Here is a 111,971-nt window from a genome sequence, read left to right as displayed (position 1 = left end):
GGGGCGTGGCGCTGATGGAGGCGCCGTTCGCCGACGAGGTGGAGGCGCTGCTGGCGCCGTGGCGGGCGGCGCTGGCCGCCACGCGCCGGCGCCATGGCGAGACCGCCTATCCCGGCTCGCCGATGATCGTGGGCGAGCTGCTGCGCCCGGGCGACCGGGCGCTGGCGGTGGAGCTGCACCCGGCGGATTTCGGGGCGCTGAAGCGGGCGCTGGTTCCCGTGCCCGGGGTGCGCGCCCTGCACCTCGACGGCTGGACCGCCCTGCACGCCAACATTCCGCCGAAGGAGCGGCGCGGCCTGGTGCTGGTCGATCCGCCCTATGAGAAGACCGGCGAGCTGACCCGGGCCGTGGACGAAATGACCAGGGCGCTGCGCAAATGGTCCACCGGCGTGTTCGCCCTGTGGTACCCGGTGAAGGACCGCCGCCCGGTCGACGCCGCGGCGCGACGGCTGAAGGACAGCGGCCTGAAGAAGCTGCTGCGCCTGGAGCTGTATCTCGACCCTGACGGGCCGCCGGACAGGCTCAACGGCTGCGGCCTGTTCATCGCCAATCCGCCATGGAAGCTGGACGAGGAGGCGGCGCTGCTGCTGCCGGCGCTTGCCGCGCGGCTGGCGCCAGACGGGCGGGGCGGCGTCGTCAGCGCCTGGATCGCAGGCGAATAGTCCGCAGGCGCGCCGCCGGCTCGCGCGGCGCGGCGCCCTGCTCCTCCGCTTGCGCGCAAAACATTAGCCGGGCAAGATTTGCCGCCGCTTTGGGGAGCGGCGACAGACGGACGCCTGCGTCCGGCGCGCCGGCCGGAACAACCGGCCGGAGTGTGAGGGAGGGGGTACTGATGCAGTTGCGATCATCGCCGATGTCGCCATACGCGCGCATGGTCATCATCGCGGCCGACGTTCTCGGACTTGCGGAGAGGCTCACCATCACGCCCGCCAGCGTCATGCCGCCGGACGGCGAGCTGGCGACACAGAACCCGCTGGGCAAGATCCCGGTGCTGGTGCCGGACAACGGCCGCCCGCTCTACGATTCGCGCGTCATCATCGACTATCTCGACTCGCTGGCCGGCGGCGACCAGATCATTCCGGCCGGCGTCGGCCGCCATGACGCGCTGTGCCTGCAGGCGCTGGCCATCGGCATGATCGAGGCGGCGGTGCTGCAGGTGTACGAGCGCCGCTACCGCCCGCCGGAGCGCCAGCACCAGCCGTGGGTGGACGCCCAGGCGGCCAAGGTGAACGCCGCCCTCGCCGTCCTGGAGCAGGATCCGCCGGCGCGGCCCGGCGCCTCGCATTTCGGCCTGCCGGACGTGGGGCAGATCGCGCTGGCCTGCGCGCTCGGCTATCTGGATTTCCGCTTTGAAGGCGCCTGGCGCGCCGGCTGTCCGAAGCTGGCGGCGTGGCTGGACGTCTTCGCCGCCAAGGTGCCGGCGTTCGGGCGCACGCGTCCCCCAGCGGCCTGACGGGCGCGGCCGCCGCGGCGGGCTTCTCCCGCAGCCCCTTTCCCCCGCTGCGACGCGGCGCCGGCGAGTGTCCCAGGAGACGGTGATGAAACCGCCCCCGCCGGGGCGGTTTTTTCATGCGCCGCGACGGCGACGGCGCACGGGACATATGCGCGGGGACAGGCGCGCAAAACAGAAAACCCGGCGGTGAAACCGCCGGGTTCCTGAACACGTCGGGAAGATCCCGGATGATCAGAACTTGTAGTTCAGACCAACGCGGACGACGCCGAACTCGTTGCGCTTGTTGACGCCGGCCAGCCAGGCGTCGTCAGCAATGTACCAGGCGTTCTTGTTCTTCTCGAGCGAGACGTACAGACCCTCGACCTTGGCGGTCAGGTTGTCGGTGAAGGCGTACTCCAGACCGCCGCCCAGCACCCAGCCGGCCTTCGTGTCGGAGTTGTTCGAACGATAGTAGAAGTCGTTGTAGCCGTAGTAGCCGCGGTCGCTGCCGCCGCCGCCGTAGGCGAAACCGCCGGTCACGTACAGCAGGGCGCGGTCGATGGCCACGCCGGCGCGGGCGCGGACGGTGCCGAACCACTCGATGCCGGTGCCAGCATAGCCCCACTGCTTCTGCTTCAGGTCAGCGTACTGGATGTCAGCCTCGGCGCCGACGACGAACTGGCCGATCTGGTAGTTGTAGCCGATCTGGCCGCCGCCGACGAAGCCGCCGTCGTTGTTGCCCGAGCCGTAGCCGAGGTAGGCGTAGCCCGGCACGTACAGGTAGCCGTAGTCGTTCTTGTGGGTGTTCCAGCCGTAACCAGCGTTCACGCCGACATAGAAGCCGGTCCAGGTGAACACGGGAGCAGCAACCACCGGAGCAACCGGAGCGTACTTACGGGACGGCAGGTCAGCAGCGAAAGCGGAGCCGGCAGCCATCATGGTGGCGGCGGCGACGCCAGCGAGAAGAATCTTTTTCATCACTCACTCCGTTCTTTGCTTGCGATGGAGGGCCTGAGCCGCTCACCGCGAGTTATAGCCTCCTACACCGAACCGCGCCGCCGTGTCTGTAGCACTCCCGCAACAGCGCCATCCGGCATTAAGGCAAGATTGTGATAGCGACGGCCAGCCCGCCGCAAACCACAACCAGCCCCGGAAGTTTCCGCAGCAACCGTCGCGCTGACGGCGCCTTCCCGTCGCCATGGCCGCATCTGCCGGCGATGGCGACGGGAAGGCGCCGCTGTAGTGACAGCATGGCGGCTCTGGCGTCTTCCGTGACCGTTGCTCCATTCATAGCGCAATTGTGGCCGGAGTGGAGAGAAACGCCGGCCCTTGGCTAAGGAGATGTTAATCGCAACGGAAGTGGTTGCAAAGCATTGCGTTTGCGCGCCATTCGACGCGACGTAAGGGGGCGCCGCAGTTGCGGCGGCGGGCGGGCGGTTTCGCGTCATGCGGCGCGGCCAGCCGGCGCAGGCGCGCCGCGCCCGCCCGTGCAGCGCCGCAACAGCGGCCGGCGAAACGCCGCCGCGCCGCGGCGATTCCCGCTCCGGCCCGCCGTCCGCGCTTGCCCGCTCCGCCGGCTCCATGGCACTAGCGGTGGCGGAACGGGGCCCAGGCGCATGACCTCCAGCGACATTCAAATTTCCGTGTTCGTGATCGCCAGGGACGAGGCCGATCGCATCGGACCGGTGCTGGACGCCGCCCGGCGCGTCTCTGATGACGTGATCGTGATCGACTCCGGCTCCACCGACGGCACGCAGGAGGTGGCCCGCGCCCGCGGCGCGCGGGTGATTCACCATGACTGGCCCGGCTACGGCATGCAGAAGCGCTTCGGCGAGGACCAGTGCCGCCACGACTGGGTGCTGAACCTGGACGCCGACGAGGTGATGCCGGACGACCTTCTCCGCGAGATCCGGGCGCTGTTCGCCGCCGGCCCGCCGCCGTGCGACGCCTACCGCATCCGCATCGCCGAGATGTTTCCGGGCGAAAAGGCGCCGCATCCGCTCGGTTTCTCGCTGGCGCCGGTGCGGCTCTACCGGCGCAGCGCCGGCCGCTACTCCGCCTCGCCAGTGCATGACCGCGTCGAGCTGAAGCCGGGGACGCGGGTCGGGCGGCTGAAAGGCGTGATCCATCACTTCTCGGTGCGCTCGATCGGCGACCAGATCGCCAAGCTCAACCGCTACACCGACATGCAGGCGGACGATCTCGAGGCCCGCGGCGTGAAGGTCTCCGCCATCCGCCTGCTGCTTGAGTTTCCGGCCAATTTCCTCAAGGCCTATGTGGTGCGCCGGCATGCGCTGCGCGGCGTCTACGGCTTCATGACCGCGATGAACTTCGCGTTTTACCGCTATCTGCGGGTGGCCAAGCACATGGAGCGGCGCCTTGCGGAGAAGGCGCGCAGGGAGGGGCGACTGTGAACAGCAGGCAGACCAGGGCGGCGCTCGTCACCGGCGGGGCGAAACGCATCGGCGCCGCGATCGCGCTGGCGCTGGCCCGCGACGGCCACGCCGTGGCCATTCACTGCAACCGTTCGGTGGCGGAGGCCGAGGCGCTGGCCGCGCGCATCGCCGCCGGGGGCGGACGCGCGGCGGTGGTGCGCGCCGACCTTGAGAACGCCGCCGAAACCTGCCGCCTCGTGGACGACGCCGTCGCCGCGCTCGGCGGTCTTTCCCTGCTGGTGAACAGCGCCTCGCTGTTCGAGGCGGACGAGATCACCGCCCTGGACCTCGCCCTGTGGGAGCGCCAGTTCGCCGTGAACCTGCGGGCGCCGGCGATTCTCTCCAGCGCCTTCGCCCGCGCCCTGCCGCCAGGATCGGAAGGCGCCATCATCAACATTCTCGACCAGCGGGTGTGGAAGCCGACGCCGCGCAACTTTTCCTACACGCTCACCAAGTCGGCGCTTTACACCGCCACCCGCACCATGGCCCAGGCGCTGGCTCCGGCCATCCGCGTCAACGCCGTCGGTCCCGGCCCGGTTCTGGCCAGCGGGCGCCAGACCCCGGACGATTTCGCCGCCCAGGTCGCCAGCCTGCCGCTGGCGCGGGAGATCGCGCCGGAGGAAATCGCCGACGCGGTGCTGTGGCTGGCGAAAGCGCGCAACGTCACCGGGCAGATGATCGCCGTGGACGGCGGACAGCACCTGGCCTGGCGCACGCCGGACGCGCTGGTGCGCGAGTGACGCCGCCGGGCCGCGCCGGCGGCGGACGGCTGCGCGCGGCTCAGGCGAGCGCGATGGCCGAGATCATCCGGCCGTAATCCGGTTCGCCGCGATGGGTGGCGCGCCGGTAGCTGTAGAAGCGCGCCTCATCGGCGTAGGTGCACAGGCCCAGGTCGTGAAAGGCGCCGACGCCGGCCGCCTCCAGCCGGGCCCGGATGTAGCCGGGCAGGTCGAACATGGCGTGGTCCGGGCGCGGCGACGGGGCGAAGTGGCGGGCGCTGGCGGGATCGGCCGCGAGGAAACGCGCCACGAACTCCGGCCCCACCTCATAGGCGTCGCGGCTGATGGCTGGCCCCAGTACGGCCACCACGCCGGCGCGGCGGGCGCCGAGCGCCTCCATGGCCTCGAGAGTCGCCTCAAGCACGCCGGAGAACGCGCCCTTCCAGCCGGCGTGGGCGGCGCCGATCACCCGGCTGGTCTGGTCGGCGAACAGCACCGGGCCGCAGTCGGCGGTGGCGATTCCCAGCGCCAGGCCCGGCGTGGCCGTGACCATGGCGTCGGCGCGCGGGCGCTCGCGCCATGGCCCCGCGACCGTCACCACCGCGGCGGAGTGGATCTGCCAGAGGCTGAGCAGCCGGTCGGGGGCGACGCCGAGCGCCGCCGCCATGCGGGCGCGGTTCTCGCGCACCGCATCCGGCGCGTCGGACGAGCCGGCGCCGCCGTTGAGGGAGGCGTAAATCCCCTGCGAGACGCCGCCCCCGCGGGTGAAAAAGGCGTGCCGGACATGGGGAATGGCGGCGAGCGGGGCAGCGGAGATCTTCACGACGGGCGCCTCAGGGCTCTGACGATGGAGGGTTGCGGCATGTGCGGGGCCTCGCGGCGCGGCGCAAGGCCCGGCAGCGGACCGAGCTGCGAGGCGGCCACGGCCATCACCTTGAACAGCGCGCCCATGCCGCCGGCCTCGCTGGAGGTGAGACGGCGCAGGCCCTCGTCAATGACGCGGCGCTGGGCCTCGCGGGCGTTGCGCTTGAGCTGTTCGGCGCGGGCGTTGGCGCCAAGCGCCCGCAGGAAGGCCCCCTGCTCCACCGGCCCGTCCACCACCACGCCGCGCGCCAGGGCGGCGCGGGCCAGCGCGCCGAAATCCACATGGGCGGTGATGTCCGCCTCGCCGGGCGTGGAGAGCGGATGCACGTACTGGTGCCGGCGCACCGCCTGCAGCGTGTCGCCGACCGCGCTGACCGCATGGCCGTAATCGATGATGAGCGCCGCGCCGCCGAACCGGCGCAGCCTGTCGGCCAGCCCCGCCACCATGTTGATGGCCGCCACCGGGATCTCCATGATCGCCCCCTCGTCGCCGGGCAGCTCGTCGAGGGCCGGCTCCGCCTCCGGCGCGAGTCCGAAGATGAGGCCGCCGTCCGGAGCGAGCCCGACCAGGCGCTCGCGCCAGCCGTCCGGGGCGCGCTGGTACTGGCGCACCGGCAGGGCGTCGAAAAACTCGTTGGCGATGAGGATCATCGGCCCTTCCGGCACCTCGCCGAGGTGATTGCGCCAGGCCACGGGAATCGACGACAGCTCCCCTTCCGCCGACAGCGCCTGGCGCTGCAGCTGGCGCAGCACCGGGCTGGTCTCGACGAGGCTGAGGCGCACCGCGCTGCGGAACTGCGGCGCCACGCGGGCGGCGCGCAGGGCGTCGGCGATCAGCGCGCCGCGGCCCGGCCCCAGCTCCACCAGGTGGAGGTCGCGCGGACCGCCCATCATCCGCCACACCTCGGCGCACCACAGGCCGATCAGCTCGCCGAAGATCTGCGATATGTCCGGCGCGGTGATGAAGTCGCCGTCCGCGCCAAAGGGGTTGCGGGTGATGTAATAGCCCATCGTCGGGTGGCCGAGGCACAGCTCCATGTAGCGCTCGACCGGCATGGGCCCCTCGAGCGCGATCAGGCGCGCGATCTCGCGCCCCAGCGGCGTGGCGGGCGGTCCGGAAAGTCGCGTGGCGCTCACGCCGTTTTCTCCCCCTGCGGCAGGCTGCGGCCGGACAGCGCCAGCCACAGCAGCGCGGCGCCGGCGACGAACAGCGGAATGCTGAGCAACATGCCCATGGTGAGCCCTCCGGCGAGAAAGCCAAGCTGCGGATCCGGCTCGCGGAAGAATTCACAGCCGATGCGGGCCACGGCGTAGCCCATGGCGAACACGCCGCTCACCGCGCCGGGCCGGCGGAAACCGGCCACGCGCACCGCGATGGAGACGGCGATGAACAGCAGCACGCCCTCCGCCAGCGCCTCATACAGCTGGCTGGGGTGGCGCGGAACCGGCGCGGCGTGGGGAAAGGTCACCGCCCACGGCAGGTCCGGCGCCGGGCGCCCCCACAGCTCGCCGTTGATGAAATTGGCGATGCGGCCGAGAAACAGGCCGATGGGCGCCACCGCGCCGGCGAGATCGAACAGCGACAGCGGGGCGAGGCCGCGCCGCCGCGCCAGCAGCCACATGCCCGCCAGCGCGCCGGCGAAGCCGCCGTGGAACGACATGCCGCCGCGCCACACGGCGAAGACGGACAGCGGATCGGCGAGATATTCCTGAAGATTGTAGAACAGCACGTAGCCGAGCCGCCCGCCCAGCACCACGCCGAGGGCCACATAGACCAGCATGTCGTCGAGGTCCGTGCGGGTGGGCGCGCGCACCGGGCCCCACAGGCCGGGGGAGCCGATGAGGCGGCGCGCGTACAGCCAGCCGCCCACCAGGCCGGCGATATAGGCCAGGGCGTACCAGCGCACCGAGAAGGGCCCCACGGAGAAAATCACCGGATCAACGGCCGGAAAGGGTATGGCGAGCAGCGGCATGTCGGGTCCACGGTTGGCGTGCGCCGGCGTCCGGCGGCGGACGCTGCGCGCGTCCCGCCGCGGCCGGCATTGTCTCCTGATTCTGCACGCGGCGGGAGAGCGCGCCGCCCCCGCGCGCGGGTCCGGGGTGGAGAACCGCAGGCAGGCGTGACAGTCCCGTTTTGCGCGGGTGATGACGGCGGATCAATGGCGCCCCGCCAGCCGGGACTGGTTGATGCGGCGCGACGGCGTCATTATGTACCGGACGATCCCGCCCTGCAGGCGCGCCTGCGCGGGCGTGCCCATGCAGGACGGGCGGACGCCCGGAGCCCCTGCGCGGCGGGGCCGCCCCCCGGCTTCCGCCGCAACACGCGCCGCAGGCGGCGCCGGACGCACTGGAGAACGCCCATGTCCATCGGCCCCAACCGTCTGCTCGACGAACTCTCCCGCCTCGCCACCGACGCCATCGGCGCCGCCCAGGGCGTGCGTCGCGAGGCTGCGGCCGTGGCCCGCGGCCAGCTCGACCGGCTGACCCAGACGCTGGACATGGTCTCGCGCGAGGAGTTCGAGGCGGTGCGCGACATGGCCATCGCCGCCCGCGAGGAAAATGACCGGCTGAACGCCCGCGTGGCGAAGCTTGAGGCGGCGCTGGCCGCCCTGACCGGCGACCTGGCCGCCGGCGACGGCGCTCCCGAAAGCCGCGCCTCCGGCGACGCCGCCTGAGACGCCGGCGGGCGAACGGGCGCCCGCGTCTGCGACGCGGCGTTTTTTTGCCCGTCTTTCAGGCGCGTAGCGCCCCATCGGCGACATATTGTCCGGTTCCCTTGTGGACAGCGTTCCGGATGGCGCTTCCGGCCGTTGTGACCCGGCGGCGAATCCCTGACTGTCTCGGGGTGTCCGCGGGATTTCCCGGCGGATGCGTCGCCCGGCGGACGGCTGGCCACGGCAGGTCCGGCAGGATGGCGTCCTGGCCGGCGACGGAGGGAGACCGCCGCGTCTCACGGCGCCGGCGCCGTTTCCCTGAGCCGCGCCGGCCTTCCGGCCGCAGGCCATGGCCGGCGCACGCGCCTCTGGCGCAGCGGGCGTCGCCGCGTCCAGGCGCGGCGCGCGCCCCGGGCGATGCGCCGGCAGCCAGAAGCGCGCATGAAACGCACATATGGCGCGCGGCCCGGCCGCCGCCGCTCCAGCCAGTCCGGAACGGGCGCCGGAGGCGGGCCGCAAGCAAAGGGGTTTCGGCATGAACGTCACCGACCTTGCCGTCGCCAGCCGCAGCGAGCATCCCCTGGATGTGCTGGAGCGCCTTGTCGCCAGTCAGAACTGGGCCTTCGACCGTGAAGACGAGGATGAGCTCTGCGTCACCGTCGGCGGCAGCTGGGCCGAATATCACATCGCCTTCACCTGGGTTGAGGAAGTCGAATCGCTGCATGTGGCCTGCGGCTTCGACCTGCGCGCGCCGCCGCGCCGGCGCGCCGAGGTGATGAACCTCATCTCGCTGGTCAACGAGCAGCTCTGGCTCGGGCACTTCGATTTCTGGTCGTCCGAGAACGTGGTGATGTACCGCCACGGCCTGCTGCTCGCCGGCGGGGCGGAGCCCACCGCCAGCCAGTGCGAGGCGCTGCTGCGGGCGGCGCTGGAGGCGTGCGAGCGGTATTACCAGGCGTTCCAGTTCGTGCTGTGGGCCGGCAAGCCGGCGCGCGAGGCGCTGGACGCGGTGCTGTTCGAAACCCGCGGCGAGGCCTGAGCCCGCCCGCCGGACAGGCGGCCCGCAAGGCGCGGCGCGCCCGCAGGCAGGCCCGCCTTTTCCCCGCCCCATGCGGCGGGGCGCCGCCGCGCAGGACCGCAGGGCGCGCCAGGCTGCGGCGCCCGGGCGGGCGCGCGACGGACGCCCCGCCGGCGCGGTTTTCTCTCCCCTGGACGGACGAAACGCGCTAGGTGAACGGCGCGCCGCCGGCGCGGCCGCCGTGGTCCGCGCCGCGCGGCGACGGTGGTGATACGGGCGCTTCCGCCGGAGGCCGCCCGGCAGCTTTCAGGATGAGGGCCCGACATGGCGCAGTTTCCCGCTTCCATCGTTCTCGCCGGCGCAGGCCGCATGGGCGGCGCCATGCTTGAGGGCTGGCTCGAAGGCGGCCTTGATCCCGCCACGGTGCAGGTGCTGGAGCCGCACCCCTCGGAGCGGCTGAACGCCCTCGCCGCCCGCTTCGGCTTCGCCCTCAATCCGGCGCCGCAGACGCTGCGCCCGCCGCGCGCCCTGGTGCTGGGCGTCAAGCCGCAGACCATGGCGCAGGCGGCCCCGACCCTCGCGCCGCTGGCCGGTCCCGACGGCTTCGTGCTGTCGGTTCTCGCCGGCAAGACGCTGGACAATCTCGCCGCCGCCTTTCCCGGGGCGGGCGCCGTGGTGCGGGTGATGCCGAACCTGCCCGCCTCGATCCGCCGCGGCGTCAGCGTCGCGGTGGCCGACGCCCGCGCCGGCGCCCAGGCGCGCGCTGAGGCCAGCGCCCTGCTGGAGGCGGTGGGCGCGGTGGAATGGGTTGACGACGAGTCGCTCATTGACGCGGTCACCGCCGTCTCCGGCTCCGGCCCGGCCTATGTGTTCCATCTGGTGGAGGCGATGGCCGAGGCGGGCGTCGCCGCCGGCCTGCCGCGGGCGCTCTCCGAGCGCCTCGCCCGCCAGACGGTGATCGGCTCCGGCGACCTGCTGCGCGAGTCGCCGGAAAGCGCCGCCGCCCTGCGCGAGGCGGTGACCTCGCCTGGCGGCACCACCTTCGCCGCCCTGCAGGTGCTGATGCGCGAGAAGGACGGCATGCCGGCGCTGTTCGCCGAGGCCATCGCCGCGGCGGCCCGCCGCTCGCGCGAGCTCTCCGGCTGAGGCTCCCCGCCTGGCCGGCGCGCGGGCCGTGACGGCGGCGGCGGATGCGTCATAATGTGGACGTCGCGGCGTCATGTAATGGCAGTCCACGCCGCAGGGAGATCGCCATGTCCGCCACCCACGCCGCCGAACGCGACGCCGCCGACCCCCGGCCGCCGCGCGAACGGATCATTGACGCGCTGATGGCGCTGGCCGCCGAACGGCCGTGGCATGAGATCGGCATCGCCGACATCGCCGTCCGCGCCGGCGTGACGTTGCCGGAGTTTCTCGCCGCATTTCCGTCCAGGGGGGCGGTTCTTGGCGGCTTCGCCCGCATGATCGACATGAAGGTGCTGGCCAGCCACGCCGCCAGCGAGGACGACCTTGGGGGCGAGCCGCCGCGCGACCGGCTGTTCGACCTGATCATGAACCGGCTCGACCACATGGCGCCCTATCGCGAGGGGCTGAAGTCGGTTTACGCGGGGGTGATGCGCGAGCCGCTGACCCTGGCGGCGCTCAACCGGGCGGCCCAGAACTCCTGGCGCTTCATGCTGGTGGCGGCGGGCATTCCGGTGGAAGGGCCCATGGGGCTGCTGCGGGTGCAGGGCGCGGCGCTGCTGTTCGCGCGCGTCGTCGCCGTGTGGCTGGAGGATGACGACCCCGGCCACGCCAGAACCCTGGCCGCGCTGGACCGGGAGCTGGAGCGCGCCGGCCGTCTGCTGGCCGTCGCCGGCGGGGCGTGGCGCGCGACCCGCCCGCTGCGGCGCCTCGCCTGCGCGGCGCTGGACTGCGGCCGCCGCGAACGGCGCCCGTCCGCCCGCCCCCGCGGCCCGGAGGCCCCGGAGGCGCAGGACGGCGCCGCCGTCTCGCCCGGGCCGGCGTAAGCGCCCGGGCGCCGCGCCGGAACGCGACCGGGCGCCGTCGCGGCTCGTTCCGCGTCGCCCTGCCGCCCCTGTTCTTCCCCTTGCTGTCCCGGCGCCGCCACGCCCTGGCGTCATGCCCGGGCCTGCCGCGGGCGTCCATCTGACGGGCAAGCGGCGATGACGGCGGGGCGGCTGGCCGTCTCCCGCCCCCCGGGCCGTCCGTCGCGCGGCGGCGGCGCGCGCAGTGCAGGGCCCGCATGCCGCAGCGGGAGGAATGACGGCCGGCGCGCGGGAACGGCGGCGGCCGCTCCGGACCATGCGCCCCTAGACCGGGATCCGCACCAAGGCGCGCAGGCCGCCCATGGGGCTGTCCTGCAGCACCACGTCGCCGCCGTGCAAACGGGCGATGTCGCGGGCGATGGCGAGGCCAAGGCCAGAGCCGCCCTCGTCCTGGTTGCGCGCCGCGTCCAGCCGCACGAACGGCTTGAACACCTCCTCGCGCTTGTCCTCGGGCACGCCGGGGCCGTCGTCGTCCACGGTCACCACCAGCCAGCGCGCGTCGCGGCTGGCGCCGAGCGCGATGGCGTCGCCATGGCGGGCGGCGTTGGAGGCCAGATTGACGATCATGCGGCGGAAGGCGTCGCCGCGCACCTTCACCCGCAGGTCGCCCTCGCGCGTCAGCCGCACGTTGTGGCCCACGCGCTCAAGGTCAAGCTGCACGTCCTCCAGCAGCTCGCCCACGTCGGTGACGTCGGCCTGCTCGCCGACGTCGCCGCGGGCGAAGGCGAGATAAGCCTCCAGCATGCGGCTCATCTCGTCCACGTCCTTGCGCAGGTCGGCGACGTCGGGATCATCATCGGGCATCAGCGCCAGCGACAGCTTGAAGCGGGTGAGAATGGTGCGCAGGTCATGGCTGACGCCGTTGAGCATGGCGGTGCGCTGCTCCATGGCGCGCTCGATGCGCCGCTTCATCTCCAGGAAGGCGACGCCGGCGCGGCGCACCTCGGCGGCGCCGCGCGGACGGAAGTTGGGCTCGCGGCCCTTGCCGAACTCCTCGGCGGCGTCGGCCAGACGCAGCACCGGCCGGATCTGGTTGCGCAGGAACAGGATGGCCACCGTCATCAGCACCAGGGCGGTGCCGAACATCCACATCAGGAAGATGTGCGAGTTGGAGGCGTAGGCGAGGCTGCGCCGCGCCAGCACGCGCATGACCGCGTCGCCGAGCTGGACGCGGATCTCGATCAGGTTCGACTTGCCGACAGTGTCGATCCAGAACGGCCGGGCCACCTGGCGGCGGATCTCGTCGGAGAGCACGCCGTCAAGGATGGAGAAAAACGGCTTGGGCAGCGGCGGCGGCAGCTTCTCGCCGGGCAGGAAGTCGACGTCGAGCCCGAGCCGGTCGGCGGCGATGCGCGAGAGGGTGCGCCCGTCCGCCTCCTGCGGATAGCTCTCGTAAACGTCGATCAGGGCGGCGATGTCGGCCGAGACCGCCGCCGACATGCGGCGGGTGACCGTCTGGTAGTGGCGCTCGAGGAAGACGTAGCCGATCACCGACTGCAGCAGCAGCATCGGCGTGATGATGATGATGAGCGAACGGGCGTAGAGGCCCTTGGGCATGGCCGCCCGCAGGCGGCGCATGGCCAGGCGCCACCAGCGACGGGCCACGCCGGCCGGCCAGGCGACGGCCGGCCCGCCGCCGCCTGGCGCAAGGCGCGCGCCCGCCGCCGCCACGGCGCGAAGCACGGCCCCCGCCAGGGCGGCCAGCGCCAGCCCGGCGACGGCGAGACCGCGCAGCGCCGCGGCGCCCGCCCGCCCCAGCCGCGCCAGGACGCCGTCTTCGCCAGGCGGCGCGACCTCCCGGCGCTCCTCCATCTCAGCCATCCACGAGCAGGCGGTAGCCGACGCCGCGCACGGTCTGCAGCCAGGCGGGATTGGCGGGATCCTGCTCGATCTTGCGCCGCAGGCGGTTGATCTGCACGTCCACGGTGCGTTCGTTGGCCGCGCCCGGACCGGCGGCGCCGGAAATCACCTCCCGCGGCACGTTCTCGCCGCTGTGGGTGGCGAGAATGGTCAGGATCTCGCGCTCGCGGTCGGTGAGGCGCACCAGCTCCTCGCCGCGGCGCAGCTCGCCGCGGTCGATGCGGTAGGTGAAGGGGCCGAAGGTGACCTTGTCCGGCGTCTGCGGCTGCTCGCCGGCGGCGGTGCGGCGCAGGATGGCGCCGATGCGCAGCAGCAGCTCGCGCGGCTCGAAGGGCTTGCCCAGATAGTCGTCCACGCCGATCTCGAGGCCGCGGATGCGGTCCTCCGGGTCGGCCCGGGCGGTGAGCATCAGGATGGGGGTGTCGCTGGCGCGGCGCAGCCGGGCGGCGAAGTCCATGCCGTTTTCGCCGGGCATCATCACGTCCAGCACCAGCACGTCGAACTGCACGTGGGCTAGCCGCGAGGCGGCGTCGGCGGCGTCGGCGGCGGTGGTGACGCGGTAGCCGTGGTCGCCGAGAAACCGGGCCAGCAGGTCACGCAGGCGCCGGTCGTCGTCCACAACCAGCACGTGCGGGGCGTCGTCCAGCACCGGAGCGCGCACTTTCGCCGCAGCCATCAGCCTTTCCCCCGCAGCTGGCCTCCGCGCCGGTCCGGCAGGCGCTGGTCGGTGAGCGCCCCGAGGAAATCGGCGACATGGGCGCGCGCGCCCGGGGCGCACTGCGCCAGCGCCCGGTTGATGCGCCGGCTCTGCAGCACCGCCAGCTCGTGCACAAGCGCGGCGCCGGTGTCCGTAACATAGAGCAGGCGCTGGCGGCGGTCAGCCTCGCCTTCTTTCTGGGTGATGTGGCCGCGGTCGATGAGCTCCTTCAGCACGCGGTTGAGCGACTGCTTGGTGATGCGCAGCAGCTCCAGCAGGCCGTTGACGGTCATGCCCGGATTGCGGCTGACGAAATAGAGCACGCGGTGATGGGCGCGGCCGAAGCCGTCAGCGGCGAGGCGGCGGTCGGCGTCGCCGACGAAATCCCGGTAGGAGAAAAACAGCAGCTCGATGAGGTCGAAGGCAGGCTCCGGCCCGGCCAGGGGCGCGGCCTGCGGCTCCGGCGCCCCGCCCTGCTGCGGCGGCGGGCCGGCGCGCCCGACGGCGGACGCCCCGCAGCCGGGCCGGTCCAGAAGCTCTGGCGTTGCGGGCCGGTCGCGCTCGGTCCGGCAGTCGGACACGGTCACCTCCATTATGTCAGTCATATTGACGTATCCCAGCTCCACGCCGGCCCGTCAAGCGGGGCGCGCCGGCGGACGATTCGCCCCGCGCCCTGACGCCATGCCACTTGTGCGGCGCGGAGCGGCGGCGCAATACCCTGGGCCGGGGGCGCCCGCAGCCCGCCGCCGCGCCGCAGGCCGGCGCGTCGCGGGGCGCGGATGGGGCCGCGGATGCGGCCTGCCCCTGCGAGAGGGCATGGGCCGGCCCGCCACGACTTGCCATGTCCGCGTGTTGTGAACGACATTGTGGCGAATTATGGCGCCCGGCGCCAAAACCGGTAACTGGAGGAAATTGAGATGTCCGCGATTCCCATGGACAAGCGGGACGGCGTCATCTGGTTCGACGGGCAGCTTGTGCCGTGGGCCGACGCCAGGATCCACGTCCTGACCCACGGCCTGCACTATGCGTCCTGCGTCTTCGAGGGCGAGCGGGCCTATGGCGGACAGATCTTCAAGTCGCGGCAGCATTCCGAGCGTCTCAAGCAGTCCGCGGAGCTGCTCGACTTCACCATCCCCTACACGGTGGAGGAGCTGGACGCGGCCAAGCAGCTGGTGATCGAGAAGAACAACCTGCCGGACTCCTACGTGCGCGCCTTCGCTTGGCGCGGCTCGGAGGCGCTGGGCGTTTCGGGCATGGCCAACACCATCCACGTGGCCATCGCCGCCTGGGAGTGGCCGAGCTATTTCGACCCGGAGGAGCGGCTGAAGGGCATCCGCATCACCATGGCGGACTTCCGCCGGCCTGATCCGCAGACCATTCCCTCGCGGGCCAAGGCCGCGGGCCTGTACATGATCTGCACCATCTCCAAGCACAAGGCCGAGCGGACGGGCTACGCCGACGCCCTGATGCTGGACTGGCGCGGCCGCGTGGCCGAGTGCACCGGCGCCAACATCTTCTTCACCAGGAACGGCGTGCTGCACACGCCGGTGGCGGACGCCTTCCTCAACGGCATCACCCGCCAGACGGTGATCGAGCTGGCGAAGCGCCGCGGCATCGAGGTGCAGGAGCGGGTGATCATGCCCGGGGAGCTGGGCGACTTCGAGGAGTGCTTCATTACCGGCACCGCCGCCGAGGTGACTCCGGTGAGCGAGATCGCCGAGTGGCGCTTCACGCCCGGCCCCATCACCCGGCAGCTGATGGACGACTACACCGCCGAGGTGCAGCCGAAATCGGCGGCGGCCTGACCGGGCCGCTCCCGCCGTCCTGCGGGCCGGGCCATGGCCCGGGCGTCCCCGTCGCCGGCGGGCGCGCGGATGCGCCGTCAGCGCCCCTGTCCGTCCGCCTCCAGCAGGCGTCGCACGCCGGCGCGCATGTAGTCCCAGCCGGTGTAGAGGGTCAGCAGCGCCGCCGCCCACAGCAGGATCACGCCGATGCTGCTGCTGGCCGGCAGCACGGCGTCGCCGGCCGGCCCGACGATCAGAAACCCGACGGCGACGAGCTGCAGCGTTGTCTTCCATTTGGCCACGGTGGACACCGGCACGCTGACGTGCAGCCCGGCGAGAAATTCGCGCAGGCCGGACACCAGGATCTCGCGCGCAAGAATGATGATCGCCGCCCACAGGGACCAGCCGGCGATGTCGCCGCTGGCGCACAGCATCAGCAGCGAAGCCGCCACCAGCACCTTGTCGGCGATGGGATCGAGCATGCGGCCGATGGCCGACTGCTGCGACCATGCGCGGGCGAAATAGCCGTCGAGATAGTCGGTGACCGCCGCCAGCACGTAGATGGCCAGCGCCGCCCAGCGCATGGCGTGCTCCTGCGGCCAGAACAGGCAGCCGGCCACCGCCGGCACGGCGACCAGGCGGGCGTAAGTGAGCAGGTTGGGCAGGCTGAAGGCGGTCGGGCGTGTGGTCACGGTGCAGCTCACGGTCGGCGCAGGGCCAGGGCGGCGGAACGGCGGACAGCGGCGGGCGGGCCGCGGGTCCGCGCGCCGCCCGCGCGGCGGACCCTGTGACGGAACCAGGCCGGCGCCCTGCGGCAATCAGCCGGCGCCATCATGAAAGAAAGCGTAAACGGCCCGCGCGGTGGCGGCGTTGACGCCTGGCGTCCGCGCCAGATCCTCCAGCGAGGCGGCGGCGACCGCCTTCGCCGTGCCGAAATGCAGCAGCAGCGCGCGCTTGCGCGCCGGCCCGACCCCCGGGATGCCGTCCAGCGGGCTGCGGGTCAGATCCTTGCGACGGCGGGCCCGGTGCGCGCCGATGGCGAAACGGTGCGCCTCGTCGCGCAGACGCTGCACGAAATACAACGCCGGATCGCGCGGCGGCAACCGGAACGGCCGCCGGCCCTCCATGAAAAAGGTCTCGCGGCCGGCGTCGCGGTCGGCGCCCTTGGCGATGGCCGCCAGCGCCACCCCGGTCACCCCCAGTTCGGCGAACACGGCGCGCGCCGCCTCCAGCTGGCCGCGGCCGCCGTCCACCAGCACCAGGTCCGGCCAGGCCGGCAGCGCGCCGGGGTCGGCGGCCTCGTCCGCCAGGCAGGCCTCCGCCTCCGGCGCCGGCGACGGCCCCGCCCCGGCGCCGGGCGGCGCGGCGACGTCCGCCCCCGCGGCCGCCGCCTCCGTCGCTGCCGGACGCGGCGCCTCCTTCAGCAGCCGGGCGAAGCGGCGGCGCAGCATCTCCTTCATCATGGCGTAATCGTCGCCGGGCGTGAGATCGGCGGCGCGCATGTTGAAGGTGCGGTAATGGGTTTTGGCGAAACCGCCCGGCCCGGCCACGATCATGCCGCCGACGGCGTTGGTCCCCATGATGTGGGAGTTGTCATAAACCTCGATGCGGCGCGGCGGCCGCGGCAGGCCAAGGGCGCCGGCCAGCGCCTGCATCAGCTTCTGCTGCGAGGCGGTTTCGGCGAGGCGGCGCGACAGCGCCTCATGGGCGTTGCGGGCGGCGTGGCCGGCCAGGTCCCGCTTCTCGCCGCGCCTCGGCGTGACCAGCTCCACCGCGTGGCCGCTCTTCGCCGCCAGCGCCGCCGCCAGCAGCTCGCTGTCGTCGGGCTCCGTCGAGGTGAGGATCAGGCGCGGACACGGCCGGTCGTCGTAAAACTGGGCGATGAACGCCCCCAGCACCTCGCCGGCGCCCGTCGAACGGTCGGCGCGGGGGAAATAGGAGACGTTGCCCCAGTTCTGGCGGTTGCGGAAAAAGAACGCTTGCACGCAGAACTGCCCGGCCTGCTCGGCGATGCCGAACACGTCCGCCTCCTCCACCGTGCGCGGGTTGATGTCCTGCGACGACTGGATGGCCGAGAGCGCGGCGAGACGGTCGCGGTAGCGGGCGGCCTTTTCGAACTCCAGCCGGTCGGACGCGGCCTGCATCTCGCGGGCGAGGCGCTCGCGCACGGCGGTGCTGCGCCCGGAGAGGAACGCCTTCGCCTCGGCGACGAGGGCGTCGTAGTCCTCCTGCGAGATTTCGTTGGTGCACGGGCCGGAGCAGCGCCTGATCTGGAACTGCAGGCAGGGCCGCGTGCGGTTCTCGAAATAGGTGTCGGAGCAGGTGCGCAGCATGAAGGCCCGCTCCATGGCGTCCAGGGTGCGGGCCACGGCGCTGGCGCTGGCGAAGGGTCCGTAATAGTCGCCCGGCCGGTTGCGCGGGCCGCGATGCTTCACCAGCTGCGGCGCGCGATGGCCGGACGTGACCAGGATGTAGGGAAACGACTTGTCGTCGCGCAGCAGCACGTTGTAGCGCGGTCGCAGCTGCTTGATGAGGTTGGCCTCCAGCAGCAGCGCCTCGGTCTCGGTGCGGGTGGTGACGAACTCCATGCGCGCCGTGGCGGCGATCATGCGCGCGGTGCGCGCCCCGCCGTGGCCGACGCCGCGGGTATAGCTGGCGACGCGGTTCTTCAGGTTGCGGGCCTTGCCGACGTAGAGCACCTCGCCGCTGGCGTCGATCATGCGGTAGACGCCGGGCGAGCCGGGCAGCGTGCGCCAGAAACGGCGGATGACCTCGACGCCGGCGGCCAGCGCCCCCTCCGCCATGGCGGAGTCGCCGGCGAGATCAAGCTCGACGCCGGAGTCGCTCTCGGCGAAGCCGGCCTGCGCGTCGCTCTCCGCCGGCGCGGGATACGCTGGCGCCGGCCCGCCGGCGGGCGGCGGCTCAGGGTCGGCGGGCCGCGCGGCGGCGGCCGCCGGCGCGGGCGCGCCGGTGCCTGCAGCGTCCGCGGCGTCAGGCGCCGCCGGACCGGCCTGTCCGGAAGGGGTCGCGTGAGGGAGGCGGCTCATGTCCATGATCTAGTCGCGTCAGCGCGCTTTCGCAAAGTCAGGACGCGGCGGCGCCATGGCGGCGCGTCTCCGGCCGGAGACATTTTTACGCGTCTGGCGCCAGGGCCGCCGCAAAGTCTGCTGTTGTTCCCGCCGGCGCGCGCTGGTAATAGCCGGACGTCCAGTCCCCAGCGTCAGTTCCCGGCAGCCACGCGTGACCGCGCGGGCTGACGCCGCACACCGTTCCGGCCCGCGCAGGGCCTTTTCCGGAAAGGTCGCAACTGCCCGCGCCGCGCCGGACACATCAGAGAATGGCCGTCAGCATGAAACCCTCCATCAAGCTCGTCGCCGGCAACTCCAACCGGCAGCTCGCTGAAGCGATTGCTGAATATCTGGAAACGCCGCTGGCGACCTGCCAGGTCAAGCGTTTCGCTGACATGGAAGTGTTCGTGGAGATCCAGGAGAACGTGCGCGGCGAGGACGTGTTCGTGATCCAGTCCACGTCCTACCCCGCGAACGACCACCTGATGGAGCTGCTGATCATCATTGACGCGCTCCGCCGCTCCTCGGCCCGCCGCGTCACCGCGGTGATTCCCTATTTCGGCTACGCCCGCCAGGACCGCAAGCCCGGCCCGCGCACCCCGATCTCCGCCAAGCTGGTGGCCAACCTCATCACCCGCGCCGGCGCCGACCGCGTGCTGACGCTGGACCTGCACGCCGGCCAGATCCAGGGCTTCTTCGACATCCCCACCGACAATCTCTACGCCGCCCCGGTGATGGTGCGCGACATCAAGGAGCGCTACGCCGGCGAGGACGTGATGGTGGTCTCGCCCGACGTGGGCGGCGTGGTGCGCGCCCGCGCCCTCGCCAAGCGCATCGACGCGCCGCTGGCCATCGTCGACAAGCGCCGCGAGCGCCCCGGCGAGAGCGAGGTGATGAACATCATCGGCGACGTGCAGGGCCGTTCCTGCATCCTCATCGATGACATCGTCGACTCGGGCGGCACGCTGTGCAACGCCGCCGAGGCGCTGCTGCAGAAGGGCGCCAGGCAGGTTTCCGCCTACTGCACCCATGGCGTGCTCTCCGGCGGCGCGGTGGCGCGCATCGCCTCCTCCAGCCTGAAGGAAATGGTCATCACCGATTCGATCCAGCCGACCGAAGCGGTGCGCGTGGCCAGGAACTTCCGCGTGCTCTCCATCGCCCCGCTCATTGGCGAGGCCATCGGCCGCACCGCCTCCGAGACCAGCGTCTCCAGCCTGTTCGACTGAGCCGGCTGGCGGCCGCCTGACCCTGCGGCCCGGAGGCGCGACGGCGCTTCCGGGCCGTTTGCGTTATGATCGGCCCGCCCGCTCCGGCCGCGGAGCCGGCGGGTCCGCGTTTCAGGCCTGACCAGGAACCCGCATGCAGCTGAACGATGACCGCGCCCTGGTGCTGCTTTCCGGCGGCCAGGACTCCTCCACCTGCCTCGCCTGGGCGCTGGCGCGCTTCGCCGAGGTGGAGACCATCGGCTTTGACTATGGCCAGCGTCACGCGGTGGAGCTCACGTGCCGCAAGACCATCCGCGCCGCGCTCGCCGATCCGGCCGCGCCCTTCGCCGCGCGCCTGCCCGGCCGGCTGGGCGAGGACCACATGCTGGAGCTGTCGGCGCTGGGGGCGATTTCGGACACGGCGATGACGCGCGAGATCGCCATCGTCGCCAGCGAATCCGGCCTGCCCAACACCTTCGTGCCCGGGCGCAACCTGCTGTTCGCCACCTTCGCCGCGGCCGTCGCCTACCGGCGCGGCTGCCGGCACATCGTCCTCGGCGTGTGCGAGACCGACTTCTCCGGCTATCCGGACTGCCGCGACGACACGATCAAGGCGCTGCAGGTGACGCTGAACCTCGGCATGGAGACCCGTTTCGTGCTGCACACGCCGCTGATGTGGCGCGACAAGGCCGCCACATTCGCCTTGGCCGAGGAGCTGGGCGGGGCGGCGCTGCGCGACGTGATTCTGGAGCACAGCCATACCTGCTATGTGGGCGACCGCTCGCGCCGCCACGACTGGGGCTATGGCTGCGGCGCCTGTCCGGCCTGCGAGCTGCGCGCCGCCGGCTGGCGGCGCTACATGGCGGCGGGAACGGCCGCCGGCCGGGCGCCGCGCGGGGATGGTCGACGCCCCGCGCCCCGGCGCCGATAATGGCCAGGGCACAGGAACAGTGGAGGAAACCCCATGTCCAGCGACAGCGCCGCCGCCGGCGGCGAGGTGCTTCTCGTCGACGATCCAGCGCCTGGGGTGCGCCGGCTGACGCTGAACCGGCCGCACAGGCGCAACGCCCTCAACAACGCCCTGCGCGGCGCGTTGATGCGCGCCCTGGAGGAGGCGGACCGGGATCCGCAGGTGCATGTCACCGTCATCCGCGGGGCCGGCCCGTGCTTCAGCTCCGGCTACGACCTCTCCGAAAACAACGCCGAAGGCCAGCCGTTCTACACCCCCGGCGGCCCCGGCCAGTGGGCCCGCCACGTGACCGACGGCTGGACGCGCATCTGGGACCTGGCCAAGCCGGTGATCGCCCAGGTGCACGGCTACTGCCTCGCCGGCGGCAGCGAGCTCGCCGCCTGCTGCGACCTGGTCTATGTGGCGATGGACGCGCAGATCGGCTATCCGCCCACCCGGCTGATGAGCCCGCCGGACAACCAGTTCCATCCCTGGCTGGTGGGCATGCGCCGGGCCATGGAGCTGTATCTCACCGGCGACGCCATGACCGGCGTGGAGGCGGCGCAGTGGGGCTTCGCCAACCGGGCCTTTCCGTCGGAGGAGCTGGAGGAAAAGGTGCTGGCCGTCGCGCGGCGCGTGGCGCTGACGCCGCCGGAGCTGCAGCAGATCAACAAGCGCGCCGTGCACCGGGCCATGGAGATCATGGGCCTGCGCGCCGGCATCCGCGCCGGAACCGAGCTGCAGGCGCTGGCGCTGACCACCCGGGCGAGCCACGACTATTTCAGCCGATTCCGCCGCGACGGCGCCAGCGTGTCGCAGCTGCTGGGCGAACGCGACGCCGCCTTCGGCGACTACCGCGCCAGCCCGAAGGCGCGGCCGCAGGAGCCCGGCGCCGGCGGCTGAGACGGCCACGCACGCCGGCGCCCCGTTATTGCCAGCGGCGCCGGCGGCGGCTATAAGGCCCCTGCCCGTCAGACACCCTTGGAGGCGCGGGCACGGACCGGCCGCCGCGAGGCGGCTGTTTGCATTCGTTTCAAGGATTTCAATCATGACCGCCGTCAAGCAGATCATCGCCGAGGCGCGCGACCGGGTCGGCAAGGGGGCCGCCCGCGCGCTGCGTCGCCAGGGCCGCACGCCCGCCGTCATCTACGGCGCCGGCAAGGAGCCCCTGCCGATCTCCATCGAATACGCGCCGCTGCGCCAGGCCATCTACGCCGGCGGCTTCATGACCACCATCTTCGAGATCAGGGTGGGCGACCGCGTCGAGCGCGTGATTCCGCGCGACTACCAGCTTGACCCGGTGCGCGACACGCCGCTGCACGTGGACTTCCTGCGCGTGACCAGCGACGCCACCATCGACGTCGAGGTGCCGGTGCACTTCATCAACCATGAGGCTTCGCCCGGCCTGAAGGCCGGCGGCACGCTGAACGTGGTGCGCCACCACGTGAGCCTCTCGGTCAGCCCCAACGCCATTCCGGAGGCGATCGAGATCGACCTGACCGGCCTCCAGATGGGCGACACCATCCACATTTCCGCCGTGAAGCTGCCGGAAGGCGCCCAGCCGAGCATCTCCGACCGCGACTTCACCATCGCCAGCGTGGTGCCGCCCACCGTGAGCGAGGAGGCCGCTGCGGCCGAAGGCGCTCCGGAGGCCTGATCCATCGCGGCCGCGCAGTCGCGCAGCGCGTGACGGCGACGCGGAAACCGGCGGGAGCGGCGACGCCCCCGCCTTTTTCATGACCGCCGCTTCATGACCGCCGCGGCGCCGCGTCCGCGGACGGAAGGCAGGAACAGGAAGGGCGACTGGCATGCTGCTGTTCGTCGGCCTGGGCAACCCGGGCGCCAAATACGCCGGCAACCGTCACAACATCGGCTTCATGGCCGTGGACGCCATCGCCAGACGCCATGGCGCCGAGCCCTGGCGCAGCCGCTTCCAGTCCCAGGCGGCCAACGTCATGCTCGGCGACGCGCGCGTGCTGCTGCTGAAGCCGCAGACCTACATGAACGAATCCGGCCGCGCCGTGGCCGAGGCGGTGCGTTTCTTCCGCATACCGCTGCAGGACGTTGTGGTGTTCCACGACGAGCTCGACCTCGCTCCCGGCCGCCTGCGGGTGAAGACCGGCGGCGGCAACGCCGGCCACAACGGCCTGCGCTCCATCACCAGCCTTGTCGGCAACGACTACCGGCGCGTGCGCATGGGCATCGGCCACCCCGGCCACAAGGACGCCGTGCACGCCTGGGTGCTCGGCGATTTCGCGAAGGCGGAGCGCCCATGGGTGGAGCGCCTGTGCGACGCGGCGGCCGACGCCGCGCCGCTGCTGGCGCAGGGCGACGACGCCGGCTTCGCCAACCGGGTGCATCTGGCCTGCCAGGACCCGGCCTGAGACGCCGGCGTGGCGGCGCGCTCCGTGCTCCGCCCGGAGCGCCTTTCCGCCGCGCCCGCCAGGCGCCGCGCCGGCGAGCCTCCAGCCGGCGGGCGTTTTTCCCGGCGGGCGCAGGGCCCGCGGCGCGCCGGCCGCGAGCCGCCGTCAGTCCATGGCGCCGCTGATCACCGGGCCGAAGTTGACCCAGCGGTCGCCCTCGAAGCGCATCATGCGCTCCTGCTCGATCGGATAATAGTCAGTCGGGCTGGTGTTGATGGTGATGCCCGGCTGCAGCATGCCCGGATCGAAGTTCTTGAGGTTGGCGGCCTGCCTCATGACGTTCTCGCGGGAGAGGTCGTCGCCGGCCTGGCGCAGCACCTGCTCCAGCGTGCGGGCCACGTTGTAGCCGTAGACATAGTTGGACTGGCTCTTGTCGACGCCCGGCAGGTACTTGTCCATGAAGGCGTTCCACTCCTTCACGCCGGGATCGTCCTTCAGCCCCGGATCGGTGGGGTCCTTCATGTAGTTCACGCTCATGACGCCCTGGGCGTTCTCAAAACCGGCGGGCTTCATCACCGAGCCCACCGAGGCGGAGACGTTGACCAGCAGGTGCACGGGCTTCCAGCCGATCTCCGCCACCTTGCGGATGGCCTGGGCGGCGAACTTGGGCGTGGTGATGTTGACGAATATGTCGGCGCCGCTTGAGCGCAGCTTGAGGATCTGCGCGTCCACCGTCGGCGCCGAGATCTCGTAGGACTCCTCGGCGACGATCATGTCCTTCGCCCTGGCGCCGAGGCCGTCTTTCAGGCCTTTCAGATAGTCGCGGCCGAAGTCGTCGTGCTGGTAGAGCACGGCGATCTTGCCCTTCGGGTGGTTGTCGAGAATGTAACGCGCGTAGATGCGCCCCTCGCCCTGGTAGGTGGGCTGCCAGCCCATGGTCCACGGGAAGGCCTTGTAATCGCCCCATTTGGTGGCCCCTGTGGCCACGAACAGCTGGGGCACGCCCTTGTCGTTGAGGTACCGCTGGATGGCGGTGTTGGACGGCGTGCCCAGCGGGTTGAACACCAGCAGCACGTTGTCCTGCTCCACCAGCTTGCGCACCTGCTCCACCGCCTTGGGCGGGCTGTAGCTGTCGTCATAGGAGATGAAGGATATCTTGCGCCCGTTTATTCCGCCTTCGTCATTTACCTTGCGAAAATAGGCCGCCTCGGTCGTTCCGATGGTGCCGTAGGCCGAGGCGGGACCGCTGTAGGGCATGATGTTGCCGATGCGGATCTCGGTGTCGGTGACGCCCGGCCCGTAACGTTTCTCCGCCGCCGCGGCCTGCGGCGGCCCCGCGAGCGCGGCGAGCGCCAGGCCCGCAAGGGTCGCGCCCACCCTGGTCAGTGTCGCTGCGTACATGGCATTACCCTCTCTGAATGAACGGCCGCGCGCTTGTCGTTCATCCCCGCGCGCTTGCCGTCCATTCTGTTTCAACTGTAACCAGTTGCAACGGATAACGACGCGCATCCTCCTTAAACCATTGACGCATATACTTTCTTCCAGGTCGCCCCACCCGCCGGACCAGGCGCCGCGGACTACAGGCGCGCCTCCGTCGCGACCACGCCGCCAAGCGGACGCCAGCGCTCGCCGTCGAACTGCAGCGGCTGCAGCTGTTTGAAGGGGAAGTAGTCCTGCGGCCCGGTGCTGATGGTCACCCCCGGCAGCAGCAGCCCGAGGCGCAGCTCCCTGATGGAGGTGGCCTGGCGCATCAGGTTGTCGCGCGTCAGCTCGTCGCCGCAGCGTTCGAGGACGTGGGTCAGCAGCTGCCCCAGCACGTAACCGTAAACGACAAGAATATCGTTGCGGTCCGCCCCCGGCAGGTAACGGTCCAGAAAGGCGTTGAGCTCGGCCATGGCGGGATCGTCGCGCCAGGCCGGATCGGCCGGATCCTTGAGGTAATAACTGCTGATGACGCCCGCGCCATTGGCCAGCCCGGCCGGCCGCATGACGCCGGCCACGGTCTGCGACACGCTGACCAGGTAGCGCTCCGGCCGCCAGCCGGTCTCGGCCATGCGGCGGATGGCCTGGGCGGCGAACTTGGGCGTGGCGACGATGAACGCCACGTCCGCCCCGGCCGCCTTCAGCGCCAGCAGCCGGCCGTCCACCGTGGCGTCGCCGGTTTCATACGGCTCGCGCGCCACGATCATCCGCTCCGCCCGGTCGCCGAGCCCCCCGGCCAGGCCCTTGAGATAGTCGCGGCCGAAGTCGTCGTTCTGGTAAAGCACGCCGATGCGTCCCGCCGGCGTGCGCTCCAGCATCAGCCGCGCGTAGACCTGTGCTTCCGCCTGGTAGGAGGGCTGGCCGCTGATGGTCCAGGGATAGTTGCGCCAGTCGCCCCATTTGGTCGCCCCGGAGGCCACGAACAGCTGCGGCGTGCGCCGGTCGTTCAGGTACTGGCGGATGGCGGTGTTGGAGGGAGCGCCGAGCGGATTGAACACGGCCAGCACCCCGTCCGATTCGACGAGGCGACGGGTCTGCTCCAGCGCCCGGGCCGGATTGTACGCGTCGTCACGGCTGATGAAGCGCACCGGCCGGCCATTGACCCCGCCCCCGTCATTGACCTTGCGGAACCATGCCGCCTGCACCTGTCCGATGACGCCATAGGCCGAGGCCGGGCCGCTGTAGGGACAGATGGAGCCGATGCGGATCTCCTCCACCCCCGCCCGCGCGGCTGGCGCGCCCAGCAGCGCCGCGCCCGCCGCGGCGCCCGCCACGAAGCCCCTGCGCGAAAGAGCCTTCCGTCGCATCATGTTTGCCCCCAGTTATCTATAATTCAGGCCACGGGTCTCTTCCGGCGTAGCCAGAGGGGGCGGAGGCGCCAAGCCCCTGCAGGGCGCCGGCGTGGCGCCGGCCGGCGCCCGCGCCGCCAGCCGGCGGAGGCGGAACGAAAAATACATTTTATGTCATGATGTTGCCATGACGCGCCGCGCGCGTCCCAGGCCGGAGCGGCCACACGCCCCGCAAGGCCGCGCCGTCGCGGACGCCGGCCCCGCCGGCGCGAAAAATGCGCCGGGCGGCGGCCGCCCGGCGCCCGTGCGCCTCATATTATAGATTGTTATGCCGCCACGGCGTCAGCGCACGTCGGAGGCGTCGATCAGCTCGCCGAACGGCGCCCAGCGTTCGCCGTCAAACCGGGCCATGCGCATCTGCTCGATCACCAGATAGTCGTCCGGGCTGGTGTTGATGGTCATGCCCGGCAGCAGCAGGTCAAGCTTCACGTCCTTCAGGCTGGCCGCGGTCTTCATGATGTTCTCGCGGGTGAGATCGTCGCCGGCCTGGCGCAGTACGTGCTCCATCAGCTGGGCGGCGGTGTAGGCGTAGAGATAGCTGGCGTTGGCCTTGTCGGCGCCCGGCAGGTAGCGGTCCATGAACGCCTCCCAGCGCTTCATGCCGGGATCGTCCTTCCACTCCGGGTCGGTCCAGTCCTTGAGATAGCCGATGCTCATGATCCCCCTGGCGTTCTCCACGCCGGCGGGCACGAGCACCTGGGTGATGGACACCGAATTGACGGTGAGCAGCTGGATGGGCTTCCAGCCGATCTCCGCCGCCTTGCGGATCGACTGGGCGGCGAACTTGGGCGTGGTGAGGTTGACGAAGATGTTCGCGCCCGAGTTCTTGAGCTTCACCATCTGCGAGTCGACCGTGGGATCGGTGACCTCATAGGACACCTCGGCGATGATCATCCTGTCCGCGGCGTCGCCGAGCCCCTGGCGCAGGCCCTGGATGACCTCGCGGCCGAAGTCGTCGTTCTGGTAGAGAATGGCGATCTTGCCGTCAGGATGGTTCTTGCGGATGTAGCGGCCATAGATGCGCCCCTCGGTCAGATAGGTGGGGTTGAACCCCATCGTCCAGGGGAATTCCTTCGGGTCCGAGAAACGCGAGGCGCCGGTCGAGACGAACAGCTGCGGCACCTTCTTCTGGTTCATGTATTTCTGGATGGCCGCGTTGGACGGCGTGCCGAGCGTCTGGAAGGTGAAGAGCACGTTGTCCTGCTCCACCAGGCGCCGGATCTGCTCCACGGTCTTGGGCGGGCTGTAGCCGTCGTCATAGCTGAGCATGCGCAGCTTGCGGCCGTTGATTCCGCCCCGGTCGTTGACCATGCGGAAATAGGCTTCCTCCGCCTTGCCGATCACGCCATAGGCCGAAGCCGGGCCGCTGTAGGGCATGGTCTGGCCGAACACGATCTCCGTGTCGGAGACGCCGGGCCCGTATTTTTTGCCGGCCGCGGAGACGCCGGCCACGCCGGCGAGCAGGACGGCGGCCGCTCCCGCCGCCGCAAGGACGGAACGCTTCAGAAAACTTCCTGCAGGCTTTTTCATTTCGCTTCCTCCCCACAACGCGCCGGCGGATGCAAGGGGCGGCCTGCGGAAGCAGCCGGCCGCCCTCTCACAGACGCCGGCGCAAAAAAACGCGGCGGCCCACAGGGACCGCCGCGCCGCAGCGCGAAACCGCGCGTTCCACGCTCCGCCCGCCGACCTCAGGCCTGACAGGGGGAGCCGCCATCGCCTCACCTCCTGGCCAGCTTCTGCCGGATGAGGGCGAGGAACCCCGCCACGCCCGAGGGCATGACGAAAACCAGGAACATCAGGATCAGGCCGTAGAAGGCGCCCGAGAGCCCCTTGGAGAACTGCTCGGCGATGTTCGGAACGAACAGCACGAACAGGCCGCCGAAGAAGGCTCCCGGCACCCAGCCCACGCCGCCGACCACGAGGCCCACCAGCAGGGCGATCGACAGGACCACGGTGAAGCTGTCCGGCGCCACGAACTGCACCACGATGGCGCCGAGCGCGCCGGCGACGCCGGTGAACAGGGCACTGACGCCGAAGGTGGTGGCCTTGTACAGCGAGTTGTTGACGCCCATGGAGCGCGACGCGATCGGGTTGTCGCGAATGGCCATCATGGCGCGGCCGGTGCGGGAGCGCAGCAGGTTGCGCGCCATCCAGAACATCAGGGCGGTCACGGCGAGCGTGAAGAAGTACAGCCACTGGTCCTGGTTGAGCGGCAGCCCCCACGGCGCGTCCGGCTTCATGATGACGATGCCCTGCACGCCGCCGGTCCAGTGCTCAAGCGGCGACAGCTTGAGGATCTGGGGGGTGGCGACGGACAGCGCGAAGGTCGCGAGGGCGAGATAGATGCCCTCGAGGCGCAGCGCCGGCAGGCCGAACAGGAAGCCGAACACGAAGCAGATGACGCCCGCGACCGGCAGCGTCCAGTAATAGGGGACGTCGGCCTGGTCCATGAGGATCGCCGCCGTGTAGGCGCCGATCGCATAGAAGGCGGCGTGACCGAGCGAAAACTGGCCGTTGAAGCCAGTCAGCAGGTTCAGGCCGAGGATCGCGATGGCGTAGATCATCACCATCGTGATCTGGAACACGAAGAAGCTCTTCGTGACGAACGGCAGCGCCAGCAGCACGACCAGCAGGGCGAGGTTGAAGATCGTGCGCAGGAGCCTGTCGCGGCCGAAGGGCGAGGTCTCGATCTCGGCGGCGACCGGCGGATGTTCCGCCGCTTCCTCAATATTCACAGACATGATCACACCCGCTGGACGGTTGCGCGGCCAAACAGACCGCCCGGCTTCAGGACGAGCACCAGAACGATGATGCACAGGGCGATGGTGAGCTTCAGTTCACCGCCGATGACCGGGATGAACGTGCCCGCGAGGTTCTCGATGATGCCCACGAGGAAGCCGCCGAGCACGGCGCCGCCCGGGCTGGTGAGGCCGCCGAGCACCGCGCCGGCGAAGCCGTAGACCAGGATGCCGAGCATCATGTTGGGCTCAAGGAACACCACCGGCGCCACCATCATGCCCGCCACCGCGCCGATGGCGGCGGCCAGGCCCCAGCCAAGGGCGATCATCCACGACACGCGGATGCCGACCAGGCGGGCGGACACCGGATTGTCGGCCGAGGCGCGCAGCGCCAGGCCCACGCGGGTGTACCGGAAGAAGAAGAACAGCGCGAGCAGCAGGATCAGCGTCACCGCCATCATGCCGGCCTGGTGGGCGCTGATCAGGCTGGAGCCGAACAGCGGGGCCGAACCGAACGGCGACGGGAACGTCTTGATCGAGAAGTCCCAGATAAAGCCGGCGGCGCTGGTGAGAATGGTGAGCAGGGCGATGAACATCACCACGTGGCTCAGCACCGGCGCGTTGTCCAGCGGCTTGAAGATGACGCGCTCGATCACCACGCCGCCCACGAAGGAGATGGCCACGGTGAGGAAGAACGCCACCCAGTAGGGCACGCCCCAGGTGATGAGCTGCCAGGCGATGAACGTGGAGAACATCGCCATTTCGCCCTGGGCGAAGTTGAGGTGGCCGATGGCCACATAGATCATGACGACGGCGAGCGCGACGCAGGCGTAAATGGAGCCGGTCGAGATGCCCGCGATGATTTGCTGAAACAGGAGTTCCATCAGTCGGCTCCTCAGTAGCCCAGATAGGCCTTGCGGAGGTTCTCGTCGCCGCGGATGTCGTCCGCGCGCCCCGAGAACACGATGCGGCCCGTCTCGAGCAGGTACGCCTGGTCCGCCAGTTCCAGCGCGATCTGGGCGTTCTGCTCCACCACGAGCATGGAGACCTTCTCCTTGCGGTTGAGCTCACCGAAGATCTGGAAGATCTCCTTGGTGATCATGGGCGCAAGGCCGAAGGAGGGCTCATCCAGCAGCATCAGCTTCGGACGCAGCATCAGCGCCCGGCCCACGGCCAGCATCTGCTGCTCGCCGCCCGAGAGCAGGCCCGCCTGCTGGTGGCGGCGCTGCTTGAGGATCGGGAAGTAGCTGTAGACCATCTCCATGTCCTGGGCGATGCCGGCCTTGTCGGACCGGGTCATGGCGCCAAGCTGGAGATTCTCCTCCACCGTCTGGCGGGTGAAGGTGCCGCGGCCGTCCGGAACGTGGGCGACGCCCGCGCGGACGATCTCCTCGGTCTGCTTGCGGTTGATCTGCTCGCCCAGCAGCAGGATGTCGCCGCTGCGCCGGATCATGCCGCACAGCGCGCGCAGGGTCGTGGTCTTGCCGGCGCCGTTGGCGCCCAGAAGCGCCGTGACGCTGCCCTGCTCGATGGTGAAGTCCAGACCGTGCAGAACCTTGGTCTGTCCGTAACCGGCGTGCAGCCCCCTGACTTCAAGAAGCTTCGTCATTGGTCGGTCCCGAGGTAAGCAGCGATAACGTCCGGATTGGCCTGAACCTCCGCCGGCGTGCCCTCGGCGATCTTGCGGCCGAAGTTCAGCGCCACGACGCGGTCGGAAATCGACATCACCAGGCTCATGTGATGCTCGACCAGCAGCACGGTGAGCTTGCGGTCGTCGCGCACGTGCTTGATCAGCTCGCCGAGCTCCTCCACCTCGCCGTGGTTGAGGCCCGCGGCCGGCTCGTCCAGCAGCAGCAGCTTCGGCTTCGAAGCCAGGGCGCGCGCCATCTCCACGCGCTTCTGCGTGCCGAAGGGCAGGTCGCCCACCCGGCGGTACATCACCGACTGCAGGTCGAGATAACGGATGATCTCCCGCGAGGTGTGGTCGACCTCCTTCTCGGTCCGCCGGCTCCACGGCAGCGCGAGCGCGTCGCTTACATAGTCGCCGCGGGTCTGGCAGTGGCAGCCGATGCGGACGTTGTCGAGCACCGTCAGGTTCTGGAACAGCGCCAGGTTCTGGAAGGTGCGGCCGATGCCGATCTCGGCGATCCGGTGGGCCGGACGCGTCAGCAGCGACTTGCCCTCGAACAGGATGTCGCCGCTGGTGGGCGTGTACAGCCTGCTGAGGCAGTTGAAGAGCGTGGTCTTGCCGGCGCCGTTCGGCCCGATCAGCGCGTTAATCTGCTGGGCCGGAAGATCGAACGAAACGCCGCCGAGCGCGACGATGCCGCCAAAACGGACGGCGACATCCCGCACGGACAGTATAGGTCCTGACATGCTGGGCTACCCGGCGCTAGATGTTGTTGTGGATATGACGGACGGATTTTTCCGGTCCGGTTATGCGGCGCAAGGCGGCCGCCGCTGGCGTCATGTCACGCATGAAAATCCCTCCCTGAACCCCGCGTCGTCATTCTTTTTTGTCGGGTCCGACATTGTCGCCGCAACCGGACGCATTTGCAACCGTCCGGCCGTCAGGCCGCCTGCCTGAGCCAGCCATTGTCTACAACGGCGGGGCGAAGGCAAGCCTTGATCAAGCGTTAGATCGTCATTTCGCTGGAAAAGCCGCTGCGGCCCGCCGCAGCCGTCCGCGCCTGTGCGGGGGCCGGCCGGCGCGCGGCGCGCCAGCGCCTGCCGCCGGCCTTCCGGCGGCCCGGATCCCCTGCCCCGAAAACGCCCGCGCGATGAAGCGCCTGGGCGGTTTCCGGTGCCCCCCGGCGGCGGGGTTGGCGGCCGCTCCGGGGCGCCGCGCGCCGGATCCGGCGCCGGGCCGGAGGGACGTTCCCGTCCCGCGCGGAAGGACCGGAGGCGCCCCCTCCCAGACGGCAAAAAACCCGGCGCATGCGCCGGGTTTTCCGCGAGGCGGGCGGGCGGCCCGCCCCTGGCGTGACTTTGTGGAATCAGAGCTGGCGCAGCTTCCTGCCCTCGGCGGCCACCTTCTCCAGCAGCGCGGCGGGGCGGAAGTCCTCGCCGTGCTTCTGCTCGAATTCCTTCAGCTTCGCCAGCACCTTGTCCGCGCCGATGAGATCCGCGTAGAACATCGGGCCGCCGCGGTAGACCGGCCAGCCATAGCCGTAGATCCACACCACGTCGATGTCGGAGCCGCGGATGGCCTTGCCCTCCTCGAGGATCTTCGCGCCCTCGTTGATCATCGGGTAGATGCAGCGCTCGAGGATCTCCTCGTCGGAAATCCCGCGGCGCTCGATGCCCTTCTTCTTCGAGAACTCGATGATGAGCTTCTCGACCTCGGCCGAAGGCGTGGCGTTGCGGTTCTCGTCGTAGTCGTAGAAGCCCCTGCCGTTCTTCTGGCCGCGACGGTCCATCTCGCACAGCACGTCGCGCAGGGTCTCGGACTTCGAGGTCTCCTTCTGCCAGCCGATGTCGAGGCCGGCGAGGTCAGACATGGCGAACGGGCCCATGGGGAAGCCGAAGTCGTAGAGCACGCGGTCCACGTCCCACGGCATGGCGCCTTCAAGAATCAGCTTGTTGGCCTCGCGCTGGCGCTGGGCCAGCATGCGGTTGCCGACGAAGCCGTAGCAGACGCCCACCAGCACCGGCACCTTGCCGATCTTCTTGGCCAGCTTCATCACCGTGGCGATGACCTCCTTCGAGGTCCTGTCGCCGCGGACGATCTCCAGCAGCTTCATCACGTTGGCCGGCGAGAAGAAGTGCGTGCCGATGACGTGCTCCGGCCGCCTGGTGGCCGAGGCGATCTCGTTGACGTCAAGGAACGAGGTGTTGGTGGCGAGGATCGCCCCCTGCTTCACGATGCCGTCCAGCTTCGCGAACACCTGCTTCTTGATGTCCATGTTCTCGAACACGGCCTCGATGACGAGGTCGCAGTCGGCGAGGTCGTTGTAGTCGAGGCTCGGGGTCAGCAGCCCCATGCGCTTCTCGACGTCCTCCTGGGTGAGGCGGCCCTTCTTCGCCGTGTTCTCGTAGTTCTTGCGCATGATCGCCACGCCGCGATCAAGCGCCTCCCTGGTGGCCTCCACGATGGTGACCGGGATGCCGACGCTGAGGAAGTTCATGGAGATGCCGCCGCCCATGGTGCCGGCGCCGATGACGCCCACCTTCTTCACGGGCAGCGTCGGGGTGTCTTCCGGAACGTCCGGAATCTTGGCGGCCTGGCGCTCGGCGAAGAACATGTAGCGCTGCGCGGCCGACTGCGAGCCGGTGACGAGACCCTCGAACAGCTTGCGCTCCACCTTCATGCCCTCGTCGAAGGGCAGGTTCACGGCGGCCTCGATGCACTTGATGTTGGCCTCCGGCGCCTCGAAGCCGCGGAAGCGGCGGGCGTTGGCCTTGCGGAAGTTCGCGAAGATCTCCGGCTTGCCGCGGGCGGCCTCGACCTTGTCCTGGATGTCGCGGACTTTCTTCAGCGGGCGGTTTTCGGCCAGCACCTTGCGGGCGAAGGCGACGGCGCCCTCACGCAGCCTGCCCTCCCCGACCAGCTCGTCGATCAGGCCGTGCTTCAGCGCCACGTCCGAATCGATGAACTCGCCGGTGGTCATGTAGTGCAGGGCGATCTCCGGGCCGACGAGGCGCGGCAGGCGCTGCGTGCCGCCGGCGCCGGGCAGCAGGCCCAGCTTCACCTCCGGCAGGCCGACCTTGGCCGAGGGCACGGCCACGCGATAGTGCGCGGTGAGCGCCACCTCGAAGCCGCCGCCGAGCGCCGTGCCGTGGATGGCGGCGATGACCGGCTTGGGCGCGTTCTCCATCAGGTCCTGCACGTCATGCAGCGGCTTGCCGCTGGGGCCCTTGCCGAACTCGGAGATGTCAGCCCCGGCGATGAAGGTGCGGCCCGCGCAGATGAGAACGATGGCTTTGGCGGCCGGATCGTTGATGGCGGCGGTGAAGGCGTCGAACAGGCCGTCGCGCACCGGGGCCGACAGCGCGTTCACCGGCGGCGAATTCAGGGTGATGACGGCGACGTCGCCGTCCAGCGTGAGGTCGGTAACATTATTGATGGCTGCCATCGCCATTTCTCCCTTGCGGCTCCGGTCCGCGTTCGCCCAGTGCGGCCGGCCGGAGCCATGTTCTCGTGCAGGCGCGATCTGACCCGAATTGGCTGCTTTAGGCAACGGCGGCGCACAAGTCGAGACGCGGGCCGGCGCGGACTGTGAGAAGCGCGCGCCCGGCGGGCGTTCGTCGAAGAAGCGGCGGGCGCCTTCACATGATTGCGACCGCCGCCGCCGCCTCTCCTTTGCCTGAACAGCGGCCGGCCGCGCGCCGCCGGCGCCGGGCGGAGCGGATACTCAAGAAAATGACAATTATTTTAAACCGGAGCCGCCGCCTGCGCCGCTTCTACCGGAAATTGCTGTAAAATTAAGCAGGGCGACCTGGCCGATCATTTTTGCAGCCTGGCTAAAAGATTATGCGATTCCTGCCCCTCGCCCCCTTTCAACCGGGGCAAAGTGGGGTTACTAATATTCACGGGCGTGCAAGTACCGACAGCGCCTTTGAACTTTTATAACCTGAGTATCCGGATGAGCCGAGACAACGATTACCGCGACCGTCGCCGTTTCCGTGACAACGCCCCCGACCCATGGGCCCACGAGATGGCGCCTCCCATGCCTTCCCGGCCATCCTATTCCCGCCAGCAGGATTTCGGCGGTCCCGAGGTTGGCGCTACGGTGAAGTGGTTCAACGCCCAGAAAGGCTTCGGCTTCGTGCAGCTTTCCGACGGCTCTGGCGAGGCCTTTCTTCACATCCGCCCGGTTGAGGCGGCGGGCTACTCCACCCTCGAGCCCGGCACCACGCTGACCGTGCGCATTGGCCAGGGCCAGAAGGGCGCGCAGGTCACCCAGGTCATCGACGTCGACACCAGCACCGCCGAGCCGCCGCGTCCGCGCTTCGGCGACCGCGGTCCGCGCAGCGGCGGCGGCTTCGGCGACCGGCCGCGCCGTCCCGGCGGCCGCTTCTTCGACCCCTCCGTGCTGGAGGGCGTGCCGGAGGAGGCTGGCGTGGTGAAGTGGTTCAACCCGGAGCGCGGCTTCGGCTTCATCGCCCTGGAGCGCGGCGGCAAGGACGTGTTCGTCCACCAGTCCGCCCTCACCCGCTCCGGCATCGGCGACCTGCAGGAAGGCCAGCAGGTCATCGTCAAGCTGGTTGAAGGCCCCAAGGGCCCCGAGGCCGGCTCAATCCAGCTGGGCTGACAGGCTCCGCAGGCCGGCGGACGCAGCTCCGCGGCCAGGCGACAGGGTCCCGGACTGACGGGCTGGCCGCAGGCGGACGGCCCCGACCGGGATCAGGAGCAGGCTCCCCATAGCCTGATGGAGGGTCATGACGCGCCTGCCGGCGAAAACGCCGGCAGGCGTTCGCGTTCCGGAACGCCGTTCCGGAACGCCCTGGCGCGATGTCGGGGAGTGAGGCCCGTCATGGCTCCGCTGCGGGATCGGCCAGGGAACATGCGCGGCCGGACCGGAACCGCATGAAGCGGAGCAACCATGCCCGCCGCCGCCGGACGTCCGGCCTCGGCACACAGCCCGCCCCCATCCTCCCGGCGGCGCGTCCATCCGGTGTCCCCCTTCCGCCGCCATTGCCGCCCGTTCCGCCCTTCGCCGGACTGTTTCTTCCCCTGTCCCTCCCCTGTCCCTCCCATGCCCCACCTCCCCCTGCCCCACGTTGTCCCGCGCCCCGCCGCCACAGCGCGGCCGGATGCCCGGACGTCCATGTCGGACGTCCATGTGCGGGACCGCCATGGCGGCCGGTTCGCCGGCCGCCGCCTTCCGGCCGCAAGCCGCAGCAGCGGCAAGGCGAATGGACGCGCGGCCAGGCCCGGGCAAGACTGCGGGGCGAAGGCGATCCCGGAAAGTTCCAGAACCGGGAGCGCGCCAGCGGAGGCCTCAGAATCCAGAACGCTACGGAACAGGAACGGGACGGATGGCGAACGGGAAGCCTCAGGCGCCACAGCGGGCCGCGGCGGCACGCACGGCGGACGGCCGGAAAACGGCGGGACAGCCGCACGTTGCGGCGCCTGCCGCCTTTGTCCCTGACCGTTATCGCCACGCCCGCTGACGCACGGACGGTGCCGGAGCCCGCGCCGGACGACCCGAAGGCGCGACGCGGGGCGGGCGCATGCCGCGCACGCCGGCGCGGCCGGACGCGGCCTGGCCGCGCCCCCTGCTCCCGTCGTCCCCACGCCCGGCGCCGCCTGCGTCAGGCCAGCGTCACGCAAGCCCCCGCCACCCCTGCCGGCCTCAGGGCGGACCTGACCCGGGCGTCCGTGCGGCGTCGCCCCCGCCGCCGCGGCCAGGCCGCCGCTTCCTCCTGACGCCGTTCGCGGCCCGGCAGCGTAAACCGGCGCGATGCGGCCCGCGCCCGGGCGCGGCGGGGGAGACGCGGACGTCCGGCCGACGGCCGGCAAGGAAGCGCGGGCGACGGGAAAGGCAGGCGACGGGGAACGGTCCGGACGCGAAATGGCGGAAGCGGCGCGGCTCCGGCGGCCCGCCGGCCGGGAAGGCGGGCAGGAGGCGGACGCCGTCCCGCCTTTCCGCCGGCGCCCGTGACCATCCGCGCCCCCGCGCGTCTGTCCCCTGCCGGCGCCGGCTCCAGGGCGACGGCGGGCTGCGCCGGGAGCCCCGCCTGCAGGCGGACCGCGGCGGCGGGCGTGCGCAGCGTCTGTCAGGGGAGACTGTCGAACCGGCGCCAGACGCCGATGATCACGCCCCGGTCGCGCCAGGCGCGGCCGCCGCCCGCCCAGGCGCCCTGCACCCCGGCCTGGACGGTCCAGCCCGGGGCGAAGGTCCAGGCCGCCGACAGCTGCAGCCGGTGCAGCGACTGGTCCGGACCGCTTGCGGCGAAGGTCGAGAAGTTCTGCGCAAGCAGCAGCAGGCGTCCGGACAGCCGCACGCCGAAGGTGGCGTCGAGCAGGATCTCGCCCACATGCTCCACGGGCCCGCCGCGACGGCCGCGGGCATGGCGCCAGCGGTAGCCGGCCTGCAGCTCCACGAACCAGGGGTGCGCGCCGCCGGAGCCACGCAGCCACAGCAGCCGCGCCTCCGCCTCCAGCGCCCGGCGCATGTCCGGCGCGGCCACGTCGGCGGCGACCGCGCCGGCGCGCACGGCCGCCTCAAATGACAGCACGTCCCGTTCGCCCCGCCACAGCCGCACCCGCGCGCCCGCCAGGGCCGACGCGCCGGCGTCCAGACGCCAGCCGGCGGGCGCCGCCGCGCCCTCGCGAAACCCGCGCTCCGCCCACAGGCTGGCGCGCGGCGAGAACAGGACGGTGACGCCGTCGGCGAGGCCATATTCGGCCCGCAGCTCCATCTCGTCCTTGCGGGCGGCGCGGCCGGCCCGGTCCGTCGCGCCGCGCGGCGGCCGCGCCGTGACGAAGGTTCCGGTGGCCAGAATCTCCACCGCCCCTGGCAGCAGCGTCGGCGCGCCGGCGCGCGCCGCCTGCGAACCGTGACAGGTCAGCGCAGCGGCCGCCGCCACCGCCGGAACCACGCGGACCGGCCGCCGCCCGCCGCTCCGCCCACGCCGCCCGCAGGCCGCAAACGGCGCCGCTCCCGTCCATGGATGCGCCCGCGCGGCGGCGCGCCCGCCTCCCGCGCCGGCGGCCCTGTCCAGCCCCGCCATCGCCCGGCCCCCTTGCGTCAGCCGCTGAAACTCCCGCCGGCGGCGCGCGGGAGCGCGCCTTCCGCCGCCAAACGGCCGGCGTCTGGCCGGCGTCATCCCGCGCAGCCGGAGAACGCGCCCGGCGCTCCGCCCGGCTCCGGCCCCGCCAGCGGTCACGCCGCGCATGGCCGCTCCGCCATCGCGCCGTCGCCCGTTCTTCCAGTCCGTCGACTGAACAGGGAAACCTATATCAGCATCATGAAATAATTGTCCAGACGCATCCAGATATCATGCAGATTTATACTGCATACAACTTTCATTATATTTCGCGCGCCCCGGGAAACACCTGTCGCCAGCGTGCGACGACAGGAACACGACCTGCGCGTCACGCGCCGGAGCCGCATGCGCGCGACATTCCGGTCGCAGGCATGCGCCTGGGGCGATTGCAGCGCCCGTCGCGGGCGCGGGCGCGCGCCGTCCGGCGCGGCGGTCACGGGCCGACGGCGCGTCTGGCGGCTGGCGGGGCCCTTCCGGCCGGGCGCGGCGGAGCCGTTCAGCCGGAGCGGGCGCGGCGGCCTTCCGCCAGCCACAGCAGCAGCAGGGCGCCCAGCAGCAGGCCGAGCGCGCCGGCGCCGACGCCCAGCGGCGTGGACGACACTCCGCGCACCGCATGGCCCTCCCGCGGCCGCAGGCCGATCCAGTCCACGCCGTGCAGCGGGCCTGAGCGGGCCATGCGAATCTGGGGCACGGCGACGCCCTCGCCCGCCTCAAGCCGGCGCACGTCGCCGCCGCTGGCGGCAGCCAGCGGCCGCAGGCGGCTTTCGTCGCTGAACACGTCGGCCAGTTCACGCGGATTCTGCGGCCCCACGGCGACGAAGGCCAGCAGGTCGCCGGAGCGCAGGCGGTACAGCCCCTGGGCCGTGGCCGGAGCCACGCCGACATATTCGCCGGGACGCTGCGCGGCCAGCGTCACGCTGGTCTCCACGCCGTCCGGGGCGGTCACGGTCACCGGACCGGGGGCCGGGCCCATGGTCTGGCGGGTGATGCGGATGTCGCCGCCGCGCGCTTCTGCCCGCAGCGCCTCCTCCTCCAGCTGCGGCTCGCGCATCAGCCAGTGGCTCACCCGCCGCAGCAGCTCGAGATAGGGGCCGCCGCCCTGGAAATTGCGCGCCCACAGCCAGGCGTGATCGGAGAGCAGCAGCGCCACCCGCCCCTGGCCCTCGCGCTGCAGCACCAGCAGCGGCTTGTGGTCCGGCCCTTCCAGCACCACCGCGCCGCGGTCCACGTCGGCGCCGACCAGACGCGCCCACGAGCCCCACTCCTTCTCCCTGGCCCCAGCGCCGGGCAGGTCGCGGGTCACCGGATGGCGCTGGCCCTGCCCGCTCAGGGCCGGGCGGTAGGGGGTCTCGCTCACCTGGCCGTCTGGCGTCGCCGGCAGCACGGCGGCCAGCGGCGTGCGGGCGAGGCTGGCCGGGCCGGCGAACTCCGGCCCCGCCGACACCAGCAGCGCGCCGCCATTGCGCACGTAGCTGGCGATGTTGCGGTAATAGGCCGGCGGCAGCACGCTCTGGTTGGCGTAGCGGTCGAAAATGATCAGGTCGAAGTCGCGGATCTTCTCCAGGAACAGCTCGCGCGTGGGGAAGGGAATCAGCGACAGCTCCTCGATGGGCGCGCCGTCCTGTTTTTCCGGCGGGCGCAGGATGGTGAAGTGCACCAGATCGACGCTGGCGTCCGACTTCAGCAGGTTGCGCCAGGTGCGCTCGCCGGGATGCGGCTCGCCGGAAACCAGCAGCACGCGCAGCTTCTCGCGCACGCCCTCCACCGTGATCACGGCGCGGTTGTTGGCGCGGGTGAGCTCGCCCGGCAGCGGCTCCGCCTCCAGTTCGATGACGTTGGGACCGGCGTGGTCCACCCGCACCGGAATGTCCACCGGCCGGTTGGTGGCCAGAACGGCGGAGCCGAGGGTGAGGCCGTCGCGGCGCAGCGTCACCCGGGCGCGGCCGGGCCCGCCCCGCTCGACGATCTGCGCGCGGATGATCACGTCCTTGCCGACGATGCCGAAGCGCGGCGCGCTGGCGAGGCTCACGCGCCGGTCCGTCTCGTCGCGGCGGCCGGTGATGAGGGCGTGAAACGGCGCGCCGGGGAACTGGCGGGCGACCTCGGCGGCCGCGGCGCCGTCCTGCGGCGCGTCGTGAACCACGCCGTCGGTGATGGCGATCACCCCGGCGAGCCGCCCGGCCGGAACGTCGGCCAGCAGGCCGGACAGCGCCCCGACGAGGCGGGTGCCGTCGTCGCCGGGGCCGTCCTTCACCTCGATTTCGCGCGCCTCCACGTCCGGCAGGGCGGCGAGACGGCGCAGCACGGCCTCCCGCGCGGCGTCGGTCCAGGCGCTGCGGTCGGCGAGGGTCTGGGAGGCGGAGCGGTCCACCGCCACCGCCACGATGTCCTTCAGCTTCTCCCGGTTTTCCGTGACCAGCGACGGATTGGCCAGCGCCAGCAGGATGAGGCCGAGCGCCAGCGCCCGCAGCAGCGCCGCCGGCCCGCGCGCCGGCCAGCCGGCCAGCGCCAGCGCGAGGCCGAGCGCCCCCGCCGCGGCGAGGAGCGGCCACGGCAGCAGCGGCGCGAAATCGATGGAGGAGAAAACGCCCGTCATGCCGGCACCCCGCCCGCGGCCCCGCGGCTCACTGGCCCAGCCGGCGCAGCAGCGCCGGCAGGTGCACCTGGTCCGCCTTGTAATTTCCGGTCAGCGCGTGGATGACCACGTTGATCCCCGTGCGCAGGGCCAGCTCGCGCTGGCGTTCTTCGTCATGGCCGCCGTCGGTGACCAGCGGCAGCATGGGCTGGCCGGAGTCGTCCACCGCCCAGGCCGCGGCCCAGTCATTGGCGGTGATGACCAGCGGCGTCACGCCGTCGCCGCCGCGCGCCGGCGCCTGGCGCGCGCCCTCGCGGCCCGGCAGCGCCTCCACCCAGGTCTGGCCGCCGGCGTAGCGGCCGGGGAAGCTGTCCAGCAGGTAAAACGCCTTGCCCAGCACGTGATCGGCGGGAACCGGCTCCAGCGGCGGCAGGTCGAGGGCCGCCAGCATGCGCTGCAGCTGCGCGCCTTCCGGCGTCTGCACCCCCGGGCGGGCGGACAGCGCGTCGCGGGTGTCGAACACCACCAGACCGCCGCCTTTCATATAGGAGTCAAGCTTGCGGATGGCCGCGGCGTCCGGCAGCGGCCGGCCGGCCACCACCGGCCAGTACAGCACCGGATAGAAGGCGAGCTCGTCCTTCGCCGGATCCACCGCCGCCGGCTCGGCCGGCTCGAAGGCGGTGCGCGCCGCCAGCGCCTCGCCGAGGCCGATGAGGCCGGCGCGGCTGATGGCGTCCACCTGCGGATCGCCGGTGACGACATAGGCGAGCCGGGTTTCGGCCGCGGCGTCGAGATCGCGGCCGGAGAGGCCGCCGGCCGCCTGGCGGGGCGCGGCGGGCGCCCGCGGCGGCGTCATGCGCGGCGTCATGCGCGGCGTCGGCAGGCGGTCGGGCGCGAACCAGCTGTCGGGAACCTGCTGCGGCCGCGGCGCGTCCAGCAGCCCCTGGGCGGCGGCGGGCGGCGGCGGCGCGGCCAGCGCAAGGCCAAGGCCGAGCAGCGCGGCGGCCGCGGCCGCGCCCCGGCGGCGACGCTGCGGCCAGCCGACGCCGCCGGCTGACAGCAGCATGACCAGGCAGTCGACGAGAAACAGCGCCAGCGCCGCCAGCAGCAGCGGCCCGCGCAGGTCGCGCGCGCCGGCTTCCTGCAGCGGCAGCGGCTTCAGGGCGGAAAGATCGGCCGGGGCGATGGAATCGGCGCCGGTCAGCACGTTCACCGCCAGCGTCTCCGCCGCCGGGCCGTACAGACCGGCCGGATGGGCCAGGGAGGCGCGGCCGGCGTAATTCGCGGGCACGCCGCGCGCCTCCGCCGGCGGCTCGCGCCACTGGCCGAAGCCGTCGAGCGTGCGGCGCGGCGCCAGCAGGCGCGCCGGCGACGGCGCCGCGGCGGCCGGGGCCGGCCGCGTCTGCGGCGCCGCGACGTCGCGGCCGTCAATGACCGGCGCGGCGTCCGGCGCCATGGCGACGATGCGCTGCAGCATCTGCACGAACAGGCCGGACATGGGCAGGCTGGACCAGGAGGGATCGGCGGTGACGTGGAACAGCACCAGCAGCCCGGCGCCGTCGCGGCGGGCGGTCACCACCGGCGTGCCGTCGGACAGCGCCGCCCAGGTGCGCCCGGCGAGGTCGCCGTCCGGCTCGGCCAGCAGCTGGCGGCGCACGGTGATCTCGCCGGGGGCGCGCAGGCCGGCGAAGGGGCCGTCTGCGGCGAAGGGGGCGAGCGTCTTCGGCGTCTCCCAGGAAAGGGCGCCGCCGAGGCTGCGGCCGTCGCCGCGCAGGCGCACCGGCAGCAGGTCGTCGTCGCGGACGGGGGCGGCCGTCTCCGCGCCCGCGGCGGCCAGGCGCGGCCCGGCGAAACGCACCAGCACGCCGCCGGCCTTCACCCAGCGGGCCAGCCGCTCGCGCACCGCCGGCTCCAGGGCGCCGACGTCGGCCAGAACGATCACCGCCGCGCGCTCATCGATGAGGGCGTTCACCGCCTCGGAGGCGCCCATGCGCGGCTCCCGGATCTCGGCGGCGGAGGCCAGCGCCCGGTCCACATACCAGGTGGGCGAGAGCAGCGGCTGGGCCTGGTCGACGCTGACGCCGGTGACGAGGCCGACGCGGCGGCGACGGTGGCTGGCGTCCAGCAGCGCCACCGCCATGGCGGAGCTCTGGCCGGCGATTTCGAGACGGGCGGCGCGGTTGCGCACCTCCACCGGCAGGCTGATGCGGGCCGTGGCGGTTTCATCGCCCGGGCCGAAGGCGAACGCCCCCTCGCCCAGCGGCAGGCCGCGGGCGTCGCGGGCGCGCGCCACGCCCCGGACGGGACCGGCGCCGCCCGTGCGCAGCACGCGCGCGTCCAGCCCCTCCGGCTCGTTGCTGACGCCGGCGATGGCGAAGCCCGGCGCGGGGTGGTCGCCATAGACCTGCAGGCGGCCGCCGGCCATGGCGGCAAGCGCCGCGCCGAACGCGGCCGCGCCCGGCGCGCCCTTCACGTCGAGGGCGTCGGCGATCCAGGCGACGCCGGCGTCCGGATGGGCGCGCAGGAAGTCGGCCAGCGGCGCGCGCCAGCCGTCTCGCCCGCCGAGATGGCCTTGCGGCGCCAGGGCGCCGAGACGGCGGCTGGCGGCGGCCGCGGTCTCCAGCGCCAGCGGCGCCGGCGGCCCCGCGGTTCCCGCGACCGCCACGCCCACGCCCGCCTCGCCGGCGGCGGCGACCAGGCGCTGCGCCAGCGCGATGCGGCGCGGCCAGTCCGGAGCGGCGGCGGCGCCGTTGTCGATCACCAGCGCGAGCGGGCCGCGGCCGGCGACGCCGTCGCCGTCGCCGGGGCGGGGGCGCCACACCGGCCCCGCGGCGGCGATGATGACGCAGGCGGCGAGCAGCAGCCGCAGCGCCGCCAGCCACCAGGGCGTGCGCGCCGGGGTTTCGCGGCGGCCGGAGATGTCTGCGAACAGGCGCAGGGGCGGAAACACCACCCGGCGCGCGGCCGGCGGCGTCACCCGCAGCAGCAGCCAGATGGCCGGCAGCGCCGCCAGGGCGACGAGCGCCATGGGCGCGGCGAATCCGAGGCTGGCGAACAGGCCGCTCATGGGACGTCTCCGGTCATGGATCGCCTGCCGGTCGTGTATCGCCTGCCGGTCATGGGCCGCCTCCGGCGCCGCGGCCGCCGGCGGCCGCCAGCAGCGTCAGCGCCCGCAGCGCCGCCTCGCTGGCGGGGCGGTCGGTGCGGTGCAAGGTCAGCGACCAGCCGCGGCGGGCGACGGTCTGCGCCACCGCGGCGCGATGGCTGGCGAGGGCGGCGCGGTACGCCTCGCCCCAGGCGCGGGCGTCGCCCACGCGACGGCGCACGGCGCCGTCCGGGGTCTCCAGCACGGTTTCGCCGGCGAAGGGAAAGGTCTCCTCCACCGGATCGGCGACGAGGATCACGGCGCCGGACGCGCCGCGGACGGCGAGGCTGGCGATGCGCGCCTCCAGCTCCGCCGGCGGATTGAGGCAGTCGCTCACCAGCACGACGGCGTCGCCGCCGGCGACCTCCGCCGCCGGAGGCAGGTCCGGCTGGGGCGCGCCGTCGCGCAGGCTGGCGGCGATGTCGCGGGCGAGACGCTCCATCGCCCCGGCGCCGCCGCTGGCGGCGCCGGCGAGCAGCCCCACCCGCTCGCCGGCCGCGGCCAGCGCGCCGGCCAGCCCGAGGCCGAGGGTGAGGGCGCGGCCGGCCTTGCTGTCAGCGGCCAGCGACGAGCGGAAGCCCATGGAGGGCGAGAGATTGATCCAGAACCACACCCGCTGCGCCGCCTCCCATTCGCGCTGGCGCACGTAGAGGCGGTGGTCGCGGGCCGAGCGGCGCCAGTCGATGCGCTGGGCGGACTCGCCGGGAACATAGGGGCGGTATTGCCAGAAGTCCTCGCCGGGACCGGGCTGGCGCCGGCCATGGGCGCCGGCCGCGGCGGCGGCGACGCGCCGGGCCTGCAGCAGGATGCGCGGCAGCCTGTCCGCCAGGGCGCGGGCGCTTTCGGTGACGGCGGTCGCGGGGCCGGTCCGGGACGCGGCCTCGCCCCCGAACAGGCCGGCGACGGGAACCGCCTGCGTGCGCGCGCGCGCCATGGGCGTCAGCCCAGCCGCGCCACGAGGCGCCCGATGAGCCGGTCGACGTCGACGCCGTCCGCCCGCGCCGCGAAGGTCAGGGCCATGCGGTGACGCAGCACCGGCCCGGCCAGGGCGGCGATGTCGTCGATCTCCGGCGCGAGGCGGCCGCGCAGCAGGGCGCGGGCCCGCGAGGCCAGCATCAGCGCCTGGCCGGCGCGCGGCCCCGGCCCCCAGGAGAGGTGGCCGGCGATTTCCGGATCGCCCTCGCCCGGGCGGGCGGCGCGCACCATGTCGAGAATGGCCTCCACCACGCGCCCGCCCACCGGCAGGCGCCGCGCCAGACGCTGCGCCTCCGCCAGCTCCGCCACGGTCAGCGCCTGCTGCGGCTGCGCCTCCTCATTGCCGGTGGTCTCCAGCAGGATGCGCCGCTCGGCGTCGCGGTCGGGATAGGTCACGTCGATCTGCATCAGGAAGCGGTCAAGCTGCGCTTCCGGCAGCGGATAGGCGCCCTCCTGTTCGATGGGATTCTGCGTGGCCAGCACGTGGAACGGCGCCGGCAGGTCGTGGCGCGCGCCGGCCACGGTGACGTGGCGCTCCTGCATGGCCTGCAGCAGCGCCGACTGGGTGCGCGGGCTGGCGCGGTTGATCTCGTCCGCCATCAGCAGGCGGGTGAACACCGGCCCTGGCGCAAAACGGAAGGAGCGGCGGCCGTTCCCGTCCTCGTCGAGGATCTCGCTGCCGATGATGTCGGAGGGCATCAGGTCCGGGGTGAACTGCACGCGGCGCGTATCCAGCCCGAGCGTGACGCCGATGGCGTTGACGAGGCGGGTCTTGGCGAGGCCCGGCAGGCCCACGAACAGGCCGTGGCCGCCGGCCAGGATGGTGGCGAGCGCAAGGTCGATCACCTCGTCCTGGCCGAAGATCACGGCGGCGATGGCCGCGCGGGCGCGCGCCAGCCCGTCGAGCGCGCGCTCGAGCGCGGCGTCGTCCGCCCCGCCGGAGGACGGCGCCGTCCCGGCCGGGCGCGGGTGCAGGGCCACGGTTTCGCCAGGCTGGATGGTCATGCGCGCCGTTCTCCCGAAATCCTGTTGCGGGCCGCCCCCGCGGCCCCCATTCTTCTGTACGATGCTTCGCCGCGCGGCGCACCCCTTTCCGCGCGCCGGCGCCGCAGGGCGGCGCGGCGGGCGGACGGCGTATTGCCGGAGCGCCGCCTGGCGGTCCGCCACGGCGCGCGGATCTGGCGGCGGCCCGCCATGGACGCCGCCAGGCGGCGCCCGCGCGGCGGAGCGGCGCCCGTCCCGCTGGCGGCGCCCCTTTCGGGGGCGCTCCGGAAGGCGGCGCGAATCTGGCTGTGAAATTTGGTGGAAATGCGCCCCGGCCATGGATGACGGCGGCGCCTTTCCGGCGGGAGACGACCGACGTGACCGACAACACCGGCAAAACTGGCGCAGGCCCGGCGGGCGGCGCTCCGGGCGGACTGGAGCGCCTGTTCGCTTCCCTCGGCCCCGTGGGCGACAGGGACGGCCCCGCCCCCGCCCGGCCTGTCGAGAAATGGAATCCGGAGTTCTGCGGCGACATCGACATGCGCATCGCCGCGGACGGCACCTGGTTCTACATGGGCTCGCCCATCGGGCGAAAACCGCTCGTGAAGCTGTTCGCCTCCATCCTGCGCAAGGATCCGGAGCGCTACGTCCTGGTGACGCCGGTGGAGCGGGTCGGCGTCCAGGTTGACGACGCGCCCTTTGTGGCGGTGGAGATGGTCGCCGAAGGCGAAGGCGCGCAGCGGCGCATCAGCTTCCGCACCAATGTGGACGACGTGGTGACCGCCGGCCCGGAGCATCCGCTGCGCTTCGACCGCGACGCCGAAGGCGGCCTCAAGCCCTATGTGAAGGTGCGCGGCGAGCTGTGGGCGCTGGTGACCCGGGCGCTGATGTATGACCTCGTGGAGATGGGCGAGGAGCGCCCGGCCGCCGGCGGCGGCGAGGCGGAGTTCGGCGTGTGGAGCGACGGCGCGTTCTTTGTGATCGCCCGCGCAGGGGAACTGGCCGCATGAACGCCCCCGAAGCGGTCCGTCCGGCCGCGCCGCCGGCCGGCGACCGTCTCCGGCCGGGCGCGGAGGCGGGCTTCAGCATCGACAGCTTCCTGCAGCGCAGCCGCGAACGGCTGTATCCGGAGCCGCCGCCGGTGGGCGGGGCGCTGGCCAATCCCGGCGGCGACCACGCGGTGAATGGCGAGCCTCCGCCGTTTGACGAGGCCGTGGCCCGGCCGGCCGCCGTGCTGGTGCCGGTGGTGCTGCGGCCGGAGCCCACGCTGCTGCTCACCCAGCGGCCGGCCTCCATGCGCAGCCACGCCGGCCAGGTGGCGTTTCCCGGCGGCAAGGTGGACCCGGAGGACGGCACGCCGCTCAACGCCGCCCTGCGCGAGGCGGAGGAGGAGATCGGCCTCGCCCGCCGCTTCGTGAAGCCGCTGGGCTATCTCGACCCCTACATCACCGGCACCGGCTACCGCATCGTGCCGGTGGTGAGCGTGGTGGAGCCCGGCTTCCGCCTGCAGCTCAATCCGGACGAGGTGGAGGCGGCGTTCGAGGCGCCGCTGGCCTTCCTGATGAATCCGGCCAATCATGAGCTGCGCGCCTCGCAGTGGCAGGGGCGCATGCGCCGTTACTGGGCCATGCCCTGGAAGGAGCGCTTCATCTGGGGCGCCACCGCCGGCATCATCCACAACCTGTACCGGAAGTTTTACGGGTGAGCCGCATCCTGCAGCAGCTGGCGCTGTTTCTGGCGCCGTTTGCGGCGTTCGCCGTCTGGCTGGCGCTGCGCCGTCGCAATCCGCTGACGCGCGCGCCGTGGAGCGGGCGCGCGCCGTGGCTGGCGCTGGCCGGCGCGGCGCTGGCGGTCGCGTCCCTGGTCATCACCGGCCTGACCCAGGAGCGGCGCGACGGCGGCTACACGCCGCCACGGCTCGAAAACGGCCGGCTCAGGCCCGGCGAATTCAGGTGAGCGCAGTGACCCCGGAGGAACGACAGGCGATCGGCGCGCTGCTGGCGCGGCCGGCGGTGGCGCAGGTGTTCGCGGCGCTTGACGGCGACGGCGCCGAACTGCGCCTCGTCGGCGGGGCGGTGCGCGACGCCCTGCTCGGCCAGGCCGTCGATGAAATCGACATGGCGGTCTCCCTGCCGCCGGATGCGGCGACGGAGCGGGCGCAGCGGGCCGGCCTGCGCGTCATTCCCACCGGGGCCGAACACGGCACCATCACCGTGCTGGCCGGCGGCGAGCGCTTCGAGATCACCAGCCTGCGCGAGGACGTGGCGACCGACGGGCGCCGCGCCGTGGTGCGCTTCGGAACCGACTTCGACGCCGACGCCATGCGCCGCGACTTCACCATCAACGCCATGTCGGTGGACGGCCGCGGGCGCCTGCATGATCCGGCCGGCGGTTACGCGGACCTGCGCGCCAACGCCGGGCGGCCGCGGGTGCGCTTTATCGGCGACGCCCTCACCCGCATCCGCGAGGATTATCTGCGCATCCTGCGCTTCTTCCGCTTTCTCGCCCGTTTTGGCGCGGACGCGCCGGATCCGGACGGCTTCCACGCCGCCATCCGGGGTCGGGACGGGCTGAAGCGGCTCTCGGCCGAACGGGTGCGGGCCGAGCTGCTGAAGCTGCTCGCCGCCCCGGACGCGGCGCAGGCCGTGGCGCTCATGGCCGGCGCCGGCCTGCTGCTGGCGGTGAGCGGCGTGGTGGCCGAGCCGGGGCGTCTCGCCCGGCTCATCGCCCGGCAGGCGCGGGAGGGCGCGCCCCCGGACCCGCTGCTGCGGCTGGGCGCGCTGGCGGTGCGGGTGCGGGAGGACGCGGCGGCGCTGCAGCAGCGCCTGCGCCTTTCCGGCGCGGAGACGGCGCGCCTCGCCGGTATGGCCCGCGCCATGGAGGCGCTGCGCAGCCGCCGGCCCCTGGCCGCCCCGCAGCTGCGGGCGCTGGCGGCGGAGGAAAGCGTCGGCGCCCTCGCCGACGCCCTCGCCGTCCTCGCCCCTGACGGCGGCGCTCCCGCCCTGCTCACCGCCGGCGCCGCGGCGCAGATGCAGCGTTTCCGCGACGGAACGGAGCCGCAGCCGCAGCTGCCGCTGCGCGGCGCCGACGTGGTGGCCCTGGGGGTGAAGCCGGGCCCGGGCGTCGGCGCGGTGATGGCGGCGGCGCGCCGGAGCTGGCTGGCCGACGGTTGCCCCACGGACGCGGCGGCGCGCGCGCGGCTGCTGGCGCTGGTGCGGGAGCTGGCCGGCGCGAACGCCTGAGCCCGCGCCATCAGGGCGCCGCCCCGCAACCGCAGCCGCCGCAGCCACGGTCGCCGGCCGCGGCCGTTCCGGCCTGCGGGGCGATCTCCTGCCGCAGCGGCCCGCGGCGGGCCGGACGCAGGCCCAGGCGCGCGAACAGCGCCCGGTCGGCGTCCTCGCCGGGATTGGCGGCGGTGAGCAGGGCGTCGCCGGCGAACACCGAACTGGCGCCGGCGAAGAAGCACAGCGCCTGCATCTCGTCGCTCATGGCGCTGCGGCCGGCGGACAGGCGCACCACCGACTTCGGCATGAGCAGGCGGGCGAGGGCCACCACGCGCACGAAGGCGATGGCGTCCGGCCGCGGCGCGCCGGCCAGAGGGGTTCCCGGAACCGGGACCAGCATGTTCACCGGCACGCTCTCCGGATGCTGCGGCAGTCTGGCGAGGGTGACCAGCATGTCGACGCGGTCCTGGACCTGCTCGCCCATGCCGATGATGCCGCCGCAGCACACGCGGATGCCGGCGGCGCGCACGCGGGCCAGGGTCTCCAGCCTGTCGGCGAAGGAGCGGGTGGTGACCACGGCGCCGTAGTGGCGCTCCGAGGTGTCGATGTTGTGGTTGTAGTAGTCGAGTCCTGCTTCGGCGAGACGGGCGGCGTCCTGCGCCGTCAGCATGCCGAGGGTCATGCAGGTCTCCATGCCCAGCGCCCGCACGCCGCGGATCATGGCGACGATGGCGTCCATGTCACGGGCTTTGGGGCTGCGCCAGGCGGCGCCCATGCAGTAGCGGGTCGCGCCGGCGTCGCGGGCGCGGCGGGCGGCCGCGACCACCTCCTCCACAGCCATCAGCTTCTGCGCCTTCACGCCGCCGGCGTGACGGGCGGACTGGCTGCAGTAGCCGCAGTCCTCCGGGCAGCCGCCGGTCTTGACCGACAGCAGGCGCGCCAGCTCCACCGCGTTGGGGTCGAAATGGCGCCGGTGGACGGCATGCGCGGCGTGCAGCAGGTCCGCGAAAGGCGCGTCGTGAATGGCCCGCGCCTCCTCCGCCGTCCAGTCGTGGCGCAACGCGCCGGCGAGCCCGCCGGCCAGCGCGGCGGCGAGCGCCCCGCCGGACTCCGGATCCGGGGAACCGTGTTCGCCGGCAGTGGGCATGGAACGCGTCATGGTCGCCTCCTTCATAGATAATTCTGCATGACGTGCTCCCTGAGCTTCCAGACCAATGGCGTGACGGCAAGCCGCCGCCGGCCGCCAGGACGGAGGCGGAGGGCGGTGACGACGCATCACATTGGAATTCAAAGATTTTTTCTGAAGGACAGCCCGAACGGACGCGGGCGCGGCGCGGCGAGATGATAGATTTTCAAGACAGAAACCATGCGATGGCGAAATGCATGGCCGAAAATTTATCTATAATTTACAAACCTCCGCGTCGCCGCTGCGCTGCGCCCAAATGCGGCGCCGGCGCACATCCGGCGGGCGCCGTGCCCTCGCCTTCGCGTCGCCATGAACCCTGGGGAGATATAAGCTTTGCGTGTTCCGGCGCCGTCGCGGCGCCGGAAGCCACCTCTTTCCGGGAGGCAGTCATGACGCTTGCACGAACCAGCCCGGCGGCCATCGCCCGCCGCCTCGCCCGACGGCGCGACCAGGCTGGCGCCCAGCTCGGCGCCCAGGTCGCGGAGGAAGCGGCGCGCGCCGGCGATCAGGCGGCGCAGCCCGCCAATCTCAGCCCGTGGCGGCGTGAGAGCTTCCTGCTGCCGGCCAGCGAAGCGCGCGAGGCGGCGCGCGCCTGGCTCGACCGCTATCCGCGGGCCAGCTGGCGCTCGGAGATCGAGGACTGGCGCGTGGTCGGCGACAATCTCGTGCAGCTCACCCTGCGCCGCCTGCCCGCCGCCGTCGCCAGCGGCGACTGCTGAGCCCGGCGCGGCGCAGCCCCCCGGCGCGGCCCGGGCTCCGCGCTGCCGGTCAGGGCCGCAGGCGGTTCATGGAGCGGCGGCGCCGGCCGCCCCCGTCTGGGCGGGACGCAGCGCCGCCGCCCGGTGGGCGGCGCGCACCGGCTCCGGCAGGCGGTAGCGGCCGAGGCAGGCCGTCACCAGGGCCACGGCCGAGGCCAGGTCGATGTGGTGTCCGGGCGAGACATAAAGGGGCGCCACGCCGGCGCGGGCGCGCAGCACCGCGCCGATCTGCGGCGGATGGGGCGCGTCGGGCGCAGGTTCGCGCGCCAGCAGCGGGGCGACGTCGCCGCGCCCGGGGCCGGGGCCGGCGCTCCAGCCGGTGAGACGGGTCTTGGCGCAGCCCACCGTGGGGCGCTCCAGCCACAGGCCCATGTGGCTGGCCACGCCGACCCCGCGCGGATGGGCGCAGCCGGCGCCGTCGAAGATAAAGGCGTCCGGCGCGACGCGCAGCCGGCGGAACGCCTCCTCCAGCACCGGCCCTTCCCGGAAGGTCAGCAGGCCCGGCACGTAGGGAAAGGGCGTCGGCGCCTCGGCCAGCACGGTCTCCAGCACCTCCATGTCCGGGAAGCGCATCGCCACCACCGCGGCGCGCGAGCGCCCGGCGCGCACGCTGACGTCGACGCCGGCGACGACGCGCAGGCGGGAGAGATCAAGCGGCGTGTCGAGCCGCAGCTCGCCGGCCAGCCGTTTCTGCAGCGCGATGGCCTCGCGCGGCGTGACGTTCCAGTGGTGACGGGGATGAATGCCCATGGACCGTTTATGGCGCCCGCCGCGCCAGGACGCCATGGGGCGGCGCAACGCGCCAGCCGGACGGGGCGACCCGGGCCCCGGCGCGCGATCGCCGCGCCAACCGTCTGGCCGATGCGGAAACGCCGGGGAGGCGTCCGGCATGACGGGCTGGCGCCGGCGCGGCGCCCGCGACAGAGAAACGGCGCTCCCGTACAGGGCCCGCCGCCCGTCCGGTCCGCCTGCGATCTTCCGCCGCGACGGCCGCGAAGCCGCGGTCCTGCCCGTGCCAGCCCCAGGCGTCTCATGCGCCGAAGGAGCGGCGCCGGACGGTCATGCGCCGCGCGGCGACAGGACGGCCGGAGCGGCGCCCGCCGCGTTTCCATCCGCCCGTGGGGCCCGCCCGGTCCGCGCCTGCCGGCGCAGCCCGGTCGCGCCGGCGCTCAGGTGTTGAACCGGAAGTGCAGCACGTCGCCGTCGGCGACGACATAGTCCTTGCCTTCCAGCCGCAGCTTGCCGGCTTCGCGGGCGCCGGCCTCGCCCCGGAACGTGATGTAGTCGTCGTAGGCGATGGTTTCGGCGCGGATGAAGCCCTTCTCGAAATCCGAGTGAATCACGCCGGCCGCCTTCGGCGCCCTGGCGCCCCTGGTGACCGTCCAGGCGCGGGCCTCCTTCGGCCCCACCGTGAAATAGGTGATGAGGCCAAGCAGGTCGTAGCCGGCGCGGATCACGCGGTTGAGGCCGGGTTCATCGAGGCCGATGGCCGCCAGATACTCGGCCTGCTCCTCCTCAGGCAGCACGGCGATCTCGCTTTCGATGGCGGCGGAGACCACCACCGCCCGCGCGCCCTCCGCAGCGGCGCGGGCGAACACCTTCGCGGAGAATTCGTTGCCGTCCTTCGCCGACGCCTCGTCGACGTTGCAGACATAGAGCACCGGCAGCGCCGTCAGCAGGCCGAGCTGGCGGAACAGGCGCTCCTCCTCCGGCTTCACCTCCACCAGACGCGCCGGCCTGCCCTCGCGCAGCAGCGCCAGGGCCCGGTTCACCAGGTCCAGCGTCTCCCTGGCCTCCCTGTCGCCGCCGCGGGCGCGCTTCTCCAGGTTCGTGACCCGCTTCTCGAGGCTCTCCAGATCGGCCAGCATCAGCTCGGTCTCGATGGTCTCGACGTCCGCCAGCGGATCCACCTTGCCGTCCACATGGGTGATGTCGCTGTCCTCAAAGCAGCGCACCACATGGGCGATGGCGTCGCATTCGCGGATGTTGGCGAGGAACTGGTTGCCCAGCCCCTCGCCCTTCGAGGCGCCGCGCACCAGGCCGGCGATGTCCACGAAGGTCAGGCGCGTGGGGATGATCTGCTGGGAGCCGGCGACCTCCGCCAGCGCGTTGAGGCGCGGGTCCGGCACCGCCACGTCGCCCACGTTCGGCTCAATGGTGCAGAACGGATAGTTGGCGGCCTGCGCCGCGGCCGTCTGCGTCAGCGCGTTGAACAGGGTCGATTTGCCGACGTTCGGCAGACCGACGATTCCGCATTTGAAACCCATGACCACTCCAGCAGCGGCGCGCCGCGGCGGCGTGAGCGGGCGTCCTGCCCCCCGCCCGCGGGCGCTTTTCCGAACCGGGCGCATCCATAAAACATCAGCCGGAAAAGTGGAAACCGGATTTCGCCGCGCCGCCTCCCGCCCGCGGGCCCACTGGCGGCCGGCGGGGAATGCCGCTACCCATTACCGACGGAACGCGCCTGCATGCGGGCGCAGGCACACGCACGGCGCCCCGCGCCGCTTCGGGAAACATCCATGAGCGACCAGAACGACAGCACCGCCAGCCGCCCTGAATTCCCCCTGCGCGCCGCCATCGTGCCGGTGACGCCGTTCCAGCAGAACTGCGCCATCATCTGGAACGAGGACACCATGGCCGGCGCCCTGGTCGATCCGGGCGGCGATCCGCACCTGATCCGCAGGGCGCTGCAGCAGACCGGCGCGAAGATCGAGAAGATCATCATCACCCACGGCCACATCGACCATGTCGGCGCCGCCGCCGAAATGGCGGAGGAGCTGGGGGTGAAGATCGAGGGGCCGCACCGCGCCGACGCGGAAATGATGCGGAACGTGGAGCTGCAGGCGCAGAAATGGGGCCTCGGCGGCGTGCGCAACGTGCAGAGCGACCGCTGGCTGGAGGAAGGCGACGTGGTCACCATCGGCGGCGCGCCCTTCGAGGTGTTTCACTGCCCCGGCCACTCGCCGGGCTCGGTCGTGCTGGTCAACCGGGCGCAGCGGGTGGCGCTGGTGGGCGACGTGCTGTTCCAGGGCTCGGTGGGCCGCACCGACCTGCCTGGCGGCGACCATGAGGCGCTGATCCGCTCCATCAAGACCAAGCTGCTGCCGCTGGGCGACGACATCGCCTTCATCTGCGGCCACGGCCCGATGAGCACCTTCGGCCAGGAGCGCGCCTACAACCCCTTCCTGAACTGAGGTCCGGGGGGCCGCCTTGCGCCGGCGGCGCGGGGCGGCTAATGCAGCCGGCCGCAGGCGAGGACCTGCGATCCGCGCCCGGACGGCGCGTCCCGGATGTCACCGACAGGAAGCAGCCATGAGCGAGAACAAGGCCGACACGCCCCCTGACCGCCTCAGCGTCGACCCCGACAGCCCCTATTTCGACGCGGCCGTGCTGGCGCGCGGCGTCGGCGTGCGCTTCAAGGGCGCGGAGAAGAACAACGTTGAGGAATATTGCGTCAGCGAGGGCTGGGTGCGGCTCGCCGCGGGCAACACCGTGGACCGCCGCGGCCGCCCCATGACCGTGAAGCTGAAGGGCAAGGTGGAGCCCTATTTCCAGGACGTCGCCGGCGCGTGAGCGCCAGGGGCTGCGCGCGGCCCGGAGCTTCAGCGCGCCCCGGTGCGGGCGGGGCGGACGGGCCCCGCCTTTTTTCTGTCCGCCGCCGCTCCCGGAGGCGGACGGGGCGCACGGCGCGAGGCATGCAAAAATTTTCTGGCGCGGCCGGCCGCCGCGCGCCGCAGCCAGGATCCGCAAGGCGGCGGAGGCTGTGTAAGCTCGCCCCATGAACGCAAGCCACCCCGCCGTCGCCCCCGGGGCCGCAGCGCCCTGCCCGCCGCCATGGCGGCTGACCTTCTCGGCCATGTGCGCCATGTTCGTCGGCATTGGCCTGGCGCGCTTCGCCTATGCGCCGCTGATGCCGGCGCTGGTGAAGGCAGGCTGGTTCGCCGAGGCGGCGGCGGCCTATATCGGCGCGGCCAATCTCGCCGGCTATTTCATCGGGGCGCTGTGCTCCCGGCGCCTCGCGCGCCGCAGGCCGAAGCTGGCGGTGCAGCTCTCCATGCTGGCCTGCGCGGCCAGTTTCTTCGCCTGCGCCTGGCCGGCGCCGTTCCTGTGGTTTTCGTTCTGGCGGTTCGTGGCCGGCGTCGCCGGGGCGGTGGCGCTGGTCACCGCCGCGCCGTTCATCCTGCCCTACGTGCCGGAGCACCGGCGCGGCCTTGTCTCCGGCATGATTTTCGTCGGGCCGGCCATCGGCGTGATTCTCGGCGGCCTCGCCGTGCCGGCGCTGCTGGCGGAGGGTCTCGGCTTCACCTGGATGGCGCTGGGCGTCGCCTGCCTCGCCGTCACGGCCATGGGCTGGAGCGGCTGGCCGCCAGCCCCGGCGGAGCAGGCGGCGGGCGCGGCGTCCGCTGCCTCGCCCGCTCCTGGCGGGCGCTCGCCGGCGGCGGTGGCGGCGCTGCTGGCGGGCGTGTACCTCATCTACGCCCTCTCCGCCTTCGGTCTCGTGCCGCACATGCTGTTTCTCGCCGATTACGTGGCGCGTGGGCTCAACTGGGGCGTTTCCGCCGGCTCGCTGGTGTGGGCGCTGTTCGGCCTCGGCGCCATGACCGGCACGGTGGCCACCGGCCTCGCCGGCGACCGCTTCGGCTTCCGCCGCACGCTGCTGGTGGGGCTGCTGCTGCAGATGGGCGGCGTGGGCGCGCTGGCGGTGACGGGCAATCCGGCCGTGGTGGCGCTTTCGGCGCTGGTGATCGGCGGCTTCGTGCCGGGGGTGGCGGTGCTGACCATGGGCCGGCTGCGCGAGATCGCTCCGGCGGAGCGCATTCCGGACGGCTGGCGCGTCGCCACGGTGTGCTTCGCCGTCGGCCAGGCGGGGGCGGGCTACGCCTGTTCCTGGCTGTTCGCCCGCACCCACGATTACGCGCTGCTGTTCGCCGCCGGCGCGGGCGTGATCGCCCTGGCGCTGCTGGTGGAGCTGGGAAGCGCCGCGCTGGCGCGGCGGCGCTGACGCCCGCGCCTCAGCCGGGCGGCTGCTTGAGCATCGCCTTCAGCCGGTAGAGCTCGTCGAGGGCGGCGCGCGGGGAGATGTCGTCCACGTCCAGCGCCTCCAGCGCCATGCGGACCGGATCGGGCGGCGGCGGCTCCGCCGGCGCGGCGGCCGCGTCGGCGCGACGGGGCGCGGCGGCCGCTGCGAACAGCGGCAGGTCGTCCACCAGCGCCGCCACCGGTTTTTCGCGGTCGCCTTTCTCCAGCCCGGCCAGAATCGTCTTCGCGCGCTCCACCACCGCCGGAGGCAGGCCGGCCAGACGCGCCACCTGGATGCCGTAGCTGCGGTCGGCGGCGCCGGGCGTAACCTCATGCAGGAACACCACCTCGCCCTGGAACTCCGCCACCCGCATGGTGACGTTGGTCACCCGCTCCAGCCGGCCGGCCAGCGCCGTGAGCTCGTGATAGTGGGTGGCGAACAGCGCCCGGCAGCGGTTGACCTCATGCAGGTGCTCGATGGCCGCCCAGGCGATGGACAGGCCGTCGAAGGTTGCGGTGCCGCGGCCGATCTCGTCCAGAATCACCAGTGAGCGCGGCCCCGCCTGGTTGAGGATGGCGGCGGTTTCGATCATCTCCACCATGAAGGTGGAGCGCCCGCGCGCCAGGTCGTCGGCGGCGCCGACGCGGCTGAACAGCCGGTCCACCACGCCGATGTGGGCCCGCCGGGCCGGCACGAAGGCGCCCATCTGCGCCAGCACCACCGCCAGCGCGTTCTGGCGCAGCCAGGTGGACTTGCCGGCCATGTTCGGGCCGGTGACCAGCACGATGCGGCCGGCGGCGGCGTCCGGCTCCGCCAGGTTGCTGTCGTTGCCGACGAACGCCTCGCCCTGGCGGCGCAGCGCCGCCTCCACCACCGGATGGCGCGCGCCCTCGAGGATGAAGGCGAGGCTGTCGTCCATGTGCGGCCGCACCCAGTCGCGCCCGGCCGCCAGCTCGGCCAGGGCCGCCGAAACGTCCAGCGTCGCCAGCGCGTCGGCGGCGGCCCGGATGTCGCCGGCGCAGGCGGCGAGCATGGCGCGCAGCCGCTCGAACACCGCCAGCTCGATGCCGCGCGCCCGCTCCGCGGCGGAGGCGATCTTCGCCTCCAGCTCGCCGAGCTCCACGGTGGAGAACCGCATGGCCCCCGCCATGGTCTGGCGGTGCACGAAGGTGGCGTTGAGCGGCGGCTGCAGGAAGGTCTCCCCCGCCGCCTGCGGCGTCTCGACGTAATAGCCGAGCATGTTGTTGTGCCTGATCTTCAGCGACTTCACGCCGGTTTCGGCGGCGTAGCGCGCCTGCAGGGCGGCGATGTAGCGGCGGCTGTCGGCCTGCAGCAGCCGCGCCTCGTCCAGGGCCGCGTCATAGCCCTCGCGCACGAAGCCGCCGTCGCGCTTCAGCAGCGGCAGGTCGTCGGCCAGCGCCGCGGCCAGTTCGTCGGCCACGGCGGGATCCAGCCGCCGCAGCGCCGCCGCGGCCGCCGCCAGCTCCTCAGGCAGGGGCCCCGCCCCGGCCAGCAGCGCGCCGATGTCCAGCGCCGCGCGCATGCCGGCGCCGAGCGCGGCGAGATCGCGCGGGCCGCCGCGGTCCAGGGAGAGGCGCGACAGGGCGCGCGCCATGTCCGGCGCCGCCTTCAGACGCTCGCGCAGGGCGCCGCGCAGCAGGCTGTCGGCGACCAGCGCCTCGACGGAATCATGGCGGGCGCGGATGCGGGCGAGGTCCGTGAGCGGGCTGGAGAGACGCTCCGCCAGCAGCCGCCCGCCGCCGGGCGTCAGCGTCATGTCGATGGTGGCCAGCAGGCTGCCCGCGCGCTCGCCGGACAGCGTGCGGGTGAGCTCCAGATTGGCGCGGGTGGCGGCGTCCACCGACAGCAGCCCACCGGCGACGCCGCGCGACGGCGGCGACAGCGACGGCCGCGCCCCGTACTGGGTGCGCTCCACATAGGCGAGCGCCGTCGCCGCCGCGGCGGTTTCGGCGCGGGAGAAACTGCCGAAGGCCTCCAGCGAGGCGACGCCGTAATATTCCTGCAGGCGCCGGGCGGCCGAGGCCGGATCGAGGCCGTCGCGCGGCACCGGCGTCACCAGCACCCGGCTCTCCCGCCACATGGGCGCGAGCTCCGGATCGTCAAAAACCGTGTCAGGCACCACGATCTCGCGCGGGTCGAGCCGCGCCAGTTCGGCGGCCAGCGCCCCGGCCTCCACCTCGTTCACGGTGAAGCGGCCGGTGGTGATGTCGGTGGCGGCGACGGCGTAGGTCCAGCCGCCGTCGGAGGCGCGCTGGCGCGCCACGGCCACGAACAGGCTGGGGCGGGCGGGATCGAGCAGGCGCTCCTCGGTGACGGTTCCGGGCGTCACCAGCCGCACCACGTCGCGCTTCACCACCGATTTCGCGCCGCGCTTGCGCGCCTCGGCCGGATCCTCGGTCTGCTCGCACACGGCGACGCGATGGCCGGCGGCGATGAGGCGCTCCAGATATTCGTCGGCGCGCTCCACCGGCACGCCGCACATGGGGATGTCCTCACCGAGGTGGCGGCCGCGCCGGGTCAGCACGATGCCGAGGGTGCGGGAGGCGATTTCGGCGTCCTCGAAGAACAGCTCGTAGAAATCGCCCATGCGGTAAAACAGCAGCGCCTCCGGATGGGCGGCCTTGATCTCCAGATACTGCGCCATCATCGGCGTGACGCGGGCGTCCTGCCGCGCCTCTCGCCGCGCATGCTGGCCGCCGCCGGGCGGCTCGCGGGCGTCCGCGCCGGGATCCTGGCGCAAGCGATCCTGGCGCAAGCGATCCTGGCGCGAGTCCGGAACGTCGGGGGCGCCCGCACGGGCGACCGGGGCGCTGGCGGCGTCGTCAGCCTTGGCGTGGGCGTCAGCCATGGGAAGCGGCGAACCTTTCGGGATACGGACGGCCATGGGCGGCGGCGGGCATTATAAGCCGGCGGCGCTGCGGGCCGCCAGGGGGCGCGCCATTTTGCGCCGTTACGGCGGAGTTATGCCCAGAACCATGCGTGAACGGCGGGAAAAAGCCGGATTCGCCCCCCTCCGGAGCGTCCAGGCCAAAAGAGATTTTGCCCTTTGGCGACATATGCGCCAATAGACGTCCAGATGACGCGCAACGGGCGTTCCCGCGCTTGAGGAAACGCGAACGCGTGCGTACTCTCCGGCGCCCCCACCTGCGGGGCGAGGGAGCCGCGCCCGCCGTTTCGCGACCGTTCCGGGGCGCTACACCAGAACAAGAGCACAGAATTTCGCCATGACCGACCATCCCCCGCGCCGCAGCGCGCGCCCGACCTTCACCGAGCAGGAAGCGCTCGACTTCCATGCTTCCGGCCGTCCCGGCAAGCTGGAGATCGTGCCCACCAAGCCCATGGCGACCCAGCGCGACCTGTCGCTGGCCTATTCGCCGGGCGTGGCCGTACCGGTGCTGGCGATCGCGGAGGAGAAGTCCCGCGCCTTTGATTACACCACGCGCGGCAATCTGGTGGCGGTGATCACCAACGGCACGGCGATTCTGGGCCTCGGCAACCTCGGCGCGCTGGCGGCCAAGCCGGTGATGGAAGGCAAGTCGGTGCTGTTCAAGCGCTTCGCCGACGTGGACTCCATCGACCTCGAGATCGACACCGAGGACACGGACGCCTTCATCAACGCGGTGCGCTACCTCGGCCCTTCCTTCGGCGGCATCAACCTTGAGGACATCAAGGCGCCGGAGTGCTTCATCATCGAGCAGCGCCTCAGCGAGCTGATGGACATTCCGGTGTTCCATGACGACCAGCACGGCACGGCCATCATCGCCGCCGCCGGCCTGCTGAACGCCATGCACCTCACCGGCCGCGATCCGCGGACCACGAAACTGGTGGTGAACGGCGCCGGCGCGGCGGGCATCGCCTGCGTGGAGCTGATCAAGGCCATGGGCTTCGCGCCGGAGAACGTGATCCTGTGCGACACCAAGGGCGTGATCTACCGGGGCCGCACCGAAGGCATGAACCAGTGGAAGGCGGCGCATGCGGCGGACACCGACGCGCGCACCCTGGCCGACGCCTTCCGCGGCGCCGACGTGGTGATGGGCCTCTCGGCCAAGGGCGCGTTCACCGAAGAGATGATCCGCTCCATGGCGCCGAACCCGATCATCTTCGCCATGGCCAATCCGGATCCGGAGGTGACGCCGGAGGAGGTGCACGCCATCCGCGACGACGCCATCGTCGCCACCGGCCGTTCGGACTATCCGAACCAGGTCAACAACGTGCTCGGCTTCCCCTACATCTTCCGCGGCGCGCTCGACGTGCGGGCCACCCGCATCAACATGGAGATGAAGATCGCCGCCGTGGAGGCGCTGGCCGCCCTGGCCCGCGAGGACGTGCCGGACGAGGTGGCCGCCGCCTATCAGGGCTCGCGTCCGAAGTTCGGCCGGGAATACATCATTCCGGTGCCGTTTGATCCGCGCCTCATCCACACGGTGCCGCCGGCCGTGGCGAGGGCGGCCATGGAGACGGGAGTGGCCCGCCGGCCGATCGTGGACATGGACCGCTACCGCGCCGAGCTGTCGGCCCGTCGCGATCCGGTGGTGGGCGCGCTGCAGCGGGTGTTCGAGCGCGTGCGCCGCTATCCGAAGCGCGTGGTGTTCGCCGAGGGCGAGGAGGAGCAGGTGATCCGCGCCGCGGTCTCCTTCGTCAACCAGGGGCTCGGCAGCGCCGTGCTGGTGGGCCGCGAGGAGCTGGTGCGCGCCACCGCCGCCAACGCCGGCATCGACCTGGACGGCCGCGAGGGCATCACCATCCAGAACGCGCGGTTCTCGGAGCGCAACCCGGCCTACGCCCAGATGCTGTACAACAAGCTGCAGCGTCAGGGTTACCTGCTGCGCGACTGCCAGCGCATGGTCAACAATGACCGCAACTACTTCGCCGCGGCCATGGTGGCCATGGGCGACGCCGACGCCATGGTGACCGGCGTCACCCGCAATTACGCCACCGCCCTCACCGAGGTGCGGCACGTGATCGACACCAAGCCGGGCCACCGGGTGATCGGCCTGTCGCAGGTCATCGCCCGCGGACGCACGGTGCTGATCGCCGACACCGCCATCCATGAGGCGCCGGACGCGGAGGATCTGGCCGACATCGCCGTGGAGGCCGCCAACGCGGCCCGCCGTCTCGGCTTTGAGCCGCGCGTGGCGCTGCTGTCGTTCTCCACCTTCGGCCAGCCGGACGGCGAGCGCGCCTCGCAGATGCGCGAGGCCATCCGCATCCTCGACCATCGCCATGTGGACTTCGAGTACGAAGGCGAAATGGCCGCGGACATCGCGCTGGATCCGGAGCTGATGAAGCAGTTCCCGTTCTCGCGCCTGAAAGGCCCGGCCAACGTGCTGGTCGCGCCCGGCATCCATTCGGCGGCGATCTCCACCAAGCTGCTGGTGCAGCTGGGCGGCTCGACGGTGATCGGCCCGATGATCGTCGGCCTCGACCGGCCGGTGCAGATCGTGCCGCTGGGCGCGCGCGACAGCGAGATCGTCAACATGGCGGCGCTGGCGGCCTACAACATCAGCGGCTGAGACGCCCGCAGACGCAATGGAAAAGGCCCGGAGCGCAGGCTCCGGGCCTTTTTCATGACCGCATGCGGACGGGGCCGTCCCGGCGACGACGCCTGGCGACTCAGGCGGCGGCCTGGCGCAGGCCCGCGCGGGTTCCGCGCAGCAGGAACAGCGACGCCGCCGCCACAAGGCACATCACGCCCGCGACATAGAAGGCGGGCAGATAGCTCTGCAGCAGCGTGCGCGACAGCCCGCCGCCCCATGCCGCAGCGGCCGAGCCGATCTGGTGGCCGGCGAAAGCCCAGCCGAACACCAGCGGCGCCTTCTCCGCCCCGAAATAACGGCCGGCCAGTTTCACCGTGGGCGGCACCGTCGCCACCCAGTCGAGGCCATAGAACATGGCGAACAGCGACAGGCCGTAGAAGGTGAAGGTGCTCTGCGGCAGCCACAGCAGCGACAGGCCGCGCAGGAAATAATACCAGAACAGCAGGGCGCGGTTGTTGAAGCGGTCCGACAGGTAGCCGGAAAGGATGACGCCGACGAAATCGAACGCCCCCATCATGGCGAGGGTCGCGGCGGCGTCCACCGGCGGCATGCCGAAGTCGCCGCACAGGGCGATGAAATGCGTCTGCACAAGGCCGGCGGTGCTGAGGCCGCAGATGAAAAAGGTGCCGAACAGCACCCAGAACGGCAGGCTGCCGAGCCCCTCGCGCAGGATGGAGAAGGCGCGCATCACCGCATCGGCGATGTCGCCGCCGCGCGCGGGCGGCGCCGCCAGCAGCTCCCCCGGCGCCGGCTGCGGCTCGCCATAGGGCCGCAGGCCCACGTCGCAAGGCCGGTCCTTCATCAACAGCAGCACCAGCGCGGCGGCGGCCAGAAGCGCCCCGAGCGAGGGAAGCAGCGCCGCCCGCCAGCCGAACTGCTCCGCCAGCCACGCCGCCAGCGGCAGAAAGGCGAGCTGGCCGGTGGCCACCGCAGCGGCGAGCACGCCCAGCGCCAGGCCGCGCCGCGCCTCAAACCAGCGGCCCGCCACCGTGGCGCCCAGCACCATGGCCGTGAGCCCGGCGCCGATGCCGACGGCGAAGCCCCACAGCAGCACGAACTGCCACAGGCTGCGCGCCGCCGCGCCCAGCGCCATGCCGCCGGTCACCAGCGCCAGCGCCGCCAGCATGACGTTGCGCACGCCGTAGCGCTCCATGAACGCCGCCGCGAACGGCGCCATCAGGCCGAACAGCAGCAGGCGGATGGCGAACACCCCCGACAGGTCGGCGGCGCTCCAGCCGAATTCCTGCGTCACCGGGCCAATGAACACGCCGCCGAGCCCCACCGTGCCGGCGATGCTCAGGCTGGCGAAGAACGTGACGGCGACAACGATCCAGCCGTAATGGATTCCGCGACTGGCAAGCGCCGATGCGACTGACCGGGCCAGCATGACCGCCCTCCCCGGGCGGCGCGGCCGCCCTGCTTCCCGTCCCGCCGCGCCCCGTCGCCCGCGCGGGTCGCGGCGCCGCCGCCGGCTCCGCCCGCGATCCGGACGGGGCGAAACATGCCGGGCGAACGCGGCGCGGCAGCATGCTGACATCCGCCCGCGAACGTCAAGCGCGTGACGGAGGGAAATTCCCTTACGGAAACCTCCGCGCCCGCCGCCGGCGGACCGGAGACGCCGCGGCGCCGTAGCGGCTGCGGGGGCGGAGCGGGCGCAGCCCGCTCCTCCGGCTCCGGGAGACGGCCGCCGGCCAGGCGAGGCGGCCGGCATGTCGCGCCGGCCGCCCGGACACGCAGACGCCGCCGGGAAGCCCCGGCGGCGCTGCATCCCGCCCTGCGCGGGAAGCTGGCTCCGGCGCGGCGGAGCCGGAAGGTCTCAGGCCAGCTGGCCCTAGCGGTCCAGCAACGCCGCGAAGCGGCCGATGGAGGCGAGGTGCAGGCTGATGCGCGACAGCCAGCCGCGACGGTGCCAGTCGACGACGGTGGCGTCGTCCAGCGCCTGCAGCCGCTCCGGATCGACCATGCGGAAGCCGTCCAGCGCGTAACGGCGCCCGTCCGGCAGGGTGGCGTCGGCGCGTTTCTCCACCAGCAGGTCCCTGTCGCGCAGCGCCTGGACGAAGGCTTCGGTGCCGGCGAAATCCGCCTGCCAGGCCTCGCAGAACTGCAGCGCCTGGCGGGTGACGGCGCCCGGCTCGCCGTTTTCGAACAGCGGCGCGCCCTCCCCTTCGTCCTCCGTCACCCACTCAGGCGCCGCGTCGATCACGAGGGCGAAGCGGTCGGAGCCCGGAACCGGCGCGAAGTTGAACGGATAGCGGCGCACATAGGCCGGAACATACTGGCCGGCGGCCCAGACGCCGTGCTCCACGAACAGGTTCTGCCCGTCGTTGAGGCCGAGCACCGCCACCGGATGGCCGGTGTCGCCGGTGAAGACAACCGGATAGCAGCAGCACGCCTGGTCGAACTCACCCAGCACCACGGGCACATACGCCGCCCCCGCGGCGAAGGAGAGGTCGCCCGGCTTCAGCCGCCACGCCCCGTGCACGGTGGAGTGAAGCACCACCGGCGCCCGGTAAAACAGCGGTTGCGGCGGCGCAGCGTCTGGAGCGGCGAATGCGGCGTTGGTCATGTGTCCGGGATCCCCCATGGAAATCGGGCGGGGCCGGTCAGAACCGGCCCCTGAAACCGGCGGAGCCCCGGAAGCGGTAGCTCCGGCCGAAGCGGGCGAGCGACGTCTCGGCCGTGACTTCCGAATACAGCGTCCAGTCGCCGTCGCCCCAGGCAAGACTGCCGCCGAAGCCAACGCCGCCCCACAGCCGGTCGTCGCGGCTCCTGATGACGGCGCCGGCCACGTTAGTCTCAGGGCCGCCAAGCCAGTCATAACTGACGTTGGCGACGCCGTACGCCTGGGCGCGACGGACGCCGTCCGCCCCGTTCCAGACTTTCTGGTAGTCGACAGACAGGCCGGCCCGCGTCGTCAGACTGTCGCCCCGGAACCGGGACACGTCCACTCCCATCCGGTCAGCGAAGCGCCCGAAGGCGACCCGCCCCCAGGTCACCTGCGCCTGCGGCGTCAGCGCCAGCGGACCGCCCGGATCGAACCGCCGCCCGATCGCGAGGCCGAGCGCCTGGCCGTCGCCCCGGACGCCCCGGGCCAGCACGCCGAGCGTAGCAGAGGTGAGGTCGCTGTTGAACCAGCTGAACTTCGCCTGGGCGTCGGCGTAGAAGCCGGAGGGGTCATGCCAGGTCAGCGTGGCGCCGAAGCCATGGCCGTGCGCGCCGATGCGGCCGTCGCCGAAGACCGAGGACACGCTGTCGAACGCACGGCCATAGTGCGCGGTCACGCCGCCCACCAGCCGCGCCCCGTCGTCGCGTTCGGCCAGCAGGACGTCGGCGCCCGCCTGCACCTCCCAGCTGTCGATGGTCTGGCGCGCGGCGGGAAGGCCGGCGCGACGCGCTGGCGCGCCCCGTCGATCCGCGCCCACAGCCCCGAGCCGGAAGACGTCGCCGCCCTGCTCCACACGCGGTTGCCCGCGCGCTGCTGCAGGGTCGGCAGGCCGTTGAGCGCCTGCAGCGCGCGCGGGTAACTCCCATAGACCGGCACGCCCGGCTGGTAGAGCGGAAGCGCCGCGCCTGCGCCATCCCCGGCGGCCGGATCGGCCAGCGACGAGCGCAGGTACCAGTGGCCGTCCTGCGGGTCGGTCACCCCGCCCCTGTGCAGGCGGTAGCCATAGGCGCCGGCGATGACGGCGGGCTGCCCCCGGAACATGTAGTCGCCAGCCAGGACGAAGGCGCCGTCCGAGGCGCCCCTGACCTCGACGATCCGTACGCCCTCACGGGTCAGGGCGCCGGCGCCGCCCAGGTTACGCACCCGAATTGTGGTCACGCCGGAGGCGTCGCCGCCGATGACGAGCCGGTCGGCGGGCGAATCATCGCCGCCAAGCGCCGCCTCGATCTCGAGCGCGCCCCCTGCTCCAACATAGTCGCCGGCCACCGACAGCACGCCGATGCTGGCGCCTGGCGCGACCACGCCGGCGTTCACCACCGCCGCGACCGAGCCATTGCCGCCCAGCCGGCCGCCGGCCGCCACCGAAACCGGGCCGCCCAGCACGCCGTCAACGGCGAGGAGACCGCCGGTCGCCACGATCCCGCCGGTATGGCCGGACGCGTCGCCGGCGATCGCCAGCGCGCCGGAGCCAGCCTTGGTGAGCGCGCCGGAGCCGGACAGCACGCCGGCGAGGGTGAGGGTCGCGCCGGCGTCCACGGCGATCTCGCCGTCCGCGGCGACGTTCACCGCGCGGTTGCTGGTGATGTCGGCGCCCACCTGCAGCGCGCCGCCGGCGAAGGTCAGGGCTCCGGAGGCGGCGCCAAGGTTGGCGTCGGACGTGATCCGCAGCGCGCCGCCCTCAATGCGCGCGCCGCCGGTGAAGGTGTTCGCGCCCGCAAGCTCCAGCACGCCGAGGTCCGTCTGGCCTGACCCCATAGGGTGGTCCGGTTTCAATCTTAGTTCATGATCGGCCTTGGGGCTATTGCCTGGGCAGATGACGGTGCTGCTCCGCTTGCTGGCGCAGGCCAGATGATGGCCTCGGGTGCCGGTGGCTTGTATCCAAGCGACGAGTGTGGCCTCTTGGTGTTGTAGTATCGCCGCCAGGCTTCGATGATGATCTTGGCCTCGGCGAGGCTGTAGAAGATCTCACCGTCAAGCAGTTCGTCGCGGAGCTTCGAGTTGAAGCTCTCGCAGTAGCCGTTCTCCCAAGGGCTTCCTGGTTCGATGAACGCTGCGCTGTCTTTGCGCCGACGGCTACGATCCACTCCCGTACAGCCTTGGCGATGAACTCCGGGCCGTTGTCGGAACGGACATGGCCCGGCACGCCGCGCAGGATGAACAGGTCCGACAGGGTGTCGATGACGTCGGTCGAGTTGAGCTTGCGATCAATGCGGATCGCCAGGCACTCCCGGGTGAACTCGTCGATGATGTTGAGCATGCGGAACTTCCTGCCATCGTGGGTCCGGCCCTCGACGAAGTCATAGGACCAGACATGATTGGGGTGCTCCGGCCGAAGCCGAACGCATGATCCGTCATTCAGCCAGAGACGTCCTCTCTTCGGTTGCTTCTGGGGAACCTTCAGCCCCTCCCGCCGCCAGATGCGCTCGACACGCTTGGCATTCACCGTCCAGCCTTCGGATCGCAGCATTGCCGTGATCCGGCGATAGCCATAGCGGCCGTAGCGTGAGGCCAGGCGGATGATGTCGGCGGTCAATGCCTCTTCATCCGGCCGGCCTTTGGGCTTTTTGCGGTGGGTCGAACGGTGCTGGCCGAGAACCTTGCAGGCAAAGCGCTCCGAGACGGAGAACTTCGCCATGACATGATCGACGCAGCGACGGCGGCGAGCGCGGCTCAATAGTTTCCCGAGGCAGCCTCCTTCAGGATCAGCTTCTCGAGCGTCAGGTCCGACACCGCCTTGCGCAACCGGTCGTTCTCTTTCTCAAGCTCTTTCAGGCGCTTCACCTGATCGCCCTTCAGGCCGCCGAACTCCTTGCGCCATCGGTAATACGTGAACTGTGTCACGCCGATCGAACGAACCGCTTCGCCAACTGACCGGCCTTGTGACAACAGAACATCAACCTGGCGCAGCTTCGCCACGATCTCTTCAGGTCTATGCTTCTTCTGGGGCATTCAAACGTCCTCCTACGGCTCAATAGCCTACTTCAGGGAGGACCACTTTTCAGGGGGCAGACCACCTGCCGGGCAAGTCTACCACATTCGAAGCCAAAGGAACGCGGCCCGTTTGGATAGCGGGTATTGCACACAAGGCTAAGCGGATCGCCGTCACCAACCACGCCGATCGCGAGCGTCAGCAACTCAGAATTCCCGCTCAGGATCGAACCGCAAAAATAGGGTCGGAAGCTGCCTCACGGCGCAGAAGCTTATGGCAACCCGGACACTGTCTCCATATGCTCTGCCCATGGCTCGTCTATTTATTGAGCAACAAGGCCGGTGGAATGCCTCAGATGATCCCTACTGGAAGGGGCAGCGTCGCCCCTCCCACCGGTGCGTTTCAGGATCCTCCGGACACTGCGCCGCGTGGCTCCGCCATCAGACCGCGAATCAGAGCGTAACAGCCGAGCAGGAGGACAATTGCGAAAGGCAGGCCGGTTGATACTGAAGCTGCCTGCAACGCTGCAAGGCCACCACCCAGCAGCAGTGCAATCGCAACCAGGCCCTCGAAGACAGCCCAGAAGATCCGCTGCGCCACCGGTGTGTCGACTTTTCCACCTGCGGTGATCGTGTCAATCACCAGCGAGCCGGAGTCGGACGAGGTGCAGAAAAATACCACCACCAGAATGATGCCGACGAAGGAAGTGATCGCCGTCAGCGGCAGATGCGACAGCATGGCGAAGAGCTTGAGCTCGAGCGCCGAGTCGGTGATGTCGGTGAAGCCCTCGCCGATCAGGCTGATAGCGGTGCCTCCGAAGCTCGTCATCCATACCACCGATACGAGTGACGGGATGAGCAAGACGGCAATCATAAACTCGCGCACGGTCCGGCCGCGGCTGACCCGGGCAATGAACATGCCGACGAACGGCGACCATGATATCCACCAGGCCCAGTAGAATGCAGTCCAGCCCTGTCGAAAATTGTCATCCTCTCGCCCGAAGGGGTTCGCAAGCGCCGGGAGATGTTCGACATAGGCGCCAAGGTTCAGGAAGAAGGCCTTGATGATCGTCAGCGTCGGGCCGGTGAGGATCACAAACAGCAACAGCAGTGCGGCAAGCACCATGTTGATCTCCGACAACCGTCGTACGCCAGCGTCCAGTCCCGCAATGACCGAAAGCGTGGCGATTGCGGTGATGCCGATGATCAGCAGGACCCTCGACGTGTCGGTATCCGGCATGCCGAACAAGAAATTCAGTCCCGCGTTCGCCTGCTGCGCGCCCAGCCCGAGCGACGTGGCCAGTCCGAATAGGGTCGCGAAAACCGCGAGGATGTCGATGACGTGCCCCGGCCATCCCCAGACGCGCTCGCCGAAAACGGGGTAGAAGATCGACCTCATTGTTAGCGGGAGACCCTTGTTGTAGGCGAAGAGCGCCAGGCCCAGCGCAACGACGCCGTAGATCGCCCAGGGGTGAAGCCCCCAGTGGAAGATCGTTGCCGCCATGGCGAGGCGCCGCGCTGCCTCGCTATCGCCTGCCGCACCGCCAAGTGGCGCCCAGTCCGTGCGGGCGCCGCCTTCTCCAGCAATTCCCCCGAAGGCGGCGTCATAGTGGCCAATCGGCTCGGCCACTCCATAGAACATGAGTCCGATGCCCATGCCGGCGGCAAAAAGCATTGCAAACCAGGCAGAATAGCTGAAGTCCGGTGTCGCCTCCCGTCCGCCGATCCGGATCGAGCCCCAGGGAAGGACGATGACAGCCACGCACACCAAAACGAAGATGTTGCCAGCAATCAAAAAGAACCAGTCGAGATTGGCCGTCAACCAGTCGCGAAGGCCGGTGAAGAAGGCGTCCGCCTCGTTCTGCATCGCCAGCGTGAGTATGACGAAGGCGACGATTACCAGCCCGGAGATTGCAAATACCGGGTTGTGAACGTCGAAGGAAAGCGCCCCCATTCTCCGCTGGACATTATCTTGACCGATCTCATAGTCCGTCTCGATGATATCCGTAGGTCCCTCGGGATCAGGAATCCCGGTCGTTTGAGTCTCGGTCATAAGCTTCCTCCGAAAACATTAAATCCGGCCGCGGCCGTTCGCTTACTTGCCTCCTCGCGCATTGCGAATCATTAGTCATATACTAAAACATGCTGCTTGGCCTGAAGCCATGGCTCGGAATGAATGCGAAAACTGCAATTCGAGCTCTCGTAATGCGCCAGCCATCTTTGCTGACCACGAACGCTCTTAGAATATCAGGAGTGAATGAGCCCCGCTTCACGGTGCGGGATCCAATGCCGTATCAAACACCGCCTCTGACGTTGCCCCCAAGGTGAGCCTCCGGCGAAGGCCGCCTTGTCGTGACAGTGCCTTGTGCTGAAGCTGTGCTCATAAGGACGCAGTCAAGAGCGCAGGTTCATGCAAGTGGCGGTTATTTCCGGATCCGAACGTCGCCGTCGCTGGAGTGCGGCGGAGCGCGAAGAGATTGTGCTGGCGTCAACCATGCCCAGCGCGGTGATTGCGGAGGTCGCGCGACGGTTCGGTGTGGCCACCAGCCTGATCTACAAGTGGCGCCGCGGGGCCCGGCAGGCAGCGGGGAGGTTCGTGCCGGTTGTCCTGACAGAGGATGAGGGGTCTGCGCCGGTGGCGGCGGGCTCAAGCCTGGAAGCTGTGGCGGGCGATGAATGCAGCCCGGGGCCTGAAGGCGCCCCGGTGATCAGCGTCACCCTTGTCACAGCGCGGATTGATATCCCCCTTTCAGCCCCGCCTGCGCTGGTCAGCGCCGTGCTGCAGGCGCTGCGATGATCCCCGCCGGCGCCCGGGTGTGGATCTGCTCTGGCCACACCGACATGAGGAAGGGCATGAATGGCCTTGCGCTGCTGGTGCAGGAGCATTTCCGGCGCGATCCCCATTGCGGCGACCTGTATGTCTTCCGGGGCCGCGGCGGCGCACTGTGCAAGATCCTGTGGCACGACGGGATCGGCATGTCGCTCTATGCGAAGCGGCTGGAACGCGGCCGGTTCATCTGGCCTGCGACAGGGGGCGGCGCGGTTGCCTTAACGGCAGCCCAGCTCGGCTATTTGCTCGAAGGAATTGACTGGCGCCATCCGCAACACAGCTGGAGGCCGCGCAGCGCCGGCTGAGCAAAAATAGTTTGGCCAGACGGCATTTTGGGGCGCCACAAACGCCCTGATCTGTGATTCACTACGGTCATGAAAGCCATGGCCAGCCCCGTTCCTGACGATGTCGCAGCGCTGAAAGCGGCGCTCGTCGCCGCCGTGGAGCGGGCTGACCGGGCCGAGGCAGAAGCCGCCGCAGCCCGGGCCCGGCGCGCCGATGACCAGGCGCAGATCGCCCATCTGAAGCTGCTCATTGCGAAGTACAAACGTGAGCGCTTTGGCGCCTCATCGGAGCGGACCGCCCGCCTGCTCGACCAGCTTGAGCTGCAGCTGGAGGAGCTTGAGACTGGCGCGACCGAGGACGAGCTTGCCGCAGAGAAAGCCGCCGCCCGCGCGACCACGCCTGTCGCCGCGTTCCGCCGCAGGAAGCCCGCGCGTCAGCCTTTCCCTGAGCACCTGCCGCGTGAGCGGGTGGTGGTTGAAGCCCCGCGCGCCTGCGCCTGCTGCGGCGGCGCGCGGCTGAGGAAGCTGGGCGAGGACATCACCGAGACGCTGGAGGTGATCCCGCGCCAGTGGAAGGTGATCCAGACGGTGCGGGAGAAGTTCTCGTGCCGCGACTGCGAGGCCATCGCCCAGGCTCCAGCGCCGTTCCATGTGCTGCCGCGCGGCTGGGCCGGTCCCCGGCTTCTGGCCCAGATCGTGTTCGAGAAGTTTGGCCAGCATCAGCCGCTCAACCGCCAGTGCGAGCGCTATGCCCGCGAGGGCGTGCCGCTGGGCCTGTCGACGCTGGCGGATCAGGTCGGCGGCGCTGCCTCGGTGCTGGCCCCGCTGTTCTCGCGGATCGAGGCGCATGTGCTGGCGGCTAAACGGCTGCATGGCGACGACACCACGGTTCCGGTGCTGGCGAAGGGCAAGACCGATACGGGCCGGCTCTGGACCTATGTGCGTGACGACGCCCCCTGGGGCGGCCCCGCGCCACCGGCGGCTGTCTTCCATTACTCACGCGACCGTCGGGGCGTTCACCCGCAGGAGCACCTCAGGGCATGGAGCGGCATTCTTCAGGCCGACGCCTATGGCGGTTACAATGAGCTGTACAGGCCAGAGCGCGCGCCAGCCCCCATTCTGGAGGCGGGTTGCTGGGCGCACGCAAGACGCAAGTTCTTTGAGCTGGCGGACATCGAAAGCGCCGCCCGCAAAACGGCCAGGGGATTGAAGCCGCCGTCCGTCTATCCGCGGGCGCTGGAAGCTGTTCGCCTGATCGACAGCCTGTTCGCGATCGAACGCGACATCAATGGAGCCAGCGCCGACGGGCGCCGGGCCGTGCGCCAGATGCGCAGCGCGCCGGTGATTGCGCAGCTGGAGGCATGGCTTGGCCAGACCCGGGACCAGTTCAGTCGTGGCCATCCCCTGGTGAGGGCCATCGGCTATCTGAGCCAGCGCTGGCCATCGTTCACGCGCTTCCTCGATGACGGGCGGATCTGCCTGTCGAACAACGCCGCCGAACGGGCGCTGCGCGGCGTCGCCCTTGGCCGCAAGGCGTGGCTGTTCTGCGGATCGGATCGCGGCGGACAGCGCGCTGCGGCGATGTACAGCCTGATTGTCACCGCCCGCATGAACGACGTTGATCCTCAGGCGTGGCTGGCCGACGTCCTCGCCAGGATCAATAGCATTCCGGCTGCGCGTATCGATGAACTGCTGCCGTGGAACTGGAAGGCAGCCACCACGGGGTAAGGCATAGCCTGAGGCGGAGGCGTCTCAGATGTGGTGCTCACCGCATGCTTACCTTCCTGCCATCGTGGGTCCGGCCCTCGACGAAGTCATAGGACCAGACATGATTGGGGTGCTCCGGCCGAAGCCGAACGCATGATCCGTCATTCAGCCAGAGACGTCCTCTCTTCGGTTGCTTCTGGGGAACCTTCAGCCCCTCCCGCCGCCAGATGCGCTCGACACGCTTGGCATTCACCGTCCAGCCTTCGGATCGCAGCATTGCCGTGATCCGGCGATAGCCATAGCGGCCGTAGCGTGAGGCCAGGCGGATGATGTCGGCGGTCAATGCCTCTTCATCCGGCCGGCCTTTGGGCTTTTTGCGGTGGGTCGAACGGTGCTGGCCGAGAACCTTGCAGGCAAAGCGCTCCGAGACGGAGAACTTCGCCATGACATGATCGACGCAGCGACGGCGGCGAGCGGGGCTCAATAGTTTCCCGAGGCAGCCTCCTTCAGGATCAGCTTCTCGAGCGTCAGGTCCGACACCGCCTTGCGCAACCGGTCGTTCTCTTTCTCAAGCTCTTTCAGGCGCTTCACCTGATCGCCCTTCAGGCCGCCGAACTCCTTGCGCCATCGGTAATACGTGAACTGTGTCACGCCGATCGAACGAACCGCTTCGCCAACTGACCGGCCTTGTGACAACAGAACATCAACCTGGCGCAGCTTCGCCACGATCTCTTCAGGTCTATGCTTCTTCTGGGGCATTCAAACGTCCTCCTACGGCTCAATAGCCTACTTCAGGGAGGACCACTTTTCAGGGGGCAGACCAGTTGCGCAAACGACAAAGGGCGCGCCGGTGAGGCGCGCGCTTTCCGTTCCCCGGGAAGGCCTCCCACGTCAGGCGGCGGCGTTCACCCGCTCGCCGTCCTTGGTGATGGTCTGGATGACCTCGAAGCCCTCGAACTGCGGTCCGCCGATGTAGAGCACCTTGTTCCGGCCCGCATCCTTGTGCGCATTGCGGAACGCCTCGGACTTCGTCCAGTTCTCGAAATCCGCCTTCGTGGCCCAGATCGTGTGCGAGGAGTAGAGCACGTGGTCGTCATACCGGGGGCCGCGCAGCAGGTGGAATTCGACGAAGCCCGGCACCTGGTGCAGATAGACTTCGCGATCGAGCCAAACCCGCTCGAAGTCGGCGCAGGAATCGGGATGAACCTTGAAGCGGTTCATGGCGATGAACATGGTCTCTTCTCCTTCGATGGACCTGGGCAGGCGCCCTGCGGCGCCCGGGGCGCGCCGTGCCCTGCGAGGCCCGCATCCTCGCAGGGCTCGACGAATTCGCGCAATTCGCGGCCGGCAACAACCTCTTTCCCGTGCTGCGGCAGGTCCGCGGCGGCGCGGCTCCGCGGGCCACGGGCCTTTCGGTGGCGGCTGGCGGGCGCAAGTCCGCTCCGTGCGCGACAGGTGTCCGGGCACGGAAGGCCGCGACTGGGCAGGGCCGGCATCGCAATGTCCGTCGGCACCTTCGGCATCGGCTTTCCCCGGCGCGGGCCCGTCACTTCGCCGCGAACTTGACGGTCAGACCGAACTTCGCCGTCAGACCGGGGCTCGCATCAGAGTTGAGGTACTGGGTGTACTGGCGATCGAATACGTTCTTGATGATGATGTCGCCGCGGATACGGTCGCTGTACTGATAGGAGGCGAACAGGTCGACGAGCCCGTAGCCCTTCGTCGGGTTGGTCACGTTCTTCTTCGAATCGTCGACGAAGGTCAGGCGCGTGCCAATCGTCAGCTTGTCGTCGAGGAAGCGCAGACCGAGCGTCGTACTCACCTGGTCCGGCATGACACTGTTGAGCGGGCCGTTCGTCTGCTTGTTCTTGCCGTTGATGTGCGTGCCCGCCACGGAGATGAAGCCGCCACCCCAGTCATAGGCGGCCTCCACCTCGACACCCGTCAGGCGGGCCTTGGCGATGTTCTGGTACTGCTGGTCGTACAGCGAGATGCACATCGCCGACACGAACTGGCACACGAAGGCCGGCATGCCAGGAACGATCGGCGTGAGGTGGGGCGTGCCAACGTCAACGCTATCGATATAGTCGCTGACGTTGTTCAGGAACACGTTGGCCTTGGCGCGGAACTTGTCGTTCTCGGTGAAGATGCCGTCATACTTCACGTTGACCCCGGCTTCCCAGTTGCGCGCCACTTCCGGCTTCAGGGCCGGGTTCGGCAGGATGTTGAAGGCCGGGAAGGGATGGACGCCGTTGACAAGGGTCTCCGTGATGGTCGGCGCGCGGTAGCCCTCGGCATAGGTGCCGTAAAGCTCGATGCCCTGGATCGGCGAAATGCCGATCGTGATCTTCGGCGACAGGCGGCTGCCGTCGGAATTGTAGCCGCCGCCGTCCAGCTTGTAGGAGTCGTAGCGCAGGGTGCCGATCACGCGCAGCCAGTCGCCATAGCGCAGCTCGTCCTGGATGAACGCGCCCGTCAGGCGGCGGTTGCCGGACGGCGTCAGGGCCGAGCCGAAGCCGCCCGCCTGGTCCTGCACGGTCACATGGTCGCGCAGAGCGTCGAAGCCGACGGTCACGGCATGATCGACGCTCCCCGTGCTGAAGCGGGACGTGTTGTGGATATCGACACCGGTTGTTTCGACGTCGAAGCGCCGCGCATCGCCGGCACGGGCTCCCGACGCGACGTAAGGTGAAGACGGATTGATGAGGCGCTGGTCATCCGTCGTCGTCACGTAGTAGCCCTTGATCGACAGGTCGAGCCACGGCACGTCCGGACGCTGGAAGCGATAGCCCAGCGTGTAGTTGCCGGTCTGCACCTCGTGGCCGAACCGGGCGCCATCGGTGCCGTTGGCGTTGTTCGTGAAGCGGTATTCCTGGAACAGCGCCGTGGCCGAGATGGTGTGGCCGTCGGCCGGACGCAGGTTGAACTTGACGTTGCCGGCCGAAAGCTTCGAGCCGGTGTCCACGATCGTGTTGCCGGCGCCGTCCCTGTAGGGTGTCTCGTTGCGCCAGACGAACTGGCCGAAGATGTCCGCCGCCGTGCCGAGGCGCGCACCGACCATCGTGCTGTTCACGAAGTTGGCGCCATTGGTGCCGGCGCCGAGATGCTGGACAGCGCCGATCTGCTCGTCCTCGGCCAGCACGTCGTCGATGGACCGCGTGCGGAAGGACGCAACGCCGCCGATGGCGCCCGAGCCGTAGATCGTGGAGACGGGGCCGCGCGTGACGTCGATGCCACCGACGAGCTCCGGATCGAGATAGAACGTGCCGTTGGCGCCGTGCCCCTCCCTGCCGTAGTTCTGCCGGGCGCCGTCGATGAGGACGGCGACGCGCCCGTAATCCTGCATCCCGCGGATGTTGATGGCCTGGCCAGGGTCCTGCACGGTCGTCTGTGTCGTCACGCCGGGCATGCCGAGGAAAACATCCGAGATGCGCGACGGCTGAAGACGCTGGATGTCCTGCTCGCTCACCGTGCTCACGCCGGCGAGCGCATCGATGGCCTTTTCCTCGGTCTTCGTGGCCGTGACCGTGATCTCGTCGAGGGTAATGTCCCCGCCCGGGATCGAGGCCTGCCGGGCAGCCGGCTGATTGGCACCGTCCTGGGCCAGGGCGGCGGACAGAGCCATGAGAGAAACAGTGGCGCAGAGCGCCGCGCGAGCGAAGACGCGCATGAGAACGAAGCCCCCAATGTCCGAATGATGAGGTTCGGCTGGCTGGCTACGGGCTCGCGCCCCCGGCTGGCTGGCGTTGTGCGGCTCCCCGCAAGGAGGAGTTTGCGCTTCCTATACGTGTTGTGTATGCACGTCAATCGAAGCAAACCAACAGTAGTTTTTTACAATTCAAAACTACTGCCAAGATCAGAATCATTCAAAAGAGACTCTTGAACAGTTAAAAGAAAGCGACCTGCCATGCCTACGCCAACCCCGCCTTCCGCGCCACACCCGGCGCCGCCCAAGGCCCCGGAACCGCCCGTGATCGACGTGCGCTCGCTCGTCGGGGGCGGGCGCGAGGTGGTGCTGCTGCACAACGGCGAGCGCTACCACCTGCGCATCACGGCCAACGACAAGCTCATTTTGACGAAGTGACGCCATGACCGGCAGACCGAACCGCTCCCTGTCGCGGCGCACCCTCGCCCGGCTCATCGCCATCGCCTTCCTCCTCGCCCCCGGGCCGGCGACGCTCGCTCAGGCGGGCGATCCGCCGGGCGGCAACCGCATCGTCGCCCTCGGCGGTGCCGTCACGGAGATCCTCTATGCGCTCGGCCTTGAGGCGCGGGTCGCCGCCGTAGACACGACCAGCACCTTCCCCGAGCGCGCGCTGAAGGAGAAGCCGAACGTCGGCTACGTGCGCTCACTTTCGGCCGAGGGCATCATTGCGCTCAACCCGACGCAGGTCATCGCGATCAGCACAGCCGGCCCGCCCGATGCCGTCCGGCTCATCGAGGAGACAGGCGTGCCGTTCACGCAGCTGCCGGACGAGCCGTCGGCCGAAGGGGTCATCCACAAGATCGAGACCATCGGCAGGCTGACCGGAACCGAGGCGAAGGCCGAGGCGCTCGCCGCCGAGGTGCGCCGCGGCTTTGCCGATCTCGCCGCGGCGCGGGAGCGCATCGACAAGCCGGTGAAGGCGCTCTTCGTCCTTGCCATGCAGAACGGGCGCCCCCTCGTGGGCGGCCGCGGCACCTCCGCCGACGCCATCCTGCGCCTTGCCGGCGCGGAGAACGCCGCCACCGTCATCGAGGGCTTCAAGCCGATGACGGACGAGGCCATCATCGCCGCGGCGCCGGACGTCATCGTCATGATGTCCAACGGCGGCCATGCCGCCGGCCACGCCGAGGAGGTCTTCGCGGCCCCCGCCTTCGCCGGTACTCCCGCCGCCCGCGATCGGGCCCTGGTGACCCTGGACGGGCAGCTGATGCTCGGCTTCGGGCCGCGGGCGCCGCAGGCAGCCGCCGAGCTGATGCGTGCCTTCTATCCCACGCTGGCAACGGGCGAGAAGGCACAGTGACCACGGCCACGGATATGCCAGGCGAATCGATCGACGCCGCGCTGGCCCGCCGCCGGCTGCGCGCGCTTGTGCTCTTTCTGCTGCTCGCGGCGGGCGTCGTGATCGTCTCGATCCTGTCAATCGGCACCGGCGCGCTCGCCCTCGCCCCCTCCCGCGTCGTCGACGTGCTGCATGCCGTTCTTACGGGGAAGGTACCGGACGAGATGGCTCGCGATGCTCTCGTCGTCGTCGGTATCCGCCTGCCGCGCACGCTGCTCGGGCTGCTCGTCGGGGCGGCGCTCGCCGTCTCGGGCGCGCTCATGCAGGGGCTGTTCCGCAATCCCCTCGCAGATCCGGGTCTCACCGGCGTTTCCTCCGGCGCGGCCCTCTTCGCCGCCGGCATGATCGTTTTCGGAGAGCGTCTCGCCGCGGGAACGGGCCCCCTGCCCTTCGTTACCCTGCCGACAGCGGCCTTCGGCGGTGCACTGCTCACCACCTTCACACTCTACCGCATCTCGACGCGCGCCGGCCGCACCTCCGTCGCCACGCTGCTCCTTGCCGGCGTCGCGCTCGGCGCCCTTGCCGGCGCGATCACGGGCGTGCTCACGTTCATCAGCGACGACCGGCAGTTGCGCGACCTCACCTTCTGGTCCCTCGGCAGCCTCGGCGGCGCCACCTGGGCGAAGACGGCCACGGTCGCCCCAGCCATTTTGCCCGTGCTGGTCGCTGTCCCGTTCCTCGCCCGCGGGCTCAACGCCCTCACGCTCGGCGAGGCGGAGGCTTTTCACCTGGGCATTGCCGTCGAGCGGCTGAAGCGGACCGCGATTTTCCTCGTTGCCGTGGCCGTCGGCGCCTCGGTTGCCGTCTCGGGCATCATCGGCTTCGTCGGCATCGTCGTGCCGCACCTGCTCCGCCTCGCGGTCGGCCCCGACCATCGCGTGCTGCTGCCCGCAAGCGCCCTCCTGGGCGGCATGTTGCTCGTCCTTTCCGACATGCTGGCCCGCACCCTCGTCCAGCCGGCGGAGTTGCCCATCGGCATCGTCACAGCGGCCATCGGCGCGCCCTTCTTCCTCTGGCTGCTGCTTGCGGGCCGCCGGAGCCTCGCGTCATGACAGCCGTCGTTACCGCCACCGGCATCAGCCTGCACGCCGCGGGCCGCACCATCCTGATGCCGACGAACCTCGCGCTCGCCGCCGGCGAGCTCACCGTCGTCGTCGGGCCGAACGGCGCCGGCAAGTCGACGCTGCTCAAGATCCTCGCCGGCGAGATCGCCCCGGCGAGCGGCTCCGTCCTCTACGGCGACACGCCCGTCTCCGCCATGCCGCCCTGGCGCCTCGCCATGAAGCGGGCCGTGCTGCCCCAGAGCGTGCAGCTCGTCTTTCCCTTCACGGTCGCCGAGGTGGTGCGCCTCGGCCTCGACGGGGCCGGCAGCGCCGCCGAACGACTGGACATGATGCGCCGCGCGCTCGCGGCGGCTGACGTCGCCCATCTGGCCGCGCGCAACTACCAGACCCTGTCCGGCGGCGAGCAGCAGCGGGTGCAGTTTGCCCGCGTGCTCGGCCAGCTCATGGCCGGCGGGCGGAACGAGAAACATCTCGCCCTCTTCCTCGACGAGCCGGTCTCGAGCCTCGACCTGCGCCACCAGCTCGGGCTACTCGAGCACGGCCGGCGCCTCGCCCGTGAGGGTGTCGCCGTCTTCGCCATCCTGCACGACCTCAATCTCGCCGCCGCCTACGGCGACCGGCTGGTGGCAATGAAAGGGGGCGCCATCGTCGCCGACGGGCCGCCGCGCGTGGTCCTGACAGACGCCTTGTTGCGTGAGGTCTTCGACGTGCAGCTGAAGGTTGGCGCCGTGCCCGCCGGGCCCTTCGTGCTGCCCCACCCGGCGGCAGGGGCCGCGGCCTGAGGGGTGGCACGCCGCCCCTCAGCGGACGACGAGGCGCTTCTCCACCTCGACGATGAGAAGGAGCACCACGCCGACGCCGACAATCACCAGCCCGTCAGCGAACGCGACCGGCCCGCTGCCGAAGATGCGCTGCATGAACGGCAGGTAGGTGAAGGCGAACTGCGCCAGCACGACCGCCACCAGCCCCAGGAGCACGGCCGGTGTGCCGAGCACGCCCTGGAAGGTCAGCGACGTGCCGTGCACATAACGGACGCTGAACAGGTAGAAGATCTCCATCACCACCACCGTATTGACGGCCATGGTGCGGGCGGTCTCCACGGGCAGGCCCCGCGCGCTCGCCCAGGCGTAGATGCCGAAGGTGCCGCATACCATCAGCGTCGAGACGAAGAGGATGCGCCACAGGAGACGGCGGGACAGCAGCGGCTGGTTCGCAGGGCGGGCCGGCCGCCGCATGGTGCCGGGCTCGGTCGGCTCGAAGGCGATCGTCAGCCCCAGCGCGATGGCCGTGACCATGTTGATCCACAGGATCTGGACCGGCGTGATGGGCAGGGACAGGCCGAAGAGAATGGCCACGACGATGGTCAGAGCCTCGCCGCTGTTCGTCGGCAGCGCCCAGGAGATCGATTTCGTCAGGTTGTCGTAGACCGTCCGCCCCTCGCGCACGGCCGCGACGATGGAGGCGAAGTTGTCGTCGGCGAGCACCATCTCGCTCGCCTCCTTCGCCGCCTCCGTGCCCTTGCCGCCCATGGCCACTCCGACGTCAGCCCGCTTGAGGGCCGGGGCGTCGTTCACGCCGTCACCGGTCATGGCGATGATGGAGCCGTCCTGCTGCAGCGCCTCCACGAGACGCAGCTTGTGCTCCGGGCTGGTGCGGGCGAAGACGGTCGCCTCCCGCGTATACCGGGCGAATTCCTCCGCATCCGCGGCGTCGAGATCATGGCCCGTCACCGCCACCGGATCCTCCGCAAGCCCGAGTTGCCGCGCAATGGCCCGCGCGGTGGCAACATGGTCGCCGGTGATCATCTTCACCTTGATGCCGGCCGCCCGGCATTCGGAAATGGCTGCGATCGCTTCCGGGCGCGGCGGATCAATGAGCCCCACGACGCCGAGCAGCGTCAGGTCGTGCTCGACATCGGCCGCTTTCAGCTCACGGGTGCCGCTCTCCATCGTCCGGCGCGCCAGCGCGATGACGCGCTGCCCGTCGGCGGCAAGGGCCTCGATACGCTCGTGCCAGGCGGCAGCGTCGATGGGCTGTTCGCCGTCCAGCGTCGCGACCCGCGTCGCCATGGCAACGATACGCTCCGGCGCACCCTTCACATAGGCCACCGGCCGGTGCCCGTTGCGGGCGTGCAGCGTCGCCATGTAGCGGTGGCGCGAATCGAACGGCACCTCGTCGAGGCGCGGAAAGCCTGCGCGCGCCGCGGCCGTGTCGTGCCCCGCCTTCATCGCCAGCGACACAAGCGCCCCCTCCATCGGGTCGCCGTCGACGATCCAGCCCTCGCCGCTTTGCCTCAGATGCGCGTCGTTGCACAGCAGCCCCGCGAGGGAGAGCTCCTCCAGCACGGGATCGGCGGCTGGATCGAGCTGCCGCCCGTCCACCGTGCGGAACTCGCCCTGAGGCCGGTAGCCCGTGCCGTCGACGCTGAGGGTGCGATCGGCGGTGACGACGGCGCTCACCATCATCTTGTTGCGGGTCAGGGTGCCCGTCTTGTCGGAGCAGATGACGGAGACCGACCCCAGCGTCTCCACGGCCGGCAGCCGCCGGACGATGGCCTTGCGCCGGGCCATGCGCTGCACGCCGACGGCAAGCGTGATCGTCATGATGGCCGGCAGCCCTTCCGGGATGGCAGCGACAGCGATGCCGACGACCGCCATGAACGCCTCGTCGAGGGCATAGGAGCGGACGAGCACGGCAAAGGCGAAGACGGCGGCCGCGATGCCGAGCACCACGGTGGTGACGAGCCGGGCAAAGTCGTCGATCTGGCGCAGGAGCGGCGTGGTGAGCTGCTCGACAGCGCCGATCATCGCGCTGATGCGGCCGAGCTCGGTCGCCGCCCCGGTCGCGACGGCGACGCCCGCACCCTGGCCGGCCGTGACGAAGGTGCCGGAGAAGGCCATGGACAGACGGTCCCCGAGGGCGGCATCCACGGCAACCGGCTCCAGCGCCTTGTCAACAGGCACCGATTCACCCGTCAGGACAGCCTCGTCCACCCGCAGGCTGCGCGTCTTCACGAGGCGCAGGTCGGCAGGCACCCGGTCCCCCGCCTCGAGCAGCACGATGTCGCCGGGGACGACCTCATCGGCCGGGATCGTGAGGCGCCGGCCGTCGCGGATCACCGATGCCTGCGGATCGATCATCGCCCGTATGGCCTCGAGCGCCTCCTCGGCCCGCCCCTCCTGGACAAAGCCGATGACGGCGTTGACGAGAACGACGGAAGCGATGACGAGAGCGTCGGTCACATGGCCGATCGCCGCCGCAAGGGTCGCGGAACCGACGAGGACGTAAATCAGCCGGCTGTGGAACTGCAGCAGAAAGCGCCTGAGGGCGCTGCGCCGCGGCCCCCGCGGCAGGCGGTTGGGACCGAAACGCGCGAGGCGCCGCGCCGCCTCTGCGGCGCTGAGCCCGTCCGGACCGGACCCTGTCGCCTGCAGAGCCTCCTGTAGCGGAACGGCATGCCAAGCCCGGTCGAGATCGCGGACCGGCTCTTCCGACCCGGCTCCGGCCTGCACAGGTAGCACTGTCGACACGGCACCGGATGCGGGGCTCTGGCTGTTCATGCCGTCGGCATCTCCTGCAATGCTCGTCGCATTCTGCCACAGATGGCAGACATCGGGAGCAGCCTAGCCGCATCGGCGCAGGAAGCGCTTGACGAGGATCAACGGCGCGGCTGCCCGGAACGGGCGTGCTGCTGGCCCCCGCATGGGCCGGCCATGTCCGGCATCAGGACCGGTCCGCGCCCTGCCGCGCTCGCAGGGTCTCGAGGAGGAGCTCCTGCATGAGCCGCTGGAGCGCGTCTGTCGCCGTGCGCACGTCCGTCATGGCCCGTTCCACCGCCGCTGCGTCGAGAGGTACGGCATTTGCCGTTTCGGCGAGCGCGCGCCGCGCCGCACGCAGGTCGCGCAGCGCTGCCAGGACACGCGGCCGGTTGTCCCGCAACCGCTGGCGGAAGCCGGAACGGACGTCTTCCGGATAAGCGGAGGCAATGCTCTGTGCGAGGAAGCTGCCGCGTGGCTGCCGTTCGCCCCGGACGATGAAACCGACGAGAAATGCGTTGGCCAGGAGCGAAACGGCAAGGCCCGTGGCCAGAAGGAGCCGGACACGCTTCACAGCTCACCTCCGTCCGATCCGAAGCCTTCCATGACCTCGCCAAGACCCGCCGCATCGCCCACGGCAAGGGCAAGAAGCATGTCCTGCTCTACGCCCGTATCGCCGTCGCCGAACCGGTAGCCGACGGCAGCGGCCGTGACGAGGACGAGGGCAAGACAGGTCGCCAGCACGGGAGTCGGGACAGGCCGCAGGATGCCGCCGAGAATGCCGGCCACGCCGCGCGATCCCTCGATGCGCGACAGGACTGTGCGGGCGAGAGCCCCTTCGTCACCGGGGACATCGATGGCGGCGAGCAGGAGGCTGTCGAGATCGTCGTCCGCATCAGCCGCCTCCAGAAACGCCCTCGCCTCCTGCCGGTAGGGCGGCGGCCATGTCGTCCAGTCCTTGCCGAAGCGGCGCTGCAGCCGCTCGAAATCGTCCCTGTTCATCACGTCGTTCCTTCTTCTTGTTCGTTCTTCCTCCCGCCTGCCGTGAGCTGACGCAGCGTGCGCCGCGCCCGCACGAGCAGCTGCTCGACAGAACCCGTGCTCGTGCCCATCACCTCGGCGATGGCCGGCACGTCGAGATCGGCTACAGCCCTGAGCAGCAGTGCCATGCGCTGGCGCTCGGGCAGGCGTACAAGGCCCTCGCGTACCGCTGCCAGTTCCTGCCGGGCGGACAGACGGGAATCGGCATCGACGCTGCTGGCCGGCAGCGTCTCTGCCATCTCGTCGAGGCCGATGAACGCGCGCAGGGCGCGCCAGCGGCGCAGATCGACGCAGCGGTTGGCGGTGATGCGGTAGAGCCAGGTCGTCGCCCGCCCTCTGGCGGGGTCGAACCTGCCGGCCCGCTTCCAGACCGCGACGAACACGTCCTGCACGACGTCCTCGGCGTCGTCCGGATTGCCCAGATAACGGGTCGCGAAGAGGCGCAGGCCGCGCCCGTGGCGGTCGATGAGGCGGACGAGCGCCGGCTGCTCGCCAGCCGCGATGCGGGCAAGCAGGCGCTCGTCCTCGCCCTCTTCGGGTGTCTGCGCCTCATCACGCATCCGGCTCCACACCACGCCGCCTCACCTCCAGTGCCGGCGGCCGACGACCACGGCACCGCCGTTCGGCCCCGTGATGCGGCCGATGGACCGGGCGCGAAACGGCCCGCGCGCCCCTGCACGCTCGCCGGAATAGGTGCGGCCTCCCGGCCCCGTCGCCGTGTAGCTGCGGCGACAGCGGTCGACGATGCCGTCGAAGCAGGTGGCGGTGGAGCTGTAGGTGCCGCCATTGGGGCCGACGCGGGTGGTGTGCCCGGTATAGAAGGGCCCGTCGCCGGAGACGCTGCGGCTGACCTGCCCGCCGCCGACGGTGCCGCGCGTCCATTCCGCGGCCCGGGCGCCATCGAGGGGAACTGAAAGAGCGAGCGCGACGAGACCCGCGAGGACCGGAACAGGCTTGACTGGGAAACGCATCGGAGCACTCCCTCAACGAAACAGTGGCTGCCGGGGCCCGGGTCTTCGTCAACCGCGGCGGCCGAGAACGAGCCCGCGCATGAAGGCGAGCTCGGCCGCAGTCAGCCGGCCGTCGCCGTCGCGATCGGCAAGGTCGAACAGCATCGTGCGGGCGCGAAACTCATCCGCCGAAACGCGCCCGTCGGCGTTCGTGTCCATCCGCCGCCAGGCACTGCCGAGGCGCGCCTGCACGGCGACGGCATGATCCATGATCGCATCGCGCAGGGCGACGGTCTCCTGCTCGTCGATGACGCCGTCTCCATTGCCGTCGAGCCGGGCGAAGAGCCGCTGCCGCGCCGCAGCCGCCTCCTCCCGGGACAGGGCTCCGTCTCCGTCGGTATCAAGGCGCGTGATGAAAGACTCGTGCGCGGGCGGGGTCTGGGACGCCTGGTCTGCCCCCTGAAAAGTGGTCCTCCCTGAAGTAGGCTATTGAGCCGTAGGAGGACGTTTGAATGCCCCAGAAGAAGCATAGACCTGAAGAGATCGTGGCGAAGCTGCGCCAGGTTGATGTTCTGTTGTCACAAGGCCGGTCAGTTGGCGAAGCGGTTCGTTCGATCGGCGTGACACAGTTCACGTATTACCGATGGCGCAAGGAGTTCGGCGGCCTGAAGGGCGATCAGGTGAAGCGCCTGAAAGAGCTTGAGAAAGAGAACGACCGGTTGCGCAAGGCGGTGTCGGACCTGACGCTCGAGAAGCTGATCCTGAAGGAGGCTGCCTCGGGAAACTATTGAGCCGCGCTCGCCGCCGTCGCTGCGTCGATCATGTCATGGCGAAGTTCTCCGTCTCGGAGCGCTTTGCCTGCAAGGTTCTCGGCCAGCACCGTTCGACCCACCGCAAAAAGCCCAAAGGCCGGCCGGATGAAGAGGCATTGACCGCCGACATCATCCGCCTGGCCTCACGCTACGGCCGCTATGGCTATCGCCGGATCACGGCAATGCTGCGATCCGAAGGCTGGACGGTGAATGCCAAGCGTGTCGAGCGCATCTGGCGGCGGGAGGGGCTGAAGGTTCCCCAGAAGCAACCGAAGAGAGGACGTCTCTGGCTGAATGACGGATCATGCGTTCGGCTTCGGCCGGAGCACCCCAATCATGTCTGGTCCTATGACTTCGTCGAGGGCCGGACCCACGATGGCAGGAAGTTCCGCATGCTCAACATCATCGACGAGTTCACCCGGGAGTGCCTGGCGATCCGCATTGATCGTGAGCCTCCGGCGAAGGCCGCCTTGTCGTGACAGTGCCTTGTGCTGAAGCTGTGCTCATAAGGACGCAGTTAAGAGCGCAGGTTCATGCAAGTGGCGGTTATTTCCGGATCCGAACGTCGCCGTCGCTGGAGTGCGGCGGAGCGCGAAGAGATTGTGCTGGCGTCAACCATGCCCAGCGCGGTGATTGCGGAGGTCGCGCGACGGTTCGGTGTGGCCACCAGCCTGATCTACAAGTGGCGCCGCGAGGCCCGGCAGGCAGCGGGGAGGTTCGTGCCGGTTGTCCTGACAGAGGATGAGGGGTCTGCGCCGGTGGCGGCGGGCTCAAGCCTGGAAGCTGTGGCGGGCGATGAATGCAGCCCGGGGCCTGAAGGCGCCCCGGTGATCAGCGTCACCCTTGTCACAGCGCGGATTGATATCCCCCTTTCAGCCCCGCCTGCGCTGGTCAGCGCCGTGCTGCAGGCGCTGCGATGATCCCCGCCGGCGCCCGGGTGTGGATCTGCTCTGGCCACACCGACATGAGGAAGGGCATGAATGGCCTTGCGCTGCTGGTGCAGGAGCATTTCCGGCGCGATCCCCATTGCGGCGACCTGTATGTCTTCCGGGGCCGCGGCGGCGCACTGTGCAAGATCCTGTGGCACGACGGGATCGGCATGTCGCTCTATGCGAAGCGGCTGGAACGCGGCCGGTTCATCTGGCCTGCGACAGGGGGCGGCGCGGTTGCCTTAACGGCAGCCCAGCTCGGCTATTTGCTCGAAGGAATTGACTGGCGCCATCCGCAACACAGCTGGAGGCCGCGCAGCGCCGGCTGAGCAAAAATAGTTTGGCCAGACGGCATTTTGGGGCGCCACAAACGCCCTGATCTGTGATTCACTACGGTCATGAAAGCCATGGCCAGCCCCGTTCCTGACGATGTCGCAGCGCTGAAAGCGGCGCTCGTCGCCGCCGTGGAGCGGGCTGACCGGGCCGAGGCAGAAGCCGCCGCAGCCCGGGCCCGGCGCGCCGATGACCAGGCGCAGATCGCCCATCTGAAGCTGCTCATTGCGAAGTACAAACGTGAGCGCTTTGGCGCCTCATCGGAGCGGACCGCCCGCCTGCTCGACCAGCTTGAGCTGCAGCTGGAGGAGCTTGAGACTGGCGCGACCGAGGACGAGCTTGCCGCAGAGAAAGCCGCCGCCCGCGCGACCACGCCTGTCGCCGCGTTCCGCCGCAGGAAGCCCGCGCGTCAGCCTTTCCCTGAGCACCTGCCGCGTGAGCGGGTGGTGGTTGAAGCCCCGCGCGCCTGCGCCTGCTGCGGCGGCGCGCGGCTGAGGAAGCTGGGCGAGGACATCACCGAGACGCTGGAGGTGATCCCGCGCCAGTGGAAGGTGATCCAGACGGTGCGGGAGAAGTTCTCGTGCCGCGACTGCGAGGCCATCGCCCAGGCTCCAGCGCCGTTCCATGTGCTGCCGCGCGGCTGGGCCGGTCCCCGGCTTCTGGCCCAGATCGTGTTCGAGAAGTTTGGCCAGCATCAGCCGCTCAACCGCCAGTGCGAGCGCTATGCCCGCGAGGGCGTGCCGCTGGGCCTGTCGACGCTGGCGGATCAGGTCGGCGGCGCTGCCTCGGTGCTGGCCCCGCTGTTCTCGCGGATCGAGGCGCATGTGCTGGCGGCTAAACGGCTGCATGGCGACGACACCACGGTTCCGGTGCTGGCGAAGGGCAAGACCGATACGGGCCGGCTCTGGACCTATGTGCGTGACGACGCCCCCTGGGGCGGCCCCGCGCCACCGGCGGCTGTCTTCCATTACTCACGCGACCGTCGGGGCGTTCACCCGCAGGAGCACCTCAGGGCATGGAGCGGCATTCTTCAGGCCGACGCCTATGGCGGTTACAATGAGCTGTACAGGCCAGAGCGCGCGCCAGCCCCCATTCTGGAGGCGGGTTGCTGGGCGCACGCAAGACGCAAGTTCTTTGAGCTGGCGGACATCGAAAGCGCCGCCCGCAAAACGGCCAGGGGATTGAAGCCGCCGTCCGTCTATCCGCGGGCGCTGGAAGCTGTTCGCCTGATCGACAGCCTGTTCGCGATCGAACGCGACATCAATGGAGCCAGCGCCGACGGGCGCCGGGCCGTGCGCCAGATGCGCAGCGCGCCGGTGATTGCGCAGCTGGAGGCATGGCTTGGCCAGACCCGGGACCAGTTCAGTCGTGGCCATCCCCTGGTGAGGGCCATCGGCTATCTGAGCCAGCGCTGGCCATCGTTCACGCGCTTCCTCGATGACGGGCGGATCTGCCTGTCGAACAACGCCGCCGAACGGGCGCTGCGCGGCGTCGCCCTTGGCCGCAAGGCGTGGCTGTTCTGCGGATCGGATCGCGGCGGACAGCGCGCTGCGGCGATGTACAGCCTGATTGTCACCGCCCGCATGAACGACGTTGATCCTCAGGCGTGGCTGGCCGACGTCCTCGCCAGGATCAATAGCATTCCGGCTGCGCGTATCGATGAACTGCTGCCGTGGAACTGGAAGGCAGCCACCACGGGGTAAGGCATAGCCTGAGGCGGAGGCGTCTCAGATGTGGTGCTCACCGCATGCTTACCATTGATCGCAAGCTCAACTCGACCGACGTCATCGACACCCTGTCGGACCTGTTCATCCTGCGCGGCGTGCCGGGCCATGTCCGTTCCGACAACGGCCCGGAGTTCATCGCCAAGGCTGTACGGGAGTGGATCGTAGCCGTCGGCGCAAAGACAGCGTTCATCGAACCAGGAAGCCCTTGGGAGAACGGCTACTGCGAGAGCTTCAACTCGAAGCTCCGCGACGAACTGCTTGACGGTGAGATCTTCTACAGCCTCGCCGAGGCCAAGATCATCATCGAAGCCTGGCGGCGATACTACAACACCAAGAGGCCACACTCGTCGCTTGGATACAAGCCACCGGCACCCGAGGCCATCATCTGGCCTGCGCCAGCAAGCGGAGCAGCACCGTCATCTGCCCAGGCAATAGCCCCAAGGCCGATCATGAACTAAGATTGAAACCGGACCGCCCTATGGGGTCAGGCCACCGGGACTTCTGCGACTACCGTCAAATTTACGACAGGCCCCTCTTTTGACTCCGATTAGCGGTCCAGAGCCTTACAATTAGAATTCCACGCCCTGTTGGGCGCGTACGCCTGCGGAAAAATGATGCTTAACCGCGGCGATCTCTGAAACCAGATCCGCAGCAGCGATCATTTCCGGCTTTGCGTTCCGACCGGTGACGACAACATGCAGGTCCCGGCGTCGCGCCGAGAGCGTCTGTACGACTTGATGTACGTCGAGGTAGTCGTATCGCAAGGCAATATTGAGTTCGTCCAAAATTAACAAAGCGTAGCTTTCGTCAGCCATCATGGTCTGTGCGACATCCCACGCTCGTGACGCTGCGGCAATGTCACGCTCCCTGTCCTGGGTCTCCCATGTGAAACCCTCGCCCATTGAGCGCCACGTTACGAGATCGCCAAATGCTTCCAGAGCCCGCTGCTCGCCGGTGCTCCACGCCCCCTTGATAAACTGCACCACGCCAACGCGGCGGCCATGACCGAGCATGCGGAGCGCCAGGCCAAAAGCCGCCGTCGACTTGCCTTTTCCTGGTCCCGTATTGACGATCAGCAAGCCCTTCTCGATCGACTTGCTGGCCACTTCTGCGTCCTGCACCTCTTTGCGGCGTTTCATTTTTTCCGCATGGCGCAAGTTATCGGACGACCCATCCCGGTGCATGCTGTCCTCGCGTTGACAAACGGCTGGCGCCGCCATTAGATGGTCGGCAGCGACGGTCTCCTTCCTTACAGAAGGAGCCCAAAGAGGGAAAGCGGTGCGCCGAAATGGCAAAGCCGCTGCTGTACCCGCAACTGTAAGCGGTGAGTCAGCCGTCATTTAGCCACTGGGATTTTCCTGGGAAGGCGACGGCGCTGACATCGACCCGCGAGCCAGGAAACCTGCCGTCGCTTCTATCCATTCAGTCCGACCGGCGGGATTACCGGGCTTGGGGGCGATGTGTCTGAAATAGTTTTTGCCGGCCGCGCTGTGGCCGAGTTGAACGCCGTTGCAGGCTCGTCAGCGTCAGTCGACGTTGCGCCTGTCGCCAGTGCAAAGCCGCTGGTGACCATTGTTGTTTGCGAAACCTGCCGGGAAGCGACGACTGACGCGCAGACTGCGATATCCGAACAGATACGCCCGGGCTCCGCGCTGGCGGCCAGCACGGAAGCCGCGGCAACTGACGCGAGCGGCGTGGTGGTGCGTCGCGTCAATTGCCTCTCCAACTGCAAGCGCGGGCTTAGCGCAGCCATTCTTGGTCCCACTCAATGGACCTACGTATTCGGCGATCTCAAGGCCGATAGCGGCGCCGATCTGGTCGTCGGAGCGCTTCTGCTCGCTAATTCTGACGACGGCCTCATGCCCTTTCGTCCGCGCCCTGAGGCGCTGAAGCGAGGCATGATCGCCCGTATCCCCAATTACAAGAATCTGCTGGCCAGCAAGGAGGCACCATGACCGCCGCCAGCCGCACCCGCACGCCCTGTTCCGTTATCACGGGATTTCTCGGGGCCGGCAAAACGACGCTGATCCGTAATCTGCTGGAGAATGCAGAAGGCAAGCGTTTTGCGATTATCGTCAACGAGTTCGGCGACATTGGGATTGACGGAGACCTGTTGCAGCAGTGCGGCGCCGCCTCCTGCCCCGCGGATAACGTCATTGAACTGGCCAATGGCTGCATTTGCTGCACCGTGGCCGAGGACTTCGCCCCAGCGCTCGACCGTATTCTGGCGCTCGCGGAGCCGGTCGATCACATCCTGATCGAAACGTCGGGCCTCGCCCTGCCAAAGCCGCTGATCCAGGCGTTCAACTGGCCGCAGATTCGTAACCGTGTCACTGTTGATGGTGTGATTACAGTGGTCGACGGACTCGCCCTGGCCAATGGGGAGGTGACGGGCGACCATGACGCCCTCGCCGCCCAGCGCGAGGCCGACGACCAGCTTGATCACGATGACCCGGTAGAGGAAGTGTTTGAGGACCAGTTGGCCTGCTCAGACCTTGTCGTCATGACGCGCGTCGACCTCATCGACGCAGACCAGCAGGCACAGGTCCGCAATTTTCTTCAGGAACATACCCCGGCTGGCGTCCGTATCATTGCGGCCGCGAACGGCGCTGTGGGCCCTGGGGTGTTGCTCGGCCTCGGCGTCGGAGCTGAAGAGCAGATCGATAGCCGCCGCACCCATCATGACGACGAGCTCGATCACGAGCACGACGATTTCGACAGCTTCAGCGTCGATATAGCGCCGGTGGCGTCGCCAGCCGACATCGAGGCTCGTATCGCTGCAGCAACCCGCATCGACGGCGTGCTGCGCATCAAGGGCTTTGTCCGCGTCGACGGCAAGCCCATGCGCCTGGTGGCCCAGGCCGTAGGCCAGCGGGCCAGCCATTACTTCGATCGTCCCTGGCGTGACGGGGAAAGCGCGCGGCTCGTGGTGATTGGTCTCAAGGGCTTTGACCGCTCCGCTGTTGTCAGAGCGCTCGGCGACTGAGCATTCCTGAATGCACATTCTCGCCACCACCTCTACGTCTCTGGACGATCTGGCGGCCCCTGTTGATCTGGGGCAAGCGCCAGCGCCTGTGCTTGTCCTGTCGTTCAGCGACAGTGACCTCGCTGGACTGGAAGCTGCGTGGCGGCAAGAGGTTGCATCTGACGCCGGCATGCCGGAGTTGCGCCTGACGCAGTTACGGGAACTGCGTCATCCCATGTCCGTCGATCTTTGGCTCGACCGGATGGCGCCGCACGCCAAGATTATCATCGCACGGGTGCTCGGAGGATACGACTGGTGGTCCTACGGTTGCGAACGACTTGCCGATGCGGCGCTCCGCTATGGCGCAAAGCTTGCCCTGCTGCCCGGCGAAGACCGAGACGATGATGAGCGACTGGCGGCGCTCTCTACGATAGACGTGTCGGCGCGCGCAGAACTGCTCGCCTGCTTCCGGCACGGGGGACCAGAGAACCTGCGGCTGGCAACACGCTGGCTGGCCTCACTGGCCGGACACCATTGTTCGACCGGAGCAGCGGAGCCCATGCCAGCGATCGGCGGATACTTGCCTGGCCGCGGCGCAGTCTCGCTTGAAGCGCTTTACGCGGAGCGCGACCAGGGTCGCCCTTTGGCGCTGATCCTGTTCTATCGCTCGATGTTATTGGCGGGTGACCAGGCGCCAATCTCGTCCCTTGTCAGCGCGCTTGAGGCACGTGGCGTCCAGGCAATGGCGCTGTTTGTTCCCTCTCTGAAGCCCGCCGAGGCTCAGGCAGCGGTGGTCTCCGCCTGCATGCAGTTGCGTCCCGATGCGGTCGCGACGGCGACCGCATTCTCCATTGGCGGCGAGGAGGAGAGCCTGTTCGGGCGGATCAAGATCCCAGTCTTTCAGGTGATCGTCGCCTCCACGAGGCGCGACGCGTGGCAGAATGGCGCGCGCGGACTAACGCCGTCAGATGTCGCCATGCATGTCGCTCTACCCGAACTGGACGGGCGCATGCTCGCAGGGGCGCTGTCTTTCAAGGGGACAGACGAACGGTTTGGCCAGGCAAGCCAGCTCGCCCTGCGGAATGTGCCCGAGGCTGATTGCGTCGATGCGACGGCGGAACATATCTGCGCCTGGATCAGGTTGTGGCGGAAGCCCTGCGATCGCCGCCGCATCGCCGTGCTTCTTCCCGACTACCCTGGCGTCGAAGGGCGCGCCGCTTACGCGGTTGGCCTCGATGCGCCGCAAAGCGCACTGGTGATCCTGCAGGCGCTTTCAGCCAACGGTTATAGCGTCGCCGCGCCGCCGGGCGACCCCCGAAGCCTCATGCGCGCACTGGAGCGTCCCGCATGGGGGGCGAGCCTGGATGCGGCGGCCTATGGCGCGATGTTCCGCGCCCTTCCGCAATCGGCGCAGGATGAAGTGATTGCCGCTTGGGGGCCGCCTTCCGCTGAAGAGACGCACAAGTTTCGCGTTGTGGTGTGCGGCGACGCCATCGTCGCCATAGCGCCAGACCGCGGACGTCGTGAGACCAGGCGCGCGGACTATCATGACCCCGCCCTGCCGCCGGGCCACGCTCTGATCGCGTTTTGCTTTTGGCTGCGCCGCGAGTTTGGCGCCGACGCCATTGTGCATGTCGGCGCCCATGGCGTGCTGGAGTGGTTGCCCGGCAAAGTGACCGCGCTGACGGCGGCGTGTTGGCCCACGCTGCTGTGCGGCGCAACGCCGGTGGTCTACCCATTTATCGTCAGCAATCCGGGCGAAGCTGCGCAGGCCAAGCGCCGGATTGGCGCGATCACGCTCGGACACCTGACACCTCCTGTCGTGCGCAGCGCAGCGCATGGGCCCGCTCTGGAACTTGAGCAACTGGTCGAAGAATACGCCAGCGCCGAAGCGCTGGACCCTCGCCGCCGCGATGTGCTGGCGCAGCGCATCGTCAGCCACGCCAGACAACACCGGCTGGCCGCCGAGGCAGGCGTGGACGATGCTGACGATACCGCCACGGCACTGCAGCGCATCGATGCATGGCTTTGTGATCTCAAGGATTTCCCGGTCCGCGACGGCCTGCATGTTTTCGGTTGTGCTGACCCTGAGGCATCGCCGGACCGTCAGGCCTCCGCCGCCACGGAGCGCGCCAACCTGCTGACGGCGCTTGCGGGGGGCTTCGTGCCGCCGGGGCCCTCTGGCTCGCCCGAACGCGGTCGCCTCGACGTGTTGCCGACGGGGCGTAATCTGTACGCCGTCGATCCGCGCGTCATGCCGACGCCCACGGCTTTTGCTTTCGGCAGGTCGGCGGCTGATCGGGTCGTGACGGACTACCTGCAGCGCAATGGCGACTGGCCGCGCGCCATGGTGGTCGACCTTTTCGGGAGCGCCAGCCTGCGCACTGGTGGCGAAGAAATCTCGCTGGGCCTTGCCTTGCTTGGCTGCAAGCCGGAATGGGACCACGCAACCGGCCGGGTCGTCGGCATTGAGGTGCTCACGCTCGCCAGCCTCGGCCGGCCGCGTGTCGACGTGACCTTTCGCGCCTCGGGGCTGTTTCGCGACGCCTTCGCCACCCAGATGGCGCTGCTCGACGGGGCGGTGCGGGCCGTCGCGGCGCGAGAAGGCGAGCCAGACGACGAGAACCCGTTAGCCGCCACAAGACGGCGTGGCGGCGACCTGTCGCGCATTTTCGCGCCGGGCGCCGGCGTCTATGGCGCGGGGCCCGAGGATGCGCTGAACGAAGGCGTCTGGGAAAGCCGGGATGAAATCGGCGCCCTGTATCTGGATCACGCATCGCACGCCCATGTGGCGACGGAGACGGATGGCGTCGCTTCCCCTGGCGCATTCGCAGCATTGGTCGAAGGTGCCGATGCGCTGGTCCATGTACAGGATGACCCGACGCGCGACCTGCTTGATGGTTCCGCTGACGCAGCGTTCATCGGGGGGTTCGCCAGCGCCGCCCACATGTTGTCTGGCGAGGCGCGGAAGCCAGACCTGATCATCCTCGACAGCACGCAACCGACCCAGCCGAAAGCCCGTACGCTTGACGCCGCGGTGGCGCGGATCGTGCGGGCGCGGGCGACCAATCCGCTGTTTATTGAAGGTCAGATGCGGCACGGCCCACGCGGCGCGGCGGAACTGGCGGAGACGGTCGACCGGCTGGTGATCATCGCTGCGTCCACGGGGGCGGTTAGCGGCGAACTGATCGGCGCGGTCTATGACGCTTATCTGGGCGATGTGCGGGTGCGCGATTTCCTGCGCCACCAGAACCCGAAGGCGGCGCAGGCGATGACGCGGCGGTTTCAGGAAGCGCGCCGGCGCGATCTGTGGCGGCCATTGCGCAACGCCATCGATCATGAGCTTGAGCAATTGCAGGCTGACCTGGAGGTCGGCACATGATTGCCGCGAGGCCAGCCGTTGAGCCACGCGCCGACGCATTGCGCCGTGGCGCCTGCCCGACCGTCATGGCGCCAATGCGTACGGGCGACGGCGCGCTGGCGCGGCTCTACCCGGTAAGCCGGGCGTTCACGCCGGACCAATTGATCGCTGTGGCCGAGGCGGCGTCCGCATATGGCAACGGCGAGGTGGAGATCACCTTGCGTGGCGGCGTCCAGATTCGTGGGTTGGCGCGATATGAAGGCGTCGCCCTGCTGAAATATCTGGCTGACGCCGGCATCACGCCCAGAACTGGCGCGCCCATCGACATCAGCCCGATCGCAGGACTGGATGCGGCTGAGCAGGCTGACGCCAGCACGCTCGCCGCCCGCCTGACATCGGCTTCCGCATGGCCGAAACTCAGCGCGGCCCTGGGGCCAAAAGTCAGTGTGACCATTGATGGCGCTGGGCGTTTCTGTCTCGCCGGTCTCGTCGCCGACGTCCGGATTGTCGCCACGGGCTCGCCGGAACAGCCGTGGGCAATCCGTGTCGGCGGCCGCCAATCCACTGCATCGCTCCATGCTGGCGATACCCCGGCCATTGTCGACGCCACCTTGCAATTATTGGCGGACATCGCTCGGCGCGGACGGTCGGCCCGCATACACGACGTTGATCCAGACGTCATGGGCCGCGTTCTGGCGCCGCTGGTCAGCCTGGGGTCAGCACAGCAGACAACACACGCTTCAGCCCCCGGCCCTGTCGTTCTTCGCGCGGGCTGCGCGTTTGCCGGCGGCTACAGTCTTCACGTCCGCTTTGGCGCCTTGACTGCGGACGCGCTGCTGTCATTCGCCCGCGCATTGCCGGACGGCGCAGACGTCAGGCCCGCGCCTGATCGGGCGCTCGTCGTGCTGTATCGCGCCGCAGCGGATTTCCCGGCGGTGATGGCGGCGGCGCGCATCGGCGGTTTGATCGCGGACCCTGACGATCTCGCCCTTCGCGTCGATCCGTGCGCCGGTGCGCCGCGCTGCGCCTCAGCCCGCTGGCGCACGCGTGAACTCGCCGATGCGCTGATCGCTGACAACGCCGCGTTGCTTGAACGTGAGCTAGGCGGGGGCGCGCGGCTGCATATCAGCGGATGTGAAAAAAGGTGCGGCGTTCCGCGGAGCAACATCACCCTCTCCGCGACCACCACGGCCACGGGCGTCACCGCCATGCAGTCAAAATCGGACCCTGCGCAGCCAGTCGACGCTCCCCCGCTCCCGCTGATTTCTCAGGCCGTCATGTCGCTTGAACCCCAGTTTCGCTCACCCATGCCCCCAACGCCGCCAGCTGGCGGCGCGCCGCGCAGCAGCGCGCGTTTTACGAGACCTGCCATGCACCACGACTATGTCCGGGATGGCGACGCCATCTATCGGGAGTCCTTCGCCATTATCCGGCGTGAGGCTGATCTGTCCCGCTTCACCCCGGATGAGGCCGATGTCGCTGTCCGGATGATCCATGCCTGCGGCGTGGTCGACGCCGCAAGGCACTTCGCCTTCTCCCACGAATTTGTCGCAGCCGCTCGCGCGGCCCTGCAAGGCGGCGCGCCGATTTTGTGCGATGCGCAGATGGTGGCGCATGGCGTGACCAGGGCCCGGCTTCCAATGCGAAACGAGGTTGTTTGCACGCTGCATGATCCACGCACCGCGGATCTGGCGAAGCGACTGGGCGACACCCGTTCCGCCGCCGCGCTCGAATTGTGGCGGCCCATGCTGGCGGGCGCGGTCGTGGCGATCGGCAACGCCCCCACGGCGCTGTTTCGTCTGCTCAACATGATCGCTGACGGGGCGCCACGCCCGGCGGCGATCATCGGCATGCCGGTGGGCTTCGTCGGCGCCGCGGAATCCAAGGACGCGCTGGCCGCACAGAACGACATTCCGTTCGCTATCGTGCGCGGGCGCATGGGCGGCAGCGCGATGACGGTCGCCGCCATTAACGCACTGGCGAGGGCGGGCATATGAGCGGCGTGCTGTATGGCGTCGGCACAGGACCCGGCGACCCCGAACTGATGACCCTGAAAGCGGTTCGCGCCCTTGAGCGCGCGGATGTCGTGGCGCATTTCGCCAAGCGCGGCTCCCCCAGCAACGCGCGCGCCATCGCCAGCGCTTACATCCGCGACGACGTCATCGAGTTGCCCCTGCTCTATCCGGTAACCACCGAACTGCCCCACCGAAGCGACGCCTACCAGCAGTCGATCAGTTGTTTCTATGAGGAAAGCGCCCAAGCGGTGGCGGCCCATCTGGACGCCGGCCGCACGGTCTGCGTGCTCAGTGAAGGCGACCCGCTATTCTACGGCTCATATATGCATCTGCATGTCCGGTTGGCGGCGCGCTACCCGTCCGAGGTAATCGCCGGCGTCACGGCCATGTCTGGTTGCTGGTCACAGAGCGGGTTGCCGCTGGCTCAGGGCGAAGACGTGCTCACCGTACTCCCCGGGACCGTAGACGACAGCGAACTTGTTCGCCGTCTCAGCACACCGGACGCCGTGGTGATCATGAAGGTCGGGCGCAATCTGCCGCGTATTCGTCGCGCTCTTGAAGCCTCGGGGCGACTGGCTGATGCGGTGTATGTCGAGCGCGGCACGACGCAGCGGGCCAGTCATATGCGGCTGGCTGCCAAAGAGGATGATCAGGCCCCCTATCTCTCTCTGGTGCTGGTGCCGGCGTGGAGCGCCAGGCCATGTCCCGAGCCAGTCGCAGATATCAACGCTGGGACCCGCGCCATGGGGGCTGCCCATGGGTAAGTCAGGCAGTCTCTCGGTAATTGGGCTCGGGCCTGGCTCACAGGAACAGATCACGCCGCAAGCGCGCGCCGCTGTTGATCGCGCCACAGATTTCTTTGGCTACTTCCCCTACGTCGCCCGGCTCGATCTTCGGCCTGATCAGCGCGCCCATGCCTCTGACAATCGCGAGGAAATGGCCCGGGCGGAAGCGGCCATCACCATGGCGATGGCAGGCCGCGATGTCGCGGTCGTCTCAGGCGGCGACGCAGGCGTGTTCGCCATGGCGGCGGCCATCTGCGAGGCGATAGATCATGGCCCGGCCGCCTGGCGCGACCTCGACGTTCAGATCGTTCCTGGCGTCACCGCCATGCTGGCGGTGGCCGCCCGTGTCGGAGCGCCGCTCGGCCACGACTTCTGCGCCATCTCGCTGTCAGACAATTTGAAGCCCTGGAGTCTGATTGAGACCCGCCTGCAAGCGGCAGCCAGAGCCGGTTTCGTGCTGGCGCTTTACAACCCGGTGAGCCGCGCCCGCCCGCATCAACTCGCGACGGCCTTCGACATCCTGCGCGCCATTCTTCCGGCGGAAACACCGGTTGTGTTTGGACGCGCCGCCGGTCGTCCGGATGAGCGCATGGTGGTCATGCCTCTTGCTGAGGCCCGCGCTGACATGGCCGATATGGCGACCTGCATCATCATCGGCTCGCCTGAAACGAGGGTGATCACGCGCCCGGGCCGGGCGCCTCTTGTTTATTCACCGCGTTCCGCAGGGGCGCCGTCATGAGCCTGTTTCAGCCTGCAGGCTGTCGCGACAAAACGCAGGGCCACCGCGACATCCGCTGTCTCCGTGACAGCTGGCGCGGCGGGACGTCCGACCATGACCACAGGCAGACCCAACGCGCGGGCGGCTTCGATCTTGGCGTAGGTTGCAGCGCCGCCACTGTTCTTGGTGACAAGCAGTTCAATCTGGTGCTCACGCAACTGACCCAGCTCATCGTTGAGCGAGAACGGCCCGCGGGCCGCAACGTAGATGGCGTTGCTCAGGCTGATCGCCGGGTCCGGAGGGTCAATGGTTCTGACAAGGTAATGGTGCTGCTGCGCGGCCATGAAGGGCGCGAGTTGCTGGCGACCAATGGCCAGAAACACCCGGCGCGGAGCGGCACCGATAGCGGCGACGGCCTCTCGCATGTCTGCGACGTCAATCCAGTGATCGCCCGTCACGGGCAGCCATGCGGACCGTTGCAGGCGCAGCAGCGGGATACCGGTCAGACGCGCTGCTTCGGCGGCGTTGTTCGCCATTTGCGCAGCGAAAGGGTGGGTCGCGTTAATCATGGCGACAACCGCTTGCTTGCGGATGAACGCCGCCAGCCCCCCTGCCCCACCGTAACCGCCAGTGCGGACAGCCACGTCGATGTCCATGTCATATTGCGCGCCAGGATCACGCGTGCGGCCCGCGAGCGACAGCGTGACGCGCACCGGCATGGCCTGAATGGCCATCGCGTTGATCAACGCGCGCGCATCTCCCGCGCCGCCCAGCACCAGCACATGTGGTCTGTGATGAGCGGCGTCATGCATGGATCGCGCGTTTACGTCATTCCGGAGGCTTGTCATGCGCCCCAGTAACGACGAACCCCTCGCCATCGCAAGCGCGACCGCCTGGAGCCCCGTCGCGTCCACTACCCACGTAGGCCCGTGGCTTAGTGTCGTGGGGATTGGCGAAGATGGGTTGGACGGCCTTTCTCCAGCCGCCGCGCGCGCGGTTTCAAGCGCGGCGGTCGTTTATGGAGGATCCCGCCACCTCGCGTTGGCGGCTGCGCTTATCACGGGCGAAGCGATTGTCTGGGCGTCGCCATTCTCTGACAGCCTCGAGCAACTGTTGGCGCTGCGCGGACAGGCCGTGTGCGTGCTGGCGAGCGGCGATCCGATGCACTTTGGCGTTGGCGCCACCCTCGCCAGACGCCTGCCGCCCGCTGAGATGCAGGTCTATGCCCAGCCATCGGCGTTCACGCTGGCGGCCGCCCATCTTGGTTGGCCATTGCAGGACGTGACGCTGATTTCGTTGCACGGTCGCGACGAAACGGCGTTGCTCGACGCCCTCGCGCCCAGGGCGCGCGTCATCGCACTCACCAGTGATGGCGAGGCCCCCGTGAGGCTAACCCGCATGCTGACGGACGCTGGGTGGGGCCAGTCGGAGGTGCATGTGCTGGAAGCCATGGGCGGACCGCAGCAGCGCCACACGGCGTCGACCGCGCGCGATCTGCCGTCGACCATGTTTAACCAGTTGAATGTCATGGCGTTTGAGCTGCAGCCGGACGCTGACATCCTGCCGCCCGGACCTGCCTTCGGCCTGCCGGATGACGCCTTCGCGCATGATGGCCAAATCACCAAGCAATCCATCAGATCCATCACCATGACGGCCCTGTCCCCCCGATCAGGCGATTTGTTGTGGGATCTGGGCGCCGGGTCCGGCTCGGTCAGCATCGAATGGCTGCGCCTTTCGCCCTGCCTGCGCGCCATAGCCGTCGAGGCCTCCGCTGAGCGGGTGGCGCGCATACGCCAGAACGCCCGCAGGCTTTGCGCCGCCAGGCTGGTGGTCTACGAAGGCCGGTCCCGTGACGTCACGCCTCAGCTGGCGCCGCCGGACGCCGTGTTCATAGGCGGAGGGGCCGACAGCGCGCTGATCGAAAGCGCCATGGCGGCGCTCAAGCCGGGCGGCCGGCTTGTGATCAACGCGGTGACCCTCGAAACCCAGGCGTTGGTCACGGACATGTTGTTGCGCCACGGAGGCGCGGCGACACAGATCAGCATCGCCCACGCGGCGCCGGTGGGATCGCTGCATGGCTGGCGATCGGCCATGCCCGTGATCCAGTGGCGTTGGCTCAAGGCAACGACGGGTGCGGAGGCTGCGTCATGATGACAGCGCACGCCCTGAGCAGCACACCACTGGCGCAAGGCGGGCATGTCGCCGGCCTTGGCATGCGGAGCGCCGCATCGGCTACCGACATTCTGGCGGCGATCACGGCGGCCTGTGAAGCTGCCGGGGCCAACGTTCCCCAAATTACGGCTCTGGCCACATCGGCAAAGAAGGCGCAGGCGACTGCAGTCAGGGCGGTCGCCGCGCAACTCTGCATTCCGATCGTCGCCCTTGAGCAAGAGGCCCTGCGCGCCAGCGCGGATCGCTGCCGGACCACGTCAGCCGCCTCGCTGGAGGCAACCGGCCTGCCCTCTCTGGCTGAAGCCGCAGCCCTCGCCGGCGCGGGCTTGCACGCTAAGTTGCTCGCGCCCCGCGTCGCCCATGGCGCGGCGACAGCCGCCATCGCCACATCCGCTGCCCCAGTCGCAGCCAACAACAGTTCCTTGCCAGGCCAACATACCCCATGACCGTTCACTTTATCGGCGCTGGTCCCGGCGCCGCCGACCTGATCACCGTGCGCGGACGCGATCTGATCGCGGCATGCCCGGTCTGCCTTTACGCCGGCTCCATCGTGTCGCCAGACCTGCTGCAATATTGCCCGCCCGAGGCGCGGATCGTGGACACCGCGCCCATGAGCCTCGACGAGATCGAGGGCGAATATTTAGCCGCAACCGCCATGGGGCAGGACGTGGCGCGGCTGCACTCCGGCGATCTGTCCGTGTGGAGCGCCGTTGCCGAGCAAACGCGCCGCCTCGACCGGCTGGGCATTTCATGGACGATGACGCCTGGCGTGCCCGCCGTCGCGGCCGCCGCCTCGGCGCTGCGTCAGGAACTGACTATCCCCGGCGTCGCCCAGTCGCTGGTGCTGACGCGCGTTTCGGGCCGCGCATCGGCCATGCCGCCCAACGAAACCCTCGGCAATTTCGGTGCGACCGGCGCCACGCTGGCCATTCACCTCGCCATCCATGCCTTGGGACAGGTCGTGGCCGAACTTTCCCCCCTGTATGGCGCTGACTGCCCCTGCGTCGTGGCGGTGCGCGTCAGCTTCGCTGATGAGCGCATCATCCGGGGGACCCTGGGCGATATCGAGCAACGCATGGCGGCTGATCCGGCTGAGCGCACGGCGCTGATCCTTGTGGGCCGCGGGCTCGCGTCGCGCGATTTTCAGGAAAGTGCGCTCTATAGCGCTGGCTATCAACGCCGCTATCGCGGACGGCCGCTGCACCTCATTGGCGAACCGGGACCGGAGGCAGGCGCATGAGCAGCGGGGTAGCCATCACCACAGACGCCGTCGCCCGGCTTTGCGCGTCCGATCCAGCGCTGAGCGGGGGAGCGTTCCCCCCCGGCAGCGTGCTGCTAGCCGGCGCTGGCCCGGGCGGGCTTGAGCATTTGACGCTGGCCGTGGTCAGCGCTCTCGGAGCTGCTGACGCCATTGTTTACGACGCGCTGGTCAATCCGCTCGTGCTGCGCGCGGCGCCGCATGCGGAATTGCACTTTGTCGGCAAGCGCGCCGGCCAGCCATCCGCGCGGCAGCAAGACATCAACGCGCTGCTGGTGGCTCTGGCGCGCGCCGGCAAGCGGGTGTTGCGCCTGAAGGGTGGCGATCCCAATGTTTTCGGACGTGGTGGAGAGGAGGCGCAGACCCTGTTGGCCGAAGGCGTGCCATTCCGGTTTTTGCCGGGTCTGACCTCCGGACTCGCGGGACTCGCGAATTTCGGCATTCCAGCCACGCTGCGCGGCGTGTCGCGCGCCATCATCCTTGCGACCGGGCACGCTGCCGATGACGGAGCGGATGGCCCGGATTGGGCGGCGTTGGCCAAGGTTGGCGAGCCGATCATTATCTATATGGGCCTGGGAAATCTGGGTCGCATCAGCGACCAGCTGATGGCTGGCGGGCTCGCTCCAGACACCCCGCTGGCGGTGATTGAGGGCGCCACGACGAAGCATGAGCGCCTGCTCGAAACCACGCTTTGCGGAGCGATGGCAGCGGTCGCCGCAGCGCAGATGAGATCTCCAGCACTGGTGGTGGTGGGCGATATCATCGCCCATCGCTTCCCGACGCTACCCGCCTACACTTGTTATGACGCCCCTGGATGCGACGACGGTGAACGCGAAGGAAAAGGTCCTGAGGCAACCCATGACTGAGCCCCTTGCACGTGAACCTCGGGGCCTGATCATAGGCGCTGCGCGCTCGGGCTCAGGCAAGACCAGCGTCACCATTGGCCTGCTGGCGGCGCTGCGACGCCTTGGGCTGGACATGCGCGCCGCCAAATCTGGTCCGGACTACATCGACCCAGCGTTTCACCAGGCGGCGACGGGCGCCCCTGGCGTCAATCTCGACAGCTGGGCGATGCCGCCGGCCATGCTCAAACAGTTGATGATGGAGCAGGCCAGCGGCGGCGATATGCTGCTCATCGAGAGCGCCATGGGCCTGTTCGACGGCGTCGCCGCGCCGCAGGGACGCTCTGGCGCGGCGGCAGATCTGGCGCGGTTATCCGGCCTGCCGACGCTGTTGGTGCTGGACATCTCCGGCCAGTCGCAAACCGCAGCGGCTATCGCCCACGGTTTCGCCAGTTTTGATCCGCACGTCCGGATTGGCGGCGTCGTGCTCAACCAGTCGGCCAGCGCCCGACATGAGTCGTTTGCCGCCACGGCGATTGAAGCCGCCGGCATCCCGGTGCTCGGCGCCATCCGTCGCAACGCCACAATTGCCTTGCCCGAGCGTCACCTCGGCCTCGTCCAGGCGCGCGAGCACGCCGCCCTCGCCGCGTTCATCGCACGGATGGCCGACGTCATCGCCGACAGCGTCGATTTGGCCGCCGTCCAACGCATCGCTGGGCCGCTCTCTGTGTTGCCGGAAACCGACGCGGGCCCCCTCGCCCCAGCCGCTCTTCCCCAAAATCGCCTGCAGCCACCGGGGCAGCGCATCGCCCTCGCGCAAGACGAAGCCTTCTCCTTTGTCTATCCGCACGTCCTGCGCGCCTGGCGAGAGGCAGGCTGCGAAATCAAGCCCTTTTCGCCGCTCGCGGATGAGGCGCCTGACCTATCCTGCGACTGCTGCTGGCTGCCGGGAGGCTACCCGGAGTTGCACGCAGGCCGGCTCGCGATGGCGTCGCGGTTCCGCACTGCGCTGGCTGCATTCGCAGCCACGCGCCCGGTTCATGGGGAGTGCGGCGGCTATATGGTGCTGGGCGAGGCGCTGGTGGATGCTGACGGCGCATCGCATCAGATGACCGGCCTGCTTGGCCATGTCACCTCCTATGCAAAGCGGCGGATGAACCTTGGCTATCGCGAAGCAAGATTGCTGGCCGATTGCGCCCTAGGTCCGGCAGGGGCGGTCATCCGCGGCCACGAATTCCATTATTCGAGCATGGTCGACCCTGGCCGCGACATGCCGCTGGCAGCGCTGTGCGATTCCCAGGGCCAGCCGCTAGGTGATAGCGGCGGTCGGCGTGGCCTGGTGAGCGGTTGCTATTTTCATGCCATCGCTGCGGGGGGCGTCTGACGTGCAGCGCTTCTCAGTCATTGGCATTGGCGCGGGTCACCCCGACCAACTCACAATCCAGGCTGTCAACGCCCTCAACCGCCTCGACGTGCTGTTTATTCCCCGTAAGGCTGGGCAAAAGGACGATCTGGCGACCCTGCGCCGCGAGATCTGCCGTCGGCACCTGACCAATCCGTCGACGCGGATCATCGAATTCAACCTCCCGCAACGCGCTGCCGACGACAACCGCTATGTGGAAACAGTCGATGAATGGCATCAGGCCATCGCCTGCGCCTATTGCGAGTTGATCAAGGCGCATGTGCCGGAGGACGGCGCCGCTGGGCTGTTGGTCTGGGGCGATCCATCGCTTTACGACAGCACGCTGCGCATTCTCGACCGCGTCGATGCGTTGCGGGGCCACCCTGTCGCGCGTGACGTCATTCCAGGCGTCACCAGCATGCAGGCGCTGACCGCGGCCCATGGCGTCACGTTGAATGACATCGCGCGGCCAGTGGTCATCACGACTGGCCGACTGCTGCGTCAGGGCTTCCCGGTTGATGCGGACACCGCGTTGGTGATGCTTGATGGAGGTTGCGCCTTCACATGTCTCGCCGGAGCCGATTTCGATATCTGGTGGGGGGCTTACCTCGGTATGGAGCATCAACTGCTGCGCAGCGGCCCGCTCGATCGCATCGGTCCTGAGATTGTCGCCCTGCGCGCCGAAGCGCGCGAACGTCACGGATGGATCATGGACATCTATCTGCTACGCCGTCGGTCGGCCTGCGCCCTGCCATGATGCCCGCGTCTTCAACCGTCGTTGAACGTCGCGCGGAAACGATCGAGCGCCTGCGCTACACGTCGCACCGCCGCCTTGTCTGGCGGCAGGCCGAAGCGCAGCACGTCAGCGCCCAGTCCGCTTTCAGCCTCAAACCGTCGAACCCAGACGCCATGTTGCGCCAGTATCGTGAACAGGGTTTGCGCCCGATCATGACGAGCGAGCCGGAACAGTCCTGTGCCGCCGACGATCGACAGCCCTGCGCCGATCAACATGCGATCCAGCCTGGAGGCTTCCGCGGCAAGCCGTTTGCGCATGGCCATGCGCCATGGCGTATCGGCGAGCGCCGCCTGCCCGGCGACAAGCGCTGGACCGGAAACTGCCCACGGGCCGAGGATGGCCTCCAGTCGCTCAGCATGGGCACGACAGGCAATGGCGAAGCCGAGGCGTACGCCAGCCAGGCCGTAAAACTTTCCGAACGAGCGCAACACAATCAGCGCGCCGGACACGTCCTCGCGCCCGACGCAGTCCGTGACGCTCTCAACATCGCTTGCATCGATGAACGCCTCGTCGACCACCAGCAAGCCGCGCTTGCGCTTCAGATGCGCTGCAAGGTCGAGCAATTCCTCGCGGGGCAACGCCCGGCCGTCCGGATTGTTCGGGTTGACCACCACCACAAGATCAGCGTCATACAGAGCGCTCACGGACTGCGCCTCGCGCACCTGATGGCCCGCAATGGCGGCTGCGCGGCGATGCTCGGCATAGGTCGGCGACAACACCGCCGCCACGCCAGGCATGACCAGCATCATCACCTGCGGCAGCAGCATCTGTGTGCCGGGACCCGCGACGACCGCAGCCCCCTGCCCAACGCCCCAGGCTTCCGCCGCGGTGTTGCACAATGCGACGTGCAGGCCGGGCTCCGGCAACCTGGTCAGCGCCCAGGTTGGGGCGGGTTTGCGGGAATAGACATGCGGGTTGATCCCAGTCGACAGATCAATCCAAGGCAGCTGCGCATCGGGAAACAATCGCGCCGCTTGTTCCAGAGAGCCGCCATGCACGATGCGCTCGGGAGTGCTCGCCGGAGCCGCGTCCTGACCCTGACCCGCAGTCATCGCAAAAGCGCCGGAGTAGAAGCACGCCATGTCATTGTCTGAAATGTCCTGGTCTGGTGTGGGCGCGGAGGGCTGGCTGGCGATGTGCTTTGCGCTCGCCTTCACCGCGATGGCGATTGAACGCGTGACCGGCTATCCGGCCGCCCTGCTCCGGCGCATCGGCCACCCGGTCACCTGGATTGGCGCGATCATCACGGCGCTGGAAACACGTCTGAACCGGTCGGACATGCCCGCGCTTCGCCGTCAGGCCTTTGGCCTATTTACGCTGATTCTGCTGGTTCTCACGAGCGGGGGAGCGGCGTTTCTGGTGGAAATCTCTGTACAGGCGCTGCTTGGGGTATTGCTTGGCTTCATGGTCACAGCGGTCGTCGCCAGCGCCCTTGTCGCCCAACGCAGCCTCGACGAACATGTTCAAGCCGTCGCTGACGCGCTGGAGCGGGACGGTCTTGCCGGGGGACGGCGTGCGGCGTCGATGATCGTTGGCCGCGATCCCGATCAACTTGACGAAGCAGCGGTGTGTCGGGCGGCGCTCGAAAGTTTGGCCGAGAATTACTCCGATGGCGTCACGGCGCCGGTGTTCTGGCTGGCCATCGGCGGCCTGCCGGGCGGCGCCATTTACAAGGCGATCAACACGGCTGACAGCATGATCGGCCATCTCAACGACCGTTATCGTGATTTTGGCCGGGCGGCGGCGCGTCTTGACGATCTGGTCAACTTGCCCGCCTCCCGCCTGAGCGCCTTGACCATCATCGCCGCAGCCGCCTTAACCGATGGGGCGAACGCCCGCGCCAGCCTTGCAGCGGTGCGACGCGATGCGCGGCTGCATCGCTCACCCAATGCCGGGTGGCCCGAGGCGGCGATGGCGGGGGCCCTTGGACTCGAACTGGCCGGTCCCCGTGTCTATGGCGGCGTGCTGGTCGACGACGCCGCCATGGGGCGCGGCGGCAGACGCGAAGCCCATGCTGCTGACATCAGACAAGCTTTGCGCCTCTATCGCCGCGCGTCGCTCATTCTGATGGCGCTGATCGTCATTCCGCCCACCACATACAGCCTGAGCTGGATCCTGTGAGCCGCGAATCTGGCCATGCGCTCAGTGAGAGGAACTCCCTATGACTGCCCGCGCCATCATGTTTCAGGGCACAGGCTCGGATGTAGGCAAGTCGCTGATCGTCGCGGGCCTGGCGCGTGCGCTGAGCAATCGCGGCCTGACCGTACGCCCATTCAAACCTCAGAACATGTCGAATAACGCTGCGGTGACAGTCGACGGCGGCGAAATCGGTCGGGCGCAGGCCTTGCAGGCCCGCGCGGCCCGGGTGGCGCCCAGCGTCCACATGAACCCGGTGTTGCTCAAACCGCAAAGCGCCACTGGTTCGCAGGTGATCGTGCAGGGCCAGATGCGCGGCACAGCAGGCGCGGCGGACTACCAGGCGCTGAAGCGCGGCCTGATGGACGCGGTGCTGGACAGCTACCAACGCCTTTGCACTGACGCCGACATCGTGTTGGTGGAAGGCGCCGGAAGCGCCTCCGAGATTAATCTGCGCGCCAATGACATCGCCAATATGGGCTTTGCGCGCGCCGCCAATGTTCCGGTCGTGCTGATAGGCGACATTGATCGCGGTGGGGTGATCGCCAGCCTCGTCGGCACGAAAACAGTGATCGACCCGGCAGACGCCGCCATGATCAAGGGGTTCATTGTCAACCGCTTCCGCGGTGATCCAACGCTATTCTCAGAAGGCATGGCGGAGATCGCGCGCCGCGCTGGCTGGGCGGCGCTGGGCCTGATCCCGCATTTCGATGATGCGCGCCTGCTGCCCGCGGAGGATGCGCTCACCCTAACCAAAGGGGCCGTTGCGTCGGCTGGCGCGCGCAAATCCCGCATTCGGATCGCCGTGCCCATCCTGCCGCAAATTTCAAATTTCGACGACCTGGATCCGCTGGACGCGGAGCCTGACGTCGAGGTGTTGCGCGTTTGGCCAGGGACGGCGTTGCCTGGCGATGCCGATCTGGTGATTCTGCCGGGCTCGAAATCCACCATTGCAGCGCTGGGAGCCTTGCGCGCCGCTGGTTTCGACATCGACATCGCCGCCCATGTGCGACGTGGAGGCCGTGTGCATGGCATCTGCGGCGGATACCAGATGCTTGGACGCACAATTGCGGACCCACAGGGGGTCGAGGGACCTTCCAACAGCGTTGATGGCCTCGGTCTGCTCAATGTCGACACTATCCTTGGCTCCGCGAAAACCCTCCGCGCTGTCACGGGCGTCAGTTTCGATGGCGCACCGCTCACGGGTTATGAAATGCACGTTGGCCGGACAGTTGGGCTGGATGGCGCACGCCCCTTCGCCATTCTCAGCGATGGCGTGCGAGACGGCTCGGTTTCCGATGACGGCCGCATCACCGGGGGCTACATTCACGGCCTGTTCGCGCACGACGCCCAGCGTTCAGCCTGGTTGCACAGGCTGGGCGGTGCGACCTCCGCTGTCCCTTATGAAACCCGGATAGAGGACACGCTCGACTCGCTGGCCGAACATCTCGAGCGGCATCTTGCTGTGGACGCCTTGCTTGAAATCGCTGCAGACGGCGCATCATTCTGACGGCAGCCTCACACCTGATCGGCTGCGTTGCCGCAGGTCTGATGGAAGCCAACCCTTCAGGGGCTTGGGCTTTCCATCTGCCGCCGCTGTCGGGCGGCGCGCCGGGCGCCATGGCAAGGCCCAATGCGCCAGCCAACCCGTCCTCTCTCAAAACTGGGGACAGTCGTTTGACAATGGATGATCGCAGCCACAATATCTTGAGGTCTCGGTGCCATCATATCGCTAGATATATGGATAATAGGGAAGTCGGTTCGATGCCGACGCTGCCCCCGCAACTGTAAGTGACGAGTGTCTGCTTCGCTTCAAGCCACTGGGAATATCCCGGGAAGGCGGAAGCAGGCGCGTTGAGTCACGAGCCAGGAAACCTGCCGCGACAGCAATTAAACGTCCTCGGGCGGGGTGTCCCGGTGGAGCGTGTGCGGGCTGTCAGTATTTGCTGTGCCTACCCGTGGCGCGTCCGCTCGGGCTTCGCTCCCATGTACGGGAATGGAAGCCATGTATCGATCACAAGAGGACCTGTCGCAAAGTTTCTGGCGTTAACCCGGAGTTGGGGGCAGCGGGGCGAGGATGATGGTGCCGGAGACCGACGCCATGATCCTGAACACCCTCGCCGACAAACTCAAACGTCGCGCCAGAGACGATTTCAAGGGCCGCCATTTCGAGGCACCGCTGATCATTCAGGCGGTGACATGGTATCTGCGCTATCCGCTCAGCTACCGTGATCTCGAAAGCCTGTTCGCCGAGCGTGGCTTCGATGTCGATCATGCCACTATCAACCGCTGGGTTCTGACCTACGCGCCGATGATCGAGAAACGTCTGCACCGGTTCCGTAAACCCCATTGTGGTTCGATCCGTGTCGACGAGACCTACATCAAGATCCGTGGCCAGTGGCGCTATCTCTACCGAGCCGTCGACAAACATGGGACGCCAATTGATTTCCTGCTGACCGCCCACCGCGATCTTGCTGCGGCCAAACGCTTTTTCTGCAAGGCGCTGAAGGACTGCCCCTTGCTGGCCCCTGACAAGATCGGCACTGACGGAGCCAGCGTCTATCCAGAGGTGGTCCTGAATTTTGGACCAGTCAGCCGCCCAGTTAAGCTCGGATCAGGTGTTGCCTCAGGCGGCAGCTCTGAGGTCGTGGTTGCAGGTAGCATATGTTTCGCCGGGCGTCCGTCCTCCATGAGATGAGTGCGGCCGGCTTTCGTTGTAGTAGGTGATCCAGGCGGCGATGCCCTTGCGGGCTTCCGATCCGGTTTCAAAGGCGTTCAGGTAAACGCATTCATATTTCAGCGACCGCCACAGCCTTTCGATCATCCGGTTGTCGATCCAGCGGCCGCGGCCATCCATGGATATCTTCACGTTGGCGTCCAGCAACACCCTGGTGAAATCCGTGCTGGTGAATTGCGAACCCTGATCCGTGTTGAAAATCTCGGGCACACCATATCGGGCCAGCGCCTCCTCCAGGGCTTCGATGCAAAAGCCCGTATCCATAGAGTTCGACAGTCGCCAGCTCAGCACCTTGCGACTGTGCCAGTTGACCTGAGACCCCAATCTCCTCCGGTTTGAGGGAGAGTCCTGAGTTTCGTTTCTGGCCTCATGCGGCCTGTTTTTCCAGCGTGGATTTCTTTGCGAACTCGGCTGGCGGCATGTTGCCGAGGGCCGAGTGTGGTCGGTGATGGTTGTAGTCCTCCTTCCATGAGATGATGGCGGCGCGGGCCTCTGGTAGCGTCGAGAACAGCGTGTCATTGAGGCATTCGTCCCTGAAGCGCCCGTTGAAGCTCTCCACGAAGGCGTTCTGAGTAGGCTTGCCCGGCGCGATGTAGTGCCATTCGACGCCGGTCTGCTGGCACCACCGCAGCACCGCCATCGAGGTCAGCTCCGTGCCGTTGTCGGAGACGATTGTGTCGGGCCGGCCGCGCCAGCGGATGATGGCGTCCAGTTCGCGAACGACGCGCAGGCCAGACAGGGACGTGTCGGCGATCAGCGCCAGGCACTCCCGCGTGTAGTCGTCGACGACGGCCAGCACACGGAAGCGACGGCCGTCGGTGAAGGTATCGGAGACGAAGTCCAGGCTCCACCGGGCGTTGGGGCGATCGGGAACGAGCATGGGCCTGCGCGTGCCCAGCGCTCGCTTGCGACCGCCGCGTCGGCGCACCTGCAGCTTCTCTTCCCGGTAGAGGCGCCGCAGCTTCTTCTGGTTCATCACGATGCCCTGGCGGTCCAGCATGACGTGGATCCTGCGATAGCCGAACCGCCGGCGTTCCGCCGCCACCGCCTTCATCGCCTCGCGCAACGAAGCGTCGTCCGGACGGATGCTGGTGTAGCGCACCGTCGAACGGTCGATCCTCAGAGCCTGGCACGCCCGACGCTGGCTCACCCCATGCATCTCGCAGGCATGAGCCACCGCCTTCCGCTTCGCATCGGGCGTCACCATTTTTTTGCGGCAACATCCTTCAGGATCGCGTTGTCCAGCATCTGCTCGGCCAAGAGCTTCTTCAGCCGCGCGTTCTCGTCTTCCAAAGCCTTCAGGCGACGGGCATCGGACACCTCCATGCCGCCGAACTTCGCCTTGAACTTGTAGAAGGTCGCTGCCGAGATGCCATACTTGCGGCAGACATCCGCCGTCTTCGCCCCGGCCTCCTGCTCCTTCAGCGTAAGCATGCGGTGAGCACCACATCTGAGACGCCTCCGCCTCAGGCTATGCCTTACCCCGTGGTGGCTGCCTTCCAGTTCCACGGCAGCAGTTCATCGATACGCGCAGCCGGAATGCTATTGATCCTGGCGAGGACGTCGGCCAGCCACGCCTGAGGATCAACGTCGTTCATGCGGGCGGTGACAATCAGGCTGTACATCGCCGCAGCGCGCTGTCCGCCGCGATCCGATCCGCAGAACAGCCACGCCTTGCGGCCAAGGGCGACGCCGCGCAGCGCCCGTTCGGCGGCGTTGTTCGACAGGCAGATCCGCCCGTCATCGAGGAAGCGCGTGAACGATGGCCAGCGCTGGCTCAGATAGCCGATGGCCCTCACCAGGGGATGGCCACGACTGAACTGGTCCCGGGTCTGGCCAAGCCATGCCTCCAGCTGCGCAATCACCGGCGCGCTGCGCATCTGGCGCACGGCCCGGCGCCCGTCGGCGCTGGCTCCATTGATGTCGCGTTCGATCGCGAACAGGCTGTCGATCAGGCGAACAGCTTCCAGCGCCCGCGGATAGACGGACGGCGGCTTCAATCCCCTGGCCGTTTTGCGGGCGGCGCTTTCGATGTCCGCCAGCTCAAAGAACTTGCGTCTTGCGTGCGCCCAGCAACCCGCCTCCAGAATGGGGGCTGGCGCGCGCTCTGGCCTGTACAGCTCATTGTAACCGCCATAGGCGTCGGCCTGAAGAATGCCGCTCCATGCCCTGAGGTGCTCCTGCGGGTGAACGCCCCGACGGTCGCGTGAGTAATGGAAGACAGCCGCCGGTGGCGCGGGGCCGCCCCAGGGGGCGTCGTCACGCACATAGGTCCAGAGCCGGCCCGTATCGGTCTTGCCCTTCGCCAGCACCGGAACCGTGGTGTCGTCGCCATGCAGCCGTTTAGCCGCCAGCACATGCGCCTCGATCCGCGAGAACAGCGGGGCCAGCACCGAGGCAGCGCCGCCGACCTGATCCGCCAGCGTCGACAGGCCCAGCGGCACGCCCTCGCGGGCATAGCGCTCGCACTGGCGGTTGAGCGGCTGATGCTGGCCAAACTTCTCGAACACGATCTGGGCCAGAAGCCGGGGACCGGCCCAGCCGCGCGGCAGCACATGGAACGGCGCTGGAGCCTGGGCGATGGCCTCGCAGTCGCGGCACGAGAACTTCTCCCGCACCGTCTGGATCACCTTCCACTGGCGCGGGATCACCTCCAGCGTCTCGGTGATGTCCTCGCCCAGCTTCCTCAGCCGCGCGCCGCCGCAGCAGGCGCAGGCGCGCGGGGCTTCAACCACCACCCGCTCACGCGGCAGGTGCTCAGGGAAAGGCTGACGCGCGGGCTTCCTGCGGCGGAACGCGGCGACAGGCGTGGTCGCGCGGGCGGCGGCTTTCTCTGCGGCAAGCTCGTCCTCGGTCGCGCCAGTCTCAAGCTCCTCCAGCTGCAGCTCAAGCTGGTCGAGCAGGCGGGCGGTCCGCTCCGATGAGGCGCCAAAGCGCTCACGTTTGTACTTCGCAATGAGCAGCTTCAGATGGGCGATCTGCGCCTGGTCATCGGCGCGCCGGGCCCGGGCTGCGGCGGCTTCTGCCTCGGCCCGGTCAGCCCGCTCCACGGCGGCGACGAGCGCCGCTTTCAGCGCTGCGACATCGTCAGGAACGGGGCTGGCCATGGCTTTCATGACCGTAGTGAATCACAGATCAGGGCGTTTGTGGCGCCCCAAAATGCCGTCTGGCCAAACTATTTTTGCTCAGCCGGCGCTGCGCGGCCTCCAGCTGTGTTGCGGATGGCGCCAGTCAATTCCTTCGAGCAAATAGCCGAGCTGGGCTGCCGTTAAGGCAACCGCGCCGCCCCCTGTCGCAGGCCAGATGAACCGGCCGCGTTCCAGCCGCTTCGCATAGAGCGACATGCCGATCCCGTCGTGCCACAGGATCTTGCACAGTGCGCCGCCGCGGCCCCGGAAGACATACAGGTCGCCGCAATGGGGATCGCGCCGGAAATGCTCCTGCACCAGCAGCGCAAGGCCATTCATGCCCTTCCTCATGTCGGTGTGGCCAGAGCAGATCCACACCCGGGCGCCGGCGGGGATCATCGCAGCGCCTGCAGCACGGCGCTGACCAGCGCAGGCGGGGCTGAAAGGGGGATATCAATCCGCGCTGTGACAAGGGTGACGCTGATCACCGGGGCGCCTTCAGGCCCCGGGCTGCATTCATCGCCCGCCACAGCTTCCAGGCTTGAGCCCGCCGCCACCGGCGCAGACCCCTCATCCTCTGTCAGGACAACCGGCACGAACCTCCCCGCTGCCTGCCGGGCCTCGCGGCGCCACTTGTAGATCAGGCTGGTGGCCACACCGAACCGTCGCGCGACCTCCGCAATCACCGCGCTGGGCATGGTTGACGCCAGCACAATCTCTTCGCGCTCCGCCGCACTCCAGCGACGGCGACGTTCGGATCCGGAAATAACCGCCACTTGCATGAACCTGCGCTCTTAACTGCGTCCTTATGAGCACAGCTTCAGCACAAGGCACTGTCACGACAAGGCGGCCTTCGCCGGAGGCTCACCCTTCAGCATCCCGATGATCTGTTCTTCCGTGAACCGCGAGGGTCGCATCGTCCGTCTCCGTGATCGACGGACTCTACCCAAATCTGGAGGAAGTTCAGGGTCTCAGGTCATACTTCTTGGCCAGCTCAGCC

The 111,971-nt window shown here is 69.5% G+C and carries 97 protein-coding genes, 7 pseudogenes and 2 riboswitches (2 of these 106 only partly in view); of the genes and pseudogenes, 54 read left to right on the top strand and 50 right to left on the bottom strand.

Going from position 1 to position 111,971, the window contains the following annotated elements; all coding sequences use genetic code 11:
* Together ACFFJB_RS03345 and ACFFJB_RS03340 are read left to right on the top strand one after the other, a co-directional pair.
* Positions 1-662, top strand: the 3' portion of a protein-coding gene (locus tag ACFFJB_RS03345; protein ID WP_376829469.1) for a 23S rRNA (adenine(2030)-N(6))-methyltransferase RlmJ. The gene continues 184 nt to the left of window position 1, outside the view; only the last 662 of its 846 coding nucleotides appear in the window; the start codon falls outside the window, past its left edge; the stop codon is at positions 660-662.
* A 170-nt stretch (positions 663-832) separates the two neighbouring features.
* Positions 833-1,453 (top strand): glutathione S-transferase family protein, encoded by a 621-nt coding sequence (locus ACFFJB_RS03340; protein WP_376829467.1) that lies wholly within the window; start codon positions 833-835, stop codon positions 1,451-1,453.
* A gap of 231 nt (positions 1,454-1,684) precedes the next feature.
* Here ACFFJB_RS03340 and ACFFJB_RS03335 read toward each other — a convergent pair whose 3' ends face one another.
* The gene (locus tag ACFFJB_RS03335; RefSeq protein WP_376829465.1) at positions 1,685-2,410 is read right to left on the bottom strand and encodes an outer membrane beta-barrel protein; all 726 of its coding nucleotides are present in this window, start codon (positions 2,408-2,410) and stop codon (positions 1,685-1,687) included.
* 638 nt (positions 2,411-3,048) lie between these two features.
* Here ACFFJB_RS03335 and ACFFJB_RS03330 point away from each other — a divergent pair.
* Together ACFFJB_RS03330 and ACFFJB_RS03325 are read left to right on the top strand one after the other, a co-directional pair.
* Positions 3,049-3,846, top strand: a complete 798-nt coding sequence (locus ACFFJB_RS03330) for a glycosyltransferase family 2 protein (RefSeq protein WP_376829463.1) — start codon at positions 3,049-3,051, stop codon at positions 3,844-3,846.
* On the top strand, positions 3,843-4,607 hold the full coding sequence (locus ACFFJB_RS03325) for an SDR family oxidoreductase (RefSeq protein ID WP_376829461.1): 765 nt from the start codon (positions 3,843-3,845) through the stop codon (positions 4,605-4,607). Before ACFFJB_RS03330 ends, ACFFJB_RS03325 begins: the two co-directional genes overlap by 4 nt.
* 40 nt (positions 4,608-4,647) lie before the next feature.
* Here the strand turns inward: ACFFJB_RS03325 and pgeF are convergent, their stop codons facing one another.
* From pgeF to lgt, 3 genes are read right to left on the bottom strand one after another with little or no spacing between them, the layout of a single operon-like run.
* Positions 4,648-5,409, bottom strand: coding sequence for a peptidoglycan editing factor PgeF (gene pgeF, locus ACFFJB_RS03320; protein WP_376829459.1), 762 nt, complete (start codon positions 5,407-5,409; stop codon positions 4,648-4,650).
* Positions 5,406-6,587 (bottom strand): class I SAM-dependent methyltransferase, encoded by a 1,182-nt coding sequence (locus tag ACFFJB_RS03315; RefSeq protein ID WP_376829457.1) that lies wholly within the window; start codon positions 6,585-6,587, stop codon positions 5,406-5,408. The genes pgeF and ACFFJB_RS03315 overlap by 4 nt, the downstream gene beginning before the upstream one ends.
* Positions 6,584-7,423 (bottom strand): prolipoprotein diacylglyceryl transferase, encoded by an 840-nt coding sequence (gene lgt / locus ACFFJB_RS03310; protein ID WP_376829455.1) that lies wholly within the window; start codon positions 7,421-7,423, stop codon positions 6,584-6,586. Before lgt ends, ACFFJB_RS03315 begins: the two co-directional genes overlap by 4 nt.
* A gap of 387 nt (positions 7,424-7,810) precedes the next feature.
* Between lgt and ACFFJB_RS03305 the strand changes: the two genes are divergently transcribed.
* The 4 genes from ACFFJB_RS03305 (at position 7,811) to ACFFJB_RS03290 (ending at position 11,131) form a co-directional block, all read left to right on the top strand.
* Complete coding sequence (locus ACFFJB_RS03305; protein ID WP_376829453.1) at positions 7,811-8,125, top strand: accessory factor UbiK family protein; 315 nt, start codon at positions 7,811-7,813, stop codon at positions 8,123-8,125.
* A gap of 514 nt (positions 8,126-8,639) precedes the next feature.
* On the top strand, positions 8,640-9,143 hold the full coding sequence (locus tag ACFFJB_RS03300) for a type III secretion system chaperone family protein (RefSeq protein ID WP_376832510.1): 504 nt from the start codon (positions 8,640-8,642) through the stop codon (positions 9,141-9,143).
* Positions 9,144-9,446: 303 nt separating this feature from the next.
* Positions 9,447-10,268, top strand: a complete 822-nt coding sequence (proC, locus tag ACFFJB_RS03295; RefSeq protein WP_376829451.1) for a pyrroline-5-carboxylate reductase — start codon at positions 9,447-9,449, stop codon at positions 10,266-10,268.
* A 107-nt stretch (positions 10,269-10,375) separates the two neighbouring features.
* The gene (locus ACFFJB_RS03290; protein ID WP_376829449.1) at positions 10,376-11,131 is read left to right on the top strand and encodes a TetR/AcrR family transcriptional regulator; all 756 of its coding nucleotides are present in this window, start codon (positions 10,376-10,378) and stop codon (positions 11,129-11,131) included.
* A 303-nt stretch (positions 11,132-11,434) separates the two neighbouring features.
* Here the strand turns inward: ACFFJB_RS03290 and ACFFJB_RS03285 are convergent, their stop codons facing one another.
* From ACFFJB_RS03285 to ACFFJB_RS03275, 3 genes are all read right to left on the bottom strand, one after another.
* Complete coding sequence (locus ACFFJB_RS03285) at positions 11,435-12,748, bottom strand: ATP-binding protein (protein WP_376832508.1); 1,314 nt, start codon at positions 12,746-12,748, stop codon at positions 11,435-11,437.
* A gap of 235 nt (positions 12,749-12,983) precedes the next feature.
* Positions 12,984-13,706, bottom strand: a complete 723-nt coding sequence (locus tag ACFFJB_RS03280) for a response regulator (RefSeq protein WP_376829448.1) — start codon at positions 13,704-13,706, stop codon at positions 12,984-12,986.
* A complete protein-coding gene (locus ACFFJB_RS03275) occupies positions 13,706-14,332 on the bottom strand; it encodes a MarR family winged helix-turn-helix transcriptional regulator (RefSeq protein ID WP_376829446.1) in 627 nt (208 codons plus the stop codon). Before ACFFJB_RS03275 ends, ACFFJB_RS03280 begins: the two co-directional genes overlap by 1 nt.
* Before the next feature lie 312 nt (positions 14,333-14,644).
* On the opposite strand from ACFFJB_RS03275, the gene ACFFJB_RS03270 reads away from it, so the two are divergent.
* Positions 14,645-15,532, top strand: a complete 888-nt coding sequence (locus ACFFJB_RS03270; protein ID WP_376829444.1) for a branched-chain amino acid aminotransferase — start codon at positions 14,645-14,647, stop codon at positions 15,530-15,532.
* A gap of 77 nt (positions 15,533-15,609) precedes the next feature.
* Here ACFFJB_RS03270 and pgsA read toward each other — a convergent pair whose 3' ends face one another.
* Both pgsA and uvrC read right to left on the bottom strand, forming a co-directional pair.
* A complete protein-coding gene (gene pgsA, locus ACFFJB_RS03265) occupies positions 15,610-16,203 on the bottom strand; it encodes a CDP-diacylglycerol--glycerol-3-phosphate 3-phosphatidyltransferase (RefSeq protein WP_376829442.1) in 594 nt (197 codons plus the stop codon).
* Between the two features lie 126 nt (positions 16,204-16,329).
* Positions 16,330-18,558: an excinuclease ABC subunit UvrC gene (gene uvrC, locus ACFFJB_RS03260; protein WP_376829440.1), complete on the bottom strand. Its 2,229-nt coding sequence runs from the start codon at positions 18,556-18,558 to the stop codon at positions 16,330-16,332.
* 302 nt (positions 18,559-18,860) lie between these two features.
* On the opposite strand from uvrC, the gene ACFFJB_RS03255 reads away from it, so the two are divergent.
* From ACFFJB_RS03255 to pth, 5 genes are all read left to right on the top strand, one after another.
* Positions 18,861-19,805, top strand: a complete 945-nt coding sequence (locus ACFFJB_RS03255; RefSeq protein WP_376832505.1) for a ribose-phosphate pyrophosphokinase — start codon at positions 18,861-18,863, stop codon at positions 19,803-19,805.
* 133 nt (positions 19,806-19,938) lie between these two features.
* On the top strand, positions 19,939-20,715 hold the full coding sequence (queC, locus tag ACFFJB_RS03250; protein ID WP_376829438.1) for a 7-cyano-7-deazaguanine synthase QueC: 777 nt from the start codon (positions 19,939-19,941) through the stop codon (positions 20,713-20,715).
* 33 nt (positions 20,716-20,748) lie between these two features.
* Positions 20,749-21,636: an enoyl-CoA hydratase-related protein gene (locus ACFFJB_RS03245; RefSeq protein WP_376829436.1), complete on the top strand. Its 888-nt coding sequence runs from the start codon at positions 20,749-20,751 to the stop codon at positions 21,634-21,636.
* Positions 21,637-21,781: 145 nt separating this feature from the next.
* Positions 21,782-22,390: a 50S ribosomal protein L25/general stress protein Ctc gene (locus ACFFJB_RS03240; RefSeq protein ID WP_376829435.1), complete on the top strand. Its 609-nt coding sequence runs from the start codon at positions 21,782-21,784 to the stop codon at positions 22,388-22,390.
* A 151-nt stretch (positions 22,391-22,541) separates the two neighbouring features.
* Complete coding sequence (gene pth, locus ACFFJB_RS03235) at positions 22,542-23,117, top strand: aminoacyl-tRNA hydrolase (protein WP_376829434.1); 576 nt, start codon at positions 22,542-22,544, stop codon at positions 23,115-23,117.
* A gap of 144 nt (positions 23,118-23,261) precedes the next feature.
* Here the strand turns inward: pth and ACFFJB_RS03230 are convergent, their stop codons facing one another.
* The 7 genes from ACFFJB_RS03230 to ACFFJB_RS03200 all read right to left on the bottom strand — a co-directional run bounded on the left by ACFFJB_RS03230 (position 23,262) and on the right by ACFFJB_RS03200 (position 31,041).
* Positions 23,262-24,497, bottom strand: coding sequence for an ABC transporter substrate-binding protein (locus tag ACFFJB_RS03230; protein WP_376829432.1), 1,236 nt, complete (start codon positions 24,495-24,497; stop codon positions 23,262-23,264).
* A 176-nt stretch (positions 24,498-24,673) separates the two neighbouring features.
* Positions 24,674-25,888, bottom strand: a complete 1,215-nt coding sequence (locus ACFFJB_RS03225; protein WP_376829430.1) for an ABC transporter substrate-binding protein — start codon at positions 25,886-25,888, stop codon at positions 24,674-24,676.
* A 321-nt stretch (positions 25,889-26,209) separates the two neighbouring features.
* Positions 26,210-27,457 (bottom strand): ABC transporter substrate-binding protein, encoded by a 1,248-nt coding sequence (locus tag ACFFJB_RS03220; RefSeq protein ID WP_376829428.1) that lies wholly within the window; start codon positions 27,455-27,457, stop codon positions 26,210-26,212.
* Positions 27,458-27,645: 188 nt separating this feature from the next.
* Positions 27,646-28,668: a branched-chain amino acid ABC transporter permease gene (locus tag ACFFJB_RS03215; protein WP_376829426.1), complete on the bottom strand. Its 1,023-nt coding sequence runs from the start codon at positions 28,666-28,668 to the stop codon at positions 27,646-27,648.
* Positions 28,669-28,670: 2 nt separating this feature from the next.
* On the bottom strand, positions 28,671-29,549 hold the full coding sequence (locus ACFFJB_RS03210; protein ID WP_376829424.1) for a branched-chain amino acid ABC transporter permease: 879 nt from the start codon (positions 29,547-29,549) through the stop codon (positions 28,671-28,673).
* An 11-nt stretch (positions 29,550-29,560) separates the two neighbouring features.
* Positions 29,561-30,274 (bottom strand): ABC transporter ATP-binding protein, encoded by a 714-nt coding sequence (locus ACFFJB_RS03205; protein ID WP_376829422.1) that lies wholly within the window; start codon positions 30,272-30,274, stop codon positions 29,561-29,563.
* Complete coding sequence (locus ACFFJB_RS03200) at positions 30,271-31,041, bottom strand: ABC transporter ATP-binding protein (protein WP_376829420.1); 771 nt, start codon at positions 31,039-31,041, stop codon at positions 30,271-30,273. Before ACFFJB_RS03200 ends, ACFFJB_RS03205 begins: the two co-directional genes overlap by 4 nt.
* On the opposite strand from ACFFJB_RS03200, the gene ACFFJB_RS03195 reads away from it, so the two are divergent.
* Complete coding sequence (locus ACFFJB_RS03195) at positions 31,040-31,252, top strand: hypothetical protein (RefSeq protein WP_376829418.1); 213 nt, start codon at positions 31,040-31,042, stop codon at positions 31,250-31,252. The genes ACFFJB_RS03200 and ACFFJB_RS03195 overlap by 2 nt on opposite strands.
* Before the next feature lie 409 nt (positions 31,253-31,661).
* On the opposite strand, the gene ACFFJB_RS03190 is transcribed toward ACFFJB_RS03195, so the two are convergent.
* The gene (locus ACFFJB_RS03190; protein ID WP_376832503.1) at positions 31,662-33,731 is read right to left on the bottom strand and encodes a 3-hydroxyacyl-CoA dehydrogenase NAD-binding domain-containing protein; all 2,070 of its coding nucleotides are present in this window, start codon (positions 33,729-33,731) and stop codon (positions 31,662-31,664) included.
* A 206-nt stretch (positions 33,732-33,937) separates the two neighbouring features.
* On the opposite strand from ACFFJB_RS03190, the gene ACFFJB_RS03185 reads away from it, so the two are divergent.
* Both ACFFJB_RS03185 and ACFFJB_RS03180 read left to right on the top strand, forming a co-directional pair.
* Positions 33,938-34,087 carry a hypothetical protein gene (locus ACFFJB_RS03185; RefSeq protein WP_376829416.1) on the top strand — a complete coding sequence of 50 codons (150 nt, stop codon included), beginning with the start codon at positions 33,938-33,940 and terminating at the stop codon, positions 34,085-34,087.
* Between the two features lie 163 nt (positions 34,088-34,250).
* Positions 34,251-34,919 (top strand): cold-shock protein, encoded by a 669-nt coding sequence (locus ACFFJB_RS03180; protein ID WP_376829414.1) that lies wholly within the window; start codon positions 34,251-34,253, stop codon positions 34,917-34,919.
* A 1,468-nt stretch (positions 34,920-36,387) separates the two neighbouring features.
* Here ACFFJB_RS03180 and ACFFJB_RS03175 read toward each other — a convergent pair.
* The 5 genes from ACFFJB_RS03175 to ACFFJB_RS03155 all read right to left on the bottom strand — a co-directional run bounded on the left by ACFFJB_RS03175 (position 36,388) and on the right by ACFFJB_RS03155 (position 45,080).
* Positions 36,388-37,200, bottom strand: a complete 813-nt coding sequence (locus ACFFJB_RS03175) for a hypothetical protein (RefSeq protein ID WP_376829412.1) — start codon at positions 37,198-37,200, stop codon at positions 36,388-36,390.
* A 676-nt stretch (positions 37,201-37,876) separates the two neighbouring features.
* Positions 37,877-39,976 carry a hypothetical protein gene (locus ACFFJB_RS03170; RefSeq protein WP_376829410.1) on the bottom strand — a complete coding sequence of 700 codons (2,100 nt, stop codon included), beginning with the start codon at positions 39,974-39,976 and terminating at the stop codon, positions 37,877-37,879.
* A 28-nt stretch (positions 39,977-40,004) separates the two neighbouring features.
* The gene (locus tag ACFFJB_RS03165; RefSeq protein WP_376829408.1) at positions 40,005-43,022 is read right to left on the bottom strand and encodes a DUF4159 domain-containing protein; all 3,018 of its coding nucleotides are present in this window, start codon (positions 43,020-43,022) and stop codon (positions 40,005-40,007) included.
* Positions 43,023-43,071: 49 nt separating this feature from the next.
* Positions 43,072-44,034: a DUF58 domain-containing protein gene (locus tag ACFFJB_RS03160; RefSeq protein WP_376829407.1), complete on the bottom strand. Its 963-nt coding sequence runs from the start codon at positions 44,032-44,034 to the stop codon at positions 43,072-43,074.
* 5 nt (positions 44,035-44,039) lie between these two features.
* Positions 44,040-45,080 (bottom strand): AAA family ATPase, encoded by a 1,041-nt coding sequence (locus ACFFJB_RS03155; protein ID WP_376829406.1) that lies wholly within the window; start codon positions 45,078-45,080, stop codon positions 44,040-44,042.
* A 356-nt stretch (positions 45,081-45,436) separates the two neighbouring features.
* Between ACFFJB_RS03155 and ACFFJB_RS03150 the strand changes: the two genes are divergently transcribed.
* Genes ACFFJB_RS03150 through ACFFJB_RS03135 form a run of 4 tightly spaced genes read left to right on the top strand, consistent with a single transcriptional unit; the run spans position 45,437 to position 48,301 of the window.
* Positions 45,437-46,069, top strand: coding sequence for a DUF1285 domain-containing protein (locus tag ACFFJB_RS03150; protein WP_376829404.1), 633 nt, complete (start codon positions 45,437-45,439; stop codon positions 46,067-46,069).
* Positions 46,066-46,764, top strand: a complete 699-nt coding sequence (locus ACFFJB_RS03145; RefSeq protein ID WP_376829403.1) for a CoA pyrophosphatase — start codon at positions 46,066-46,068, stop codon at positions 46,762-46,764. The genes ACFFJB_RS03150 and ACFFJB_RS03145 overlap by 4 nt, the downstream gene beginning before the upstream one ends.
* Positions 46,761-47,015, top strand: coding sequence for a DUF6111 family protein (locus tag ACFFJB_RS03140; protein ID WP_376829401.1), 255 nt, complete (start codon positions 46,761-46,763; stop codon positions 47,013-47,015). Before ACFFJB_RS03145 ends, ACFFJB_RS03140 begins: the two co-directional genes overlap by 4 nt.
* A complete protein-coding gene (locus tag ACFFJB_RS03135) occupies positions 47,012-48,301 on the top strand; it encodes a CCA tRNA nucleotidyltransferase (RefSeq protein WP_376829399.1) in 1,290 nt (429 codons plus the stop codon). The genes ACFFJB_RS03140 and ACFFJB_RS03135 overlap by 4 nt, the downstream gene beginning before the upstream one ends.
* Positions 48,302-48,311: 10 nt before the next feature.
* On the opposite strand, the gene bioB is transcribed toward ACFFJB_RS03135, so the two are convergent.
* Positions 48,312-49,442, bottom strand: a complete 1,131-nt coding sequence (gene bioB / locus ACFFJB_RS03130; RefSeq protein WP_376829397.1) for a biotin synthase BioB — start codon at positions 49,440-49,442, stop codon at positions 48,312-48,314.
* 416 nt (positions 49,443-49,858) lie between these two features.
* On the opposite strand from bioB, the gene ACFFJB_RS03125 reads away from it, so the two are divergent.
* Positions 49,859-50,188, top strand: a complete 330-nt coding sequence (locus tag ACFFJB_RS03125; protein WP_376829395.1) for a hypothetical protein — start codon at positions 49,859-49,861, stop codon at positions 50,186-50,188.
* A 66-nt stretch (positions 50,189-50,254) separates the two neighbouring features.
* On the opposite strand, the gene ACFFJB_RS03120 is transcribed toward ACFFJB_RS03125, so the two are convergent.
* The gene (locus ACFFJB_RS03120) at positions 50,255-50,977 is read right to left on the bottom strand and encodes an endonuclease V (RefSeq protein ID WP_376829393.1); all 723 of its coding nucleotides are present in this window, start codon (positions 50,975-50,977) and stop codon (positions 50,255-50,257) included.
* Between the two features lie 419 nt (positions 50,978-51,396).
* Positions 51,397-52,494: a redox-regulated ATPase YchF gene (ychF, locus tag ACFFJB_RS03115; RefSeq protein WP_376829391.1), complete on the bottom strand. Its 1,098-nt coding sequence runs from the start codon at positions 52,492-52,494 to the stop codon at positions 51,397-51,399.
* A 252-nt stretch (positions 52,495-52,746) separates the two neighbouring features.
* Here ychF and ACFFJB_RS03110 point away from each other — a divergent pair, with 252 nt between their 5' ends.
* The 3 genes from ACFFJB_RS03110 (at position 52,747) to ACFFJB_RS03100 (ending at position 55,229) form a co-directional block, all read left to right on the top strand.
* Complete coding sequence (locus ACFFJB_RS03110) at positions 52,747-53,421, top strand: MBL fold metallo-hydrolase (RefSeq protein ID WP_376829389.1); 675 nt, start codon at positions 52,747-52,749, stop codon at positions 53,419-53,421.
* A gap of 118 nt (positions 53,422-53,539) precedes the next feature.
* Positions 53,540-53,800 (top strand): DUF3297 family protein, encoded by a 261-nt coding sequence (locus ACFFJB_RS03105; RefSeq protein ID WP_376829387.1) that lies wholly within the window; start codon positions 53,540-53,542, stop codon positions 53,798-53,800.
* A 205-nt stretch (positions 53,801-54,005) separates the two neighbouring features.
* Complete coding sequence (locus ACFFJB_RS03100) at positions 54,006-55,229, top strand: YbfB/YjiJ family MFS transporter (RefSeq protein ID WP_376829385.1); 1,224 nt, start codon at positions 54,006-54,008, stop codon at positions 55,227-55,229.
* A gap of 10 nt (positions 55,230-55,239) precedes the next feature.
* On the opposite strand, the gene mutS is transcribed toward ACFFJB_RS03100, so the two are convergent.
* A complete protein-coding gene (gene mutS, locus ACFFJB_RS03095) occupies positions 55,240-58,116 on the bottom strand; it encodes a DNA mismatch repair protein MutS (RefSeq protein ID WP_376829383.1) in 2,877 nt (958 codons plus the stop codon).
* 376 nt (positions 58,117-58,492) lie between these two features.
* On the opposite strand from mutS, the gene ACFFJB_RS03090 reads away from it, so the two are divergent.
* The gene (locus ACFFJB_RS03090; protein ID WP_376829382.1) at positions 58,493-60,781 is read left to right on the top strand and encodes an NADP-dependent malic enzyme; all 2,289 of its coding nucleotides are present in this window, start codon (positions 58,493-58,495) and stop codon (positions 60,779-60,781) included.
* Positions 60,782-60,881: 100 nt separating this feature from the next.
* Here ACFFJB_RS03090 and ACFFJB_RS03085 read toward each other — a convergent pair whose 3' ends face one another.
* The 6 genes and pseudogenes from ACFFJB_RS03085 to ACFFJB_RS03060 form a co-directional block, all read right to left on the bottom strand.
* Positions 60,882-62,192: an MFS transporter gene (locus ACFFJB_RS03085; protein ID WP_376829380.1), complete on the bottom strand. Its 1,311-nt coding sequence runs from the start codon at positions 62,190-62,192 to the stop codon at positions 60,882-60,884.
* A gap of 444 nt (positions 62,193-62,636) precedes the next feature.
* Complete coding sequence (locus ACFFJB_RS03080) at positions 62,637-63,371, bottom strand: SapC family protein (RefSeq protein ID WP_376829378.1); 735 nt, start codon at positions 63,369-63,371, stop codon at positions 62,637-62,639.
* Positions 63,372-63,408: 37 nt separating this feature from the next.
* The gene (locus ACFFJB_RS03075) at positions 63,409-64,149 is read right to left on the bottom strand and encodes an autotransporter outer membrane beta-barrel domain-containing protein (RefSeq protein ID WP_376829376.1); all 741 of its coding nucleotides are present in this window, start codon (positions 64,147-64,149) and stop codon (positions 63,409-63,411) included.
* Positions 64,083-65,225 carry an autotransporter outer membrane beta-barrel domain-containing protein gene (locus tag ACFFJB_RS03070; RefSeq protein ID WP_376829374.1) on the bottom strand — a complete coding sequence of 381 codons (1,143 nt, stop codon included), beginning with the start codon at positions 65,223-65,225 and terminating at the stop codon, positions 64,083-64,085. The genes ACFFJB_RS03075 and ACFFJB_RS03070 overlap by 67 nt, the downstream gene beginning before the upstream one ends.
* 20 nt (positions 65,226-65,245) lie before the next feature.
* A pseudogene (locus tag ACFFJB_RS03065) lies at positions 65,246-66,419 on the bottom strand (IS3 family transposase).
* A gap of 382 nt (positions 66,420-66,801) precedes the next feature.
* On the bottom strand, positions 66,802-68,451 hold the full coding sequence (locus ACFFJB_RS03060; RefSeq protein WP_376829372.1) for a BCCT family transporter: 1,650 nt from the start codon (positions 68,449-68,451) through the stop codon (positions 66,802-66,804).
* Between the two features lie 357 nt (positions 68,452-68,808).
* Here ACFFJB_RS03060 and tnpA (ACFFJB_RS03055) point away from each other — a divergent pair, with 357 nt between their 5' ends.
* The 3 genes from tnpA (ACFFJB_RS03055) (at position 68,809) to tnpC (ACFFJB_RS03045) (ending at position 71,240) form a co-directional block, all read left to right on the top strand.
* Entirely contained in the window at positions 68,809-69,195 is a 387-nt protein-coding gene (gene tnpA, locus ACFFJB_RS03055) for an IS66-like element accessory protein TnpA (RefSeq protein ID WP_376829371.1), read from the top strand.
* A complete protein-coding gene (gene tnpB / locus ACFFJB_RS03050; RefSeq protein WP_376828492.1) occupies positions 69,192-69,533 on the top strand; it encodes an IS66 family insertion sequence element accessory protein TnpB in 342 nt (113 codons plus the stop codon). The genes tnpA (ACFFJB_RS03055) and tnpB (ACFFJB_RS03050) overlap by 4 nt, the downstream gene beginning before the upstream one ends.
* Before the next feature lie 78 nt (positions 69,534-69,611).
* The gene (tnpC, locus tag ACFFJB_RS03045) at positions 69,612-71,240 is read left to right on the top strand and encodes an IS66 family transposase (protein WP_376828577.1); all 1,629 of its coding nucleotides are present in this window, start codon (positions 69,612-69,614) and stop codon (positions 71,238-71,240) included.
* 43 nt (positions 71,241-71,283) lie between these two features.
* Here the strand turns inward: tnpC (ACFFJB_RS03045) and ACFFJB_RS03040 are convergent.
* The 3 genes and pseudogenes from ACFFJB_RS03040 to ACFFJB_RS03030 form a co-directional block, all read right to left on the bottom strand.
* Positions 71,284-71,978: pseudogene (locus ACFFJB_RS03040) on the bottom strand (IS3 family transposase); the annotation flags it as partial.
* Between the two features lie 132 nt (positions 71,979-72,110).
* Positions 72,111-72,452, bottom strand: coding sequence for a heme-degrading protein HmuQ (gene hmuQ, locus ACFFJB_RS03035; RefSeq protein ID WP_183335300.1), 342 nt, complete (start codon positions 72,450-72,452; stop codon positions 72,111-72,113).
* Between the two features lie 313 nt (positions 72,453-72,765).
* The gene (locus ACFFJB_RS03030) at positions 72,766-74,889 is read right to left on the bottom strand and encodes a TonB-dependent hemoglobin/transferrin/lactoferrin family receptor (RefSeq protein ID WP_376829369.1); all 2,124 of its coding nucleotides are present in this window, start codon (positions 74,887-74,889) and stop codon (positions 72,766-72,768) included.
* 237 nt (positions 74,890-75,126) lie between these two features.
* Between ACFFJB_RS03030 and hemP the strand changes: the two genes are divergently transcribed.
* The 4 genes from hemP to ACFFJB_RS03010 are packed head-to-tail and all read left to right on the top strand — an operon-like array spanning position 75,127 to position 78,110.
* Entirely contained in the window at positions 75,127-75,303 is a 177-nt protein-coding gene (gene hemP, locus ACFFJB_RS03025; protein WP_376829367.1) for a hemin uptake protein HemP, read from the top strand.
* A 4-nt stretch (positions 75,304-75,307) separates the two neighbouring features.
* Positions 75,308-76,225: a heme/hemin ABC transporter substrate-binding protein gene (locus ACFFJB_RS03020; protein ID WP_376829365.1), complete on the top strand. Its 918-nt coding sequence runs from the start codon at positions 75,308-75,310 to the stop codon at positions 76,223-76,225.
* 14 nt (positions 76,226-76,239) lie between these two features.
* Entirely contained in the window at positions 76,240-77,316 is a 1,077-nt protein-coding gene (locus ACFFJB_RS03015) for a FecCD family ABC transporter permease (RefSeq protein WP_376832501.1), read from the top strand.
* Positions 77,313-78,110 carry a heme ABC transporter ATP-binding protein gene (locus tag ACFFJB_RS03010; RefSeq protein WP_376829363.1) on the top strand — a complete coding sequence of 266 codons (798 nt, stop codon included), beginning with the start codon at positions 77,313-77,315 and terminating at the stop codon, positions 78,108-78,110. Before ACFFJB_RS03015 ends, ACFFJB_RS03010 begins: the two co-directional genes overlap by 4 nt.
* An 18-nt stretch (positions 78,111-78,128) precedes the next feature.
* Here ACFFJB_RS03010 and ACFFJB_RS03005 read toward each other — a convergent pair whose 3' ends face one another.
* The 6 genes from ACFFJB_RS03005 to ACFFJB_RS02980 all read right to left on the bottom strand — a co-directional run bounded on the left by ACFFJB_RS03005 (position 78,129) and on the right by ACFFJB_RS02980 (position 83,269).
* Positions 78,129-80,888 (bottom strand): HAD-IC family P-type ATPase, encoded by a 2,760-nt coding sequence (locus ACFFJB_RS03005; protein ID WP_376829361.1) that lies wholly within the window; start codon positions 80,886-80,888, stop codon positions 78,129-78,131.
* Positions 80,889-81,051: 163 nt separating this feature from the next.
* Positions 81,052-81,438 carry a periplasmic heavy metal sensor gene (locus ACFFJB_RS03000; protein ID WP_376829359.1) on the bottom strand — a complete coding sequence of 129 codons (387 nt, stop codon included), beginning with the start codon at positions 81,436-81,438 and terminating at the stop codon, positions 81,052-81,054.
* Positions 81,435-81,866, bottom strand: coding sequence for a hypothetical protein (locus ACFFJB_RS02995; RefSeq protein ID WP_376829358.1), 432 nt, complete (start codon positions 81,864-81,866; stop codon positions 81,435-81,437). Before ACFFJB_RS02995 ends, ACFFJB_RS03000 begins: the two co-directional genes overlap by 4 nt.
* Positions 81,866-82,465: an RNA polymerase sigma factor gene (locus tag ACFFJB_RS02990; protein ID WP_376829356.1), complete on the bottom strand. Its 600-nt coding sequence runs from the start codon at positions 82,463-82,465 to the stop codon at positions 81,866-81,868. Before ACFFJB_RS02990 ends, ACFFJB_RS02995 begins: the two co-directional genes overlap by 1 nt.
* Positions 82,466-82,486: 21 nt before the next feature.
* A complete protein-coding gene (locus ACFFJB_RS02985; RefSeq protein WP_376829354.1) occupies positions 82,487-82,876 on the bottom strand; it encodes a hypothetical protein in 390 nt (129 codons plus the stop codon).
* A 48-nt stretch (positions 82,877-82,924) separates the two neighbouring features.
* Positions 82,925-83,269 carry an EF-hand domain-containing protein gene (locus tag ACFFJB_RS02980; protein ID WP_376832499.1) on the bottom strand — a complete coding sequence of 115 codons (345 nt, stop codon included), beginning with the start codon at positions 83,267-83,269 and terminating at the stop codon, positions 82,925-82,927.
* A 98-nt stretch (positions 83,270-83,367) separates the two neighbouring features.
* Between ACFFJB_RS02980 and ACFFJB_RS02975 the strand changes: the two are divergent.
* The 5 genes and pseudogenes from ACFFJB_RS02975 to ACFFJB_RS02955 all read left to right on the top strand — a co-directional run.
* Positions 83,368-84,119, top strand: a pseudogene (locus ACFFJB_RS02975) (IS3 family transposase); the annotation flags it as partial.
* Between the two features lie 81 nt (positions 84,120-84,200).
* Positions 84,201-84,587, top strand: coding sequence for an IS66-like element accessory protein TnpA (gene tnpA, locus ACFFJB_RS02970; protein WP_376828579.1), 387 nt, complete (start codon positions 84,201-84,203; stop codon positions 84,585-84,587).
* Positions 84,584-84,925, top strand: a complete 342-nt coding sequence (gene tnpB, locus ACFFJB_RS02965; protein ID WP_376828492.1) for an IS66 family insertion sequence element accessory protein TnpB — start codon at positions 84,584-84,586, stop codon at positions 84,923-84,925. The genes tnpA (ACFFJB_RS02970) and tnpB (ACFFJB_RS02965) overlap by 4 nt, the downstream gene beginning before the upstream one ends.
* A gap of 78 nt (positions 84,926-85,003) precedes the next feature.
* Complete coding sequence (gene tnpC, locus ACFFJB_RS02960) at positions 85,004-86,632, top strand: IS66 family transposase (RefSeq protein WP_376828577.1); 1,629 nt, start codon at positions 85,004-85,006, stop codon at positions 86,630-86,632.
* A gap of 47 nt (positions 86,633-86,679) precedes the next feature.
* Positions 86,680-87,114: pseudogene (locus ACFFJB_RS02955) on the top strand (integrase core domain-containing protein); the annotation flags it as partial.
* A 111-nt stretch (positions 87,115-87,225) separates the two neighbouring features.
* Here the strand turns inward: ACFFJB_RS02955 and cobO are convergent.
* The gene (gene cobO / locus ACFFJB_RS02950) at positions 87,226-87,840 is read right to left on the bottom strand and encodes a cob(I)yrinic acid a,c-diamide adenosyltransferase (RefSeq protein ID WP_376829352.1); all 615 of its coding nucleotides are present in this window, start codon (positions 87,838-87,840) and stop codon (positions 87,226-87,228) included.
* A 36-nt stretch (positions 87,841-87,876) separates the two neighbouring features.
* Positions 87,877-88,080, top strand: a riboswitch (cobalamin riboswitch).
* 141 nt (positions 88,081-88,221) lie between these two features.
* On the opposite strand from cobO, the gene ACFFJB_RS02945 reads away from it, so the two are divergent.
* The 7 genes and pseudogenes from ACFFJB_RS02945 to ACFFJB_RS02915 all read left to right on the top strand — a co-directional run bounded on the left by ACFFJB_RS02945 (position 88,222) and on the right by ACFFJB_RS02915 (position 96,521).
* Positions 88,222-88,611: a DUF1636 family protein gene (locus tag ACFFJB_RS02945; RefSeq protein WP_376829350.1), complete on the top strand. Its 390-nt coding sequence runs from the start codon at positions 88,222-88,224 to the stop codon at positions 88,609-88,611.
* Complete coding sequence (gene cobW / locus ACFFJB_RS02940) at positions 88,608-89,642, top strand: cobalamin biosynthesis protein CobW (protein WP_376829348.1); 1,035 nt, start codon at positions 88,608-88,610, stop codon at positions 89,640-89,642. Before ACFFJB_RS02945 ends, cobW begins: the two co-directional genes overlap by 4 nt.
* Positions 89,643-89,652: 10 nt before the next feature.
* Positions 89,653-93,003, top strand: coding sequence for a cobaltochelatase subunit CobN (gene cobN, locus ACFFJB_RS02935; RefSeq protein WP_376829346.1), 3,351 nt, complete (start codon positions 89,653-89,655; stop codon positions 93,001-93,003).
* Positions 93,000-93,251: pseudogene (locus tag ACFFJB_RS02930) on the top strand (ferredoxin-like domain-containing protein); the annotation flags it as partial. The gene cobN and the pseudogene ACFFJB_RS02930, both read left to right, overlap by 4 nt.
* 1,101 nt (positions 93,252-94,352) lie before the next feature.
* A complete protein-coding gene (locus tag ACFFJB_RS02925) occupies positions 94,353-94,979 on the top strand; it encodes a precorrin-8X methylmutase (protein WP_376832497.1) in 627 nt (208 codons plus the stop codon).
* Positions 94,976-95,761, top strand: coding sequence for a precorrin-2 C(20)-methyltransferase (locus ACFFJB_RS02920; RefSeq protein ID WP_376829344.1), 786 nt, complete (start codon positions 94,976-94,978; stop codon positions 95,759-95,761). The genes ACFFJB_RS02925 and ACFFJB_RS02920 overlap by 4 nt, the downstream gene beginning before the upstream one ends.
* Positions 95,754-96,521: a precorrin-3B C(17)-methyltransferase gene (locus ACFFJB_RS02915; RefSeq protein ID WP_376829342.1), complete on the top strand. Its 768-nt coding sequence runs from the start codon at positions 95,754-95,756 to the stop codon at positions 96,519-96,521. The genes ACFFJB_RS02920 and ACFFJB_RS02915 overlap by 8 nt, the downstream gene beginning before the upstream one ends.
* Here ACFFJB_RS02915 and ACFFJB_RS02910 read toward each other — a convergent pair.
* On the bottom strand, positions 96,488-97,282 hold the full coding sequence (locus ACFFJB_RS02910; protein ID WP_376829340.1) for a cobalt-precorrin-6A reductase: 795 nt from the start codon (positions 97,280-97,282) through the stop codon (positions 96,488-96,490). The genes ACFFJB_RS02915 and ACFFJB_RS02910 overlap by 34 nt on opposite strands.
* 64 nt (positions 97,283-97,346) lie before the next feature.
* Here ACFFJB_RS02910 and cbiE point away from each other — a divergent pair, with 64 nt between their 5' ends.
* From cbiE to cobF, 6 genes are read left to right on the top strand one after another with little or no spacing between them, the layout of a single operon-like run.
* On the top strand, positions 97,347-98,651 hold the full coding sequence (gene cbiE, locus ACFFJB_RS02905; protein ID WP_376832495.1) for a precorrin-6y C5,15-methyltransferase (decarboxylating) subunit CbiE: 1,305 nt from the start codon (positions 97,347-97,349) through the stop codon (positions 98,649-98,651).
* The gene (locus tag ACFFJB_RS02900; protein WP_376829338.1) at positions 98,648-99,118 is read left to right on the top strand and encodes a cobalamin biosynthesis protein; all 471 of its coding nucleotides are present in this window, start codon (positions 98,648-98,650) and stop codon (positions 99,116-99,118) included. The genes cbiE and ACFFJB_RS02900 overlap by 4 nt, the downstream gene beginning before the upstream one ends.
* Positions 99,115-99,912 (top strand): precorrin-4 C(11)-methyltransferase, encoded by a 798-nt coding sequence (cobM, locus tag ACFFJB_RS02895; protein WP_376829336.1) that lies wholly within the window; start codon positions 99,115-99,117, stop codon positions 99,910-99,912. The genes ACFFJB_RS02900 and cobM overlap by 4 nt, the downstream gene beginning before the upstream one ends.
* Positions 99,909-100,796 (top strand): uroporphyrinogen-III C-methyltransferase, encoded by an 888-nt coding sequence (gene cobA, locus ACFFJB_RS02890; protein WP_376829334.1) that lies wholly within the window; start codon positions 99,909-99,911, stop codon positions 100,794-100,796. The genes cobM and cobA overlap by 4 nt, the downstream gene beginning before the upstream one ends.
* Positions 100,789-102,156: a cobyrinic acid a,c-diamide synthase CobB gene (locus ACFFJB_RS02885; protein ID WP_376829332.1), complete on the top strand. Its 1,368-nt coding sequence runs from the start codon at positions 100,789-100,791 to the stop codon at positions 102,154-102,156. The genes cobA and ACFFJB_RS02885 overlap by 8 nt, the downstream gene beginning before the upstream one ends.
* A gap of 1 nt (position 102,157) precedes the next feature.
* Complete coding sequence (gene cobF / locus ACFFJB_RS02880; RefSeq protein ID WP_376829330.1) at positions 102,158-102,931, top strand: precorrin-6A synthase (deacetylating); 774 nt, start codon at positions 102,158-102,160, stop codon at positions 102,929-102,931.
* Between the two features lie 11 nt (positions 102,932-102,942).
* Here the strand turns inward: cobF and cobD are convergent, their stop codons facing one another.
* Positions 102,943-104,052, bottom strand: coding sequence for a threonine-phosphate decarboxylase CobD (cobD, locus tag ACFFJB_RS02875; protein WP_376829328.1), 1,110 nt, complete (start codon positions 104,050-104,052; stop codon positions 102,943-102,945).
* 52 nt (positions 104,053-104,104) lie between these two features.
* On the opposite strand from cobD, the gene cbiB reads away from it, so the two are divergent.
* The 3 genes and pseudogenes from cbiB to ACFFJB_RS02860 form a co-directional block, all read left to right on the top strand.
* Positions 104,105-105,091, top strand: coding sequence for an adenosylcobinamide-phosphate synthase CbiB (gene cbiB / locus ACFFJB_RS02870; RefSeq protein WP_376832493.1), 987 nt, complete (start codon positions 104,105-104,107; stop codon positions 105,089-105,091).
* 40 nt (positions 105,092-105,131) lie between these two features.
* Positions 105,132-106,616 (top strand): cobyric acid synthase, encoded by a 1,485-nt coding sequence (locus ACFFJB_RS02865; protein ID WP_376829326.1) that lies wholly within the window; start codon positions 105,132-105,134, stop codon positions 106,614-106,616.
* Positions 106,617-106,805: 189 nt separating this feature from the next.
* A riboswitch (cobalamin riboswitch) is annotated at positions 106,806-107,003 on the top strand.
* Between the two features lie 204 nt (positions 107,004-107,207).
* Positions 107,208-107,681 (top strand): annotated as a pseudogene (locus tag ACFFJB_RS02860) (IS6 family transposase); the annotation flags it as partial.
* A 51-nt stretch (positions 107,682-107,732) separates the two neighbouring features.
* Here ACFFJB_RS02860 and ACFFJB_RS02855 read toward each other — a convergent pair.
* From ACFFJB_RS02855 to ACFFJB_RS02830, 6 genes and pseudogenes are all read right to left on the bottom strand, one after another.
* Positions 107,733-108,167 carry an integrase core domain-containing protein gene (locus tag ACFFJB_RS02855; protein WP_376829324.1) on the bottom strand — a complete coding sequence of 145 codons (435 nt, stop codon included), beginning with the start codon at positions 108,165-108,167 and terminating at the stop codon, positions 107,733-107,735.
* A gap of 43 nt (positions 108,168-108,210) precedes the next feature.
* Positions 108,211-109,277, bottom strand: a protein-coding gene (locus tag ACFFJB_RS02850; RefSeq protein ID WP_376829323.1) for an IS3 family transposase whose coding sequence is annotated in 2 segments (ribosomal slippage) — positions 108,211-109,061 and positions 109,061-109,277 — 1,068 coding nt in all. Because the reading frame shifts where the segments join, the coding sequence is not laid out codon by codon here.
* Between the two features lie 44 nt (positions 109,278-109,321).
* A complete protein-coding gene (tnpC, locus tag ACFFJB_RS02845) occupies positions 109,322-110,950 on the bottom strand; it encodes an IS66 family transposase (protein WP_376828577.1) in 1,629 nt (542 codons plus the stop codon).
* A gap of 78 nt (positions 110,951-111,028) precedes the next feature.
* A complete protein-coding gene (gene tnpB / locus ACFFJB_RS02840) occupies positions 111,029-111,370 on the bottom strand; it encodes an IS66 family insertion sequence element accessory protein TnpB (protein WP_376828492.1) in 342 nt (113 codons plus the stop codon).
* Positions 111,367-111,753 (bottom strand): IS66-like element accessory protein TnpA, encoded by a 387-nt coding sequence (tnpA, locus tag ACFFJB_RS02835; protein WP_376828579.1) that lies wholly within the window; start codon positions 111,751-111,753, stop codon positions 111,367-111,369. Before tnpA (ACFFJB_RS02835) ends, tnpB (ACFFJB_RS02840) begins: the two co-directional genes overlap by 4 nt.
* Positions 111,754-111,949: 196 nt before the next feature.
* A pseudogene (locus ACFFJB_RS02830) lies at positions 111,950-111,971 on the bottom strand (hypothetical protein); its annotated part runs 77 nt beyond the window's last position; the annotation flags it as partial.

The organism is Camelimonas abortus (assembly GCF_042432745.1).
In the GTDB taxonomy this organism is placed as follows: Bacteria; Pseudomonadota; Alphaproteobacteria; order Rhizobiales; family Beijerinckiaceae; genus Camelimonas; species Camelimonas abortus.
Note: the sequence above shows the minus strand (reverse complement) of the source record. Positions and strands in the feature narration are given on the sequence as shown.

Coding starts and splice junctions, on each gene's coding strand:
- ACFFJB_RS03340 (WP_376829467.1), top strand. CDS start 833: ATGCAGTTGCGATCATCGCCGATGTCGCCATACGCGCGCATGGTCATC.
- ACFFJB_RS03335 (WP_376829465.1), bottom strand. CDS start 2,410: ATGAAAAAGATTCTTCTCGCTGGCGTCGCCGCCGCCACCATGATGGCT.
- ACFFJB_RS03330 (WP_376829463.1), top strand. CDS start 3,049: ATGACCTCCAGCGACATTCAAATTTCCGTGTTCGTGATCGCCAGGGAC.
- lgt (WP_376829455.1), bottom strand. CDS start 7,423: ATGCCGCTGCTCGCCATACCCTTTCCGGCCGTTGATCCGGTGATTTTC.
- ACFFJB_RS03305 (WP_376829453.1), top strand. CDS start 7,811: ATGTCCATCGGCCCCAACCGTCTGCTCGACGAACTCTCCCGCCTCGCC.
- ACFFJB_RS03300 (WP_376832510.1), top strand. CDS start 8,640: ATGAACGTCACCGACCTTGCCGTCGCCAGCCGCAGCGAGCATCCCCTG.
- proC (WP_376829451.1), top strand. CDS start 9,447: ATGGCGCAGTTTCCCGCTTCCATCGTTCTCGCCGGCGCAGGCCGCATG.
- ACFFJB_RS03290 (WP_376829449.1), top strand. CDS start 10,376: ATGTCCGCCACCCACGCCGCCGAACGCGACGCCGCCGACCCCCGGCCG.
- ACFFJB_RS03285 (WP_376832508.1), bottom strand. CDS start 12,748: ATGCGCCGCCTGCGGGCGGCCATGCCCAAGGGCCTCTACGCCCGTTCG.
- ACFFJB_RS03280 (WP_376829448.1), bottom strand. CDS start 13,706: ATGGCTGCGGCGAAAGTGCGCGCTCCGGTGCTGGACGACGCCCCGCAC.
- ACFFJB_RS03275 (WP_376829446.1), bottom strand. CDS start 14,332: ATGACTGACATAATGGAGGTGACCGTGTCCGACTGCCGGACCGAGCGC.
- ACFFJB_RS03270 (WP_376829444.1), top strand. CDS start 14,645: ATGTCCGCGATTCCCATGGACAAGCGGGACGGCGTCATCTGGTTCGAC.
- uvrC (WP_376829440.1), bottom strand. CDS start 18,558: ATGAGCCGCCTCCCTCACGCGACCCCTTCCGGACAGGCCGGTCCGGCG.
- ACFFJB_RS03255 (WP_376832505.1), top strand. CDS start 18,861: ATGAAACCCTCCATCAAGCTCGTCGCCGGCAACTCCAACCGGCAGCTC.
- queC (WP_376829438.1), top strand. CDS start 19,939: ATGCAGCTGAACGATGACCGCGCCCTGGTGCTGCTTTCCGGCGGCCAG.
- ACFFJB_RS03245 (WP_376829436.1), top strand. CDS start 20,749: ATGTCCAGCGACAGCGCCGCCGCCGGCGGCGAGGTGCTTCTCGTCGAC.
- ACFFJB_RS03240 (WP_376829435.1), top strand. CDS start 21,782: ATGACCGCCGTCAAGCAGATCATCGCCGAGGCGCGCGACCGGGTCGGC.
- pth (WP_376829434.1), top strand. CDS start 22,542: ATGCTGCTGTTCGTCGGCCTGGGCAACCCGGGCGCCAAATACGCCGGC.
- ACFFJB_RS03230 (WP_376829432.1), bottom strand. CDS start 24,497: ATGTACGCAGCGACACTGACCAGGGTGGGCGCGACCCTTGCGGGCCTG.
- ACFFJB_RS03225 (WP_376829430.1), bottom strand. CDS start 25,888: ATGATGCGACGGAAGGCTCTTTCGCGCAGGGGCTTCGTGGCGGGCGCC.
- ACFFJB_RS03220 (WP_376829428.1), bottom strand. CDS start 27,457: ATGAAAAAGCCTGCAGGAAGTTTTCTGAAGCGTTCCGTCCTTGCGGCG.
- ACFFJB_RS03215 (WP_376829426.1), bottom strand. CDS start 28,668: ATGTCTGTGAATATTGAGGAAGCGGCGGAACATCCGCCGGTCGCCGCC.
- ACFFJB_RS03210 (WP_376829424.1), bottom strand. CDS start 29,549: ATGGAACTCCTGTTTCAGCAAATCATCGCGGGCATCTCGACCGGCTCC.
- ACFFJB_RS03205 (WP_376829422.1), bottom strand. CDS start 30,274: ATGACGAAGCTTCTTGAAGTCAGGGGGCTGCACGCCGGTTACGGACAG.
- ACFFJB_RS03195 (WP_376829418.1), top strand. CDS start 31,040: ATGCTGGGCTACCCGGCGCTAGATGTTGTTGTGGATATGACGGACGGA.
- ACFFJB_RS03200 (WP_376829420.1), bottom strand. CDS start 31,041: ATGTCAGGACCTATACTGTCCGTGCGGGATGTCGCCGTCCGTTTTGGC.
- ACFFJB_RS03185 (WP_376829416.1), top strand. CDS start 33,938: ATGATTGCGACCGCCGCCGCCGCCTCTCCTTTGCCTGAACAGCGGCCG.
- ACFFJB_RS03180 (WP_376829414.1), top strand. CDS start 34,251: ATGAGCCGAGACAACGATTACCGCGACCGTCGCCGTTTCCGTGACAAC.
- ACFFJB_RS03170 (WP_376829410.1), bottom strand. CDS start 39,976: ATGACGGGCGTTTTCTCCTCCATCGATTTCGCGCCGCTGCTGCCGTGG.
- ACFFJB_RS03165 (WP_376829408.1), bottom strand. CDS start 43,022: ATGAGCGGCCTGTTCGCCAGCCTCGGATTCGCCGCGCCCATGGCGCTC.
- ACFFJB_RS03160 (WP_376829407.1), bottom strand. CDS start 44,034: ATGGCGCGCGCGCGCACGCAGGCGGTTCCCGTCGCCGGCCTGTTCGGG.
- ACFFJB_RS03155 (WP_376829406.1), bottom strand. CDS start 45,080: ATGACCATCCAGCCTGGCGAAACCGTGGCCCTGCACCCGCGCCCGGCC.
- ACFFJB_RS03145 (WP_376829403.1), top strand. CDS start 46,066: ATGAACGCCCCCGAAGCGGTCCGTCCGGCCGCGCCGCCGGCCGGCGAC.
- bioB (WP_376829397.1), bottom strand. CDS start 49,442: ATGACGCGTTCCATGCCCACTGCCGGCGAACACGGTTCCCCGGATCCG.
- ACFFJB_RS03125 (WP_376829395.1), top strand. CDS start 49,859: ATGACGCTTGCACGAACCAGCCCGGCGGCCATCGCCCGCCGCCTCGCC.
- ACFFJB_RS03120 (WP_376829393.1), bottom strand. CDS start 50,977: ATGGGCATTCATCCCCGTCACCACTGGAACGTCACGCCGCGCGAGGCC.
- ychF (WP_376829391.1), bottom strand. CDS start 52,494: ATGGGTTTCAAATGCGGAATCGTCGGTCTGCCGAACGTCGGCAAATCG.
- ACFFJB_RS03110 (WP_376829389.1), top strand. CDS start 52,747: ATGAGCGACCAGAACGACAGCACCGCCAGCCGCCCTGAATTCCCCCTG.
- ACFFJB_RS03105 (WP_376829387.1), top strand. CDS start 53,540: ATGAGCGAGAACAAGGCCGACACGCCCCCTGACCGCCTCAGCGTCGAC.
- ACFFJB_RS03100 (WP_376829385.1), top strand. CDS start 54,006: ATGAACGCAAGCCACCCCGCCGTCGCCCCCGGGGCCGCAGCGCCCTGC.
- mutS (WP_376829383.1), bottom strand. CDS start 58,116: ATGGCTGACGCCCACGCCAAGGCTGACGACGCCGCCAGCGCCCCGGTC.
- ACFFJB_RS03090 (WP_376829382.1), top strand. CDS start 58,493: ATGACCGACCATCCCCCGCGCCGCAGCGCGCGCCCGACCTTCACCGAG.
- ACFFJB_RS03085 (WP_376829380.1), bottom strand. CDS start 62,192: ATGCTGGCCCGGTCAGTCGCATCGGCGCTTGCCAGTCGCGGAATCCAT.
- ACFFJB_RS03080 (WP_376829378.1), bottom strand. CDS start 63,371: ATGACCAACGCCGCATTCGCCGCTCCAGACGCTGCGCCGCCGCAACCG.
- ACFFJB_RS03070 (WP_376829374.1), bottom strand. CDS start 65,225: ATGGGGTCAGGCCAGACGGACCTCGGCGTGCTGGAGCTTGCGGGCGCG.
- ACFFJB_RS03060 (WP_376829372.1), bottom strand. CDS start 68,451: ATGACCGAGACTCAAACGACCGGGATTCCTGATCCCGAGGGACCTACG.
- tnpA (WP_376829371.1), top strand. CDS start 68,809: ATGCAAGTGGCGGTTATTTCCGGATCCGAACGTCGCCGTCGCTGGAGT.
- tnpB (WP_376828492.1), top strand. CDS start 69,192: ATGATCCCCGCCGGCGCCCGGGTGTGGATCTGCTCTGGCCACACCGAC.
- tnpC (WP_376828577.1), top strand. CDS start 69,612: ATGGCCAGCCCCGTTCCTGACGATGTCGCAGCGCTGAAAGCGGCGCTC.
- hmuQ (WP_183335300.1), bottom strand. CDS start 72,452: ATGTTCATCGCCATGAACCGCTTCAAGGTTCATCCCGATTCCTGCGCC.
- ACFFJB_RS03030 (WP_376829369.1), bottom strand. CDS start 74,889: ATGCGCGTCTTCGCTCGCGCGGCGCTCTGCGCCACTGTTTCTCTCATG.
- hemP (WP_376829367.1), top strand. CDS start 75,127: ATGCCTACGCCAACCCCGCCTTCCGCGCCACACCCGGCGCCGCCCAAG.
- ACFFJB_RS03020 (WP_376829365.1), top strand. CDS start 75,308: ATGACCGGCAGACCGAACCGCTCCCTGTCGCGGCGCACCCTCGCCCGG.
- ACFFJB_RS03015 (WP_376832501.1), top strand. CDS start 76,240: ATGCCAGGCGAATCGATCGACGCCGCGCTGGCCCGCCGCCGGCTGCGC.
- ACFFJB_RS03010 (WP_376829363.1), top strand. CDS start 77,313: ATGACAGCCGTCGTTACCGCCACCGGCATCAGCCTGCACGCCGCGGGC.
- ACFFJB_RS03005 (WP_376829361.1), bottom strand. CDS start 80,888: ATGAACAGCCAGAGCCCCGCATCCGGTGCCGTGTCGACAGTGCTACCT.
- ACFFJB_RS02995 (WP_376829358.1), bottom strand. CDS start 81,866: ATGAACAGGGACGATTTCGAGCGGCTGCAGCGCCGCTTCGGCAAGGAC.
- ACFFJB_RS02990 (WP_376829356.1), bottom strand. CDS start 82,465: ATGCGTGATGAGGCGCAGACACCCGAAGAGGGCGAGGACGAGCGCCTG.
- ACFFJB_RS02985 (WP_376829354.1), bottom strand. CDS start 82,876: ATGCGTTTCCCAGTCAAGCCTGTTCCGGTCCTCGCGGGTCTCGTCGCG.
- tnpA (WP_376828579.1), top strand. CDS start 84,201: ATGCAAGTGGCGGTTATTTCCGGATCCGAACGTCGCCGTCGCTGGAGT.
- tnpB (WP_376828492.1), top strand. CDS start 84,584: ATGATCCCCGCCGGCGCCCGGGTGTGGATCTGCTCTGGCCACACCGAC.
- tnpC (WP_376828577.1), top strand. CDS start 85,004: ATGGCCAGCCCCGTTCCTGACGATGTCGCAGCGCTGAAAGCGGCGCTC.
- cobO (WP_376829352.1), bottom strand. CDS start 87,840: ATGCACCGGGATGGGTCGTCCGATAACTTGCGCCATGCGGAAAAAATG.
- cobW (WP_376829348.1), top strand. CDS start 88,608: ATGACCGCCGCCAGCCGCACCCGCACGCCCTGTTCCGTTATCACGGGA.
- cobN (WP_376829346.1), top strand. CDS start 89,653: ATGCACATTCTCGCCACCACCTCTACGTCTCTGGACGATCTGGCGGCC.
- ACFFJB_RS02925 (WP_376832497.1), top strand. CDS start 94,353: ATGCACCACGACTATGTCCGGGATGGCGACGCCATCTATCGGGAGTCC.
- ACFFJB_RS02920 (WP_376829344.1), top strand. CDS start 94,976: ATGAGCGGCGTGCTGTATGGCGTCGGCACAGGACCCGGCGACCCCGAA.
- ACFFJB_RS02915 (WP_376829342.1), top strand. CDS start 95,754: ATGGGTAAGTCAGGCAGTCTCTCGGTAATTGGGCTCGGGCCTGGCTCA.
- cbiE (WP_376832495.1), top strand. CDS start 97,347: ATGCGCCCCAGTAACGACGAACCCCTCGCCATCGCAAGCGCGACCGCC.
- ACFFJB_RS02900 (WP_376829338.1), top strand. CDS start 98,648: ATGATGACAGCGCACGCCCTGAGCAGCACACCACTGGCGCAAGGCGGG.
- cobM (WP_376829336.1), top strand. CDS start 99,115: ATGACCGTTCACTTTATCGGCGCTGGTCCCGGCGCCGCCGACCTGATC.
- cobA (WP_376829334.1), top strand. CDS start 99,909: ATGAGCAGCGGGGTAGCCATCACCACAGACGCCGTCGCCCGGCTTTGC.
- ACFFJB_RS02885 (WP_376829332.1), top strand. CDS start 100,789: ATGACTGAGCCCCTTGCACGTGAACCTCGGGGCCTGATCATAGGCGCT.
- cobD (WP_376829328.1), bottom strand. CDS start 104,052: ATGGCGTGCTTCTACTCCGGCGCTTTTGCGATGACTGCGGGTCAGGGT.
- cbiB (WP_376832493.1), top strand. CDS start 104,105: ATGTGCTTTGCGCTCGCCTTCACCGCGATGGCGATTGAACGCGTGACC.
- ACFFJB_RS02865 (WP_376829326.1), top strand. CDS start 105,132: ATGACTGCCCGCGCCATCATGTTTCAGGGCACAGGCTCGGATGTAGGC.
- tnpC (WP_376828577.1), bottom strand. CDS start 110,950: ATGGCCAGCCCCGTTCCTGACGATGTCGCAGCGCTGAAAGCGGCGCTC.
- tnpB (WP_376828492.1), bottom strand. CDS start 111,370: ATGATCCCCGCCGGCGCCCGGGTGTGGATCTGCTCTGGCCACACCGAC.
- tnpA (WP_376828579.1), bottom strand. CDS start 111,753: ATGCAAGTGGCGGTTATTTCCGGATCCGAACGTCGCCGTCGCTGGAGT.